This is a genomic window from Candidatus Bathyarchaeota archaeon A05DMB-5 (genome assembly GCA_019685655.1).
In the GTDB taxonomy this organism is placed as follows: Archaea; Thermoproteota; Bathyarchaeia; order Bathyarchaeales; family Bathycorpusculaceae; genus DSLH01.
Genome location: JABFQP010000001.1, coordinates 281,951 through 397,293, shown reverse-complemented (window position 1 = coordinate 397,293; position 115,343 = coordinate 281,951). Strand labels below are relative to the sequence as shown.

Annotated in this window: 115 protein-coding genes, 4 tRNA genes and 1 pseudogene (2 of these 120 running past the window's edge); 59 read left to right on the top strand and 61 right to left on the bottom strand. The window is 41.4% G+C overall.

Going from position 1 to position 115,343, the window contains the following annotated elements; all coding sequences use genetic code 11:
- From HM003_02275 to HM003_02265, 3 genes are all read left to right on the top strand, one after another.
- On the top strand, positions 1 to 1,034 hold the 3' portion of the coding sequence (locus HM003_02275) for a DNA topoisomerase IV subunit A (GenBank protein ID MBX5328167.1). 31 nt of this gene lie to the left of the window's left edge; 1,034 of the gene's 1,065 nt are visible here — the last part of the coding sequence; the start codon falls outside the window, past its left edge; the stop codon is at positions 1,032 to 1,034.
- Between the two features lie 76 nt (positions 1,035 to 1,110).
- Positions 1,111 to 3,069 carry a hypothetical protein gene (locus HM003_02270; protein MBX5328166.1) on the top strand — a complete coding sequence of 653 codons (1,959 nt, stop codon included), beginning with the start codon at positions 1,111 to 1,113 and terminating at the stop codon, positions 3,067 to 3,069.
- A gap of 71 nt (positions 3,070 to 3,140) precedes the next feature.
- Entirely contained in the window at positions 3,141 to 3,344 is a 204-nt protein-coding gene (locus HM003_02265) for a hypothetical protein (protein MBX5328165.1), read from the top strand.
- A gap of 16 nt (positions 3,345 to 3,360) precedes the next feature.
- On the opposite strand, the gene HM003_02260 is transcribed toward HM003_02265, so the two are convergent.
- Positions 3,361 to 3,678 carry a DUF4342 domain-containing protein gene (locus HM003_02260; protein MBX5328164.1) on the bottom strand — a complete coding sequence of 106 codons (318 nt, stop codon included), beginning with the start codon at positions 3,676 to 3,678 and terminating at the stop codon, positions 3,361 to 3,363.
- A gap of 100 nt (positions 3,679 to 3,778) precedes the next feature.
- On the opposite strand from HM003_02260, the gene infB reads away from it, so the two are divergent.
- Together infB and HM003_02250 are read left to right on the top strand one after the other, a co-directional pair.
- A complete protein-coding gene (gene infB / locus HM003_02255) occupies positions 3,779 to 5,560 on the top strand; it encodes a translation initiation factor IF-2 (protein MBX5328163.1) in 1,782 nt (593 codons plus the stop codon).
- Positions 5,561 to 6,152: 592 nt separating this feature from the next.
- Positions 6,153 to 6,560 (top strand): hypothetical protein, encoded by a 408-nt coding sequence (locus tag HM003_02250; GenBank protein MBX5328162.1) that lies wholly within the window; start codon positions 6,153 to 6,155, stop codon positions 6,558 to 6,560.
- Between the two features lie 153 nt (positions 6,561 to 6,713).
- On the opposite strand, the gene HM003_02245 is transcribed toward HM003_02250, so the two are convergent.
- From HM003_02245 to HM003_02235, 3 genes are read right to left on the bottom strand one after another with little or no spacing between them, the layout of a single operon-like run.
- Positions 6,714 to 6,899: a hypothetical protein gene (locus tag HM003_02245; protein ID MBX5328161.1), complete on the bottom strand. Its 186-nt coding sequence runs from the start codon at positions 6,897 to 6,899 to the stop codon at positions 6,714 to 6,716.
- A gap of 35 nt (positions 6,900 to 6,934) precedes the next feature.
- Complete coding sequence (locus tag HM003_02240) at positions 6,935 to 8,053, bottom strand: radical SAM protein (protein MBX5328160.1); 1,119 nt, start codon at positions 8,051 to 8,053, stop codon at positions 6,935 to 6,937.
- The gene (locus HM003_02235) at positions 8,053 to 8,346 is read right to left on the bottom strand and encodes a MoaD family protein (protein ID MBX5328159.1); all 294 of its coding nucleotides are present in this window, start codon (positions 8,344 to 8,346) and stop codon (positions 8,053 to 8,055) included. Before HM003_02235 ends, HM003_02240 begins: the two co-directional genes overlap by 1 nt.
- A gap of 170 nt (positions 8,347 to 8,516) precedes the next feature.
- On the opposite strand from HM003_02235, the gene HM003_02230 reads away from it, so the two are divergent.
- Together HM003_02230 and HM003_02225 are read left to right on the top strand one after the other, a co-directional pair.
- The gene (locus HM003_02230; protein MBX5328158.1) at positions 8,517 to 10,160 is read left to right on the top strand and encodes a thermosome subunit; all 1,644 of its coding nucleotides are present in this window, start codon (positions 8,517 to 8,519) and stop codon (positions 10,158 to 10,160) included.
- 90 nt (positions 10,161 to 10,250) lie between these two features.
- Positions 10,251 to 10,325 (top strand) — tRNA-Glu (locus HM003_02225).
- Positions 10,326 to 10,348: 23 nt separating this feature from the next.
- Here the strand turns inward: HM003_02225 and HM003_02220 are convergent.
- Positions 10,349 to 11,344, bottom strand: a complete 996-nt coding sequence (locus HM003_02220) for an asparagine synthetase (GenBank protein ID MBX5328157.1) — start codon at positions 11,342 to 11,344, stop codon at positions 10,349 to 10,351.
- Positions 11,345 to 11,479: 135 nt separating this feature from the next.
- On the opposite strand from HM003_02220, the gene HM003_02215 reads away from it, so the two are divergent.
- On the top strand, positions 11,480 to 12,016 hold the full coding sequence (locus HM003_02215) for an Lrp/AsnC family transcriptional regulator (protein MBX5328156.1): 537 nt from the start codon (positions 11,480 to 11,482) through the stop codon (positions 12,014 to 12,016).
- A gap of 17 nt (positions 12,017 to 12,033) precedes the next feature.
- Here HM003_02215 and HM003_02210 read toward each other — a convergent pair whose 3' ends face one another.
- The gene (locus HM003_02210) at positions 12,034 to 12,186 is read right to left on the bottom strand and encodes a hypothetical protein (GenBank protein MBX5328155.1); all 153 of its coding nucleotides are present in this window, start codon (positions 12,184 to 12,186) and stop codon (positions 12,034 to 12,036) included.
- 211 nt (positions 12,187 to 12,397) lie between these two features.
- Between HM003_02210 and HM003_02205 the strand changes: the two genes are divergently transcribed.
- Positions 12,398 to 13,435, top strand: a complete 1,038-nt coding sequence (locus tag HM003_02205) for a M48 family metalloprotease (GenBank protein MBX5328154.1) — start codon at positions 12,398 to 12,400, stop codon at positions 13,433 to 13,435.
- A gap of 4 nt (positions 13,436 to 13,439) precedes the next feature.
- Here the strand turns inward: HM003_02205 and HM003_02200 are convergent, their stop codons facing one another.
- The gene (locus HM003_02200; GenBank protein ID MBX5328153.1) at positions 13,440 to 14,156 is read right to left on the bottom strand and encodes a hypothetical protein; all 717 of its coding nucleotides are present in this window, start codon (positions 14,154 to 14,156) and stop codon (positions 13,440 to 13,442) included.
- Positions 14,157 to 14,324: 168 nt separating this feature from the next.
- On the opposite strand from HM003_02200, the gene HM003_02195 reads away from it, so the two are divergent.
- Positions 14,325 to 15,167: a gamma-glutamyl ligase gene (locus HM003_02195; GenBank protein ID MBX5328152.1), complete on the top strand. Its 843-nt coding sequence runs from the start codon at positions 14,325 to 14,327 to the stop codon at positions 15,165 to 15,167.
- Positions 15,168 to 15,175: 8 nt separating this feature from the next.
- A complete protein-coding gene (locus HM003_02190) occupies positions 15,176 to 16,672 on the top strand; it encodes a CoA-binding protein (protein ID MBX5328151.1) in 1,497 nt (498 codons plus the stop codon).
- Between the two features lie 3 nt (positions 16,673 to 16,675).
- Here the strand turns inward: HM003_02190 and HM003_02185 are convergent, their stop codons facing one another.
- Together HM003_02185 and HM003_02180 are read right to left on the bottom strand one after the other, a co-directional pair.
- Positions 16,676 to 17,083, bottom strand: coding sequence for a CTP-dependent riboflavin kinase (locus HM003_02185; GenBank protein ID MBX5328150.1), 408 nt, complete (start codon positions 17,081 to 17,083; stop codon positions 16,676 to 16,678).
- The gene (locus tag HM003_02180; GenBank protein ID MBX5328149.1) at positions 17,080 to 17,448 is read right to left on the bottom strand and encodes a hypothetical protein; all 369 of its coding nucleotides are present in this window, start codon (positions 17,446 to 17,448) and stop codon (positions 17,080 to 17,082) included. The genes HM003_02185 and HM003_02180 overlap by 4 nt, the downstream gene beginning before the upstream one ends.
- Positions 17,449 to 17,578: 130 nt before the next feature.
- Between HM003_02180 and HM003_02175 the strand changes: the two genes are divergently transcribed.
- The 5 genes from HM003_02175 to HM003_02155 all read left to right on the top strand — a co-directional run bounded on the left by HM003_02175 (position 17,579) and on the right by HM003_02155 (position 22,949).
- Complete coding sequence (locus HM003_02175; protein MBX5328148.1) at positions 17,579 to 18,658, top strand: inositol-3-phosphate synthase; 1,080 nt, start codon at positions 17,579 to 17,581, stop codon at positions 18,656 to 18,658.
- A 150-nt stretch (positions 18,659 to 18,808) separates the two neighbouring features.
- Positions 18,809 to 19,219: a glycine cleavage system protein GcvH gene (gene gcvH, locus HM003_02170; GenBank protein ID MBX5328147.1), complete on the top strand. Its 411-nt coding sequence runs from the start codon at positions 18,809 to 18,811 to the stop codon at positions 19,217 to 19,219.
- Positions 19,220 to 19,232: 13 nt separating this feature from the next.
- Positions 19,233 to 20,579: an FAD-dependent oxidoreductase gene (locus HM003_02165; protein MBX5328146.1), complete on the top strand. Its 1,347-nt coding sequence runs from the start codon at positions 19,233 to 19,235 to the stop codon at positions 20,577 to 20,579.
- A 59-nt stretch (positions 20,580 to 20,638) separates the two neighbouring features.
- Entirely contained in the window at positions 20,639 to 21,652 is a 1,014-nt protein-coding gene (gene gap, locus HM003_02160) for a type I glyceraldehyde-3-phosphate dehydrogenase (GenBank protein MBX5328145.1), read from the top strand.
- A gap of 67 nt (positions 21,653 to 21,719) precedes the next feature.
- Complete coding sequence (locus tag HM003_02155; GenBank protein MBX5328144.1) at positions 21,720 to 22,949, top strand: phosphoglycerate kinase; 1,230 nt, start codon at positions 21,720 to 21,722, stop codon at positions 22,947 to 22,949.
- 13 nt (positions 22,950 to 22,962) lie between these two features.
- Here HM003_02155 and HM003_02150 read toward each other — a convergent pair whose 3' ends face one another.
- Positions 22,963 to 24,261 (bottom strand): glycosyltransferase family 4 protein, encoded by a 1,299-nt coding sequence (locus HM003_02150; GenBank protein MBX5328143.1) that lies wholly within the window; start codon positions 24,259 to 24,261, stop codon positions 22,963 to 22,965.
- An 88-nt stretch (positions 24,262 to 24,349) separates the two neighbouring features.
- Positions 24,350 to 25,036, bottom strand: coding sequence for a DUF91 domain-containing protein (locus tag HM003_02145; protein ID MBX5328142.1), 687 nt, complete (start codon positions 25,034 to 25,036; stop codon positions 24,350 to 24,352).
- Between the two features lie 173 nt (positions 25,037 to 25,209).
- On the opposite strand from HM003_02145, the gene HM003_02140 reads away from it, so the two are divergent.
- The 4 genes from HM003_02140 (at position 25,210) to HM003_02125 (ending at position 28,919) form a co-directional block, all read left to right on the top strand.
- Positions 25,210 to 26,757, top strand: a complete 1,548-nt coding sequence (locus HM003_02140; GenBank protein ID MBX5328141.1) for an alpha-amylase — start codon at positions 25,210 to 25,212, stop codon at positions 26,755 to 26,757.
- Positions 26,758 to 26,826: 69 nt separating this feature from the next.
- Positions 26,827 to 27,078 carry a hypothetical protein gene (locus HM003_02135; GenBank protein ID MBX5328140.1) on the top strand — a complete coding sequence of 84 codons (252 nt, stop codon included), beginning with the start codon at positions 26,827 to 26,829 and terminating at the stop codon, positions 27,076 to 27,078.
- Positions 27,079 to 27,087: 9 nt separating this feature from the next.
- Positions 27,088 to 27,714 (top strand): glycosyltransferase, encoded by a 627-nt coding sequence (locus HM003_02130; protein ID MBX5328139.1) that lies wholly within the window; start codon positions 27,088 to 27,090, stop codon positions 27,712 to 27,714.
- The gene (locus HM003_02125) at positions 27,711 to 28,919 is read left to right on the top strand and encodes a glycosyltransferase family 4 protein (GenBank protein ID MBX5328138.1); all 1,209 of its coding nucleotides are present in this window, start codon (positions 27,711 to 27,713) and stop codon (positions 28,917 to 28,919) included. The genes HM003_02130 and HM003_02125 overlap by 4 nt, the downstream gene beginning before the upstream one ends.
- 39 nt (positions 28,920 to 28,958) lie before the next feature.
- Here HM003_02125 and HM003_02120 read toward each other — a convergent pair whose 3' ends face one another.
- The 8 genes and pseudogenes from HM003_02120 to HM003_02085 form a co-directional block, all read right to left on the bottom strand.
- Complete coding sequence (locus HM003_02120; protein MBX5328137.1) at positions 28,959 to 30,092, bottom strand: hypothetical protein; 1,134 nt, start codon at positions 30,090 to 30,092, stop codon at positions 28,959 to 28,961.
- A gap of 29 nt (positions 30,093 to 30,121) precedes the next feature.
- Entirely contained in the window at positions 30,122 to 30,607 is a 486-nt protein-coding gene (locus HM003_02115; GenBank protein ID MBX5328136.1) for a hypothetical protein, read from the bottom strand.
- 228 nt (positions 30,608 to 30,835) lie between these two features.
- Complete coding sequence (locus HM003_02110; protein ID MBX5328135.1) at positions 30,836 to 31,756, bottom strand: 4Fe-4S binding protein; 921 nt, start codon at positions 31,754 to 31,756, stop codon at positions 30,836 to 30,838.
- Between the two features lie 41 nt (positions 31,757 to 31,797).
- The gene (locus HM003_02105) at positions 31,798 to 33,162 is read right to left on the bottom strand and encodes a TldD/PmbA family protein (GenBank protein ID MBX5328134.1); all 1,365 of its coding nucleotides are present in this window, start codon (positions 33,160 to 33,162) and stop codon (positions 31,798 to 31,800) included.
- Positions 33,149 to 34,534 (bottom strand): TldD/PmbA family protein, encoded by a 1,386-nt coding sequence (locus tag HM003_02100; protein ID MBX5328133.1) that lies wholly within the window; start codon positions 34,532 to 34,534, stop codon positions 33,149 to 33,151. Before HM003_02100 ends, HM003_02105 begins: the two co-directional genes overlap by 14 nt.
- 149 nt (positions 34,535 to 34,683) lie before the next feature.
- Positions 34,684 to 35,022, bottom strand: coding sequence for a hypothetical protein (locus HM003_02095; GenBank protein MBX5328132.1), 339 nt, complete (start codon positions 35,020 to 35,022; stop codon positions 34,684 to 34,686).
- A 168-nt stretch (positions 35,023 to 35,190) separates the two neighbouring features.
- Positions 35,191 to 36,408 (bottom strand): annotated as a pseudogene (locus HM003_02090) (DNA helicase UvrD).
- Positions 36,392 to 37,039, bottom strand: a complete 648-nt coding sequence (locus tag HM003_02085) for a hypothetical protein (protein MBX5328131.1) — start codon at positions 37,037 to 37,039, stop codon at positions 36,392 to 36,394. The pseudogene HM003_02090 and the gene HM003_02085 overlap by 17 nt, the downstream one beginning before the upstream one ends.
- A gap of 267 nt (positions 37,040 to 37,306) precedes the next feature.
- On the opposite strand from HM003_02085, the gene HM003_02080 reads away from it, so the two are divergent.
- From HM003_02080 to HM003_02070, 3 genes are all read left to right on the top strand, one after another.
- Entirely contained in the window at positions 37,307 to 37,699 is a 393-nt protein-coding gene (locus HM003_02080) for a 4Fe-4S dicluster domain-containing protein (protein MBX5328130.1), read from the top strand.
- Entirely contained in the window at positions 37,699 to 39,567 is a 1,869-nt protein-coding gene (locus HM003_02075; GenBank protein ID MBX5328129.1) for an aldehyde ferredoxin oxidoreductase, read from the top strand. Before HM003_02080 ends, HM003_02075 begins: the two co-directional genes overlap by 1 nt.
- 66 nt (positions 39,568 to 39,633) lie before the next feature.
- The gene (locus tag HM003_02070) at positions 39,634 to 39,936 is read left to right on the top strand and encodes a hypothetical protein (protein MBX5328128.1); all 303 of its coding nucleotides are present in this window, start codon (positions 39,634 to 39,636) and stop codon (positions 39,934 to 39,936) included.
- Positions 39,937 to 40,212: 276 nt separating this feature from the next.
- On the opposite strand, the gene HM003_02065 is transcribed toward HM003_02070, so the two are convergent.
- The 4 genes from HM003_02065 to HM003_02050 form a co-directional block, all read right to left on the bottom strand.
- Positions 40,213 to 40,842, bottom strand: coding sequence for a 5-formyltetrahydrofolate cyclo-ligase (locus HM003_02065; protein MBX5328127.1), 630 nt, complete (start codon positions 40,840 to 40,842; stop codon positions 40,213 to 40,215).
- A gap of 45 nt (positions 40,843 to 40,887) precedes the next feature.
- A complete protein-coding gene (locus tag HM003_02060) occupies positions 40,888 to 42,081 on the bottom strand; it encodes a glycine C-acetyltransferase (GenBank protein ID MBX5328126.1) in 1,194 nt (397 codons plus the stop codon).
- A 52-nt stretch (positions 42,082 to 42,133) separates the two neighbouring features.
- Positions 42,134 to 43,093, bottom strand: coding sequence for an L-threonine 3-dehydrogenase (locus HM003_02055; protein ID MBX5328125.1), 960 nt, complete (start codon positions 43,091 to 43,093; stop codon positions 42,134 to 42,136).
- A gap of 111 nt (positions 43,094 to 43,204) precedes the next feature.
- Positions 43,205 to 43,810 (bottom strand): DUF1028 domain-containing protein, encoded by a 606-nt coding sequence (locus tag HM003_02050; GenBank protein ID MBX5328124.1) that lies wholly within the window; start codon positions 43,808 to 43,810, stop codon positions 43,205 to 43,207.
- A 72-nt stretch (positions 43,811 to 43,882) separates the two neighbouring features.
- Here HM003_02050 and HM003_02045 point away from each other — a divergent pair, with 72 nt between their 5' ends.
- The gene (locus HM003_02045; GenBank protein ID MBX5328123.1) at positions 43,883 to 45,001 is read left to right on the top strand and encodes an ATP-NAD kinase family protein; all 1,119 of its coding nucleotides are present in this window, start codon (positions 43,883 to 43,885) and stop codon (positions 44,999 to 45,001) included.
- A 3-nt stretch (positions 45,002 to 45,004) separates the two neighbouring features.
- Here the strand turns inward: HM003_02045 and HM003_02040 are convergent, their stop codons facing one another.
- Positions 45,005 to 46,243 (bottom strand): 2,3-bisphosphoglycerate-independent phosphoglycerate mutase, encoded by a 1,239-nt coding sequence (locus HM003_02040; GenBank protein MBX5328122.1) that lies wholly within the window; start codon positions 46,241 to 46,243, stop codon positions 45,005 to 45,007.
- A 262-nt stretch (positions 46,244 to 46,505) separates the two neighbouring features.
- Here HM003_02040 and HM003_02035 point away from each other — a divergent pair, with 262 nt between their 5' ends.
- Complete coding sequence (locus HM003_02035; GenBank protein MBX5328121.1) at positions 46,506 to 47,954, top strand: proline--tRNA ligase; 1,449 nt, start codon at positions 46,506 to 46,508, stop codon at positions 47,952 to 47,954.
- A 40-nt stretch (positions 47,955 to 47,994) separates the two neighbouring features.
- Here the strand turns inward: HM003_02035 and HM003_02030 are convergent, their stop codons facing one another.
- Positions 47,995 to 49,827, bottom strand: a complete 1,833-nt coding sequence (locus HM003_02030) for an aldehyde ferredoxin oxidoreductase family protein (GenBank protein MBX5328120.1) — start codon at positions 49,825 to 49,827, stop codon at positions 47,995 to 47,997.
- Between the two features lie 67 nt (positions 49,828 to 49,894).
- Positions 49,895 to 51,181, bottom strand: coding sequence for an FAD-binding oxidoreductase (locus HM003_02025; protein ID MBX5328119.1), 1,287 nt, complete (start codon positions 51,179 to 51,181; stop codon positions 49,895 to 49,897).
- A 150-nt stretch (positions 51,182 to 51,331) separates the two neighbouring features.
- On the opposite strand from HM003_02025, the gene HM003_02020 reads away from it, so the two are divergent.
- Positions 51,332 to 53,035, top strand: coding sequence for a hypothetical protein (locus HM003_02020; protein MBX5328118.1), 1,704 nt, complete (start codon positions 51,332 to 51,334; stop codon positions 53,033 to 53,035).
- A gap of 53 nt (positions 53,036 to 53,088) precedes the next feature.
- Complete coding sequence (locus HM003_02015) at positions 53,089 to 54,303, top strand: aminotransferase class I/II-fold pyridoxal phosphate-dependent enzyme (protein ID MBX5328117.1); 1,215 nt, start codon at positions 53,089 to 53,091, stop codon at positions 54,301 to 54,303.
- Positions 54,304 to 54,334: 31 nt separating this feature from the next.
- On the opposite strand, the gene ilvE is transcribed toward HM003_02015, so the two are convergent.
- From ilvE to HM003_01985, 6 genes are all read right to left on the bottom strand, one after another.
- Positions 54,335 to 55,222, bottom strand: coding sequence for a branched-chain-amino-acid transaminase (gene ilvE / locus HM003_02010; GenBank protein MBX5328116.1), 888 nt, complete (start codon positions 55,220 to 55,222; stop codon positions 54,335 to 54,337).
- Positions 55,223 to 55,308: 86 nt separating this feature from the next.
- Positions 55,309 to 57,177: a threonine--tRNA ligase gene (locus tag HM003_02005; protein ID MBX5328115.1), complete on the bottom strand. Its 1,869-nt coding sequence runs from the start codon at positions 57,175 to 57,177 to the stop codon at positions 55,309 to 55,311.
- Positions 57,178 to 57,195: 18 nt separating this feature from the next.
- The gene (locus HM003_02000; protein MBX5328114.1) at positions 57,196 to 57,405 is read right to left on the bottom strand and encodes a hypothetical protein; all 210 of its coding nucleotides are present in this window, start codon (positions 57,403 to 57,405) and stop codon (positions 57,196 to 57,198) included.
- Positions 57,406 to 57,456: 51 nt separating this feature from the next.
- Complete coding sequence (locus HM003_01995; protein MBX5328113.1) at positions 57,457 to 58,371, bottom strand: carbohydrate kinase family protein; 915 nt, start codon at positions 58,369 to 58,371, stop codon at positions 57,457 to 57,459.
- 78 nt (positions 58,372 to 58,449) lie between these two features.
- Positions 58,450 to 58,794: a nascent polypeptide-associated complex protein gene (locus HM003_01990; GenBank protein MBX5328112.1), complete on the bottom strand. Its 345-nt coding sequence runs from the start codon at positions 58,792 to 58,794 to the stop codon at positions 58,450 to 58,452.
- 51 nt (positions 58,795 to 58,845) lie between these two features.
- Positions 58,846 to 59,325: a pseudouridine synthase gene (locus tag HM003_01985; GenBank protein ID MBX5328111.1), complete on the bottom strand. Its 480-nt coding sequence runs from the start codon at positions 59,323 to 59,325 to the stop codon at positions 58,846 to 58,848.
- 75 nt (positions 59,326 to 59,400) lie between these two features.
- Between HM003_01985 and HM003_01980 the strand changes: the two genes are divergently transcribed.
- The 6 genes from HM003_01980 (at position 59,401) to HM003_01955 (ending at position 63,648) form a co-directional block, all read left to right on the top strand.
- On the top strand, positions 59,401 to 59,946 hold the full coding sequence (locus HM003_01980) for a TIGR00270 family protein (GenBank protein MBX5328110.1): 546 nt from the start codon (positions 59,401 to 59,403) through the stop codon (positions 59,944 to 59,946).
- The gene (gene hflX / locus HM003_01975) at positions 59,940 to 61,190 is read left to right on the top strand and encodes a GTPase HflX (protein ID MBX5328109.1); all 1,251 of its coding nucleotides are present in this window, start codon (positions 59,940 to 59,942) and stop codon (positions 61,188 to 61,190) included. The genes HM003_01980 and hflX overlap by 7 nt, the downstream gene beginning before the upstream one ends.
- A gap of 19 nt (positions 61,191 to 61,209) precedes the next feature.
- A complete protein-coding gene (locus HM003_01970) occupies positions 61,210 to 61,752 on the top strand; it encodes a tRNA (cytidine(56)-2'-O)-methyltransferase (GenBank protein MBX5328108.1) in 543 nt (180 codons plus the stop codon).
- A 69-nt stretch (positions 61,753 to 61,821) separates the two neighbouring features.
- Positions 61,822 to 62,352 (top strand): transcription factor, encoded by a 531-nt coding sequence (locus HM003_01965; protein ID MBX5328107.1) that lies wholly within the window; start codon positions 61,822 to 61,824, stop codon positions 62,350 to 62,352.
- Positions 62,345 to 62,884, top strand: a complete 540-nt coding sequence (locus HM003_01960) for a TIGR00295 family protein (GenBank protein MBX5328106.1) — start codon at positions 62,345 to 62,347, stop codon at positions 62,882 to 62,884. The genes HM003_01965 and HM003_01960 overlap by 8 nt, the downstream gene beginning before the upstream one ends.
- Positions 62,872 to 63,648, top strand: coding sequence for a DUF2110 family protein (locus HM003_01955; GenBank protein ID MBX5328105.1), 777 nt, complete (start codon positions 62,872 to 62,874; stop codon positions 63,646 to 63,648). Before HM003_01960 ends, HM003_01955 begins: the two co-directional genes overlap by 13 nt.
- Before the next feature lie 8 nt (positions 63,649 to 63,656).
- Here HM003_01955 and HM003_01950 read toward each other — a convergent pair.
- Positions 63,657 to 63,733, bottom strand: a tRNA-Val gene (locus tag HM003_01950).
- 148 nt (positions 63,734 to 63,881) lie between these two features.
- On the opposite strand from HM003_01950, the gene HM003_01945 reads away from it, so the two are divergent.
- The 10 genes from HM003_01945 to HM003_01900 all read left to right on the top strand — a co-directional run bounded on the left by HM003_01945 (position 63,882) and on the right by HM003_01900 (position 74,705).
- Positions 63,882 to 64,955 carry an ATP-grasp domain-containing protein gene (locus HM003_01945; protein ID MBX5328104.1) on the top strand — a complete coding sequence of 358 codons (1,074 nt, stop codon included), beginning with the start codon at positions 63,882 to 63,884 and terminating at the stop codon, positions 64,953 to 64,955.
- The gene (locus tag HM003_01940) at positions 64,952 to 65,446 is read left to right on the top strand and encodes an HAD family hydrolase (GenBank protein MBX5328103.1); all 495 of its coding nucleotides are present in this window, start codon (positions 64,952 to 64,954) and stop codon (positions 65,444 to 65,446) included. Before HM003_01945 ends, HM003_01940 begins: the two co-directional genes overlap by 4 nt.
- Entirely contained in the window at positions 65,443 to 66,429 is a 987-nt protein-coding gene (locus HM003_01935) for a DUF354 domain-containing protein (protein MBX5328102.1), read from the top strand. Before HM003_01940 ends, HM003_01935 begins: the two co-directional genes overlap by 4 nt.
- Positions 66,430 to 66,502: 73 nt before the next feature.
- Positions 66,503 to 67,363: a GDP-mannose dehydrogenase gene (locus HM003_01930; protein MBX5328101.1), complete on the top strand. Its 861-nt coding sequence runs from the start codon at positions 66,503 to 66,505 to the stop codon at positions 67,361 to 67,363.
- An 86-nt stretch (positions 67,364 to 67,449) separates the two neighbouring features.
- Positions 67,450 to 68,391 (top strand): glycosyltransferase family 4 protein, encoded by a 942-nt coding sequence (locus HM003_01925; protein MBX5328100.1) that lies wholly within the window; start codon positions 67,450 to 67,452, stop codon positions 68,389 to 68,391.
- Positions 68,392 to 69,552, top strand: coding sequence for a glycosyltransferase family 4 protein (locus tag HM003_01920; GenBank protein MBX5328099.1), 1,161 nt, complete (start codon positions 68,392 to 68,394; stop codon positions 69,550 to 69,552).
- 1 nt (position 69,553) lies between these two features.
- A complete protein-coding gene (locus HM003_01915; protein MBX5328098.1) occupies positions 69,554 to 70,075 on the top strand; it encodes a class I SAM-dependent methyltransferase in 522 nt (173 codons plus the stop codon).
- Positions 70,076 to 70,206: 131 nt separating this feature from the next.
- Entirely contained in the window at positions 70,207 to 71,346 is a 1,140-nt protein-coding gene (locus HM003_01910) for a glycosyltransferase family 2 protein (GenBank protein ID MBX5328097.1), read from the top strand.
- Between the two features lie 343 nt (positions 71,347 to 71,689).
- On the top strand, positions 71,690 to 73,186 hold the full coding sequence (locus HM003_01905) for a GNAT family N-acetyltransferase (protein MBX5328096.1): 1,497 nt from the start codon (positions 71,690 to 71,692) through the stop codon (positions 73,184 to 73,186).
- Positions 73,187 to 73,217: 31 nt separating this feature from the next.
- On the top strand, positions 73,218 to 74,705 hold the full coding sequence (locus HM003_01900; GenBank protein ID MBX5328095.1) for a hypothetical protein: 1,488 nt from the start codon (positions 73,218 to 73,220) through the stop codon (positions 74,703 to 74,705).
- On the opposite strand, the gene HM003_01895 is transcribed toward HM003_01900, so the two are convergent.
- Complete coding sequence (locus HM003_01895; protein ID MBX5328094.1) at positions 74,702 to 75,574, bottom strand: TrmB family transcriptional regulator; 873 nt, start codon at positions 75,572 to 75,574, stop codon at positions 74,702 to 74,704. The two genes, HM003_01900 and HM003_01895, sit on opposite strands and share 4 nt — an antisense overlap.
- 187 nt (positions 75,575 to 75,761) lie before the next feature.
- On the opposite strand from HM003_01895, the gene HM003_01890 reads away from it, so the two are divergent.
- The 3 genes from HM003_01890 (at position 75,762) to HM003_01880 (ending at position 77,572) form a co-directional block, all read left to right on the top strand.
- Positions 75,762 to 76,247 carry a hypothetical protein gene (locus HM003_01890; GenBank protein ID MBX5328093.1) on the top strand — a complete coding sequence of 162 codons (486 nt, stop codon included), beginning with the start codon at positions 75,762 to 75,764 and terminating at the stop codon, positions 76,245 to 76,247.
- Positions 76,248 to 76,343: 96 nt separating this feature from the next.
- Entirely contained in the window at positions 76,344 to 77,018 is a 675-nt protein-coding gene (locus HM003_01885; GenBank protein ID MBX5328092.1) for a hypothetical protein, read from the top strand.
- Between the two features lie 17 nt (positions 77,019 to 77,035).
- Positions 77,036 to 77,572, top strand: a complete 537-nt coding sequence (locus HM003_01880) for a hypothetical protein (protein MBX5328091.1) — start codon at positions 77,036 to 77,038, stop codon at positions 77,570 to 77,572.
- Positions 77,573 to 77,583: 11 nt separating this feature from the next.
- Here the strand turns inward: HM003_01880 and HM003_01875 are convergent, their stop codons facing one another.
- The 6 genes from HM003_01875 to HM003_01850 form a co-directional block, all read right to left on the bottom strand.
- Complete coding sequence (locus HM003_01875; GenBank protein MBX5328090.1) at positions 77,584 to 79,212, bottom strand: VWA domain-containing protein; 1,629 nt, start codon at positions 79,210 to 79,212, stop codon at positions 77,584 to 77,586.
- A gap of 79 nt (positions 79,213 to 79,291) precedes the next feature.
- Positions 79,292 to 80,278 carry a CbbQ/NirQ/NorQ/GpvN family protein gene (locus tag HM003_01870; protein MBX5328089.1) on the bottom strand — a complete coding sequence of 329 codons (987 nt, stop codon included), beginning with the start codon at positions 80,276 to 80,278 and terminating at the stop codon, positions 79,292 to 79,294.
- A 195-nt stretch (positions 80,279 to 80,473) separates the two neighbouring features.
- Positions 80,474 to 80,743, bottom strand: coding sequence for a hypothetical protein (locus HM003_01865; GenBank protein ID MBX5328088.1), 270 nt, complete (start codon positions 80,741 to 80,743; stop codon positions 80,474 to 80,476).
- Positions 80,743 to 81,978, bottom strand: coding sequence for a cysteine desulfurase (locus HM003_01860; GenBank protein ID MBX5328087.1), 1,236 nt, complete (start codon positions 81,976 to 81,978; stop codon positions 80,743 to 80,745). Before HM003_01860 ends, HM003_01865 begins: the two co-directional genes overlap by 1 nt.
- On the bottom strand, positions 81,978 to 82,478 hold the full coding sequence (locus HM003_01855; GenBank protein ID MBX5328086.1) for an iron-sulfur cluster assembly scaffold protein: 501 nt from the start codon (positions 82,476 to 82,478) through the stop codon (positions 81,978 to 81,980). Before HM003_01855 ends, HM003_01860 begins: the two co-directional genes overlap by 1 nt.
- Before the next feature lie 2 nt (positions 82,479 to 82,480).
- Complete coding sequence (locus HM003_01850; GenBank protein MBX5328085.1) at positions 82,481 to 83,704, bottom strand: cysteine desulfurase; 1,224 nt, start codon at positions 83,702 to 83,704, stop codon at positions 82,481 to 82,483.
- A 158-nt stretch (positions 83,705 to 83,862) separates the two neighbouring features.
- On the opposite strand from HM003_01850, the gene HM003_01845 reads away from it, so the two are divergent.
- The gene (locus HM003_01845) at positions 83,863 to 86,094 is read left to right on the top strand and encodes a DEAD/DEAH box helicase (protein ID MBX5328084.1); all 2,232 of its coding nucleotides are present in this window, start codon (positions 83,863 to 83,865) and stop codon (positions 86,092 to 86,094) included.
- On the opposite strand, the gene HM003_01840 is transcribed toward HM003_01845, so the two are convergent.
- Positions 86,091 to 87,458, bottom strand: coding sequence for an adenylosuccinate lyase (locus HM003_01840; protein ID MBX5328083.1), 1,368 nt, complete (start codon positions 87,456 to 87,458; stop codon positions 86,091 to 86,093). The two genes, HM003_01845 and HM003_01840, sit on opposite strands and share 4 nt — an antisense overlap.
- A gap of 108 nt (positions 87,459 to 87,566) precedes the next feature.
- On the opposite strand from HM003_01840, the gene HM003_01835 reads away from it, so the two are divergent.
- Both HM003_01835 and HM003_01830 read left to right on the top strand, forming a co-directional pair.
- The gene (locus HM003_01835; GenBank protein ID MBX5328082.1) at positions 87,567 to 89,009 is read left to right on the top strand and encodes an asparagine synthetase B; all 1,443 of its coding nucleotides are present in this window, start codon (positions 87,567 to 87,569) and stop codon (positions 89,007 to 89,009) included.
- Between the two features lies 1 nt (position 89,010).
- Positions 89,011 to 90,072: a histone deacetylase gene (locus HM003_01830; protein MBX5328081.1), complete on the top strand. Its 1,062-nt coding sequence runs from the start codon at positions 89,011 to 89,013 to the stop codon at positions 90,070 to 90,072.
- 24 nt (positions 90,073 to 90,096) lie between these two features.
- On the opposite strand, the gene HM003_01825 is transcribed toward HM003_01830, so the two are convergent.
- From HM003_01825 to HM003_01800, 6 genes are all read right to left on the bottom strand, one after another.
- A complete protein-coding gene (locus HM003_01825) occupies positions 90,097 to 90,279 on the bottom strand; it encodes a 4Fe-4S binding protein (protein MBX5328080.1) in 183 nt (60 codons plus the stop codon).
- Positions 90,280 to 90,345: 66 nt separating this feature from the next.
- The gene (locus HM003_01820; GenBank protein ID MBX5328079.1) at positions 90,346 to 92,130 is read right to left on the bottom strand and encodes a hypothetical protein; all 1,785 of its coding nucleotides are present in this window, start codon (positions 92,128 to 92,130) and stop codon (positions 90,346 to 90,348) included.
- Positions 92,131 to 92,313: 183 nt separating this feature from the next.
- The gene (locus HM003_01815) at positions 92,314 to 92,658 is read right to left on the bottom strand and encodes a DUF2095 family protein (GenBank protein ID MBX5328078.1); all 345 of its coding nucleotides are present in this window, start codon (positions 92,656 to 92,658) and stop codon (positions 92,314 to 92,316) included.
- Between the two features lie 47 nt (positions 92,659 to 92,705).
- Positions 92,706 to 93,329 (bottom strand): hypothetical protein, encoded by a 624-nt coding sequence (locus HM003_01810; protein MBX5328077.1) that lies wholly within the window; start codon positions 93,327 to 93,329, stop codon positions 92,706 to 92,708.
- Between the two features lie 19 nt (positions 93,330 to 93,348).
- A complete protein-coding gene (locus HM003_01805; protein MBX5328076.1) occupies positions 93,349 to 94,599 on the bottom strand; it encodes a glycosyltransferase family 4 protein in 1,251 nt (416 codons plus the stop codon).
- Between the two features lie 129 nt (positions 94,600 to 94,728).
- Positions 94,729 to 95,364 carry a class I SAM-dependent methyltransferase gene (locus tag HM003_01800; protein ID MBX5328075.1) on the bottom strand — a complete coding sequence of 212 codons (636 nt, stop codon included), beginning with the start codon at positions 95,362 to 95,364 and terminating at the stop codon, positions 94,729 to 94,731.
- Between the two features lie 164 nt (positions 95,365 to 95,528).
- Here HM003_01800 and HM003_01795 point away from each other — a divergent pair, with 164 nt between their 5' ends.
- Positions 95,529 to 96,092, top strand: coding sequence for a hypothetical protein (locus tag HM003_01795; GenBank protein MBX5328074.1), 564 nt, complete (start codon positions 95,529 to 95,531; stop codon positions 96,090 to 96,092).
- Between the two features lie 13 nt (positions 96,093 to 96,105).
- On the opposite strand, the gene HM003_01790 is transcribed toward HM003_01795, so the two are convergent.
- Positions 96,106 to 97,227: a fructose 1,6-bisphosphatase gene (locus HM003_01790; protein ID MBX5328073.1), complete on the bottom strand. Its 1,122-nt coding sequence runs from the start codon at positions 97,225 to 97,227 to the stop codon at positions 96,106 to 96,108.
- A gap of 132 nt (positions 97,228 to 97,359) precedes the next feature.
- On the opposite strand from HM003_01790, the gene HM003_01785 reads away from it, so the two are divergent.
- The 3 genes from HM003_01785 to HM003_01775 all read left to right on the top strand — a co-directional run bounded on the left by HM003_01785 (position 97,360) and on the right by HM003_01775 (position 99,102).
- Positions 97,360 to 97,860: a hypothetical protein gene (locus tag HM003_01785; protein ID MBX5328072.1), complete on the top strand. Its 501-nt coding sequence runs from the start codon at positions 97,360 to 97,362 to the stop codon at positions 97,858 to 97,860.
- Between the two features lie 146 nt (positions 97,861 to 98,006).
- Positions 98,007 to 98,082: transfer RNA gene (locus tag HM003_01780), tRNA-Arg, on the top strand.
- Between the two features lie 102 nt (positions 98,083 to 98,184).
- Complete coding sequence (locus HM003_01775; protein MBX5328071.1) at positions 98,185 to 99,102, top strand: EamA family transporter; 918 nt, start codon at positions 98,185 to 98,187, stop codon at positions 99,100 to 99,102.
- 10 nt (positions 99,103 to 99,112) lie between these two features.
- On the opposite strand, the gene HM003_01770 is transcribed toward HM003_01775, so the two are convergent.
- On the bottom strand, positions 99,113 to 99,961 hold the full coding sequence (locus HM003_01770; GenBank protein ID MBX5328070.1) for a histone deacetylase: 849 nt from the start codon (positions 99,959 to 99,961) through the stop codon (positions 99,113 to 99,115).
- A gap of 97 nt (positions 99,962 to 100,058) precedes the next feature.
- Here HM003_01770 and HM003_01765 point away from each other — a divergent pair, with 97 nt between their 5' ends.
- Entirely contained in the window at positions 100,059 to 102,008 is a 1,950-nt protein-coding gene (locus HM003_01765; GenBank protein ID MBX5328069.1) for an arginine--tRNA ligase, read from the top strand.
- A gap of 6 nt (positions 102,009 to 102,014) precedes the next feature.
- On the opposite strand, the gene deoC is transcribed toward HM003_01765, so the two are convergent.
- Positions 102,015 to 102,680, bottom strand: a complete 666-nt coding sequence (gene deoC, locus HM003_01760; GenBank protein MBX5328068.1) for a deoxyribose-phosphate aldolase — start codon at positions 102,678 to 102,680, stop codon at positions 102,015 to 102,017.
- A gap of 129 nt (positions 102,681 to 102,809) precedes the next feature.
- Here deoC and HM003_01755 point away from each other — a divergent pair, with 129 nt between their 5' ends.
- Complete coding sequence (locus HM003_01755; protein ID MBX5328067.1) at positions 102,810 to 103,871, top strand: deoxyhypusine synthase; 1,062 nt, start codon at positions 102,810 to 102,812, stop codon at positions 103,869 to 103,871.
- Here HM003_01755 and HM003_01750 read toward each other — a convergent pair.
- From HM003_01750 to HM003_01735, 4 genes are all read right to left on the bottom strand, one after another.
- A complete protein-coding gene (locus HM003_01750; GenBank protein MBX5328066.1) occupies positions 103,855 to 104,811 on the bottom strand; it encodes a deoxyhypusine synthase in 957 nt (318 codons plus the stop codon). The genes HM003_01755 and HM003_01750 overlap by 17 nt on opposite strands.
- 78 nt (positions 104,812 to 104,889) lie before the next feature.
- Complete coding sequence (locus HM003_01745) at positions 104,890 to 105,762, bottom strand: class I SAM-dependent methyltransferase (GenBank protein ID MBX5328065.1); 873 nt, start codon at positions 105,760 to 105,762, stop codon at positions 104,890 to 104,892.
- Positions 105,763 to 105,778: 16 nt separating this feature from the next.
- On the bottom strand, positions 105,779 to 106,672 hold the full coding sequence (locus HM003_01740; protein ID MBX5328064.1) for a RimK family alpha-L-glutamate ligase: 894 nt from the start codon (positions 106,670 to 106,672) through the stop codon (positions 105,779 to 105,781).
- On the bottom strand, positions 106,650 to 107,342 hold the full coding sequence (locus HM003_01735; GenBank protein MBX5328063.1) for a hypothetical protein: 693 nt from the start codon (positions 107,340 to 107,342) through the stop codon (positions 106,650 to 106,652). Before HM003_01735 ends, HM003_01740 begins: the two co-directional genes overlap by 23 nt.
- Before the next feature lie 31 nt (positions 107,343 to 107,373).
- Here HM003_01735 and HM003_01730 point away from each other — a divergent pair, with 31 nt between their 5' ends.
- Both HM003_01730 and HM003_01725 read left to right on the top strand, forming a co-directional pair.
- Entirely contained in the window at positions 107,374 to 108,648 is a 1,275-nt protein-coding gene (locus HM003_01730; protein MBX5328062.1) for a hypothetical protein, read from the top strand.
- Between the two features lie 21 nt (positions 108,649 to 108,669).
- Positions 108,670 to 109,215 (top strand): YkgJ family cysteine cluster protein, encoded by a 546-nt coding sequence (locus HM003_01725; GenBank protein MBX5328061.1) that lies wholly within the window; start codon positions 108,670 to 108,672, stop codon positions 109,213 to 109,215.
- A gap of 100 nt (positions 109,216 to 109,315) precedes the next feature.
- Here HM003_01725 and HM003_01720 read toward each other — a convergent pair.
- The 6 genes from HM003_01720 to HM003_01695 form a co-directional block, all read right to left on the bottom strand.
- Positions 109,316 to 109,391 (bottom strand) — tRNA-Arg (locus HM003_01720).
- 39 nt (positions 109,392 to 109,430) lie between these two features.
- Entirely contained in the window at positions 109,431 to 111,044 is a 1,614-nt protein-coding gene (gene lysS / locus HM003_01715) for a lysine--tRNA ligase (protein MBX5328060.1), read from the bottom strand.
- Positions 111,045 to 111,130: 86 nt separating this feature from the next.
- Entirely contained in the window at positions 111,131 to 111,883 is a 753-nt protein-coding gene (locus tag HM003_01710) for a zinc ribbon domain-containing protein (protein ID MBX5328059.1), read from the bottom strand.
- A gap of 7 nt (positions 111,884 to 111,890) precedes the next feature.
- A complete protein-coding gene (locus HM003_01705) occupies positions 111,891 to 113,273 on the bottom strand; it encodes an NAD(P)/FAD-dependent oxidoreductase (GenBank protein ID MBX5328058.1) in 1,383 nt (460 codons plus the stop codon).
- Between the two features lie 111 nt (positions 113,274 to 113,384).
- A complete protein-coding gene (locus tag HM003_01700) occupies positions 113,385 to 113,720 on the bottom strand; it encodes a cupin domain-containing protein (GenBank protein MBX5328057.1) in 336 nt (111 codons plus the stop codon).
- Between the two features lie 16 nt (positions 113,721 to 113,736).
- Positions 113,737 to 113,964: a hypothetical protein gene (locus HM003_01695; GenBank protein MBX5328056.1), complete on the bottom strand. Its 228-nt coding sequence runs from the start codon at positions 113,962 to 113,964 to the stop codon at positions 113,737 to 113,739.
- 126 nt (positions 113,965 to 114,090) lie between these two features.
- Between HM003_01695 and HM003_01690 the strand changes: the two genes are divergently transcribed.
- Positions 114,091 to 114,456, top strand: coding sequence for a hypothetical protein (locus HM003_01690; GenBank protein ID MBX5328055.1), 366 nt, complete (start codon positions 114,091 to 114,093; stop codon positions 114,454 to 114,456).
- A 12-nt stretch (positions 114,457 to 114,468) separates the two neighbouring features.
- Complete coding sequence (locus HM003_01685) at positions 114,469 to 114,969, top strand: hypothetical protein (protein MBX5328054.1); 501 nt, start codon at positions 114,469 to 114,471, stop codon at positions 114,967 to 114,969.
- Positions 114,970 to 114,975: 6 nt separating this feature from the next.
- On the opposite strand, the gene tmk is transcribed toward HM003_01685, so the two are convergent.
- Positions 114,976 to 115,343, bottom strand: the 3' portion of a protein-coding gene (gene tmk, locus HM003_01680) for a dTMP kinase (protein MBX5328053.1). The gene runs 235 nt beyond the window's last position; 368 of the gene's 603 nt are visible here — the last part of the coding sequence; its start codon lies beyond the right edge, outside the window; its stop codon occupies positions 114,976 to 114,978.

The window sequence follows — 115,343 nt, the reverse complement described above, 5'->3', positions numbered from 1 at the left end:
GTTTAGAAAGTTTAGGGCTCAAAATTTACGACCAGCTTGACAGAGGCTATTTTCCATCGATAGAAATGCCAAGTCGATCAACAGAAAACATATACTACGACCCCCAAGTTAGACAATTCATATTAGGCGACCGAAAGGTTCGCAGAAGCGCCCGCAACATTCGCCACCTTAAACCTTTCACTCAACTCACTTGGGCTGCAACATTTTCTCATGAATTAACTTCACAACGAAAAACATCAACTTTAAGAGACGTGTACTATTCTGCACAAGCTTATGAGATGACCTTCACAGATCAGCAGGAATCAAACAATATAATAACGGATTTGGAGACAGTTCTGGGCTTATCGAGAGAAGACTTTAACATTTTTCCAGAAGAACGCTCAGCGGTTTTCGGCGACTTAACAATAGAATACACTGTTCCAGGTTATGAGGGAAGAACACTAAACCTAACATCGCACCCAGACGGTGTCTTAATCGGACCAGCATTGACGTCGTCTGAGTTCGTCAAAACATCTGCCGACAAAGTCATAGCCATAGAGAAAGGCGGTTTGTTCACACGCTTCATAGAAGAAAATGTGCACAAAAAATTCAACGCGTTACTCGTTTTAACGGCGGGACAAGCCCCGAGAGCAACAAGACATTTTATCAGAAGGCTTAACAGAGAACTGAACCTTCCAGTTTACGTTTTCACGGATGGCGACCCATGGGGAATGCACATAGCCATGGTGATAATTTCAGGTTCGGCAAATGCTGCACACCTCAGAGAACTTAATACGCCCGACGCAAAGTGGAGTGGTGTGTGGGCAACAGACATAGTAAATTACAAACTGCCGACAGACCCACTAGATGATGTGGACATGAAAAGGCTCTACGAGCTACAAAAAGACCCACGTTACAAAGACCCACTTTGGCAAAGAGAAATTAAAACATTCATGAAAATCAAACGAAAGGCAGAACAAGAAGCTTTCAGCAGATACGGCTTAACATACATTGTTGATGAATACTTGCCAGCGAAACTTGAAGAAACAAAATAATATGCAAATTGCATATTACCACCTCGAAATAACCCTTTTTATACAAGAATTGGAGTTGCATCTGGGAGAAAGGAGAATGCGAAAACTCTTAGCTGCTAGTCTTAACATTATCTTGCTATTCTTAATAATCTCTCCAATGTTAGTTGCAAACGTTTCAGGAAGGCGAAGCCACAACCAAAGCCAATCCATTATTTTATTATTGCAACAACTCTGCGGCAACGTTTCAATGTTGCCTAACGAAGCATTTGAAAATTCCAAACACGCAAACACAGAGAAGAACACTTTCTGCAATAAAATTAACGCCGTGATAAATCAGATTGAAGCTGGAGCTTATGATGGCGCAATAAACAAGTTGAGAAATGATATTGAAAATGCAGTTACAAAATGGGTTACCAATCCTTGGAAAGAACACTTGCTTAATTTAATCGAGGAAATCATCAAGCTCATTAAAGGATGTTGTTGCCCTCCACCGCAAGATTTGACGCCGCCAGTGATTCATGGAGTTTTTTATTATCCAGAAACGCCTGAATATGATGATTACGTGGGCGTTGTAGCGTATGTTACTGACTCAAAAAGCGGAGTCGCCAATGTAACTTTAAACTATTCAACAGATTTAGGCGAAAATCTTAATCTAACAATGAATAAAACTGACGGTTTCTACACAGCGGAGATTCCTCCTCAACCATACAACGTGAATGTTACTTTCCTCGTTTATGCATGGGATAAAGCCGGAAATGGCGCTATATCACCAACTTATTCATACAGAGTGGGAGATTTTCATCCACCAGCCATAACTTATATTGAACGAGTGCCAGCAGAACCAAACTTTAATGAAACCGTTTTAGTTTCTGTAAATGCGACTGAACCGCAATTTGCCAGCGGCGTCAAAGAAGTAATCTTAGCTTATAATAATGGAACAGGTTGGATGAACACTACAATGAGCGTTCAAGGAGGATTATATGCCGCAACAATTCCGGAATTTCCCTACGGAACATTTGTTCAATACCGAGTATACGCGTTTGATAATGCTGGAAACTGGATGGCTATGGATGTTTACTCTTACTCTATACAAGACCGGTTCTTGCCAGTTGCCAGAATTGACGCTCCAACTTGTGGAAGCTATTTGGCAGGAATGGCTAGTGTTGAGGTTTATGTTTATGATGATAATTTTGTCGGAGCAGACTTAACGGTTAACGGAACAATTTTAACATCGTGGAGTGAAGTTGGATATCATACGTATTTATGGAACACTACAACGCTACTTGACGGAGCTTACACATTAAAACTTGAAGCACACGACCAAGCGGAAAACATTGCCGAAACAGAATGCATAATAACAGTGGATAACACAGCGCCAACGGTGGAAATTACGTGGCCGCTGAATGGAAGCTATGTTAGAGGCATGGTTTTTGTTGAGATTAGTGCTGAAGACGCCAACTTTGATGTGATGAAGCTTAAGATTGATGAATCTGTCCATGTTTGGAATATGGATGGAAGCCAAACTTACATTTGGGAAACGACAGACTATGATGACGGAGTCTACACGATCGTTTTGTCGGCATGTGACAAGGCTGGAAACGAAGCTGAAATTAGCGTCTCGGTTAGTGTGGACAACACGGCGCCGTTGATTAGTAATCTTGTTTGGAATCCATTGGAGCCTATGGTTAATGAAGAAGTTAATGTTTCTGCAGAAGTTTTTGAGGAAGGAAGCGGAATTCAAAATGTCACTTTATGGTTCAAAATTGGCGAAGGCGAATGGAACAGTTTGGCTATGAGCTTGCAGAATGGCAATTGGACTGGCGTAATTCCTGGGCAAGAGGAAAATGCTACTGTCGCGTTCTTTGTGGAATGTTACGATAACGCTGGGAATTCTGCAGTGACACAAGAAAACGCGTATACTGTTAAGGCTGAAGGCGGTGGCGCAGGCGCGGTTTCCGGGTTTCCGTTGAGTTGGCTTCTGTTAATAATTGCGATAATTGCTTCAGTGATAGGCGGAACTGTTTACTATTACAAGTACCGGAAGAAACGGGCATAGTGTTTGAGAAGGAAATGCTTTAAATCTTGGACGGTTATTTCTATAGAAAACACATTCAGGAAGAAGTAGATATGAGCAGTGAAGAAGGCGGTTTCGGGTTAACGCTCGCTGAAAAATTCTTTGGATTCATACTTGTTGTTATTGGCATTATAGCAGCGTATTACACTTTCACAAGTGCCGATACTTTGGGAACGTTTACGGGATTTTTTGGATTCCTCAGTATTCTGCCTATAGTGATAGGAATAATTTTGGTTACTGCAAAAATAGAACAGTAACTGTTGCGCTGTATGGCTATTCTCTTCTTTCAACTACTATTTTACAGTTTGTTGCCAACGCTGCTATCACGCCTAACGCTGCAAGCCACGGTGCAAGAACTGTGCCGATTACGCCTACTGTGGCGGGGATTTCAAGCATAACTTTGCCTTTTTCGTCTTTTACGATTATTCTGGTTACGTTTCCTTCGTGGAGTAGTTCTTTGACTTGTTCGATTAGGTTGTCGGCGGATATTGTGAATTCTTCTTTCACTATTTTTGTTGCGGGTGTTCCGCAGTTGTAACAGTATTTGTCGTCTTCTTTTAGTTTGGCTCCGCATTTTGGGCAGTATGGCATGAGCGTTTTCTCCTTTTGGTTAGTGTTTATATGGGTAATGATTTATTAGTTTTGAAATGCGTGTTTGAAAAAAGGGCTTGTTGACGGGTGATGCGTTAAGATGCCAATTCGTCAGCCAATTGTTTGTGTTCTAGGACATGTTGATACTGGTAAGACTTTGCTTTTGGACAAGATTCGCAAAACGAGTGTGCAGGCGCGTGAAGTTGGTGGAATGACGCAGCATATTGGCGCAAGTTTTTTCCCAGTTGACACGTTGAAGCAGTTGGTTGGTCCTTTGTTGTCGATGGTTAAGGGCGAGGTTGAAATTCCGGGTTTGCTGATTATTGATACGCCTGGGCATGAGGCTTTCACTAATTTGCGTAAGCGTGGTGGAAGCGCTGCGGATATTGCGATTTTGGTGATTGATGTTTTGCGTGGTTTTGAGGCGCAGACGTATGAGTGTATTGAGATTTTGAAGGCGCGGAAGGTTCCGTTTTTAGTTGCTGCGAATAAGATTGATCGTGTTCCGGGTTGGAAGGCATTGGAGGATACGCCTTTTTTGCGTTCTTATCAGGCGCAGGATAGGTATGTGCGGGAGGATTTGGATAATCGGTTGTATGAGATTATTGGGGGTTTTTCGCGTTTGGGTTTTAGGGCTGACAGGTTTGATAGGATTAAGGATTTTACGAAGACTGTGGCGGTTGTGCCCGTTAGTGCTAAGACTGGTGAGGGTGTTACTGAGTTGTTGATGGTGCTTGTTGGTTTGACGCAGCAGTATTTGCAGAAGCGTTTGCAAACGACTGAAGGTGCTGCAAAAGGGACGGTTTTGGAAGTTAAAGAAGAACCTGGTTTGGGTTTGACGTTGAACATGATTGTTTATGATGGTGTTTTGCGGCGGGATGATGTTGTGGTTGTTGGTGGGCGAGAGAAGCCTATTGTGACGCGTGTTCGTGCGATTTTGGTTCCAAAGCCTTTGGATGAGATTCGTGATCCGCGTGACCGTTTTTCAAGTGTTGATGTGGTTTCGGCTGCGGCTGGTGTTAAGATTGTTGCGCCGGATTTGGAGGGGGCTTTGGCGGGTGCGCCTTTGTATGCGGTTGCGGAAGGCGAGAGTGTTGATAAGTATGTGGGGTTGGTTGGGGAGGAGGTTGAGCGGATTCGTATTGTGACGGGTGTGGATGGGGTTGTTGTGAAGGCGGATACGTTGGGGAGTTTGGAGGCGATTGCTGATTATTTGAAGAAGAATAATGTGCCGATTAGGTTGGCGGATGTGGGTGATGTTAGTAAGCGTGATGTTACTGAGGCTGCTGTTGTGAAGGAGCATGAGCCTTTGTATGGGGCTGTTTTGGCTTTTAATGTTCGGGTTTTGCCGGATGCTGAGGAAGAAGCGGCAGTTAAGGGTGTTCAGGTTTTTCGGGAGCAGATTATTTATCATTTGGTGGATAATTATTTGGTTTGGCTTAGAGGGAAGCGGGAAGCGAAGTTTGAGGTGGAATTTGAGCGTTTGGTTAAGCCTGGGAAGATTCGGGTTTTGGAGGGTTATGTGTTTAGGCGTGCGAAGCCTGCGATTTTTGGGGTGGAAGTGCTTGCGGGGAGGATTAAGCCGAGGGTTGCGTTGGTTCGAGGTGAGGATGGCGAAGATATAGGCGAAATACAGCAGATTCAAGAGAAAGGAGAAGCGCTTTCGGAGGCTAAGCAGGGTATGCAGGTGGCGATTTCAATGGATAAGCCGATGGTTGGGCGGCATGTGTTTGAGAGGGATGTATTGTTTGTGAAGGTGCCTGAAGCAGATGCAAAGGTTTTGTTGTCGACGTTTATAGATAGGCTTAGCGTGGACGAGCAGGAAGTGCTGAACGAGTTTGTTGCGTTGATGCGGAAGAAGACGCCTTTTTGGGCAGCGTAATAGAGGCATAAGCGTTTAGGAGAAGTTATAGCTCCCTTATATATACGTTGAATTTTTGGTTGAAAGTTAAGTGGGGCTTTTCCCTCTTTTTGTATGAAAATGGCTTGACTGTTGTTGATATCTAAAAGTGATGCTAAAAAACTGGCTTGTTAAGAAATAAATATTAAGTTGTCAACTTTTGTCTTGTCTGGTTTCAGCGATACTGTTTTTTGTGGAGAACTATGTATGGTTCTTACTTTTTCTTCTTAATATAGAAGATTAACACCATCAAGGATACTGTTAAAGCTATGAGGAAATACAAAAGTTTTCTTACAGTTTTAGCCCTGCTGTCAAAGGTTTCTCTCTTTGGCGCCCTTAGTGTTCATGTATAACACTGTGACTCTCTCCTGAAATTCCCTAAACGACCCACACGTATCGAAACAGTGTGTGGGTGAAGAATCAAGTTTCTAAGGTATCATAGTTTTCCTGAGGATTTCCATTTTCGATGCTCTATTCATTTTCAGCGTAAATTCGCAAAATATTTAAAAGACCTTGACGCGTAATTGCGAACGTACTTTAATCGTGCAATCCTTCGGAAATGGAGTTGCGAAACATGAGAACAAGTTGGATTTTAATTATCGCTTCTATTGTTTCACTAGTTTCTGGTGTTTTTATTATTTTAGGCGGGATACTCTCATATCTTTGGTTATGCGCTGGTTGGGAAATGAAGTGGTTGGACGAGACTATGCACCAATGGAAGGAAAACGTGAAGGCTTGGCACATGGAAGGTGTTATCCAGATTATGAGTATAGCAGGAATAGCAATAGGGTTGCTTGTCATTGTTTTAGCGGTGATGGTTTATCTTAAACCGTTGAATCATAAGTCATGGGGAGGTTTAATTATAACGTTCTCCGCGATAAGTCTCTGGACAGGTATGGGTGGTTTAAGTTTAGGATTTATTCTTGGACTCGTTGGCGGCGTATTGACTATACTCGGAAAACCACGAAAAACAATTGAATAAAAAATGTAGCAGGCATGTTTTAGGCTCCTCCACTATCTTACATTTATTAGCAGCAAGAGTTCTATACTACTTTTTGGGATTTTAGCGCTTGTTTCTTACTTGTTAGAGCAGTTATTCACTATATGATATAAATAAGGCACCAGTTTTGTAAGTTCAAGTAGGAGACTTTTTGAATGGGCTGGGGAAATATACTGCCTTTTTAGTTATCTCAACTGAGCATGTTCCAGTTCTCTTGCACCAATCCTCGCATTTACTTGCAGTCTCTTCATCCAAATAGCCTAAACCGCACATTTCACAAAGAAAAAGAATCTTACCGCCAATTTTCTCCTTTCTAACCAACTAAATTACCCCTCACCAATCAAATTAAACTACATTCATGAAAGCAAATGAACATTTCCTATCCTCGTGTTTTTCAAATATTTCTCAGCCACTTTTTGACATTCCAAAGCCTGCTGCTTACTCGTAGTTGGCAAATCATTCATCACATAGCACGGGTAAAACGCCAAAAGCGTGTAAGGAATACTAGTGTCTATTTCGCTTATGAACTTGGCGATTCCCTCAACTTCTTCCGCATCCACGTAACCCGGAACAAGAAGCGTGCTCGCCCCAAGCACCGGCAACTCTCTACGCTTTGCATAAAACTTCTCTCCAATCATTCGAAAATTTTCCAGCGTCGGCTTGTTCGAAACTCCACACAACGCAAGACTTAACGGTTCACCCCAACACTTCAAATCAAACTTAATGTTACCACCACTCTCCAAGGCGATTTCTGCTGCTTTCTCCGCCAACCGAGGATTCATGTAACCATTCGTTTCCCAACAAACCCGCAAAATATGCTTCTCAGCTTTCGCCTTTTCCAACACTATACGCGATGTCTCAAGCGAATGCGGCATTTGTGGAGACGGGTCACCGCCAAAATAGCAAATACACGAAACATGCGCGTCCACTTTAGCTGCCAAATCCTCAGCGCTCAATACAGGCTCATGCTTAACAGACAAGCGCCGGTAATGCCAGTTCTGACAAAACAAACAATCGTAGCTACAAGCGCCGTAAAAAACCGCCAAATTCGCATACCCAAACTCCGCAGTAGGCTTAAGCGCATAACGCGGATAACCCGCGCCCGTGCAGCCCGGACAAAACCACCAACGAACACAATTAGTCGGCAAACCATCATAATACCACTCCAAAACACCACGTTCAGCCGTGCCACCATACCGAACCAAACGCCCATTAGCATTGCACACAAGCCCACAAAACCCACGCTTACCATCACCAATCACACACTCATTCGCACACACACCACAAGCCAAACCATCTGCATCCCTTGGCGGCTCAGCAGGCAAACCAAACACTGCGCGGCTCTTCGCATGAACATTACGCGTTATCTCAAGCGCCTTCTCAGGCTTTTCCCTAATACACCTTAAACAAACACCTAAACCATCCGAAACCGTCGCGGCACTATAACCACAAACAAGACATTTACCCATAACCATTAACCGCCGCCCACAGGCGGAATAATCGCCAAAACATCCCCATCCCTAAGAGGCGTATCCAAACCACTAAGTGCTGATGCGCTTCTTCCATTAACGAGAAACTGCAAAAAACCTTTCACTTCGCCAGTTTTCTGGTCAAAAACGTAATCAACAAAGTCCCGCCCATAACATTTTGAAAGCCTCTCCAAAACCAAACCCACAGTCACTTTATCCTTGCCCGAAAACTCCAACATCTCCTCTCGCTTGCCAGTCAACTCTCGTAGGCTAGTGAAGAACCGCACTGAAACACGCACTGAAATGCTCACCAAAAAACAAAGAGCCAAACCACAATTTTAACCCTTATGCATTCAATTATACAATCGCAACAAACAAAAGTAAAAGTTTATATTTTTGTGCCTTTTGCTTATTCCGAATTGGCAAAAAACTAACATTCTAACAATAAAAGGTGAAAGGTGAGTTAAAAATGGCATACTTAACAACAACAGCATCCGGACAACCTGTACTCATACTAAAAGAAGGCACATCAAGAACCCGCGGACGCGAAGCCCAAAGAAACAACATAATGGCAGCCCGCGTAATCGGCGAAGTACTCAAAACCACGCTGGGACCACGAGGCATGGACAAAATGTTAATCGACAGCCTCGGCGACATAACAATAACCAACGACGGCGCAGCCATACTCAACGAAATAGAAGTCGAACACCCAGCAGCAAAAATGATGGTGGAAATCGCAAAAACACAAGACGACATGGTAGGAGACGGAACAACAACCGCCGTAGTACTAGCCGGCGAACTACTCAAAAAAGCAGAAGAACTCCTAGACCAAAACATCCACCCAACAATAATCGTAAGCGGCTACCGCAAAGCAGCAAACAAAGCCGTAGAAATCATAAACAAAATCGCCACACCAGTAAACATCGAAGACCGCCAAACACTCAAAAAAGTAGCTTTAACCTCAATGGCAAGCAAAGCCGTAGGCACAGCACGCGAGCACCTAGCAGAAATCGCCATAGACGCAGTAAAACAAATAGCAGAAAAACGCGGAGACCGCATGATAGCCGACATAGACAACATCCAAATAATCAAAAAAACAGGCAAAAGCCTACTCGAATCACAACTAGTCCAAGGCTTAATAGTTGACAAAGAAGTTGTCCACCCAGGCATGCCAAAAAAAATCGAAAAAGCCAAAATCGCACTATTAGACTGCCCATTAGAAATTGAAAAAACAGAATTCAGCGCCGAAATACGCATACGAGACCCCAACCAAATGAAAGCCTTCCTCGACCAAGAAACCAAAATGCTCAAAGAAATGGTTGACAAAATCAAAGCCTCAGGCGCAAACGTGGTTTTCTGCCAAAAAGGCATAGACGACATGGCACAACATTTCCTAGCAAAAGAAGGCATACTTGCCGCCAGACGCGTAAAGCAGTCAGACATGGAAAAACTCTCACGCGCAACAGGCGGACGCATAATCACAGACTTAGCCGACTTAACAAAACAAGACCTAGGCGACGCAGGCGTAGTCGAAGAACGCAAAATCGGCGAAGACAAAATGATTTTCGTCGAAAAATGCAAAGACCCGCGTTCTGTAGCCGTGCTAATCCGTGCAGGACTAGAAAGAATGATTGACGAAGCCGAACGCGCAATGACAGACGCGTTATCAGTCGTGTCAGACGTGATAGAAAACAACAAAATCGTCGCAGGCGGAGGCGCAGTAGAAGTCGAAATAGCCAAAGAACTGCGAGACTACGCAACAAAAGTCGGCGGACGCGAACAACTCGCAATAGAAGCCTTCGCAGACGCCATAGAAGTAATACCACGCACACTAGCCGAAAATGCTGGGTTAGAACCAATAGACATAATCGTTGAACTACGCGCTACACATGAAAAAACAGACGGAAAACACATGGGCGTAAACGTTTTCACAGGCAAAACAGAAAACACCTACAACAACGGCGTAGTCGAACCACTCATAGTCAAGGAACAAGCAGTCAAATCCGCCGCAGAATCCGCATCAATGATACTACGCATAGACGATGTCATCGCCGCAACAAAACCAAAAGAAGAAAAGCCACCAAAAGGCGGAGAAACCGAAAGCGAAGAATAGCCCCTCCCTCTGATTTTTTCTCTCTCTCCAAAACCCCACGTTTTAATACATCAAAAATTTAAACAACAAAACATATTCTATTAGCGGAAAGCTCCGGTAGTATAGTCCGGTCAAGTATAGCGGCCTCTCGAGCCGCGGACCCGGGTTCAAATCCCGGCCGGAGCATTAAACTTTATCAAAAAGTTTTTTTATAGGTCGTATACTAGTCCTGGGATTTTTGGGAACATTTGCGTTTCTCCCACATGCTTAGCGCCTGTTATCCAGCTGACTAGTCTTTCTATTCCTATTCCAGCGCCTGCAGAAGGTTTTAGTTTTCCTTGTTTTGATAAGCTTAGCAGCAATGCGAAATTTTCTTGTTTGATGTTGTCTCTTTCCATTTTTCTTACTAATTTGTGGTATTCCCATTCTCTTTTTGAGCCAGAAAGCACCTCTCCATACTTGGGCAACAGCAAATCATAGTTGTCCCACATGCCTTTCTCAAAGTCTTCGAAATCGTAGAATTCACGGGGAATGTTAGTTATCCATACAGGGTTGACGATTTCAAGCGTGAGCTGTGTTTCCCAGTTTCTTCCATACTCGTTTTCAAGCTCCTCTCTATCATAAACTTTGAATGGTGCTTCGGGAATTTTCAAGCTGTGATTTCTGTTGAGAAAAGACAATTCAAAACTCAAATTGTTTTTCACGTTTCTTACTAGCCCTGAAATCATTTTTTCAACGAAGCTTCTCACTTCGCGAGAACTTGCGTTTCTGATTTCAAAATCTAACTGTGTAAACTCGTAGACATGCAATCCGCTGTTTGCTCTTTCCATTTTCTCGATTCTCACGTTCGGCGAAAGTGTAAACAGTTTTGGCTGGACAAGAGAGCAAGCAACCATCTTGTGAACTATCATGCTTTGTGTTGCTCTAACAGTTTTTCCGTAAATCTCTACTTCAACGCGCTTCTCGATAGATGCGCCTGGATCAGGCCAGAGAGGGTCGGTGGATTTGGAAAATATAACTGGCAGCAGCCATTCGAATCCACTTTTCAAGAATTCGCTTGTGAGATATTTTAATGTGAAAGTTGTTATTTTGCTGACGATTTGTTTTCTTTGAATCTCGCTTTCGGAGAGTAGCTCTAGAGGTTTTGGTATCTCTACTGGTTTATTCTGAGCTATCGTTATGCTTCTTGCAGATGCTGGAGCCATCTTCAAACAATTGCCTCCAGATGTTACTGCTGCAAAAATTGATGTGCACTGTTGATTATAAATTTTTTATAAGAAAAATTACAAGTTTTCCAAAAAAACAAGATTTTTATAAGAGAAAAATGTAATAATTCCAACATGGAACTCAAGCTCGATGAAAAAGATTTAGCGATTCTCGCATTATTGCAGAAGAATTGCAGATTGACCGCAAGGCAAATCGCTAGAAAGGTTAATTCGCCTATAACGACGGTTTTCGCGAAAATAAAGCGTATGGAAAAGTTAGGCGTAATAAAAGAGTATAAGACAATTCTGGATTCAAAGAAACTTGGTAATGCCACAACAGCTTTCATTCTTGTTTCAGTTTCCTACAGAACTAAAAATGATGGAGAACTAATTTCGCAGAGGGAGATTGCGAACGAAATAGTAAAGTTCCCTGAAGTTCAAGAGGTTCACATAATCACTGGTGACTGGGATTTGCTGATAAAACTTAAGGCTGAAGATGTTGATGCTGTTGGAAAATTTATCATCGATAGACTACGGTTTATTAGGGGTATAGAAAAGACACTTACATGCATGGTTTTTGAGACTTGTAAGGAGACAACAGAAATACAAATTAGTGTAAAGAAGAAACCGAACAAGTCTTATGAAGAGATAATCAGGAAGCTAAAACACTAGAACATCCATATCCTCGTTTAGTATCTGACGCAAACTCTTCCGCCGAGCTCTTCGACAGTTAACCTTAATTTTTCTATGGCCTTTCGCATTCTATTATTCACTTCCTTTTGCCAGCCTCTTGAGCCGTTTGGAACTTCCACTTCAATCACATACGCATATTTCTTACTCATAAGTTCCGCCTCCATCTGCCTCGTTATTAAAAAATGCCACTGCAGAGTATTTAATGGATGTGAAGTTGAAGTATGGATTCTACATATTTGTAAGTCAGATTCAGAATCCATCTTCGCAAAAATAAATACGCAAACACATAGAAAACTTAATCGCTTTGTTTAAGAAAAAACTTAATTCCGAAGTTGTCATGTCGATATTGCTGGGAAAAGCTTGGGCAGACTAGCCGAGTTAAAGCTTGCAATGGGAACATCCATATTTCTAGTGGCACTAATATTTGCTATGTTCTTGTCCGCCATAATGTTCATTCTCAACTTCCCATTAATCTATGCAGTGATAGGCACGATGCTGTTTATTCTATTGGAATACCTTATCGGACCAGCCATCGTCGCAAGCTCAACCCGCCTACGTTACTTGAAAGACGGAGAAAATCCGTGGCTTGAATCAACAGTGAAAGAACTTGCAGAAAAAAGCGGAATTCCAATGCCAAAATTGGCTGTGGTGCCGGAAAACACGCCTAACGCTTTCGTGTTTGGCAGAACCGCGAAAGGTGCCACTCTTGCAGTTCACGAAGGACTCTTAACAAAACTTACCCAAGAAGAAATCAAAGGCGTTATTGGACACGAGTTGGGTCACATAAAACATAAGGATTACATTGTAATGACTGTTCTTTCGGCTATACCGCTTCTTGCTTATCTTATCGCTAGAGGAACATGGGAAGTGGCTAGACTCAGCGGCTCATCGTCAAAGAAGAAAGAGGAAGGCAGCATCAAAGCGGCTTTCATCGCAGCGGCAATAGTGTCATACATCGTTTACATAATTTCGCTGTTATGCGTAATGCGCCTCAGCAGACTTCGAGAACATTATGCTGACGCCTATTCTGCCTATCTAACGGGTTCGCCTCGAAGCCTACAAAGCGCACTGGCAAAGATTACCTATGGCTTATCGCTTTCTTCAAAGCCGCCGTCTGGAGCCAGAGCCTTCTATATAGGTGACCCTGCAATGGCTAGAGAGGAAGTGGGTATTGTAATGGAGAAAAAGGAAGAGTATGACTTAGACAAGGATGGAGTGCTTGACGAGAGAGAACTAGAGTTAGCCATGGAAAAAGAAGCTAAATCCGCATGGGCAAGAATAAATACATGGTTTGCTACCCACCCACCAACATTCAGGCGAATACTGCTTTTGCGTGAAATAGAAGAAGAAATGCAGAGCGGAAGATTCACAAGTGACCGAATATACGCCAAAATATAAGAAGTTAAGGTTGAGCCAGTGTTGTTTGACCTGACAAAACGCGTCTCGGAGTTTTCTTTGGATTAATCAAATCTTCCACTATTTTGAACTGTCTTTCGTATATGTGGCAATTTTTGCTGTGAAAGATTAGTTTACCAGTTTGAAGGCTTAAATTTCCTCTTTCATTGATTTCTGACACAAGCGCTTCCGCAAACAACTGAATCCCTGCTATGTTAGCTGGCAAGCCGGCATAGGCGTCCCATGACCTAAAATAGCAAGTCAAATGCAGTTGTCCATCCAGTATTTCTGTGTCTATTAAACTCAAGCATGGAGGCTCATGTTTCTCGTTTCCAATTTTCTTTTTAATGTCCTCAGGCATTCTTATCACAAGAGTTACTTGTCTGTCGTTTCTTTCCTCCAGATACCTTTTGATTGCTTCTTCGACTTGGTCGACTGGTTTTCTGAGTCTGGAACCGTACGTGTAGGTTTCGTCTTCAATTAGCCCCGACCACAAGTATTTTAGCGCATACCATTGAACGTATTTCATGTCGCATGGAGCCTTATCATCCACTAAGGGTCGGTTTTCTGGGTGGAGAATTTCTATGCTTACGTTAAGCTTCTTTGTAAGGGAACATTCAGACCCGTACTTAACTACGAACATATCACCGTTCTTCCATATTTCATTTAATGTTTTATACCAAGCATCGGGACAGTCGAACGCTTGAATTTTAACGTGTTTCATTAGTTTTGAAACCCCCTAAGCAGTTCCCTCTGCATGCACGCATTAATCGGTCAGTATAGTTTAAAACGTTATTTATTCCTTTTAACAGTTCTAAATCTTTTTTGACAGAGTGTATTCCAAAGCTTTTAACAATTTAGCGAGATATTTTGAATTACTGATGCGATTTAAATGGTCAAGTATAAAGTGCGTGTTGTAATAACGAAATATTGGCGTCCCGGAGAGGATTACTTAAGAGAAATAATCCATAATGTCAAGGGAAAGATTGCTGATGGAGATTTTGTTGTTGTTTCGGAAAAGGCAATCTCAACAGCCTTAAACAATATTGTTGATGAAAGCGTTGTTGAACCAAGTTTAAGTGCCAAACGGATTGCCAAGTTTTGGATGCGCATAGTTTGGGGTTACCTTCTGGGTCGGTTGTGTCGCCTTCGCGGAAAACTCATCCAGCACCTCAAAAACTATCCCTTAGAGAGCGGAAGCCGTCATAAGCAAGTTGCGTTACAATATGCAGGGCTTCTGCAAGCTTTGATGTTTGGTTCGGAAGGTGGAATTGACGGAAGCAACCTACCATACTCGTATGTTAGCTTGCCATTAAACAACGTCCAAGAGATAGCACAAAAAATACGCTCGCAAATTTGGTTGAATCTGCATAAGAAAGTCGTAGTGATAATCGTGGACACCGACAAAACCTACTCGTTTATGAATTTTCATTTTACTCCACGTCCAAAACCATTCAAAGGCATTCATTCATTCGGTGGTTTTCTCACGTATATTGTTGGGCGGTTTTTGAAGCTCAAGCGAAGAGCCACGCCGATAGCTGTGGCTGGATGTAAATTGCCTACAGAAAACGCTTTGGAAATCGCCCAGATAGCGAATCGTGTTAGAGGTTTTGGCGCCGGAAAAACTGTTTGGGACATGGCGGAAAAATTCAAAGCTGGATTAACTGATGTAAGTTGGGAGATGCTGGAGACAGTAAAGCATAAACCCATAGTCATTGTTAGAAGCAAAAGGTGAAAAACTTCATGGAATCAACAATTAAGCAATTGGATGCTTTCTTTAAACCAAAATCCGTCGCAGTTGTTGGAGCAACAAAAAGAATAAACAAAGCTGGGCATGTAATTTTCAAAAATTTTGTTGAAAACAAAAGAAGAGGAGTTTTCAAAGGAGAGGTTTTCCCAGTTAACCCCAACGAGGACTCCATTTTAGGATTTACATGTTATCCCACATTGACAAAAATTCCCGGCAAACTTGATTTAGTCGTGATTGTTGTTCCCGCAAGCATTGTTCCAAAAATAATGGAAGATGCAGCATCCAAAAAAGTGAAAGTCGCAGTCATCATAAGCTCAGGATTCAGCGAAATCGGAAACCACGAACTTGAAAACAAAATTGTAGCAACCGCCAAAAAAGCAGGAATACGCGTTCTAGGACCAAACTGCCTTGGAGTTTATGACACAAGAACAGGTGTAGACATGCTGTTTCTGCCAGAAACAAAAATTCTCACAACCGGAGATGAAGTTGTCGCGACTCCAAGACCGTTAAAAGGAGACATCGCAATCGTCACACAAAGCGGCGCCTTCGGCGTTTCAGCGCTTGACTATTTAACCGGTCGCCAAATCGGAGTCAGCAAGTTTGTAAGTTTCGGCAACAAATGCGACGTAGATGAAGCTGAAATGCTGCATTACCTTTTGTATGATGACGAAACTAAAGTTGTTCTGCTGTATGTTGAGGATATAAAATCTGGAAGAGAATTCATCAAAATAGCTAAAAACGTAACAAAGAAAAAGCCAATAGTGGCGCTTAAAGCTGGAAGAACAGAAGCTGGCGCAAGAGCCGCTGCTTCGCACACTGGCGCCATGGCTGGTTCAGACAAAATATATGATGCTGTTTTTGCACAGACCGGAGTTTTAAGAGCAAAGGACATGGAAGAGTTTTTTGACGCTGGAAAAGCATTGGCTATGCAGCCACCAGCAAATGGCGAAAACGTGGGAATAATCACAGACGCAGGTGGTCCAGGCATAATGGCTGTTGACGAGTGCGAATTGAGAGGATTAACAGTTAAACGTTTTTCTCAGAGCACAATTCGAAAATTTGAACGCTTAAAGGAAGAAGGGAAAATTCCAAAGTTTGCAACCAACTCAAACCCGGTGGACGTGACGGGTTCTGCAACTTCGGAGATGTTTGAATATGCAACGGAAATTCTCTTTCAAGACCCAGAAATCCATGGCATAATACTGCTCGGTTTACATCATACACCAGCCTTGCAGGAAGACTACATTGACAGAGTAGCAAAGGTCGCAAGCAAATACGAAAAACCCATAGTCGCATGCGACATCGGAGAGACAGAAATGGCTTTACACACACGCTTCAGATTTGACAAACTAGGCATTCCTGCTTATCCTTCGCCGGAAGACGCAGCAAGAGCCATGAACGCCCTAGTAAAATATGGACTTTACTTGAAGAAAAATGGATGCTTACGAGAATATGTGAAAAGTTTTCTGAAAAACAAACAGAAACGGTAGCCTTCAAAGTATTAGATTGACTTCGACCAAGTCGCTGTCTTTAAGCCGAAATTTTTCTCTCAAATTTATTGGCGCGATAACTTCTATAACGTCTTCTGGATAATGTGCAATTTCTGGAATAACAATCACACATTTCGTCTCACCCATAAAAAGAGCGGGTAAGCATCTTCCACGGCAGAAACCCTTTTCAGGCAGAATCTCTATCGATGCCTTTTTTAGCTGTTTCTTAAAGCCAACGTAGTCGTCGAGTAATTTTATGTTTAATGTGCCAACGGATGGTGAGAAGCCAAGTTTCTCTTCTATTTGCTCTTTCACCCACGGCAAACTAGTGAATCGTGAGCCTTCGCCGCTTCCAGAGAAAACCTTCCCTTTAACATTCAATGTTTTCAGCTTTTTTATCGCATGATTCATTTTTGCTCTTTCAACCAACTCGCAACTTTTCGAAACATAGGATTAGAAGACATGTCTATAACAGGAACTATTATCTTCTCTTTCGTTTCAATCGTGGATTGATACTTTGGCATTAATGAATATCCAACAAATGTCCAATAAACACGTTTTTCTTCAATTAACGCCTTCGCAGCCATTTCTGTTGAAGCGGGAAGCGGAAAATAAAGAAACACAACGCCGTCTGCCCAGTAAAGCCCAGCGGGTTTGCCTCCAGCGATGACAGAAATGAATCTTGCTATGTCGTCTGGGTTTGAGAAGAAGTTGCGTTCCATTATGACGATTTCTTTAAAGGGTTCAAATTTCACGTCTACGTTGCCTTCACTCATTTTGTCCACCAAATCCTCAATTATTCATTAATGGTGGGATGTTCCCTTTTAATCTTGTCATGTTTCTAGAAAAAGTTATAGAGTAGGCAGTTCCTAAAGCTTGACCAAAAGACAATGAAGAGGAATATGTTTGCCAGAAATTCGAGTAGCACTTGTGGGCGTCGGTAACAGTGCATCAGCACTCGTCCAAGGAACTCAGTATTACAAAAACGCAAAGGAAGACGAAACAGTGCCGGGACTCATGCACGTGAACTTCGGCGGATATCACATTAGAGATGTAAAGTTTGTTGCCGCTTTTGAAGTGAACAAAAACAAAATTGGAAGGGACTTAGCTGAAGCCATATTTACTGAACCGAACTGTGTTGCCAAGTTTGCAGACGTACCACATTTGGGCGTTAAGGTTTCGCCCGCACCAATCCTAGACGGCGTAGCCGAGCACATGAAAGAAACATTCAATATTCACGACGACAGCAAACTCAAACAGACAGACGTGGTGAATGCCCTCAAAGAAGCCAAAGCAGAAATCCTTGTCAACTACTTACCCGTAGGAAGCCGAAACGCCACGCGCTTCTACGCTCAAGCAGCTTTGGACGCTGGATGCGCCTTTGTAAACTGCATACCAGAGTTTATAACTTCAGACCCAGCTTGGAGCAAAAAATTTGAAGAAAAAGGATTGCCAGTGGCTGGAGACGACGTGAAAAGCCAAGTGGGCGCAACCATTCTCCACCGTAACTTGGTTAGGTTATGCGTAGATAGAGGAGTGATTGTTGACGAGACTTACCAACTTAATCTTGGCGGCGACACGGACTTCCAAAACATGACAGTTGAAGAACGCTTACACACTAAACGCATAAGCAAAACTGAAGCCGTAACAAGCCTTGTTCCTTACGAGCTACCAACAAGAATAGGTCCTTCCGACTATGTGCCCTTTCTGGGAAACAAGAAAATATGCTACATTTGGCTTAAAGGCAGAAAATTCGGCGACAGACCCTTAACAATAACAGTCAAGCTGGAAGTTGAAGATTCGCCGAACAGCGCTGGAGTCGTAATCGACGTTATAAGAGCTGCAAAACTCGCATTAGACCGCAAAATCGCCGGTCCACTCATAAGTATATCCTCATACGCGTTTAAGCATCCGCCGATACAAGTGCCAGACCCCATAGCCAAAGAATGGGTGGAAGAATACATACAAGGAAAAAGAGAACGCTAACCCTTATGAACATTTTTTCATCCAAGGTTTCACTTAAGTTTAACAGAATTTTCTTAAAAAGATAATACTTCAATGACAAAACTCATCCAGAGACAGTTAATTTTAAAGGCTAATATGTGAAAGAATAACAACTACAAAAAGGTGAAAAACATGGTAAAAGTAGACGGATACGAAGTGCCAGAAGGACTATATTACACAAAAGATTTTGAATGGGCCAAAATTGAAGGAGACAAGGTTCGCGTGGGCATAACAGACTACGCCCAAAAACAACTAAGAGAAATAGTCTATGCTGAACTGCCAAGCCCAGGGTCAACAACCAAACAAAACGAACCCTACGGCACAGTGGAATCTGTAAAGGCTGTTTCGGATTTAGTCGCACCCATAAGCGGAGAAATCCTCGAAGTAAACGCAGAAGTCCAATCGAAACCTGAACTGCTAAACGAGGACCCCTACGGAAAAGGTTGGTTGCTGGTTATTAAACCCTCAAACCTACAAGCGGAATTAGCCAACATCATGGACTTCAACAAAGCCGTCGAATGGCACAAAAGCCTAGCAAAATAGAAGGAAAAAGCAAATGCCGAGACGCATAGTAATAATTGGCGCACATGCTGCAGGCGTCGATGCTGCATCAGCAGCTAGAAAAACCGACCGCACCGCAGAAATAACGTTAATAACAGAAGAAAAACACGCGGGTTACTCACGTTGTGGACTGCCATTCGTGCTCGCAGGGCATATACCAAGCTTTCAAAACCTAATCGTTTTTCCACCATCCTTCTACCAAATGATGAAACTCAACCTCAAAACTGAAACCAAAGTCACAAAAATTAACACTGGAAACAAAACCGTCGAAACAGTAGACAAAACTGGCAAAACTGAAGCCTTACCCTATGACAGCCTAATCCTAGCAACAGGCGCAAACTCCTTCACGCCGCCTATTAAAGGCAAAGAAAAACAAGGCATACACTCCCTACGAACATTAGAAGACGGAGAAAGAATAGAAGAAGCAATCAGAAACGGAGCTAAAACCGCAGTAGTCATGGGAGCAGGCCTAATCGGTCTCGAAGTAGCAGTAGCTCTCCAAGAAAGAGGCTTAAAAGTCACAGTTGTCGAACTATTGCCTCAGATACTCCCAATGATGCTTGATGCAGACATGGCAAGCATGATTCAAGAAATGCTCCAAACAAAAGGAATAAACATCCTAACCGGAAAAGGCGTAGAGGAATTTCTTGGAACAGAAAAAGTGACAGGCATAATGGCTGGTGGACAACAAATTAACGCGGATTTGTTCGTTAGCGCGTTCGGCGTGAGAGCCAACACTCAACTTGCAGTTGACGCTGGCGTTGCTTTGGGAGAAACCAAAACAATAAAGACAAATGCGAGAATGGAAACAAACGTCAAAGACATTTACGCGATAGGCGACTGTGCAGAAAGCATCCACATAGTCACACAAAAACCAGCTGTTCAACAACTTGGAACGGTCGCCGTGAGACATGGAAAAGTCGCGGGAATTAACGCTGCTGGTGGTTACGCGCTATTCACTGGAGTTTTAGGTTCGGCTGTGACTAGACTTTATGACACGGAGGCAGGCGTTACTGGATTGACCGAAGCTGCAGCGCAAAGAGCAAAGATTGACGTTGTAACTGGAACAATAACTTCAAAAACGAAAGCAGACTATTACCCTGGTGCAAGACCAATCAAAGTAAAACTTGTCGTCGAAAAAGAATCACAGCGAATAATCGGAGCACAAATAATCGGTGGAGAAGAAGTAACCCAGCGCATAAACGCCATATCCTTTGCAATACAGAAGCAAATGACAGTCCGCGAATTAGCCAAAGCAGACACGGCATATGCACCGCCAGTATGCGAGACATGGGAACCACTGGTTTTAGCTGCTGAAATGGTGCTAATGAAGCTAAAGTAACCGCAAAAAATTAATTAGATGAATGAGAGTAAACCACGAGTAAATTAAAGGTGATTTAAATGGCAATAAAAGTCGCAATAAACGGATTCGGAAGAATAGGAAGATTACTTTACAGAGCAGCAATAGAAAGAAACGCCAAAATAGACTTTGTAGCCATAAACGACATAGCTGACGCAAAAACACTTGCCCATCTCCTAAAATACGATTCTGTGCATGGAAGATTCAACGCTGATGTCAAAACAAAAGACAACAGCATAATAGTCAACGGAAAAGAGCTAAAAGTATTGTCACAGAAAGACCCAGCAATGTTGCCTTGGAAAGACTTAGGTGTCTACTTAGCTGTTGAATCTACTGGCTTGTTCACAGACAGAGAAGGCGCTTCAAAACACCTTCAAGCCGGAGCAAAAAAAGTACTCATATCAGCGCCAGCCACAAACCCAGACATAACAATAGTCTTAGGCGTGAACCACAACAAATACGACCACGCCAGCCACCACATACTCTCTAACGCTTCATGCACAACCAACTGTGTAGCCCCCGTAACAAAAGTCTTACAGGAAAACTTCGGAGTAAAAGCAGGACTAATGACCACCGCACACGCCTACACAAACGACCAAAGAATCCAAGACCTTGTACACAAAGACTTGCGCAGAGCAAGAGCAGGAGCAATAAACATTATACCAACAACAACAGGCGCCGCCAGAGCAGCGGGCTTGGTTCTGCCAGAACTTAAAGGAAGAATAGACGGTATAGCCCTGAGGGTCCCTGTTCCAAACGTTTCAATAGTAGACCTGACAGCAGTTTTAGAAAAGAACGCTACAAAAGAGGAGATTAACGCTGCGTTTAAGAAAGCAGCAGAAGGACCATTAAAAGGCATACTGGAATACACAGAAGACCCGATAGTCTCAACAGACGTAAACCACAGTACATATTCAGCAGTCTTCGACGCTCAATCTACGATGGTTGTCGGAGGAAACCTCGCTAAAGTGCTCGCATGGTACGACAACGAGTGGGGTTTCTCTTGCCGCATGGTCGAGTTAATCGAACTAGTAGGCAAGAAAGCAGGTTTCTAGCACTTTAAAAGCTTAAGTTTTTAAACAAATCTCCTTCCTATTTTTTTGTTCAAGAAAGGTGAAGTGAATGGTGAAATATCTAACTATAGATGACGTAAAAGTGAAGGATAAAGTCGTTCTCGTCAGAGTGGACTTTAACTCGCCAGTAGACCCGAGAACTCAAAAAGTCTTAGAAGATGTGAGAATTAGAGCGCATGGCGAAACAACAATAAAAGAGCTTGCAGAGAAAGGCGCAAAAGTCGTGGTTTTAGCGCATCAAGGACGAAAAGGCGACCCAGACTTTATACCACTAAAACAGCACGCGAAAATTCTCGGCAAAAATTTAGGAAAACCAGTAAAGTATGTAGACGACGTTTTCGGCGAAAAAGCAAAAAACGCAATAAAAAATCTCAAAAGCGGCGAAATTCTCGTCTTAGACAACGTCAGAAACTTTGCTACTGAAACAAAAGAAGGCACGCCAGAAGCTCACGCCAAAACAGAACTTGTCCAAAACCTTGCTCCTTTGGCACAATTGTTTGTGAATGACGCATTCGCAGCAGCCCATAGAGCACACGTCTCAATAATAGGCTTCACGGCTGTTTTGCCAAGCGCGGCAGGACGCATAATGGAAAGAGAATTGAAATCTTTAAGTAAAGTCTTGGAGAGCCCAGAAAAACCATGCGTGTTCATTCTTGGAGGCGCAAAGGCAGATGACTCCTTAGAAATCTCAAAGTATGTTTTGACCAATAAAATCGCTGATTACGTGCTTACCGGCGGAGTCGTCGGTCACGTGTTTCTTGTTGCAAAAGGCACCAACCTCGGCAAGGCAAACATGGAATTCTTAGAAAAGAAAGAACTCATGGGCTTAGTGCCAGGCATAAAAGAGCTCATTCAAAAGTATCCAGACAAAATCAAAACTCCCAGTGATTTGGCTGTAGAAGTAAATGGCAAACGAAAAGAAATTTCCATAAACGAATTACCCACGGAACATTCAATATTTGACATTGGACCAAAAACTGTCGATGAATACGCTAAGATTATACGAAAAGCAAAATCAATAGTCATCAGCGGACCAATGGGAGTCTACGAAAACAAAGAATTCGTTTACGGAACAAAGAAAATCTTCGAAGAAATCGCAAATTCAAAAGCGTTTTCTCTCGCAGGAGGCGGACACACAATATCTGCCCTACAAGAACTTAAACTGTCAAACAAAATCTCCTATGTCAGCACTGCTGGCGGAGCCTTAATAGAATTCTTAATGGGCAAAAAACTGCCAGGCGTCGTCGCGTTAGAGAAGGCAGCGTCTAGAAAAGCCTAATCTTCCCTACTTTTTATGTACGAGTCATTTTCTCCATCAAATCTATTAGGTGATATTCCCCATGCTCTTGTGGATGCTGAAGCGTCTGGTACAAGTAAAGCGTTTGTTCAGCAGCTTTTCTCCACGTAAAATATTGCAGCACGCGTTTTCTACCGTTTTCTCCCCACCGTTTTGCCCTTTCAGTATCACATAACACTTGCTTAATACCCCATGCAATGTCTGCGGCGTTTCCGCCGTTAACGTGAACGCCGTTTTGGTCTGGTCCAGAAGAGACAACTTGCTCTCTGAAGCCAACTACGCCTTGTGCACCTACGATTAGCGGTTTTGCCATCGCCATGGCTTCTAAGCTAACTATGCCGAAAGGCTCGTAGGTGGATGGGAAAATGCACACGTCAGACGCAGCATAATGTAGTATGCGCTCTTTTTCTGGCACAAACTCAAATTTACAAGCAACCTTATCGCTTATTCCCAATCGCTTTGCAGTTTCAATTATGTCATTTTGCTGTTCACCTTTGCCCAAAATTACAAGCTTAGTTTTAGGATATTCCTCCAAAACCATGGGCATTGCTTGAACCAAGTTTCCAACACCTTTAACCCACGTGAGTCTTCCTAGAAAGAGAAGCATTTTTTCGTCACGTTTTATGTCATATCTACTGCGGATTGCCTCCACCTCTTCAGGCTTGCAATTGCGTGGATTATAACGTTCGGGATCCACGCCGTTCCAAACCACGCTTATTTTGGAGTTTGGCCATCCATGTCTCACCAAGTCTTCTTGCATAGCGTGGCTTACGGTGATTATTTTGTCTGCTTTCTGCGCGGTCGCCCACTCAAGATAGGAAACAACTTCTGAGCCAGTTCCACCTGCTCTTCCCCACTCTGTACTGTGAACGTGAAATGTCACTGGAACTTTGGTTTCATTTTTTATTATAATCCCAGCTATACTGCTTAACCAGTCGTGTACGCAGACAACATCGTAGTTGCAGCCTTCCTTTTTCAACATGCTGTTTATGAATTTTGACGCGCTCAGGATGTTATAGATAAATATGTCGTTGAACATGCGGATGTTTGTTCCCCATTTTTTCAAGTCGTCAATGACGAACATGGGAAAAACGTTACTTGCATCCGCGATTAAGGGTCTGTGAACTTCCACGCCTTTTATGATTTCTCTTGTTTTTAAGTTTCCAGGGTTAAGAGTGAAGACTGTCACGTCATTGCCCATAGCAACAAATTCTCGCGTGATGTATTCAGCGTAAGTGCCTAAGCCGCCAACAAGCGCTGGCGGATATTCCCAAACAAAAAACCCAATTCTCATACGAAAGCACCTCGGATAGCATTTTTCACAAGAAAAGTTTTAGAGAGGAAATTTAAAGATGGGACGAAACTACTGGACACGGGCTTATTTAGAATAGCTTTAGCTTCCTCTTCGGCTCTTCCTCTTTCGGAGGCACTGGTGGCGGCGGAGACAACGGAAATTCTTCTTTCGGTGGTTCTTGTTTAGGCTTTGGCGGTTCAGGTTTTGGTTCTTCCTTCTTTTCTGGCTTAGGTTCTGGTTCGGGTTCCTTCTTCTTTACTGGTTTTGGCTCGCGCTTCTTCTCAGATGGTTTTTCCTCAGTTTCCTTTGACTTTTCTGATGGAGCCCAAGTAAAAATGGGTTGGAGACGGAGGCCTTTATGGTCTCCAAGCTTTAGATATTCCCACTCGTAGAGGTCGATGCGCATTCCCTTCATGCTTTCGACTGCACGTTTTAGCGCGTCTGAGAAGCTTGGTGCGATTAAGATCAATCGTGGTCTTTCTTTGTCGTCGATTTTGTGTTTGTTGTATGTGGCTTTCAAGAATGACTTGAATTTGTCAACGTAGTCGAGGCTTTGTATTCCTTGCAGTAGCATTATGTCGTCTTCTTTGACGCTTACTTGTATAATGACGAGTTGTCCATTGTTGTCGTGGCACAAAACATCCAGTGTGGTTCTGTCATTTATTGGAACGTTATTGCAGATCATGGTCAGATCTTTTTCGATTTGGCTCATTTCTTTGGTTATCATTTGTCCCAGTTCTTGTGGATTATCCACTCTAATTTTTTCTATTGACACGCGGTTTCACCTTTGTTGTAAAGGAAAGAAGGTTCGAGTGTGGATAAATAAGTTATGAATTCAGAATTCGAATCAAACCTAAACTTTCGCGTTGCCTTTCTCCGCGCATGTTTAGCATAGCAAATTAGAAATAATATGCAGTTTGATAATGTGAATAAAGAGAGGCTAAAGCTTTGGTTGACATAGTGTTCGTTTTCGAAGTCCATCAACCACACAGGATTAAGAAAAACTTCTTTTGGGAAAACAAACTCTTCAAACGCACAAAAAAGGAAGAGCTTTTCGACTATTACTTTGACCATTCAGTGAATAAGGAAGTTTTCTTGAGAGCATGCAGAAAATGCTATTTCCCATCCAATCAAATACTGTTGGACTTAATAGACAAATATAAAAGAGAGAGAAAGCAAGTCAAAGTTTCATTCAGTATCTCCGGCGTTTTCTTAGAGCAATCTGAAATGTTCAACAAAGACTTGTTAGAATCGTTCAAACAGCTTTCAGAAACTGGTTGCGTGGAATTCCTAAGCCAGACCTATTATCACTCGCTGGCAAGTCTCTACCCGGAAAGAGATGAATTCATCGAGCAGGTAAAGATGCACCAACAAATCATGAAAGATCTACTTAGTTACACGCCTAAAGTTTTCGAGAACACTGAGCTACTTTACAACAATGCAATAGCAAACACTGTTGAAAAATTGGGTTTTAAAGGAATTTTCACGGAAGGCGTGGAAAGAATACTTCAAGGAAAATCGCCCAACTATATTTACACGCCAAAAGGTGACAGAAAAATCAAGGTGTTATTGCGAAATTACAAGCTAACAGACGATATAGGTTTCAGATTCTCAGCAAGATGGTGGAACGAGTGGCCTTTAACCGCAGATAAATACGCAAGTTGGCTGGCAGCAACACCCGGACAATGCATTAACATATTCCCAGACTACGAAACTTTCGGCGAACACCACTGGCCAGAAACAGGCATACATGAGTTTCTAAAGCATTTACCACGGGAAATTCTGAAATGGTGGCATCTACACATGTCTACGCCCTCAGAAGTCGTGGAAAAGTATGACCCTTCTGGGGAAATTGATGTTCCAGAGCTCGGTGGAACCGTTTCTTGGGCAGATTTGGAAAGAGACGCAAGCTGTTGGCTTGGAAACACGATGCAGTGGGCTTACTATTCAACCACGAGAAGACTGGAACCGCTCATAAAGGAAACCGGAGACGAGACATTTTTGAGAATATGGCGGTATTTCCAGACAAGCGACCACTTATATTACATGTTCACAGCAGGCGGTGCACCAGGCGAGGTTCACTCTTATTTTAGTCCTTTCGGGTCTCCAATAGACGCCTTTGTGACAGAACAAGCGGCAATATTAGATTTTGAAAACAGAGTGAGACTTGCAGCAGCAGTTGCGGACGAGCCGTTCTTATTTTATGCCGGAGTTGGAGAAGACAAATTCACTGGTGTCATAGCGTGGAGTTTAAAAGGATTCGGAAAAGCTCTTCAAGAAATTAGCATAAAATCTATAGAATTTCACAATTCTCGTGGAGACTTTGAAAAGTGGGCGGAAAAATCGCTTCAAGATAAGACATTAACGGGGCAATTAAAGAAAGTTAGACTCTCAAGAGTGAAAGGAGAAATTCTTCGAAAAGCACTTGTTAAGGTTGTCAATGAAAGATTCAAAGAACTGAGCAAACATACGCAAATGGTAACCAAATATTTCTGAGAGAGAGTTGTATGCTTTTATAAAAGAAACTGCACTAAAAGTAAGCTTAAGACTATCAGGGTGAAAACTTTGAGAGAGGAACTACCACTTCCGGAGAAAATACTACAGACACTACATAACCTTTGCGCAACAGCCCCAGATTTAGCGAGAAGAAGCGAAGAGCTAGCGCAAGTCTTACAAATCGACATAAATGAAGTGGAAAGAACCCTAGACAATTACAAGCTTGAGGGTTTTGCAGAAAGCTTCACAGATAATGAAGGAAAGAAAAGATACTACTTGACGGGACGAGGAATAATAAAGGTCTGTGCACTTTTCACGTAGTGAAAGCGAATGCAAGTCACTATTTTTTCATGGGAGTACCCACCGAGAATTGTTGGACAACTTGCAGACCATGTCCGAGAACTTGCCATACAACTTGTCAAAAACAATGTGAAAGCCTTCGTGGTTACTTACCATGATTATTTGACAGGGCAATATGAGGAGTCGGAAGGCGTAAAAGTCTACAGAGTAACAAATCCCGTTCGCACGCATATAGGGGTTCTCACATGGGTTCTCACTTTAAATCAAGAAGTTGAAAGAGCCGCAACAAACATCTACTATAATATAGATAAGCAACTTGACCTCATCGATGTCCATGATTGGCATTTCATACCAGCGGCTGTTACTCTGAAAAAAGCGCTTGGTGTTCCGTTTGTTTATTCTGTGGAAAGCCTTGAAGAGCATCGTTCTCATGGCGCAAATTCACCGTTTAACATGGCTATTAAGAGCATTGAATGGTTGGGCATGTATGAAACGGCAAAACTTGTTGTTAAGTCTGAGTGGATGCGAGACGAGGTTTATCGATTATACAAGGTTCCAGTAGAAAAGGTAAAAATTATTCCGCCAAAATCCACGCACTGGATGAGAAGCATTCTAGAAATTTACAAGAGTGTTGCAGGAGGCACACTTTCCAAATGACTGACAAGTTAACTGTTATGATGCTTACTTGGGAGTTTCCGCCAAGAATTATCGGGGGGATATCGCCGCACGTCTATAATTTGTCTCGCAGTTTAGCAAAGAATGGTACGAAGGTTTATGTGGTTACTTGCGACTTTCCGGGTGCGCCTCAGCATGAAGTTGTTGATGGTGTAGAAGTTTTCAGAGTTGATTCTTACAAAAATCCTTCACCAGATTTTGCAACGTGGGTTTACTTGATGAATGTGAACATGCAGAAGGAAACCGCTGCACTTGTCAAAAGTTTAAGCGGAAAAGTTGACGTTTTTCACGCTCACGACTGGCTTGTTGCAAACGCGGGAATCGGATTGAAACATGTTTTCAGAAAGCCACTTTTGGCTACTATGCATTCGACTGAGATTGGGCGTAGAAATGGAATTCATTTTGACTATGAACGGATGATTCACGAGACAGAAGCGTGGCTCACGTATGAGGCATGGAAAGTGGTATGCTGCAGCAACTACATGGTCTCGCATGTTCAATGGGCTTTTGGACTGCCAGCAGACAAACTGGTTATGATTCCAAACGGCGTTGACACAGAAGCCTACACAAAAGTGGAACATTCGGATTTACACAGTTTTAGAAGCAAGTTTGCTTTGCCAGAAGAGAAAATTGTGCTTTTTGTCGGAAGACTCGTTTATGAAAAAGGAGTTCAAGTTCTCGTCAACGCAATTCCAAAAGTTCTGGAGAAAGTAAACGCGAAATTTGTAATCGTAGGCAACGGCTACATGAAAGAACAGCTTTCAGGCATCATTAAAGGTTTAGGATTATCGCATAAAGTACTCTTCACGGGATTTGTTGATGATGAAACATTAAAGAAATTGCAGAAATGCGCAGACGTTTCGGTAGTGCCCTCACTTTTCGAACCCTTCGGAATAGTTGCTCTTGAAGCAATGGCGGCAAAAAGCCCAGTTGTGGTTTCGGACACGGGCGGTTTGTCAGAAATAGTCGAGCACGATGTGACAGGCGTTAAAACATACGTTAATAATCCAGACTCGTTAGCGTGGGGAATAACTAAAGTGTTACTTGACGAAAAATATACAGATTGGATAAGGACAAACGCGTACAAGAAAGTTCAAGAAAAATACGACTGGAACAACATAGCCCAACAAACAAAGGCTATTTATCAAACAGTCTTAAAAGATTACTCAAAAAGCTTCTGGGCATAACCTGTTTAGAACATTCTTAAAAGATAGAGAAAGAGAAGTTTAGGGTTCTCCTGGCCATTTCATGTTGTACCCGTTTATTTCGAATATGAAGTGGACTGTTTGGGTGGATGGTATTGAAGGTAGGAATTTTAGGTCTATGGTTTGTGTTGGTGTTAAGTCCACTCGTTTTTGGTCGTCTAACATTAGTTTGGTTGTTACATAGCCAAGTTCGCTGTGATAAGCATATATTAATGGGCATAAGTGCCATTCTCCTTGATAATCAACAGCGTAAAGTTTCACTTGGTCAATGTGGCTGGTGAACTCGTCTAACTCTCTTAGCTGAAGCCTGTAAACACCGTTTTCTAAGGCTAAAGAGTTCTCTATTGTGTGCTGAACGGTAATATCTGATTCTGCATGAATGTCCAATACACCTTCTTCAGCATAGCTTGTTCCGTTCCAAACAAACAACGTTGGACAACCACCGCCGCCACCACTAGTGAGTGAGAACTGTGTATTACCTTGTTCCACAGTAAGCCAACAGTCAGTATCGGGAAAATCATCTCCAATGATGAATATTACTGAGACTTGAGTCCCATCCGCCCATATTAATAAGAACTCTAATTCTATTAACACATGGTGTCCTAGATGATATTGAGCAACGCCGTTTTCGATTGAAATGCTTAATGTTCCATCTGTTTGAGCGGCACCCCACAGTGGGCTATCATGATAATCTACCAAGAAATTGCCAAGATATAACCAATCACCCATATACTCATGAGCAGTGCTCTTTTCAAAAGATGCATCTTCTCCGCTTAGAGTTATTCCAAGAGTAAGCACTTTGTACATAAATCTTAGCGTAAATGAAGCTTGAAGACCGTATTGGCTAACAGAAATTGGATGCACTCTTTCAAAGTTTGCATAATCACTGTTTCCGCAAGTGTCCAAATACCAAATGAATATATAGAAACGGTCTGGAACAACGTGCCATGGCGGTAGCAATTTCCACCAATCGTTTTGTTTGCAAGTAAATGTTACAGCGAATTCCTCACAAGTTGTGGGATAGTTGGAGTCGTAAGGAACAATGGGAAAATATCTAACATAAACGTAGCTCTTGTCATCTTGATATTCTTCCGATCCATGTGAGGCTGCATAGATAGGTTTTGCTCTGAAAAACACTAGGAACAACGCAGTCATTAATAATAAAGCTGCAATTTTTTTCCATTCTACATTCCTCTATTTTTGGGGGATGTGCGTTTGCAAGTTAAATAAAAGGTATATGCAAAGATAGCCCATGCGACAACCGCACCTATGTTAATAGTCCAAAGAAGCACATGCTCTCCTAATGTCCGTTCTACTTCTGGGAAATAGGCTATTTGGATGTAGTAATAGTCACCGTAGTATTTTATTGTGTCGTGGCCTTGTGAGTAGTTGAAGTATTGTTGAAACCAATCATATGCTCTTGTAGCTTTTGAGATTTTAATAGGCTCACGGACAATATCGCATGCTTGGACATATTCATAAGGAGTCCCAGAGAAATCGCTTTGAGTGAGGTCTGTGTATGCAGGTGGCGGAATTTCCCATTCAGACAACTTGTGAGCGTTCAGGTACACTAAATATGGGATATTATGGAATCGGAAGTTGTAGGCTATGACTATTAGGCTGAGAAAAGCTAAAACTACTAGGATAGCAGCAACTCGCGCTTTCATCATCATTCATCCCCTTTGTTCTCTTTCTGCCCTTCGATTAGGGCTAGGCGGTGACATGCCTCCACAGTATTTAACTGTGGCTTTAACATTTAGCTTTTTTTCATTTACCTTTGTTTTGTTTTTCACCATCTAATAATTTAAGTTTTTCCAATAAACAAAAATGCTATTTCACGTCTGGTTTAATTTAGAAATAGAAAAAGAGACCATGCAATAAAATGCTTACGAGTACTGCTACGGGTATTTCAGTTTGATGGCTTTGTTTTTGCATGCGTCAACACATTTCATGCAGTAGATACATTCTGGGTCGCTGAATTTCTCCCAAGGCAAATCCAAAATCTGCACACGCATCGGACAAGCCTCAACACAGACACGACATTCACCCTTAGCACATTTGGTTAAGTCCCTACGCAAACCGAGAAAACTAAACTTGTTCAAAACTGCCATGAGCGCTCCGTGAGGACAGAAATATTTGCACCAACTTCGCGGGACAAATACAGCAAAAGCGATAACACCACTCATTATGATCAGTTGTACCCAGAAAAGCAGAGGCAAACTTGCAATGAAAGACCCAGCATCCACCGTTTGACTTGTAAATGCAGCACTTGCACTTTGGACGAAGGCTGGCAACGTTCCAAACAAAGTTTCTGCGGGACTCAACGCAGTGAACGGTGCTTGCGTGAAAATGCCCAGCACACTTTCATAACTTTTGTGAGTCCCAGCAAGTTTTGTAGCTGCGAAGGTTCCGCTAATGAATAAAGTGATTAGTAAAATGCCATATTTCACGTATATCATAGTTTTATGGGTTCGCGGTGAAATTTCTCGTTTTTTACGGCTAATGAAGCCAACTAAGTCTTGAATGAAACCGAATGGACAAACCCAACCGCATAAGGATTTACCAATTAAAATGCCCAAGACCAAGAAAGAAGCGACAGCAGCCCATGGAAAAACAGCATCATACAACATAAGCTGTATTGCAGTATATGCGTCGCCTACAGTGTTAGGCTGAAGCCTCCAAGTCCACAAGACTGGAAGTAAAAGTGGCAAAGAACCCAAATTGAAAACGATTGCGCTGAAAAATATGAAAGACAAGAACTGCACTATTCTTCGTGGCGTGTTATACTTTAGCAAAGCTTGCTTGATTTTGCCAGCCAATTTCCCGCCTCTTCCATGCGAATAATGAAAGTCTCTGTTATTTATTTTCCGATTACTTTAACGTTTTCTACAAGAACCCACGGCGCAACTAATTGCCCAATCTTGCGCTCATTGTTAGCCAACGCAGAAACATTCTTTAACACTTGGAAAATGTTACCAGCAATCATAACTCCCCTGGTGGCGTGGGCGATTTTACCGTCTTTTATTTTCCAAGCGGGCGTCGCAACCACAGAAAACTCTCCACTAGCAGGATTGCTACTGTGAGCACCTTGCAAAAAGGATACAATGAGACCCCCCTTGACTTCGTTTACGAGTTCTTCCGGCGACTTTTTCCCAGGCAAAACGTGAAAGTTTGTGGCTTCAATGCTTGGCGTTGACAAATACCCGGCTCTGGTGGCGTTTCCAGTGCTTTCCTTTCCTTCTTTCTTGGCAGTATAATTGTCGTAGATAAAATTGCGTAGGATGCCCTTCTCTATTACTGCTGTTTTTTGTTGAGGAACACCTTCACCATCAAATCTCCAAGTTTGAAGCCCACCCTTAAACAAGCCATCATCGTAGATTGTCACAATTTCTGAGGCAACCTTTTCGCCTATCTTGCCTCTAAACACAGATTGGTTTCTCTGCACGAAATCCGCCTTGACAGCACTAATTAAAGTGAAATAGAAAAGTTGCTGCAATGCAAACTGCGTAAATATAACATTGGTACTCTTTGTCTCTATCTTCTTCACTTTCAAAGCTGAAACCGTCAATCGCGCGGCTTCTTCGCCGACCCATTCCGGGTCAATATTGCAGCTTCTTTCAGCGTTAAACTCAAAACACACTGGCGTCACTTCACTCCCTTCCTGAGCGATTGCCGCCAAGCTGCATTCGATGACCGTGCCATGGTCGGCACACGCAACACCGTTGGAGTTAGCCACGACAGAAGACAAGTATGAAGCACCAGCGCCTCCTTCTATGGGAAAGACCCGCTTATCCTTTTTCTCAGCAGCACCTAACATTACAGAAGCAATTTTGACTAAATCTTCAGAATTAAGCTGCGCAACTTTGCTATCGTAAGTATTTTCCACAGTTGCAAGAGGTTTTTTGTCTGGAAAGCCATGCCAGTCCTCGTCCGGTTTGCTTGCATTCGCAAAACTTATCGCTTTCAGAACCGTCTCCTCAGTTGCTGTCTTGTTTTCCAGCATGTTAGTATAAGAAAAGCCCACCGCTTTTTTTATTACAGCTCTAACGCCTAAGCCTCTGTCAATCATACGAGAACCTTTGGCAATCTGTCCACGTTCAATAACAACATTGTTAGCGAAACCTTGATACACAAACGCCTCAGCTTCATCGGCTCCCTTCTTTAAAGCGAAACTAACCGCATCTTCGGCTAGACTTAACATTTCCTGCTGCTTAAGCACTGCCACCCACCAAAACCTCCTTTACCCTAATATGAGGACCGCCGTCGCATACGAAGGCGGTCTGTCCCTTCCCGCATCTTCCAGGCGACAATTTAAAATCTTTTCCGACAGCGTCCACCTTAAGCAAAGTTTCAAGCGTGTTACCGCTTATAGAAGCGTTACGCACAGGCTCGCCTACTTCTCCTTTATTTATTTCGTATGCTTCTTGGATTCCAACCTGAAAAGTGCCGTCCAAATTTGCTTGCCCGCCACGAAAACTCTTGAAGTAGTAGCCAAACTTTATGCCTTCAATTAGTTCTTCGAAAGAGTAATCCTTAGGCTCTAAAAACGTGTTGCGCATCCGTATTATAGGCTCAACTCTAAAATCCTCAGCTCTGGCGTTGCCGGTTGGTTCCATGTTCAATTTGTGTGCAGTTTCACGGTTGTGCATCAGACCAGCCACAACACCGTCTTTCACAAGAAGTGTCCGCTGCGCTGGAATCCCTTCATCATCATACTTAAAAGAACCAAAAGCGTCTTTAACAGTGCCATCATCATAGAAAGTGACCATGTTAGACGCTATCTTCTTCCCAAACTTATTCAATAACACTGAGCCAGACAAGGTCAAGTCAGCTTCTGCAAGGTGACCAAAAGCTTCATGAACAAAAACGCCAACAACATTGGGTCCTAAAACCACTGGAAATGAACCGCCTTTTGGAGGTTTAGCTTTTAACTGTTCAACTGCTCGTTTTGCAACGCTTTCACCGATGTTTTCTGGGGTTTCAACATCGAATATTTCGTAGCCTGATGTGGAGCCTATTTTCTCTCGGCTGAAAGTGAAAACCTCCGCCTCTGACGCCGTGGCGGTTATTCTTGACCACACGTACAGTTTGCTTTGCTCAATGTAAGTGTCTTCATTATTCACAAAAAAGCTGGTTCCAGTCAAATCAAGATAATCTATTGTGCAGCTTTTTACACGTTTATCGTAGCCTAAAATGGTGTTGTTAATTGCTAGCGTGGTGCTTATTTTATCTTCTATCGGGATTTCTGAGGGGTCTTTCCGTGGTTTCGCAACAACTTTATCTTCAATGGTTTTTGCTTCAGCAATTTTTATCGGATTCTTAAGTCTTACACTTGCAACTTTCGCCATTTTGCAAGCATCCGAAACAGCATCCGTTAAGGTTTCAATGTTTAAAGAACCAACCGACGCAAAACCCCAAGCACCATTAACTAGCACGCGCAACGCAACGCCGCTTTCAATTCCTTGTTTTGCCGCTTCAACACGACCTTCCTTAAGCGTAAGCAGGGTCTTGAAAAGTTTCTGCGCCCGAGCTTCAGCGTATTCAGCTTTAAACTTTTGAGTTGCTACATCAACAACTTTAACGAGAATGTCTTTCAAACGTGTTGCCCTTCCAATGTTAGTGTTAGGAAGGATTTATTCGGAAACACGATTATATAAATGGTTATGGTTCCTATGTTTAACTATTCAAAAGGCATACATCATTAAATTAAGGTGCAATAACAAGATTAGGAAAGTGAAAAGGGTGTCTACGCTTTTCGCATAAGCAATTTTACTTGGCTAGCAAAGTCGTATTCTTCTTGGACTCTCTCTAGGTCTAGTCGGCGGAGTAAGCCATAGCTGGAGTAGATGTCATCCAGAATCTTACGTTCAACAACATAGGCGCCAGATCTTAGAAAGTCTTCGAGTCCTTTTGCAAAAAGTTCGATTTTTTCGGCTATCTCATCTCTTTTAATGGAGTAATTGTTCTCTAGATGCTTATAGATTAGAATTGTGGCTTCCTCACCGAAAACTTGTCTTAACACTCTGTCGATGATTTTCGAGATTTTGTCTTCTTTCTTGTTTGTGGGCTGGATTATGTGTTGCAATGTTGAACCCTCATACAGTATCGTATGTATTGCGACTTAATAAATCTTCTCGTGTACCCGTAAAACACGTATACAATTAGGAATACATAAAATAAACAATCACATGAAGTCTGTAAGATTTAACTGTTGAACTCTTTGCAAAACAGACTTCGCCGCTGCATCAGCATCAAAAAGCAACAGTCGCCCATATACACCATCGTATCCTGGCACTATATTGACGCGCCCCTCCCTAACTCTAATTATTGCCTCAGCAATCTTCTCATCAACAACATTACATAACGCCTCTTTGGAAGAATCAATCAGCACCGTGTACTCGTCGCCAAACTTTTTGACAAGAGCATTGTAAATACTCCACACTTGCTGGGAAGAAGGAGAATCAACGCCTAACACTGTCATAATTATTTCAGAAAGCGGAAGCAACCGCAAAAAACCTATCGCATCATCAGGTTTAAAATCGGGCTGCCGATCAGCTAACTCTTCAACACGTTGCTCCACACCTTTGGTAAGTTTTCTGCGACAAACAGGACAAACATTACCAAGTTTGATTGCCTCTTGTGGAGAAAGCGCCACATTACAGTTTCGATGCCCAGTCCAATGATATTTCCCATAAGCCGGGTCTGTTTCTATAGTAAACTTGAACCGCTCTTTATCTTTAGAACGAAGCACATCTAAAATTTCATGATAACCTAGCCTTTCTAGTTCGAAGACGTTTGCCTCTCGCCCGATGCGCCAAGGCCAAAAGCTGTGGCTGTCGCTGTTAGAAACCAATGTGAATTTGTCGAGTTTGCTTAGGCGCCAGTTCATTGGAGGGTCGGATGAAAGACCCGTTTCCAATGCGTAGATATGTTTTGTCATGTCTTGGTAGCAGTCTTCGACACTGTTGAAACCGCTGAAGGCGCCGAAGATGCTGAACCATGGAGTCCAAGCGTGAGCAGGAAAAACCATATTTTCGTTTGAAACTTCCATTACTTCTTCTACCAAATGCGGCGCATTCATATTTAATGTTGGTCTACCATCAGCTGTTAAGTCGCCATATTTTGATAGTCTATCGTTGATTTGTGCGGCAGTATCTATGTTAGGCGTTAAAATAACATGGTGCACTTTTTTTATTTCATTCTCAAAGGTGAATACAGTGCTCACTTCTGTTGTTATCATAAAATAAATTTGGGATTCAAGGTTTCCAGCGATTTTATACAGGCCCGTGTCTGATTCTTGAACCAACGTTTCGTGCAGTTCTTTAAGCCATTTAGGGTGTGTAAAATCGCCTGTGCCAACTACTGTTAAGCCTTTTATCTTTGCGAACCGGGCGATTTCTTCAACTGACATTTTTTGGCTTGTAGCACGACTGTAACGACTATGAATGTGAAGGTCAGCTATCACTCTCAAGCTTCTTCTCACTATCCCTAGCGTCTGTTACGTATTTCTCTAAGCGCTTCTCCCAATCCACCTTAAACATTATAACGAATACAATTATTAACAAAACTATTGCAAGAACAAAACCAATCAACACAGACACCCAACCGCTCTCCACGCCAAATATGTCCTTAATTATGCCTATAGAAAATCGCCCAGCATACGCAACAATCAAATTCATGCAAACTTTACCAACAAACGCTGGAATCAATGTCTTAACAATACTGTAACGCATCACGCCTAGTGGAATAAACAGTAAATCGTCAGGCAGAGGCGTCAAAGCAAATATAAAAATAGTTATTGGACCATACTTGTTGAAGACTCTCACTAGAAAAGCCATTTTTTTCTTGTACTTTTCACTTATTACTTTTCTGCCACCAATGCCAAGCAAATAGCCCGAAAACTCACCTATTGCCGCACCCGTTCCAGCAGCAAGTGCAATCCAAATAGGCTCAAATTGCCCTCCCAACGTAAAAATAATGACAGTGTATGGAAGGGGAAAGATAATTGACAAAGCACCAATTAAGCTGATTAAAAAAATTCCAAAATACCCATATTGCGTGGAAAGACTCGTCATCCACTTAACAATGTCGTCGAATTGCAACTGTAAAGGTTCTCCTTTTAACTCTGAATTATAGCAATACACTTAAAGAGATTGTTATCGCCAAAAAGCGTCACATTTAAATCACCGCATAGTTACAGAAAATTTCTACAAGCTTTTAGGAAAGGATGTGAATTGACAGCTAAAAAAGAGCCAATCTGGATAGCAAGAGAACTCTCAAAATGCAGCGGCTGCCGAAAATGCGAAATTGCATGCTCACTTTTCCACGAAAAACGCATATGGCCAGAAGCTTCACGCGTAAGAGTATTCATGCTAATTCCAGGCGCAGAGTTTCCACACTTATGTGCACAATGTGAGGATTATCCATGCGTAAAAGCTTGCCCAGTAAAAGCATTATCAATAAGCAAGAAGACAGGCGCAGTTTTAGTAAAAAACAAGGCTTGCATTGCTTGCGGCAAATGCATAGACGCGTGCCCAGGAAGAATCCCACACATGCACCCAACAGAAAAGCATGTGGTTATTTGCGACTTGTGTAATGGCGACCCCCAATGTGTAAAAGTGTGCCAGGAAGGAGGATGGAATGTACTAAATAAAGTTTCGAGGGGAGACCATCCCTTCAAGCTTTACGCTCGCACTCCAGGAGAAATAACCAAAAATTTAGCCCTTAAAATGTACGGAGAACAAGCGGAGGAATACTTATGATTCTGGGCTATGCTGGCAAATTTCTTGAGGTAAACCTTTCAAATAGCACAATTAAAGAAACAAGATTTGATGATGAAATTCTAAAAGATTACATTGGCGGCAGAGGCTTAGCAGCAAAAATCCTCTGGGACCGTCTGGGCAACAAATGGGAAAAAATAGACCCATTAAGTTCAGAAAACATACTCTTATTTTTAACAGGACCATTAACTGGATACTTTCCAGGTGGAAGAATCTGCGTTTCAGGCAAATCACCACAGAGCAACGGTGTCGTAGGCTCAACTGTTGGCGGAGAATTCGGCGTTGAGTTAAGATGCGCAGGTTATGACGGCATAATCGTTACTGGTGCTTCAGAAAAGCCTGTTTACTTGTTTGTTAAAGATTCAGATGTTGAAATCAGAGACGCAAGCCACGTTTGGGGTAAAGACACAAAACAAACAGTTACAACTCTAACAAAAGAATGCAGAGAACTTCTGAAAAAACGTTACCCGCTTTATGGTGAATGGAAAGAGCCTACATTGCTCTACATAGGTCCCGCGGGAGAGAACAAAGTACGCACAGCGGTTGTTGCAGCCAAATGGTCTCATGCAGCTGGTTACGGCGGTTACGGCGCAGTCATGGGTTCAAAAAAACTGAAAGCAGTAGCAGTTAAGGGCACCGGACCTTTGCCAGAAGTTGCTGACATAAGAAAAGTTAAGCGGCTTATCAAAGTTGTAAACGATAATGCTTACGACAATGATCTTTGGAGACGCTGGGGAACAGGTTCAGGCGGCTACGAAGTTGGCGCAAAAACAAGCTCTGAACCCGTGAGAAATTGGCAGGAAGAATGGCATGACGAGAAAAGCTTCGGGGTTGACCAATTTGAGAACAAAGTCTGGGTTAAGCAGTACTGGAGTGATTTTGGCTGTCCGACATGTTGCTTGAAAGTGGCTGTTGTAAAGAGCGGCAAATTTAAAGGAGCGATAACAGATAACCCAGACTATGAAATGCAAGCCTATTTAGGTCCAAACTTAGGAATATTCACGCCAGAAGAAAACGTTTTTCTCTCATCACTCATCGACGATTTAGGTTTATGCGGCATCCAAACAGGAAACGTTATGGGTTTTGCAGCCGAACTTTTCCAGAGAGGAATATTAACCAAAAAAGACTTGGACGGCATAGAACTCAAATGGGGCGATGCTGAAGCCTTTGCAACTTTAGCCAGAAAAATCGCTTTCAGAGAAGGAATAGGCAACTTACTGGCTGAAGGAACTTATCGAACTGCATTAAAAATTGGAAAAATGAAAAACGTGGACGCATTGTCCTATGCTGTTCAGTCCAAGGGCATAGGAATAGGCGCCCACGGCATACGCAGCGGCAAAGACTACCCAGAAATCATATCTTACGCTTGTTCAGTGCAAGGCGGAGACCACACATCCACAACTGGACTACCACTAGACAGTGGCGGAAGCGAACTACTGGAAATCTTCAACGACTCAGGCGTGTACTGCAACTTCAACAGTTTCGGAATACCACGCAACCTCAGATTTGAATTGTATGAAGGAGTTACAGGTTTAAAGCTAACGCGCGAAGAATGGTGCAGTACCAAAGCAATGAAAATACTGCAACTACAAAGAGCAATGCTACTTCTTGGCGGTCCAGACTTAAAATGGAAACCCAAAATCCACGATGACAACCCACCAAGATTCTACGAGCCCTTACCTTCCGGACCTTATAAAGGAAAAACCACTGACAAAACAGCTGTGGAAGAATACAAAAATAGGTATTATGAGGCAGTTGGCTGGGACAAAAATGGTATACCAACAGTTGAAGTTCTTCATAAACTTGGGTTAGAAGATGTAAACGAAACGTTAGAAAAACTGCGTCGGTAAAGGTCAATATTTAAATGACTGAACTTTCTTACCATATTCTTAATTCATAAGTGGAAGTGAAAATGTTTGAGTAAGAAATGGTCAGAAAAGTTAAGCGCTCAGTGTAGTATAGACCCAGACGTTTTGGAAACTATGCGAAAAGAACTAAGTACAAGCTGTTATGGCGACACAGAAATTGCCCAGCAAATCATAGAAGAACTTACTACAAGCTGCGGTTTTAAAGAGGGTGATTTGAGAAAGTTTGTACGAGAAGTAGCAAAAAGCTGCCCCTTAGATACAAAAAGACTCCATAAAGAAATTGTAGAAGCTGAAGGGAAAAAAGAAAAGGCTTATCAAGCCATATACAAATCCTCGATAAGGCCACTGTGATCTCTGGCAAACTAAAGAAGCTTAAACTTGAGTTTAACATTACTTAACATGAAAAGTATCGTGCATTTAAATTAAAGAGTTCAGTCGCTCGCAAAGAGATGAACGCCTTTTTTCTTATCTATCATTTGTTAATCCGATTATTTGCACCAATTGTCTTGTTTGAAACGCAGAACAATCAAGCCTTTTATAAGAAACAATTCTTGCTTTGTTTTGTTGTGTACTAATTTTGATACATTTTGATTAACTAACTTTTCTATTTCTTTAAACACTAATTATTTAAGCCATGTCTTTTAGCTTGAAGATATGTAGGACTTTCGTTGGTGTCACAATTATTGAGACTTTTTCATCTTTTTCTTCGAATGGAAGAGCATCAACGATTTGCATATCGTGAACTGTAGTTGCAATTGGAATTTTGCCAAACCGCATTTTCAGCATTTTAATTTCTGTATCGCCGTATCCTCCTCCTTTACCAAGTCTATGTCCGTATTTATCAACCGCCACTGAACCCTCAACTATCAAATCTGTTTTGGGAATTTCTTCTGCGTTAACACTACGTCCATATTTGAAGGCACCTTTTATTGTAGATGCAAAACTTTCTCTTCCTTTAACATCTTTTGGATTGACAATAATATAGCCAAGTTTCAGTCTTGGTGAAGCCATAATTAGAATTTTGCCATCCAAGAGTGCGTTTTCTCTAATCTTTTGCTGTGCATAATCTGGATTTGCAAATACGGCTTTAGCTCCTTTCCATTCTTTTAACTGTCTAACTTTTTCTGCAGCCTTTTCAGAACCAACAAAGTTTGGAATACGTCCACGACATGGAAGTGGAAACTTTGCAATGCCACTTTTTTCAAGTTTAGTCCAGATTTCTTCGCGTAAAAGTTTCTTGACAGTTTTAGCGTCCATTTTTCCACTTAAATGATAAAAAGGCAGAAATAGAGAAGGGAAAAATTAGATTATGTGTAGTTCTTTTCCAATTTTTTCAAATGCGTTTATGGCGAAGTCTAAGTCTTCCCTAGTTAACGCAGCGTTCATGATTGTTCGTATGCGGGCTTTGTCTCTTGCAACCATCGGATAAACAATAGGCAAAGCAAAAACACCTTCTTCAAATAGTCTTGCACTTAGTTTTTTGGCTACGCCGCTTTCTCCAACTATGATTGGCGTTATGGGGGTTTGGCTGTTGCCAATGTCAAAGCCTAAATCTTTCATGGCTTTCTTGAAATACCGCGTGTGCTCCCAGAGTCTCTGCACATGCTGCGGTTCTTGCTCCAGAACATCGATGGCAGCTATGCAAGCAGCTGCTACTGCAGGCGGATGCGAACCGCTAAGAAGCCAAGTTCGCGATCTGTTATAGGCAAAATTAATCAAGTCTTGCGAGCCGGAAACGTGACCACCTACGACGCCAAACGCTTTGGAGAATGTGCCCATTTCAACGTGGACTTTGTCGCGGCTAAGCTTAAAGTGGCTAACAATGCCTCTTCCCCCTTCACCCAACACACCTTCACCGTGAGCGTCATCCACGTAAACCATTGCGCCATGTTCCGCACCTAGCTTTGCGATTCCGTCTAAGGGTGCTATGTCGCCGTCCATGGAGAAAACGCCATCAGTGATTATCAATATTCGTCTGTATGGTGGTTGATGTTTCTCTGCTTCTTCCAGAACCCGTTGCAAATCTTGCATGTCCGCATGTTTGTAAACTGCTCTTTCCGCGTGTGAAAGCCTGACTCCGTCTATTATGCTGCCGTGGTTTAGCTCGTCGCTTATTATTAAGTCGCCTTTACCAGCCAGTTGCGGAATCAAGCCTGCGTTAGCTGCGAAGCCTGTTTGGTAAACAAGTGAAGCTTCAGCACGTTTGAATTTAGCAAGCCGCTTTTCAAGTTCCACGTGTATGTCCATTGTTCCGGCAATTGGGCGCACAGACCCAGAGCCAGCACCGTGTGTTTGAACAGCTTTTATCGCGGCTTCCTTCAGTTTCGGATGGTTGCTTAATCCGAGATAATTGTTTGAACAGAACATTAAGACCTTTTTTCCTTCAACAGTGCACCATGGCGTGCTTGGACCTTGCAAAACATGGATTTTCCAGTCAAGTTCATTTCGCACTAACTCTTCATATTCTTCGCGTAAAAATGCTGTTGGATTGCGCATTTATTAACACCACTTTTCCTACTCACAAAGCATTCTCTTAACTCTTTCTAGACTAAACCTCACTTGCAAATCTTCTCTTTAGCTTTTCTATCATGTCCTTCGTCATGGAAGCTAGATTGTACATGGGCTTCCAGCCCCAATCTTTGCGTGCTGCACTATCATCTATCGACATAGGCCAAGAATCGGCAATTTTCTGTCTAAAGTCAGGTTTATACTCTACTTTAAGGTCTGGAATATACTTTCGTATTTCCGCGGCTAACTCTCCAGCAGAAAAACTTATCGCACTCAAATTATAGCTCGTGCGACACTTAATCTTGGACGCATCAGCTTCCATGAGGTCAATGGCTGCTTTTAAGCAGTCGGGCATATACATCATGGGCAAAACGGTATCTTCCTTCACAAAACAAGTGTACCGTTTATTCTTGATCGCTTCGTAAAATATTTCCACAGCATAATCAGTTGTGCCTCCGCCTGGAAGAGTCTCACTGCTAATGATGCCTGGATAACGAACACTACGCACATCTAAACCAAACTTGGCAAAATAATAATTACACAATAACTCGCCAGCAACTTTGGTTACGCCATACATGGTTCTAGGAATCAGCACGGTGTTTTGAGGGGTGTTAACGCGAGGAGATTCAGGACCGAAAACGGCTATAGAGCTTGGCCAGAAAACTTTGGTTGCGCCTTGTTCTCTTGCGACCTCAAGCACGTTGTAAAGCCCATCCATGTTAACGTGCCACGCAAGTTGCGGGTTTTCTTCACCAGTTGCTGACAGAACTGCTGCTAAATGGTAAATTGTGTCAATATCATATTTTTCGACAATTTTCTTGACACTTTCTCGGTCAGAAGTATCAACAAACTCGAAGGGTCCGGACTCAAAAAGTGCGCCGCTTGGTTTTCGCTTGTGCCCTGCTGCCACAACGCTATCTCCACCATATCTTTTTCGCAGTTCAATTGTTAATTCTGAACCGATTTGTCCTGTGGCGCCTGTCACGAGAATTCTTTTCATGTTCTTTTTAGACATTTAGCAATACTCCAGTTATTCGAAGAGAGAAGGATGTTAGAATCTGCGAGATATAAAAATTTTCAGAAAAGAAACACGTATACATCATAATTTTAACTACGAAGCCTCAAGTTTACGAATTAGTTCCTCAATCGGATTTTTGTGAAAATCAACACGTAAATTTACTTCTACTTGATCCGCACTAACGATAATCAACGCGGCTGAAATTTCGCCTCGTCTATCTCCGCCACTTTCGCTTCCACCTTTCAAAGCATTTGCCATTCTCCAAGCTAAGCTTCCACTGGAATGCTCAAATTCCCTAGCCATACTTGCCAAGACACTCTTCCCCGCAAGCAAATTTCCAATAACAACGTAGTTTTCACCTATAATTTCTCCATGCCATTGCGGAGCTTTAGCACCCGTAAAAACCGCTTTTTCTCCTCTAAAATTCATAATCGCAACTTGCCGCAATTCATTTTCGGCATCCTCTGCCAAAAGCTTCTTTAAAGTTTCTTCTGGAGTAAAACCCTTTGCCAACATTTCTAAGCCCTTAATGCCGTAAGCCACATTTGTATAGGCTTGCGTTGCCACAACACCTACTCCGGGTTTTGCGTGTGGAACCCTATCGCCGACTGATTCCACGCCTGTAGCGGTGGCAACGCCTATCTTCTCATGATTAGGCAAGATGGCTAGGATTGAGAATGTCCCAGTAGACGGCAACATCAACTGATTGAACGCCCCTTATTCATCAAAATAGTTTAAAGCTTGCGCAATAAATCTTGTCACTGACAAGCAATGAAGCTAGGCTTTATTGTTAATCCAATTGCGGGCATGGGAGGCAGAGTAGGACTAAAAGGCACGAACGGTGTTCTGAAGGAAGCGATTGCACGAGGTGCAGAACCGGTAGCGCCGGAAAGAGCCATAGAATTTCTGCGAAAACTAAGGGAAAATATGGAAAATAGGCAAATAGAGATTTTGACTTGTCCGGGAATAATGGGTGAAAATGAAGCGGAAAAAGCGAAGTTTCCAGTTCAAGTTTTACCTATGAGAATAGGAAAAGAAACCACTGCTGAAGATACGAAAGCCGCTGTTAAACTTCTGATTAAGGCAGAAGTGGACTTGATAGTCTTTGTCGGCGGAGACGGCACAGCCAAAGACATTTTAGACGCTATGCAAGGCAGCAATGAAGTGCCAGTTTTGGGCGTGCCTTCCGGAGTGAAAATGTATAGTGGTGTTTTCGCTGTAAACCCTCGAGATGCTGTGGAGGTAGTTTTAATATTTGCTGATAAACAAGCGGAAATTACAGAGTTCGAAATTATGGACTCTGATGAAAAGGCTATACGAAGCGACATTTTTGCTGTTAAATTGCATGGCTATTTGAAAGGACCGTTTGTTCCGATGCGAATTCAAGGAAGCAAACAAGCAAGCCCAGAAACAAACGACGAAAAAGAGAACCAAACCGCAATAGCACGGTTCATAATTGAGGAGATGCAACCAGACGCCACGTACATACTGGGTCCAGGAACCACAGTCAAACGCATAGCCGAATTACTGGGCACTGTAAAAACGGTGCTAGGCGTAGATATCTACAAGAACGGCAAAGTCATGTTGGATGTAGATGAGAAAAGAATTCTGAAAGAAGTAAAAGATTGGCAGAACACATGGATTATTCTATCTCCGATTGGACACCAAGGAATTCTTCTGGGAAGAGGAAACCAGCAAATAAGCCCAGAAATCATCAAGCACGTCAGAAAAGAGCATATAATTGTCGTGGCAACGAAAGGTAAGCTTCAGAGCATAGAAGGAAATGTTCTGAGAGTTGACACAGGAGACACGGAAACGGATAACATGCTTAAAGGACACATCAAAGTTGTGACAGATTACCGAGAATGGCGATTAATGCCGGTGCAATAATCATTAAGCTCCAAATTTTCTGGTTTTACCAATAAGATTCATCAAGATAGGCATTAAATCAATGCCTCTTATTCGGTTTAAACCGCCCTTTGCGCAAGTTCTCTCGCCAAATTCAGCAACATCATCACAGAGAACGTGCGGTCCAGTTATCGCTACTGGAACTGGGTCTCCTTCATGGTTCCGTGTGACAGAAGAAGTTGTGTGGTCAGCGGTCACAGCCAAATAAGTCTCGTTCAAATCTACCTTCTCAAGTAAATAGCCTAACATCTGGTCTATTTTTTCGATTACTGAAACCTTCTGTTTAACGTTTCCATCATGACTAGGAACGTCTGGTGCTTTCACATGCAAAAGCACAAAGTCATATGTTTTTAATGCTTGAACTGCGGCTTTAGCCTTAGCAACAAAGTTAGTTTGAGGAGTCCCCGTGGCTCCTTTAACGTCTATTAATTTCATTCCAGCGACTTTGCAAACGCCTTTAATCAAAGAAACAGCAGATACGCACGCGGTATTAACACCATAAACTTCAGATAAAGGCTTAATATTCGGAACAGTGCCAGCGCCTCTACATAAAATGACATTGGCGGGAGGCAATCCATGTTTTACTCTTTTCTTGTTAACTGGGTGTTCCTTCAGCGTTTTATGAAACTTTTGCAAGAGGTCATTGAGTATTTTGGCTGTGTGCTTCGCTTCTAAAGTTTCATCCAAAGCTTTGATTTCCAGAACTTTTTCTCCAACCTTCTCAGGGTCAGAGTCGCTTATTGCTGTTGATAATGTGGGTCCTCGAAGAAGGAGAGCTGCACGGTGTTGTACAGTGTTTTTGAATACTACTTTTATTGACGACTCGATTGGCTTAATTTTTTGGAGACTTTCAGCAAGTTTGGAGGCATCCTCGTTTGCGATTCTGCCAGCGCGTCTGTCCAAAACAACAAAGTCATCGTCAACCGTTGCAAAGTTACATCGAAAAGCCACGTCGCCAGGCGAAACGTTTATTCCTGAACCGATAGCCTCGAAGGCGCCTCTTCCAGAATAAACCTTCACTGCGTCATAACCAAGCAACGCCAACGTAGCCGTGTCGCTTCCAGGCGGTATGCCCGGTGCAATTACATCCATTATGCCGCAGATTCCAGTCTTTGCAATTTTATTCAATGACGGCTTATACGCAGCTTCTAAAGGGGTTTTCCAACTTAACTCTTTCACTGGTCTGTCAGCCATTCCGTCTCCAATAACCAGAATTGACTTCAACTTTGATTCACGCCATTCCAATCTGTACTGGGAACACATCCAAATTTAGATGCGAACAGTTAAAACACTTATGCATCCAAACAAGAAGCATTCACTAAGGTTAAAAGAAGAAAACATTTAATAGTCTGATTCAGTAATGTTGGGGAACGTGGTCAAAATGGGCGATTACGTTCCACATTGCTAAATTTTCTCAAAACTTAGCCCACATAAGAATCTGTTCTACACTAGAATTATATTCAACCACCAAAGAAAAAGGAGAGAGATGAACATGTCAGACGTAGGCGTTACTGTAAAAAAATCCGAAGATTTCTCAGAATGGTACACCCAAGTCATCGTAAAATCAGGAATGGCAGATTACGCTCCAGTAAAAGGCTGCATGATATTCCGCGAACACTCATACGCAATCTGGGAAAAAATTCAACAAATCTTCGACCAAAAAATAAAGGCAACTGGACACAGAAACGTGTACTTCCCACTGTTCATACCAGAAAGTTTTCTCAAAAAAGAGGCAGAACATTTTGCTGGTTTCACACCGGAAGTTGCATGGGTAACAATGGGCGGAGACACACCTTTAGAAGAAAAACTTGCCTTGAGACCTACATCTGAAACGATAATGTATGCAACATTTGCTAAGTGGATTAGAAGCTGGAGAGACTTGCCAATAAAAATTAATCAATGGTGCAACATCATAAGATGGGACACGAAAGGAACCAAACTTTTCCTTAGAACCAGAGAATTCCTATGGCAAGAAGGACACACAGCTCACGCTACAAAAGAAGAAGCAGATCAAGAAGTAATGCAGATTCTAAATGAATACAAGGACGTGATGGAAAACTACCTCGCAATTCCAGTGCTCGCAGGAAAGAAATCGGAAAGCGAAAAATTTCCAGGAGCCCTCTACACAACAGCTTTAGAAGCAATAATGCCGGATGGAAAAGCCTTACAAATGGGAACATCGCATCAGTTAGGCCAAAACTTTTCGAGAGTTTTCAAAATCAGATTCCTCGACAAGGACGAAAAAGAGCAGTATGTCTGGCAAACGTCATGGGGCTTTTCAACGCGAATGATAGGCGCGCTGGTAATGGTGCACGGCGACGACAAAGGATTGATATTGCCTCCGAAAGTCGCGCCGATACAAGTGGTAATAGTGCCCATACCCTATAAGGATACTGACTCCAAAGCAATTCTAACGAAAGCAAAACAAATCTATGAAAAATTGCAGAAGCGGGGTATACAAGTTGTTTTAGACGACAGAGCAGAATACACTCCGGGATGGAAATTCAACGAGTGGGAACTGAAAGGTGTGCCAATAAGAATTGAAGTTGGTCCAAGAGATATAAAACAAAAACAAGTAACATTAGCTAGAAGAGACACACTTGAAAAAATGACGACTAAGGAAGAAAAAATAATTAATGCGGTAACAGAACTGTTAGAAGAAATCCAGAAAAACCTCCTTAATAAAGCCCGAAAAGTTCTAGAAGAAAATATTACAACAGTAAAAACTTACAGTGAATTCCAAAAAGTACTAAGGAAAAAAGGCGGATTCCTCAGAGCATGCTGGTGTGCGAGTCCAGAATGTGAAGAAAAGATAAAGGAAGAAACCGGCGCAACAATCAGAATAGTACCTCTTAAGAAAGAGAAGACATTTGCAAAGTGCATATATTGCGGAGAAAAGGCAAAAGAAGTAGTCTACTTCGCCAGAGCATACTAAACTACAATTTTCCTATTCCAATTTCAGTTTTTATTCATTTTTATTCATACAGTTTTACACGTTTTCCCAATTGTTTTGCAACATCTTTCAATCCTAACTTGTTCAATGTTGTTTTTGTTGGTATTCCACGTTCATCCCAACCGCGCTTCTTATAATACCTCTGTAACATAACATCATACTTTGCTCTGTCAAGCTTTGCACCTTTTAAAGCGCCTTTAGTTAAGGGTTCCTCAAACCACCTTGCGGGTGGAAAATCCATCTCTTTACTCCAGTTCTTGCCATATTCGCGAACCCAGAAGGCACGAGTCAAGTTGAATATGCGGTCAGCAATCAAGTTTAGATTGTCCCAATTCATCTCCAATCCAGTTGCTGCATACAAGAATTTTGGATACCATTCAAGCTCGAAGCCAACCTCAACCCAAGGAAGTCTACAAACGGTTAAGGACTCGAAAACTCCACCTCGGATGCGTTGAAGCTCAATGACTTTGTCAACTTTTTCTTCGCTATAACTTTCACGACCAACTTTAACTTCCCACGAAATCACCCAAGCATCCTTATGGTGAGCCCCAATGGAGCTTGTTGCGTATGACAAAGCCATTGCTGGTGTTGAATGACAATTATAAGCGGAAATTTCCAAACCTTTAACATGCATAGCCCAACGTTTAGAGTCCTTACCAATTTCTTCAGCTGCAAAACGGACACCTTCAGCCAGCAATTTGCCTAAACCGCGTCTATATGCTATGTCCTCAATTAGAGCCTTTGTCTCCTTGAATTTACCCCACGAAATCTTATCTGTTAACAATCCTTTCTCTGATGCTTCCATGGCAAAACCAATCACGTTACCCAACGAAATGGTGTCCAACCCAAACTCGTCAGCGACCCTATTGAGAGCCGCAACTTGCTTAAGGTTGCCCAACCCAATGTTTGAACCTAGCATGGCAACATTTTCGTAATCAAGCTCAGACTCCTTCTTATCAGAACCCTTCACAACATTCCCACAAGTCATGTTACACTGCGGACACCCACGATTAGAAACCTTCAACTTCTCCATCGCAAAACCACCTATCTCGTCAGCCTCTTCAAAAACGCCTTCGCTGTAATTGAATGTTGGGAGGACGCTGTTCTCTTGACTCCACTCGATTGTCATCATTGTACCTTGACGTTTCCAGAAAGCATAGTTCGGCTTAGTCATAACTTCTCTGTAGCCTTCTGCACCAAGCTCCTTCATTTCCTTTGGTTGAGCTACTGGTATCTCGTGTGAACCGATAAAAACGACAGCTTTCAAATTTTTAGAACCCATAACCGCGCCTATTCCAGGCCTTCCACCAGCGCGTCCCTCTTGACAGACAATGTTTGCAAACTTGACTAGGTTCTCCCCACCTTGACCGATGCAGAGAATACCAGCTACACGTCCATAAAGTTCTCTTAATTTCTTCTCAGTTTCAAACGAGCTTAAACCCCACAGGTCTTTCGCGTCAAGAAACTCCGCTACTGAATCTCGAATGAGCAGAACGATTGGTTTGTTAGCTTTGCCCTCAATTATTACAGCATCATAACCAGCCTTACGCATCTGAACCGCAGCAAGAGTCCCAACATTTCCATCACCGTAACCTCCAGTTAAAGGGCTTTTTGCCGCTACAATCAGTTTACCACTGCTAGGAAGAGACAAACCTGTTAATGGACCCGCTGCAAAAACCAGCAAGTTTTCAGGCGAAAAAGGGTCAATTTCAGGCTTGAGTTTATCCCACAGAATTTTAACAGCAAATCCTCTGCCGCCAAGGAAACTTTTGGCTAAACTAGCTTCGTAACGGTTGGCAACAGCCTTGCCCTTGCTGAGGTTTACTTGCAAAAAAGTTCCAGTCCAGCCGAACATACTCATTTTCTCCACGAATATTGCTAAGTATCCACTTGAAAGTAGATAAATTTAATCACTCCTAAGGCTAAATAACCAGTTTTTCGGGTTCTACATTTCTGTGTTTTAGGCCTAGATCGCTGACTTTGAATTTTCTGTCACCATAAAGCAACGCGTATTCTTCACCACTATATAATGCAGCGGCAATTCTGCCTATAGCATCAGCTTTCATTATTCCACTTCCACTTGCACCACCTACAACCATAATGCCATTCTCTTCAAAAACTAGAGGCTGTCCATCAATAGTGTTTATCTCATATAAACCAGCAAAAGCCGAAAAAGGTTGACAATCAGAAAATTGAGGAAAATATTTGACTGTAACTTGATATAACCCATACTGATAGTAGTTATCTTCTGGTTCAGGGTTATCCTCAATTTTGAAAGCCCTTGGAAATTCATCGGCATATGCCAGCCAAAAGGCTTCCTCTTCAGGATTAGGTCGAATGTAAGCGGAAGGCTTTGGAAAAATTGTGAAAGGCAAACATCCAACATTTGTAAATTCCTTTGTGAAAAGCAGTTTTCTAAGAGCCTCAGTATTCGCCTTAACAGAAAAAACTTGTCTTTTCTTTGCTTTAACAAAACAATCAATTCCGAGCGGGTCTAGAAGTTGAGAAGCCCAAGCTCCAGTCGCAACTATTGTTTTTTCAGCGCGTATGAAACCCTTATTGGTTTTTGCCCCTGTAACTATCGCATCTTGCCAGAAATAAGGCTCACCAGGCATGCCTAAGGGTTGGCGTGGTTCCACAACAAGTTCGGCAACCTCGGTGCCGTATTGAATCTTCCCTCCAAGTTTCAGAAACTCATATTCGTAAAATTTCACTAAAGAATCAACATCTATGAAGCCAGCTTTAGGAATAAATATTCCTTTGTAAACATTTCCTAACCCCATCATTTGTGCTTCTTCGTCCTCAGTAAAGTTGGTATTCATGTTTAATTTTTTAGCTAAATCATTTCCATCATATTCTTTGTATTCAAACCCTCGATTGGCTAAATCCTTCAGAACAGGAAGCATTTTCTGATACCCATGGTCGTCAAAAAGCCAGAGATATCCTGCCCAACGCAGTTTCAAATCATAGCCTAAATCATTTTGTGCATGTTTGTAAAATTCAACGGAGGAATCAGCTAAGTCAAAGTTTGTGCGAGAATAAAAAAGGCAACGGAAAGCCGCCGCACTTTTTGCAGTGCTACCTTGACCCGCAGCACCTAATTTGTCGACAACTAAAACGTTCAGTTTAGGATTCTTGCTTTTTATGTGGTAAGCAGTGGATAAGCCTAAAATTCCCGCACCCACCACGAGCACATCGCACTTTGTCATGATTCTCCCTCTAATTGTGGATTAACTACTGAAAACAGAATAGATTTAAGCTTACTGTCAATTATAACGCAAAACAAACATACGAGAATGCTTATTTACCTCCGAGAATATGAGATACAACAACATTCATAACTCCGAGGGAAAACAAAGATGTATGTACCAAACAACACAAAAGCGGTTTCAACTATCATAATTATACTTCTAATGATTTTATCTGCAATATTAGGCGGCATAATCTCCTACATGTTTACGATTCCACAATTCACTGACCTTCCAGAAGGAACAACTCTAACGATAACAGATGTTTATTTTGATAAAAGTAATGCGGCATGGTTCAAAGTTGGCGTATTAAACCCATCTTATTCTCCTTCTGATGCGACGATAACAAGAATCACCGTTAGTTTAAAAGGGCAATCTACACTTTATGATGTAATTGAAGCAGAGCCTTCAATTCAAGATGGAATAGTCGTTCAAAAAGGGCAACTTATGAATATAATATGTTCTAAAGTCAGAATAGACAACGAGAACGTGACTTGGGGAAGATTTGCAGGTGAGCACGGTGGAGAAACAGTCGTCGTAAGCGTCTTTTCCTCCGATGCCCCAGCACCAAACAAAGAAAAACAACTACCATTCGTCAAACTATCCGTCACCCCATATTTCTATCCAAGAATTTCATACAAAAACTTTAGCTTATCTTTAGTTATGGCTACGGCCTCTGAAGTCAACTTGACAGTAAATTGGATTGACATTCCAGGAATCGACGATATTGCATTGAAATCGCCTACGCTTCCATACGAAGTCACAAAAAACTCCGTAAGTTTTAATTTTACGGGTAACTGGCATGGTTTAAAAAAAGCTAACGTAATGATTGAAACAAATGAAGGATACCAGTTCATAGAAGAACTTGAGCTACAGCAAGTTTATCCACTAATTCAAAACGTTACTTTCAACGAAGACTATACGGATCATTTCAACATTACAATATTTAATTTCGCTGAGACAAATAACTATGTTAATGTTACAATGATTACATGCACTCCGGAAAATGCAACAGCTATCACGAATAAATATTCCGTGAGTTTAGAAGCTAATCAATCTTCTGTTTTCAAATTTGACTGGAACTGGACGGAAACAAGAGGGAAAAAAATCGAAGTGAAAGCTTATACACTGCAAGAAATTGAGATAAACTTTACTACGATAACACCACCGCCAATTATTGTCAAGATTCTCAGCGAAAATGAAACTTTCAACTTGCAAGATAGAACCCATTTCAATGTCACATTACAGAACCATGCGTCTTCGCTGGACGCCATTAACATAACAAAAATAGTAGTAGCAGAGACTGGAGAATTAGTAAATGGCACAAAGGCAAATCCGCAACTGCCTTATGGATTACTAAATTCAAGTGCAACGCAAGCATTTTACTGTGATATTTCAGATTGGACGAATCGTGCTGGCGAAAACTTAACTTTAACAGTTTATGTTCTGGCAAACAAGACTGCGGAAGAGTATGTATTAAATTTCACTTTTGCTCTTCCAGTGGCGGAGCTTAACATAACAGAAGTTGCTACCACGGAGTTCGGAGATTTTCATACAAAATATTTAAACATAACAGTTGAAAGCTTAAGCTACTCAATATGGAATCTTACGGTGTCAAAGGTAACGATAAGACTGCAGAACCAAACAGTTCTAGCAGAAGATATCGTTCCCGAAAACCAAACAATCATAAAGCCAGGCGAAGTCGCCATTCTTCTATGCCAATTCAATTGGGAAGTCTATGCAGACACTGATGTGGTAATAACGGTTGGCACAAGAGAAGGAGCAGAAGCCACAACAACATTTCACATTCCATAATTCGCCCCATAAGCTTTATTTTTGCAGAGAGCAGAAGCGTTGATTCTGGAAGGATGAATAGTTTGACTAACGTGAAGGTTACTGAAAGAGTACGCACCATAGAATACGCCATCCGCGACGTCATCGCCTATGCAAAGCAAATCGCAAAAACTGGCAAGAAAATTTTCTATCTAAACATAGGAGACCCGGTAGCATTCGACTTTAATACGCCAAAACATATTAAACAAGCATTGATGAAGGCTGTAGAAGAAGGCGCAAACGCTTACTCAGCATCTGAAGGCATACCAGAGCTCCGAGAAGCAATAAGTCAAAAAGAAAAACGAGTTAATAGCATTGACATTTCCGCAGAAGACATTATTGTAACCCAAGGAATTTCTGAAGGCATACAAATGGTCATGGCTGCACTCATTGACGCTGGAGACGAAATTCTTCTTCCCGGACCAACATATCCACCTTACATTTCATACGCTAAATTTTTTGGTGGAAAACCAGTTACATACGAAACTGTAGAAGAAGAACAATGGCAACCAAATATGGATGACTTAAAAAAGAAAATTTCAAAGAAAACCCGCGCAATCGCAATAATTAATCCCAACAACCCATGCGGCACACTTTATGATGAAAAAATTGTAAAACAAATATTGGACTTAGCTGGAGAACACGACTTGCCTGTTTTGTCAGATGAAATTTACGACCAAATAATTTATGAGAAAAAATTTGTCAGCACGGCTCACTTAGCTAAAGATGTTCCGGTAATTGGGCTTAATGGTTTCTCTAAAGCACATTTAATGACGGGCTGGAGACTGGGCTACTTATATTTTTATGATCAAAAAGATGAACTCCAAGAGCTAAAGCAGTGTATAGAGAAAGAGGCGAGAATAAGACTTTGCGCAAACACGCCAGTTCAGAAAGCTGGTGTGGTAGCCTTGAATGGACCGCAAGATCACGTGAAAGAACTTGTTCAGAAACTTAAGCAGAGAAGAGATTATGCGTGGAAACGACTCAACAGAATTAAGGGCTTAAGTTGTGCTAAGCCTGAAGGGGCGTTTTACGTATTTCCAAAAATCCATGCAGTAGGACAAAAATGGAAAACCGACAAAGAATTTGCATTGGAACTGTTGAAGGAAACAGGCGTGCTTTTTGTGCATGGGTCTGGATTTGACCCAGTCTATGGTGCGGGACATGTGAGAGGAGTTTTTCTGCCGCCGATTGAGACATTAGAAGAAGCCTTCAATGAAATAGAGAGGTTCATAGAAAGAAATAGTTAAGAAACTGAGCTTACTGCTTTTTCAATGGTTTCTAGTAGATGGGAATTCCTTCTTTCGGATCTTGAACCATTTTAGCAAATGCTTCCATCAATTTTTTTGTTATTGGTCCGGGTACCCCATTGTTTATTGTTCTCTTGTTTATCTCGCGAACTGGCACAATTTCTGCGGCGGTTCCTGTGAAGAATACTTCTTCCGCGTTAAACAGTTCGTAGGGTGTTATATTCTTCTCTATGACTTCATAACCTAGTTTTCTGGCAAGCTGCATCACTGCTTCAGCAGTTATTCCAGGCAAGGCGCCAGTATAGCTTGGCGGTGTGAATATTTTCCCTTTTTTTACTATGAAAATGTTTTCTGCGACGCCCTCACATATGAAGCCATTTTTGTCGAGGCATATGGCTTCGTCGACGCCACTTATGTTTGCTTCAATTTTTGCAAGTATACTGTTAAGATAGTTTAGTGATTTTATCTCATGTGTTGTTGCGTCCACGGGGTCTCTTTTAACCCAAGAAAGCATTGCTGTGACACCTTTTTCTTTGGCTTCGCCCTTGTGCAATGCAATCGTGTCAGCTATCACTATTATTGTTGGTTTGGGACATTTTTTCGGGTTGAGTCCTAAATCTCCTAGTCCTCTTGTGACTACGAGTCGAATGTAGGAATCTTTTAGGTTGTTTTTCCGCAGAGTTTCCAGAACTATTTTTATCATTTCTTCCTTCGTTACGGGAATCTGTAGCATTATAGTGTGGGCTGAACGGTAGAGCCTGTCAATGTGCTCTTTTAACCTGAAAACTACGCCGTTGTAGGCGCGGATTCCCTCGAAGACGCCGTCGCCGTATAGAAGCCCATGGTCGTAAACGGAAATTTTAGCTTGTGATTTTGGAAAGTATTTCCCGTCTATATAAACGAGTAATTCTTTTTCCAAAGGTTTGTCCTCCAAGCTGGAGAATGTAGTCTATCGAGTTAAGGTTTGATATAGTTTTTGCAAAGGTTAGAAAGTTTTCTTCATTATTAACCGTAGAATTGTGGTCTTTTGGAGAGGTATCTTGGGAGTGGAAGTGGTTTAAAGGGCTTGTTTTCTGTTAACTTTCCAATTTCTTTCGTGAGTTCTTCTAGTTTCATTTGGAGTATTTTGCCTGATTTTCTCTCTCTCACGGGAAGTACACCAGACTCGAGTTCTCTTTGTCCCACAACAATTATGTAAGGAATCCACTCCATTTCAGCTTCGCGAATTCGCTTTTGTAAAGTTAATGCGCGGTCGTCGATGTCCACACGGATGCAATGCTTCTCTATTTTTTTAGCCATGTCTTCAACGTTTTTTAGGAATTTGTCTGACATGGGTATTATGCGCACTTGTGTTGGCGACAACCATAATGGAAACATTGGAGGTTTGCCATTTTGCTGTGTTTTGTAAGCGTTTTCTAACAATGCATAAACGTCTCTTTCTATTGCGCCGCTCGGAGAACAATGCAGAATCAGTGGATGTTGTTTTTCGCCTTTCTCGTCTACGTAGGTTATGTTGTATCTTTTAGCGTTTTCAACATCTATCTGGTCGGTTGAGAGTGCTGCTGCTTTGTTTTGATTGTCTACGAAGTTGAAGTCCCATTTTAGGGTGAAATAGAAGAATCGTTCTTTCCACATTTCAACCAGTACTGGTTTGTCAAAGATTTTCGCGAGAGAGTTGATGAATGTTTTGTTTTTATTGTAGAATTCTTCTGTGAAGCGTATTGCTGTTTCATAATTTTCTTTCGGTAAACCTATTTCTTCCAAGATTTGTATGCATAACTTGAATCTCGTCACGAATTCTTTTTTGACTTGTTCCAGATTTGTGCAGAAGGCATGGCAATCGGGCATTGTGAAGGCTCTGAGTCGCCTTAGACCAACAACTTCGCCGCTTTTTTCTCGTCTGAAACTGTAGCGTGTTAATTCGTAAACTTTCAGCGGCATGTGTCTGTAAGAAAACTGTGTGTCATGAACCATGAGGAACTGCCCAAAGCATGCTGCAAATCTTAGAAAGAGCTCTTTGTCTTCTGATTTTAACAGGTATTGTCTTGCTGGGAAACGGTTTATGTAGTCTGCTAGGCTGGGATGTTGAAAATCATACATGACTGGGGTTTCAACTTCCATTGCGCCGTATTCCATCATTTTGGCGGTGACAAACTGCTCTAGCAAGGATTTGATTAATCGTCCTTTTGGATACCAGCGGATGTTTCCTGGGTCGCTTCCGAGTTCGTAGTCGGCTATTTCTAGTCTTTTCATTAAGGGCACATGCGGGGGCATTTGCTGACTGGCGCGCACTTTGGAAATTTCATAGTTTGCAAATTTCTCTAGGTTTTCGTGTTTTTTGAAGTTAAATTCTTTTACTGGGGTCATTTTTCCGTTTGGTTCGAGAATGTACCAGAAGGATTCCAGTTTTTCTTCGGCTTTTACTGCTTCAGAAATTTTTTCTTCTTTTTCCTCTTTTACCTTTGTGGGCAATATTACGCGTGATTGCTCAGCTAACGGATGCCCTTTTATTGAGATTGTGAATTGTTTGTTCCAGCCGAATGGCGCGCGGTATGTTTCTATGCCTTTTTCTTTTGCATAGGATTCCATAGCTTTCACGATTTTCAGGGCTTCTGTGGGCTTTGCTAGGTTGCTGCTTAAGTGTGCGTAGGGGTAGATTATTATGCGGTTTACTTTCAGTTTTTCGAGAAAAGCGTAAACTTCGTCGACGGCTTTTTTGGCTACTACTGTGTTGTCGCTTTCTTCAACAGCGGTGAAAAGCACGACTAATTCTTCAAGGCGAACAATCTTTTTTTCGGCTTCTTCTGCCATGGCTATTTCTTTTTGGACTGGTTTGTATTCGATAAAGTTTGAGTGTAATTGCAATATTCTCATAAGCAGTTTTTCCTCCAGCTAAGCACTATAACGCCATTTTTCAAGCTGCTTATCCTTCTTTGTCTTCTTCTTAAACTCTTTATAATGCTCCTTACATAAGTAGGCACGCTTTTCGCCACTGCCAACTTTTAAACCTGCAGCTTTTACCTTATCAGTAGACAGAGAACGAACCGCTTCCTTGTTACAGTTGGATACACTGCACTTCACGCCTTTGTCAACCCGTCCCAAATTTTAACGCCCCTCTTATATACTCACAGTTTTAACGCAATACAATACGTGTCATCCTTTAATTTCTTTTTCATAAAGCATACGCGCTCTCTGATAAATTTGTTCTTTGTCACCAAAGAAAGTTGGACCCGGAGCCTCAACAACTAAAGATGCTACTGCAGCGCCTACACATGCACATCTCAGAAGGTTTTCGCCGTTTACATATTCTGCTAGGAAACCACCAATGAAGGCATCTCCTGCGCCTGTTGGGTCTACAACTTTTTCTGTTTTGCATGCTGGAATGTTGCAGATGCCATTTTCAACTGATAACACTGCGCCGTTCACGCCTAAAGTAACTATTACTGTTTCAACGCCATAATCATGAATTGCTTTTATGGCTGAATTAAGGTCTTGTTGGTTTGTGAGTGCTTCGATTTCGGCTTGTGAAGACTTGTAAATAGTTATGAGTTCTAGAATGTGCTTGTCAGTCGATGTTTTGGGAGAGACGTTTCCGTTTTCGTCAAAAGTGCGTATCAGTCCTTGCGGGTCGATTGATAAAGCTTCAGCGTGACGCTTCAGTTTTTCAGCTACTTCATATGTTATTTCGCCAGCTATGGGCGCAAGATGGATGACTTTGGCTTTCAGAGAATCCGGCACATCATCTGTGGTTATAGCTGGCGCTTTGCTGTTTAGCCGCAGTGTACGATTCAACAGACCATTATCGTATTTAAGTTCAAAACGCGTGGTCCTCGCATTTTCAACCTTAACCACAGTAGATAAGTCAACACCTTCTTGCCGAAGCCACCATAAGTAAGCAACCGGAAAATCATCACCGACTTTGGAAACAACAGCAACTCTAGCATCTAAACGCCTAGCCGCAAAAGAAACGTAAGCCACAGAACCGCCCAAAACAATAAAGGGCGCATGTCTATCTGGCAAGAAAATGGAGTCAATGCTGAAATGTCCAACAGAGACTATGTCAAACACTGAACAGTCCTGCCTCCAATCCAGAATACTATATATAACGACACTTAAAAGCAACGGAAAATAACTAAGATAGTGACCCTAGGATTGAAGCAGAAGGATAGCCTTAGCTAAATCTCCTCCGCTTTCTTCCAATGCTTTTCTGGCTTCTTCTAAGCTTTTACCTGTCTGGTCAGCCACGAGTCTTATGTCTTCCTCGGGTATGGTTAATTTGCGCTCAACTGTTTTTTCAGTGATTTTTCCACCAGTCACTTGATAGATTTTTTGTCCTTGAACAGCTAAAACAGCCACTTCGGGTTCTTCAATAACTATTTCTTTGTTTGATGTTTTGATGACAACTTCTTTAACTTCTTCAATTGCGTCCATGCTCATGCCCATGCGCTGCATCATGCGTTTTGCTTCACGAGGGCTAACGCGTCTATGCACAATGTTCACCTTCCACTAAACAATTGCCATTTAAACCTCATATACTTAACTCTATTCAGAACAGCCATGTCTAACTTTAACTGCAACGCCCCTTTTGAAAATTTTCATTTCCTCGCCTGACAAAATAGCCTTTCCAACAGCCAAAACCTTACCATTTTCATCGACAACGATGACCTCGTCTTTTGGGCGAATGCCACAATCAGCCTTCACGACATGCACTGCGAACACGTCGCCACCATCAGCGATAACCTCTGAAACCTCATTTTGAACAACGACAAAACATTTTACAGAGCAACCACTCTCGGCGATTCGCTTTGCACCAGCAATACTTAAGGAGAACAAGCCATCAGTTGGGCGAAGCGTTGCAAGTCTATGACCACTCAAATAGACATAGCGAATTCTGCCAGTTCGCTGTGAATAAACTATTTCTACATCGTTTGGAAAAAGCACTGCGCCTAGGCCCTTTCCAAACTGGTAGTCTGCAACACTTCTAATTCGTTTAAGAGCTTCTTCCAAACGCGTCAACACCATCACCCAATCCATCGTGATTTGACAAACTATAAACATAACCAAATTAATAAAAACAGTTTAGGTGCGTGCCAACAATTGCGGTGCGAAGTCTGCGGACGCAAAATCTTCGGCAAACCTTTAAGAGTCATAATTGAAGGAGCCAAGTTAACAGTATGCAACGAATGCTCCAAACATGGAACAACCATTTGGGAAGAAACAAAACCAAAAGTTGCGACACCAAAACCCAAAGCAACGCTTCAACCGCTGAAAACTCAAAGTAAAAAAACCACAGAAGCACCAGTAGACGCAGGTTTAGAACTCATAGAAAATTTTGATTCTAAAATAAGACAGGCAAGAGAAAAACTTGGACTTTCCCACGAAGAACTAGGCAAAAAAATAAACGAAAAAATCTCAGTGTTAAAAAAAATTGAAACTGGAAAAATCAAACCAGACAATGTGCTTACAACAAAACTTGAGCGCGCTCTCAAAGTCAGATTATTAGTTCCAGCATCAGAAGAAAAGACTCCGCAAACAAACATTACGAAAACATCAACCCGTGAATTAACATTAGGTGACTTAATCCAACTGAACAAAAAAGACACGGAGAGAGAGGAGGATAAAACCGAACGAAAGCAATCATAGTTCAACGCCGAAGAAATTTTGAACCATCAAGCTTAGAAGAACTCAAAAATCTAGCCGAATCAGCAGGATACACAATTGTCGGGAAGATGGAACAAATTCGAGAAGGCGACTCACGCTATCAAATAGGCGCTGGAAAAGTCAAAGAACTAGCGGAACTCGTGAAAGAAACCGGCGCTCAAAAGGTAATTTTTGACAATCCACTCAAACCAGTCCAATCTTATAATTTAGCAAAAGCTACTGGTGTAGAGGCAATCGACCGTTTTCAGCTAATTCTAGAAATCTTCACACGAAGAGCCACGACCACCGAAGCACAACTACAAATCCAATTAGCAAAACTTGGGTATGAACTAGCTCATGCAAAAGAAAGAGTAAGACTAGCAAAAAAAGGAGAACAACCCGGATTCATGGGACTCGGCGCTTACGAAGTGGATGTTTACTACGAGGCTGTAAAGAAACAAGTCCATACCGTACGTAAGAAGTTAAAGAAAATTCGGGAAAAACGCGTTTTGCACAGAGAAAGAAGGGCGGAGTTAGGCTTTTCATCGATTTCTTTGGCAGGATATACAAACGCTGGAAAAAGCTCACTGTTTAACGCATTAACAGAAGAAGAAGTACCGGTAGACACAACTCTATTCACAACTCTTTCCACAACAACCAGACTTGTGGAAATCTCAAAAAAGAAATTTCTATTAACCGACACTGTAGGCTTCATAGACCGCTTACCACTGACGCTCATAGAAGCTTTCCACTCAACACTCGAAGAAACCATATACGCAGACCTCATACTTCTAGTCATAGACGCAAGCGAACCAATATACACAATACACAAAAAACTCACAGTTTGCTTGGAAACAATAGAACGCATAGGTGCATCAGGCATCCCAATAATAACAGCACTAAACAAAATCGACCTAATATCCAAAGAAGAAACTTACCAGAAACTTGAAAACCTAGAAGAAACCGCTCCAAACCCCGTGCCAATATCAGCCCTTCATAAAAGCAACATTGACCTACTAAAAAACGAAATCCTAAAAATGTTGAAAAACTATGTCCAAGCCTCCATTATCATTCCAACAACAAATGAAACAATGCCATTCATATCATGGCTATTCAAAAGCACAGACGTAAAAACAATAAAATACACAGAAAACTCCGCCAACATCGTTTTTGAAGCAGTTCCATGGTTTGCAGAGAAAGTTAAAAAACATGTAGAAGAATTCAATGGAAAATTCGAGAAAATCTAAATGAAAGAGATGCAAGAAAATGCCAGAAGTGGTAGTTTTAAGGTGGGGGCACAGACCACGCAGAGACGCAAGACTCACAACTCATGTTGTGTTAACAGCCCGCGCGCTAGGAGCAACTGGCATGATATTGTCAGACATAGAAGATGAAAATATTAAGAAAACTCTAGAAAAAGTAACAAGAAACTGGGGAGGACCATTCTTTTTTGAAATGGGGATACCATGGAAAAAGGCTGTAAAAAATTGGAAGGCAAAAGACGGAATAGTTGTTCACTTAACAACCTACGGAGAAAACATTCAAACAAGCGACGTGTTGCAGAGAATCAAGTCTTCTGGAAAAAACATTTTAGTTATTGTTGGAAGCCAGAAAGTTCCAGCAGAATTCTTTCGAGAAACAGTGTCAGATTTTAATGTAGCTGTTGGGAATCAACCGCATTCAGAATGTGCAAGTCTCGCGGTGTTTCTTGACCGCTTATTTGAAGGAAAAGAGTTGGAGAAAAGCTTCAATGACGCAAAAGTTAGGATAATCCCTCAGAAAAGAGGCAAGAAAATTGTGAATTTCTGATTCTGATTGGAAAAAGAGATTTAAATTAAAGGTCACACATATATTATTTAGAAAACGAGTGTTCAATGTTTGAGCAAAAGGGTCACTATGTTATCAACTATTGATGATGCAACATTGATGAAAGTTGCAGAAGCTTTAGGTGAAGAAGATGCAATTAAATTAATCGAGATTTTGAAAAACTCAGATGAAATAACAGATGAGGAAATCGCCAACAAAACAGGAATAAGAATAAACTCCATCCGCAAAATCCTCTACAAACTCTATGACCATTCGCTAGTTAGTCTAAGAAGAACACGTGACCCAAAAACTGGCTGGTTCATATTCCACTGGAAACTACAATCCGACCAGCTTGAAGGCTTTATACTCAGCCAAAAACGGCGAGTCCTCGAAAAACTTAATATCAGACTCGAATACGAGAAAAACCATGATTTCTACTACTGCTATACACCCGGATGCAAGCGCATTCCATTCGAAGAAACCATGGAGCTTGTCTTCAAATGTCCAACATGCGGCAAACCATTGATGCATTATGAAAACGATAAGATTGTTCAAGCATTGACAAAGAAAGTCGAGCAGTTAAGGAAGGAACTCGGTGAGTGAAAAATTTCCAACAACCGACCAAGCCATATTACTTCTCCGTCAAAGCGGATGCACAAGAAACGTAATAAGACATTGTAAAGCAGTGGCAAAACTCGCAGTTGAAATTGCAAAAGTCTGTCAAGAACGCGGATTAAACGTAGATTTAGAACTTGTAGAAATAGGCGCCTTATTACATGACATTGGAAGAGCAAAAACCCACAGTGTCCACCACGCCATTACAGGAGCAGAAATTGCAAAAACACTAGACTTACCAGAACCAGTGATCTCCATAATAAAGAGACACGTGGGCGGCGGAATAACTATGGCAGAAGCGAAAAAACTTGGCTGGCCCAAGGACATTTACATTCCACAAACTCTAGAGGAAAAAATTGTTGCATACGCAGACAAGCTCATTGAAGGTTCACGGCGAGTATCTATAGAGAAAACCATAGAAAACTTTTCTAAAAAGTTGCCACCTTCCGCCATTACGAGAATACAAAAATTGCATAGAGAAATGCTGACATTGATTGGCGATTGCAAATGCATACCGTGACCTTATCTGTAAAAGCCTACAACAATTTTCATCTGAAGTATGTTAACAAGTTTTTAGAGAACTTGCTTAAGGATTTAAGAGTTGAAGCAAAAGTTTGTGGAGTTGCTCCTCGCGGATGGGTTCAAGTAAATGTTTCAGGCGAAGACGAACAAGTAGCGTTGCGTTATTTAGCTGATGAAGTGGGACTTTGCCCAACACATTTAAAATCTATTGGAAAATTCTCATTAGTAAAAGGGCGAATAGTAAACATGGACAAGAGAAAGGATAAACTCAGCGTAGACGTAGGCATTTTTGCACCAGAAATCGTTGACGCCACGGTTCCGTTGCAACATTTGCAAGCACAACTTGCGGATGGAAGGAAAGTGGCATTGCAAAAAATAGCTCAACTTTACGGTTTCCAAGAAAACCTCCCTTTAACCGTCAAAATCTCAAATGTGGATGAAGATGGCGGTGAGGTCGAAACGGTTCTTTCAGAAAAACAGCTTACCCAATATAAGCAATGGACAAAATCATTACAGGATAGACTCATAATTTTGGGAGCAACATTACAAGAAATTCAATCAGCCTTAAAAACAACAGGAATGAACCGTGACGTAGTGAGTATCGGACAACTGGGGTTATTTGAATATGCAATCGCATGCAAACTTGGAACGGACGCTGTCGGCTTAATTTCGAAAATTGGCAAGAAACTACCAACCGCCACTCTATCAGTTTTTAATCCAAAAAAAATAATAGAACCCCTCGAAGACAACTCAGCTTTCTGATAGTATTATGGTGGGCCGGGCCGGACTTGAACCAGCGACCTTTGGCTCGTAAAGCCAATGTCCTACCAAGCTAGACGACCGGCCCATCTTGTTCCTTCGGTTTAGACGTTTTTATTCTATTAAAGTTGACTGATTGGTAATAAATATAAATCGATTACTTCTTATACTGCAAAGAAAAGCGCAACAAACAATTTCGAACGGATGTTTAGGAATGAAGAATCTTAGGTGAGTGAATGAAAAGAATTATGGTTACTGGGGCTGGCGGACCCGCCGGAATAAACTTTGTCATATCGCTTCGAATTGCGCCGGAAAAAATGTTCGTTGTCGGAACAGAAGCGAATCCACATTTTGTTTATTTAGCTCCCACAGACAAGAAGTATCTGGTTCCGAAGGCAACAGAACATCTTTACATTGACAAATTAAACGAGTTAATAGAGAAAGAAAAAATCGAATTTCTGCATCCACAACCCGACATTGAAGTGCAAGTTACTTCGGAAAATCGCGAAAAACTCAAAGCAAAAACGTTTCTGCCATCAAAAAAGGCAGTGAAAGCATGCCAAGACAAGCTGGAATCCGCACAAATCTGGCAAAACAAAGGCATCCCAGTGGCGAGAACTATGGCTTTATTCAAAGAGCAAGACATAGAAGAAGCCTTTCAAGAGCTCGGAAATCCCATTTGGATTAGAGCCAGACACGGCGCTGGCGGAAGAGGAAGCACACCAGCCAACAACAAAGAAACAGCCATCTCATGGATTAACTATTGGAAATCACGCAACGTCAATTGGGAATTCATCGCCCAAGAACATTTGCCAGGAAGAAACATTGGATTTCATAGCTTATGGAAAAACGGCGAACTCGTAACCTCAATGGCGAGAGAACGAATCGAATATATATATCCATATCTGGCTCCTTCAGGCATAACAGGCACGCCAGCCGTTCAAAAAACAGTACATGACAAGGAAGTAAATCGAATAGGAACAGAAGCAGTGTTAGCCATCGACCCAAACTTCACCGGAATAGCTTGTGTAGACCTAAAAGAAAACAAGTATGGAGTTCCATGTGCAACTGAAATCAACGCGGGAAGAATGTTCACAACATCCTTCTTCTTTTCTTACGCAAGCAAAATCCTACGCAAAGACTACTATGCAAACATTCCATATTTATATGTTAAACTCGCCTATGATGAAAGAATCCCAGAAATACCAAAATATGATGTACTGCCAGAAAACACCTATTGGATTCGCCACATTGATGCGCCAGCGAAACTGGTTCGAAACGGGAAAATAATCGGGGAAATGTACCGTTGATTAAGGCTGCTGTATTCGACCTTGATGGAACAATAATACACTTGCCAATAGATTACGAGAAACTTTTCAAAGAGTTTAGCAAAATTATGAAAACAGAGGAAGTGCGACCGCTAACAGAAAAGATTTCTAAGCTGGATAAGAAAGCAAGGGAAAGAGCTTTTGAGGTTTGGGACAGTTTCGAATTGGAAGCGCTGAGAAAGTTTACAGTAAACAAAGAAGGGATTATGCTTTTCCAGAGATTTTCTGAAATTCCTAAGGCGCTTGTGACAATGCAAGGCAAAAAGTTAGTTGAAAACATAACCGAACGCTTAGACTTGTCATTCAATTTCACGATAACCAGAGAAGACAGCCTTGACAGAACAAAACAATTGCAGAAAGCTGCACAAATGTTAGAAATCCATCCCCAAAATATTCTATTTGTAGGTAACACTAATGAAGATTATCTTGCTGCAAAAAAAATTGGATGCCAATTTGTGAGGGTTAATAAATGAAAATATGGTATGATGCTTGCACAGGCAAACACGTGAGATATGCCGTAGCCGTGGCGAGAAAACTTCGGACTTTGGGGCACGAAATCATTTTAACTACCAGAAGGCATCCAGATACGTTACCCTTAGCAGAATTTTTAAATGAAAAATTTATTGTTGCAGGTAAATACAATCCGAAATCATTACTAACGAGATTAAAAGAAGGGACAGTCCGTCAGCTAATGTTCTGCAAAATTTTTGAAAAAGAGACCCCTAAAGTAGCCATTTCTCATGGCTCTGTGGACTTATGCAGAGTGGCTTTTGGTTTAGGAGCGAAAGTTATTACAACTGTTGATACGCCTTACGCGGAGGCTGTACATAGGCTTACATTACCCTTGTCAGATTATGTTGTGGTTTCTGAGGCGATTCCAAAAGAAAACTTACAAGCTTACGGTATTAAAGGAGAAATTGTGAGTTTTAACGGTGTAGACGAAGTAGCTTGGATAAAGAACTGTAAACCAAAAGTTTGGTATGATTTCGGAGAACCGTTGATTGTGGTTAGACAATTAGAGGAAAAGGCTGTTTACACAAAGAAAGCAGTTGACATGATTTCTTTGGCAAAAAAGTTAACAAAGCTTGGAAAAGTTGTCTTTCTATCGAGGTATCACCGAAAAACTGTTAACGACTTGATCGTTCCAAACGAATTTGTGGATTCAGCAAGTTTAGTGGCCCAAGCAGACTTATTTGTGGGCGTTGGAGGAACAATCACAAGAGAAGCGGCCTTGCAAGGAACACCCGCCATAATTGTGAACACTTTTCAACAACAGTACGTGAATGACTTTTTAATGGAAAAAGGATTTCCAATCGTGAAAGTTAATCCTTCCGAAGTAGTGAAAACAGCCAAGGAACTTTTAGGCAAAAAACGTGACACACGACAATTGGTGGATAAGCTTGAAAATCCGGTTGACATCATTGGAAAAATCGTGCAAAGATTGAAGACCACGTAAAGTTATTGAAAGGTGTATTCGACGTAAGTTTATATGTGACTCAATGTTATTTGAAAATCTCCGGTGAACGTTTATGCCAAAAGAGAGCGTTTTAATTGTCGGCTTAGGCGAAGTGGGCGGTGCCCTCTTTGAATTATTCAGAGAAAGCGGAAAATTTGAAGTGCACGGTTTTGATTTGGACAAGAAGAAAATGCGAGAGATTTCAGGAGCAATGAAACTTCCAAAGATGGTTGACGTGATGCATATTTGTTATCCGTGCACAAAACAAGAAACATTTGTCAAAGTAACAATAGATTACATTAAAAAGATTAATCCAAAACTAACAATAATAGAAAGCACGGTGCCGCCGCTTACAACTCAGAAAATTTACGAAGCTACCAAATCGCATGTGGTTCATTCTCCAATTCGCGGAATGCACCAATCCGTGGAGTCCATGAAGAGAGACATAATGTTCTGGAGCAAATACATTGGCGGCTTCACAAAAGAGGCAACGGAAAGAGCCCAAAAACACTATGAAAAGCTTGGATTGAAAGTCAATGTTCTTAAAAGCCCGGTGGAAACGGAGTTGGCGAAGCTTTTCGAAACAACTTATAGGGCTTGGATGATTGTTTGTTTCCAAGAAATGCATCGCATTTCACGGCGCTTCAATGCGGATTTTGATGAAGTTGTGGATATGCTGGAAGATATACATCGACTGAGATTGAACAAACCTATTCATTATCCAGACGTTATTGGTGGACACTGTCTGATACCGAACACTGAACTGTTGTTAAGTGTTTATGACTCGAAATTTCTGCGTTTGATTTTAGAGTCGAACGAAAAGAGAAAAAAAGAAATTAAAGACAAAATTGTAAAGGGCGAGATTGAGAAGGTTAAGAAGAGAGCTGACACGCTTCAAAAAGAATTAATGAGTAAATTGGGAAAGCATTCTTAGGCATGGCTTACTCAAATTACTAATTCATTTTATGTTTTTTGAAAATATTTAAGGTAGGATAAAGTGTGTAGTTTAATGGTGCTGCAATGAAGGTTGTCATGATTAACGACTGCGCTTTTGTCGGAGAAACCTTGCTAAAGTACATGCCCTCAGACATTGAAAAGCACCATATTAAGCGCAGTAGAGGATTATGGAGCAAAACTTTCAGTTTAGCCTACAAAATTTTGAAAGCGAAAGGCGACGTGTACCATGTTCATTATCTTCTTCAAGATTGTTACATTGCCGCACGTTTGGAAAAGAAACCATTAATTGGACATGCACATGGCAGTGATTTGAGAAACAGCCTTAAGCATCCTTTGTGGGGTAGAATAGTTAGGCATAATTTAAAAAAATGTGACAAAGTTTTGGTGAGCACGCCGGATGTTCTTGGTATAGCAAGACAGTTCAGAGAAGACGCTGAGTATTTACCCAACCCTGTTGACACAGAGATTTTTTACCCAAAACCTCTTGCAGAACACGATGGGAAGAAGAGAGTGCTTATTGCAAGCGATTCAAACTGGAAGGTGAAGGGTACAGATGTGGCAATACGAGCTCTGGGCAAGATCAAAGATGGAGTTGAAGTTAACATCATTAGATACGGCGTGGATTTTGAAAGAACCTTAAGTTTAGCTTACTCGCTTGGTTTACATGTTAACATGCTGCCAAAAATTCCTCACGAAAAACTAAACCAATACTACTGGGACGCGGATGTAGTTATCGACAGATTTAAACTGGGGTCATTGGGTGTTGTTTCGTTAGAAGCAATAGCGTGCGGCAGACCAGTAATAGCACATGTCTCATCAGCATATCCCGAGTACAACAGCTTTCCATTAAAAGATGTCACAACAGAGAATGAAATTGTAAAGGCTATAGAAAACGCAGATAACGATTTGTGGAAAAAAGAATACGATTATTTCAAGACAAGGCATACGATAAATGTGATTTTGGAAAGGTTGCTAAAAATTTATTATTCTGTGAGGGGTTGCTAAATGCGCGTGCTTCTCACATCCACAGATAACCCTTACATAACGCATCTTGGAGGAAAACACGTTCACCTACTACTGTTGGAACAAGGATTAAGAGAAATAGGTGTTGGAGTTATCACGCTTTATTACAATCCAAAAAGTTTGAGGGAATTAATCAAACGAAGCACCTTGCTTCTATTAAAGGACAAATATGGTTACAAGTCCAAACTCAAGTGGATGATAGACTACTTGCGAAGGCGCATCCCACAAAACGCCTTTGACGTAATACACGCTCACGATGTCTTATCATTAATAAGCACCGCAGAAAAACCTCAAAAGAAAGTATTAACCCTTCACGGTTATTTTGCAAGAGAAAACATAGAATTTATAAAAAACGAAGAAGCCCGTGAAGAACTATATCCATATCTTTTGCAACTTGAAAAAGAGGGAATGAAAAATGCAGATTATGTGATCACTGTTGACCAGCGATTGAAAGAATATGTTATTTCAGAATTTAATTATCCCTTTGACAAGATTAGTGTAATGCATAACGCTGTTGATACAAACTTATTCAAACCAGTTTCAGAAGAAGAACAAAAGAAACTGAAGAAGACTTTTGGATTCGGCGAAAATAACATAATTATTTTAGTGGCTAGAAGGCTTGTGGAAAAGAATGGCGTAATTTATGCTGTTCAAGCTATGAGACACATAGAAAATGAAAAAATAAGAATGGTCATTGCTGGAGATGGCCCAGAAAAAGATAAGGTAATGAAAGAAGCAAGGGAAGATGGTAGAATATTTTTTGCTGGGTTAGTTCCCCATAACAAAATTGCGCCTTACTACAAGATGGCAGATATTATCCTAATACCCTCAATAACTTCTCACGACATCCAAGAAGCTACATCGCTTGCCATGCTGGAAGGAATGGCTTGCGGCAAAGTCGCTATATGCTCTAACATCGGCGGAATGCGCGAAATCATCAATCATATGAAAAATGGAATACTCACGAAAGAGAAAGACCCGAAAAACATAGCAGAAGCGATTGAAGCTATTACGGAAAATAAAGAATTAACGCTAGAATTAGGAAGACAAGCAAGAGAATATGTGCTAAAAAACCACTCCTATATGGCTCATGCCACAAAAGTTTACGATGTATACCAAGATGTATTGGAGGCGAAAAAATAGATTGCTAATTTTAGATGTGGGTTCTGGGACAGACAAGCTTGACATAGCAAGGGGTAATATTTGCATAGACTTATGCAAACATCCGGAGAATAGGCCAGAAAATTTTGTTTGCGGAGATGCCCACCATCTCCCATTTAAAGCAGAAATTTTTTATAAAATATGCTTTTATGAATTAATCGAACATGTGGAAAGCCCAATACAATGCCTAAGAGAGATATATAGAGTTTTAAAGAAAAGAGGTATCTTGGAATTAAGCACCCCAAACATTTTTCATTGGAGAATCATAATTAGACAGATAAGAGGTTTACCTCAAGTTCTTAGCGATAGGGGTTACATAGCTTGCTGGTCTAGAACTGAAATGGAAAATGTTTTGTTGAATGCTGACTTTTCACACATCAAATTCAGATATACCACCTTACCTCTAGTTTTTAGTCCACATAAAACATTGGACAAAATCGCAAAGCTAATCTTACCTTCGACTATAAGCGAAAAAAATGTTATAGTTACAGCTATCAAGGGTTAAGAACGCAATGATAAATGATGTTGCTCCCTTTGTGTCAATTCGAAGCCACATATACGTAAGGTTCAGTTCACCGTTATTCTCTAACTCTTTTTATTGCATAATAAAACACGTCTTCTAAGGTGGAATAAACAATGATCGAAACCCCCGAAATTTCGGTGCTGATGCCAACATTCAATGACGCAAAATACATACGCAACGCAATGGAAAGCCTTCTAAATCAGAGTTACAAGAAGTGGGAATTGATAATAATAGACGATGGTTCCGTAGACGATACGCCAACCATTATCAATAGATTTGTGGATGACAGAATCATCTATCTGCGACAAAAAAATAGCGGACAGTTGAACGCTTTAATGAACGGTGCTAAATTTTTGCGAGGTAAGTTCGTTACAATCCTACATTCCGACGATGAGTTTCTAGATAAAATGGCATTAGAAAGAACCATTTCACAATTGAAAAGCCAAAATTACGACGGTGTTTTTGCTGATTTATACCAAATGGACGAGGAGGGAGAGGTTAATGGAATAGCAAGAACTGTAAGTTTTATTGACTTCTTCTCGCCTGCAGTATTGTTTCTAAATAGAGGGTCAAATATAGCTTCTGATGTATTTTTTGTTAAAAGAGTAGCGTTTCAAAACGTGATTTCAACTTATATTACTTGGAATATGCCTTATTGGTTAAAATTTAGCGAGAAAACCGTTGCTGTTTTGAAATTAAAAAAAATAAAACCATGGTATAAATATCGAGTATATCCGGAAAATTATGCTAGATCTGACGTTGGAAAGTTTGAAACTGTAAACGGGTGCTTAAGAACGATAATTGAAATCAGCAAACGATTGAATTTCCCATTTTTAAAACTTCAAAAAGTAGGAATCAAAGCTTTTAAAAGATGGTCAAAACCATTCTTTACTCAGAAACCCAGTTCTCCTAAATGCTTGTTGGATATGATTAAGCTTGTTTTGCACTCTTATTATGATGAGATTCCAAAAAATCCTTATTTTGAAGCTTTGCTTGGATTCTATACAAACTTTCCATCAAATCGAACAATAAATTTGCAATTCAAAGACACAGAAGAAATATTTCAAGGAAAAGACGCTCGAATTTTCTTAAATTTAATGAATAAAAACATGCTGCCTTCCTATTTGAATTTCCTTCTCACAGAAGCAGCTAATGGATTCGGAAAGGTTATCGTAACAAATAGAAAAGATTATCAAAAGGCAGTGGATACAATGCGATTCTTAAATCTACTAACTTCAATTGTTATAGAATGACTTAAAACCGATAATTTTAGAAAAACATCTCTCCTTAAAAACAACATAAAGTAAAACATCATTATACAAAAATCTAAACTAGTTTTGGAGAGATATCATGAGAACCATTGAGTAGTGTAAACAGAATTATTAGTTACTGGCGCGAATAGTTTATCGAGTTCGCCAAGAATAGTCCATGATCATTTCATTCTGTAATATTAGAGTAAGTATTATATCCTCAAAAAATGAAATAAAAGCTGATTAGAGGCCTTCTCACAAAATTTCTTGGCAGACTTAAAAAATGCATAAAGGGTTTATAAACGTAGAATCTAATTTCATCTAAAAGTGGCAAATGGAGACGACATTGATAGAATTAAGAATTGACGTGGACTATCCTTATCCTTCGAGAGCCAGGAGCTTCATTTATACAGCTTTAAACATTAAAGTCGGTAAGGATTATCTAAAGAATTCAAAGATACTTGCTAGAATGATTAACGAATCGCCAAGGAAGGTTAAAGCTTACTGGTTTTTTACGCCAAAAACAATCCCAGACAAAGAATTGCTAAGCTTACTGGATAATGAAAGGCATGAAGTAGCTCTTCACATCGCAAACGATCCATGCAAAGAGTTGTCAATGCTGGAACAAGTAACAAACAGAAAAATACGCTACTACACGATTCATGGAACTGCCCGCTTCTTGGCAAGAATAATGTGGAAGCGATGGAAAGCGAAAGCGCCAAAAATCCCAGAAAACTTTCCGCTACAGTCTTTTTACCAGTTTCCCACGGAAGGCTTAGACATTCTCTGCTACAACCACAATCAAGAAACGGCAACAAAAATTGCAGAAGATTACATTGGAAAAGGACGTGTCTTGCATATTCATCCGATATGGCTTTTTCAAAGAGGAAAAATAAACCGCAGAGGACCTTACTACGAAACGTTGAGAAGAATTTTGAATGCAGACAAAGAATTTGAAACGCTGGAAATGCGCAAGAAAATCTTTTTAAAGATAGCAAGAGACGCCAAAGAATATGAAAGAAACGTAATTCCCCATGAGAGATTTCTTGAGAAACTTAGGGAAAGAGGTGTGGACATATTCACATTTATTGAGAGAAAATGGTGCCATGCAATTCCAAACCCTGCTAAAGACTGGATAAAAGTAAACGACAATGTTGGGCTTCTGCAAGTAAAAAGTTATGAAGAATGGTGGAGTAGCATAGGGAAAAAAACGCGAAACATGGTTCGTAAAGCAGAAAAAAGCGGAATCAAAGCAGAAATAGTAGAGCCAAGCGTGAAACTGGCAGAAGGCATCTGGAAAATCTACAATGAAACACCAATACGACAAGAAAGAGGATTTCCACATTTTGGAACACCCTTAGACGCTGTAAAAAAGATGGTATTTTCGTCACAGAACTGCACATTTATTGGAGCATTTCTTCAAGAGGAACTGGTAGGATTTATACAGCTTGTTCACGGAGATAACGTAGCCATTATCTCGCAAATACTTTCACTTCAGAAACATTGGGACAAAGCAGTCAACAACGCGTTAGTGGCTAAGGCGGTTGAGGTTTGCGCAGACAAGGGTGTTCAGTGGCTTATGTATGGTAGAATGGGAAATCATCCATCGCTTGACAAATTCAAAGAAAGTAATGGAGTCGTCAAGTTTGCTCTTACGCGATATTGTATACCTTTAACAAGAAAAGGAGTGATAGCCACAAAACTTGGATTGCACAAGGAAATTAAGGACACCTTCCCACAATCAGTAAAATATCTGCTTATCCCAATTTACAATTGGGTTAGCAGAACAAAAACGAAAATTAAGCTACTCTCAAAACCGGCACAAAACAAATTACCGTCTTGAGTACACTCATTAAGGTAAACAAGGTGACTCTTTGACAAAAAAAGAACTTCGCCTACAATATTCTGGATTTATACTTTTTACGGCTAAACTGCTAAGCGTAGCAACTGGCATCGCTTTCACGTTCATGTTAGTGCGTTCTGTGTCTCAAGTTGATTATGGAGCATGGGGAACATTCAACATTATAATGCCGTATTTCATATTGCTATCAACGGCTTTTCCCTTCTGGATTATGCGCTTCGTAGCCAGAGATAAAGAGGGTGCTGCCAAAACTGGAATTTTTGCGAACATGCTGTTAGGCGTTGCTGCAGCACTTGTTTACTTTGCAATGCTCCCTCTCTTAATTCCAACATTTAACATTGGAAACTATGTTTTACTTTTTAGTGCTGCTGCAATTTACATCGTAGAAAACTATTTTGTTGTAGCTTTAGAAGCATGCATACAAGCTCAGAAACCACATTTTGTAGGGTACGGTTTGCTGGTGGGCGAAGTTTGTAAAGTTTTGTTGGCTTTTATTTTGATAATAGAATTGCAATTTTCTCTTTTAGGCGCGCTAATAAGCATTATGGTAGCATTTGCTGTTAAAATCGCGTTTTACATTAAGGAAGTTGCGGCTGAACTGAAAAAGAAAATAGCTTTTAGCTACATTCGAGAATGGGTTAAGGGTTCAACATTCAACATATACAATTTGATAGGCGACAGGATAGCTGCAATCATATTCTTAATGCTTCCAATTTATGGAGGAGAAATAGCGCCAAGCTATTACCAAGCTGCCATAATAATTGCAAACATAATAACATACTCCACGTTTTTGGCATACGCGCTATATCCTAAACTTCTAGCTGAAAACAAAATGGAAGATGTAACAGCGGCAATAAAAATGGTCATGATGTTCGCAATTCCCATGACTGCAGGTGTGTTAGTCATGGCAGATTCTTACCTTGTTATCCAGAAAGAAGTCTATAAAGATGCTACGTTAGTTTTGATGATTTTGGGGATAGACGCGCTAATACTCACAATCTCGAATATCTATGCTTCCACACTTTATGGAATTGAAAAAATAGATGAAAAAGCGAAAATACCATTCAAGCAGGTTGCAAAAAGCCGCATGTTTATTGCCTTTTCCTTGCCTTATGCTCATTCAGCGATAACTTTGCCAACAACCTTCTATCTTTTGACTAATTTTGCGAGGAATCAGCCTTTGCTAGCTACAATATACGTCACTGCAGTTAACACAGTGGCTCATCTTGCAATGTTCGTAGTGTTATATGTCCTTGTGCATAAGGCAGTTAAGGTAGAAGTTCCTTGGAAGGCTATTGCAAAATACACGGTAGCTTCAATTGCTATGGCAGTGTTTTTGTTTATAATTCCACATCCAACGACTATCTTTTTGACGATAGGAGTAACAGTAATTGGTGGAATAATTTATTCAGCAATATTGTTGACTATAGATTGCGAAGCTAGAACGTTAATAAAAACTGTGTTGCATGAGACTGTAAATAGATTGAAGAGGAAAGTCTAAGCGTTATTGTTCCATAATTCTAGAAAGAGTGTTTTTAAGGCTTTAATGAAAGCGTCATAGTTGGTCCATAAGGCTGCAACTCGTTTCTTTCCATTATTTGTTCTTATTAACAAAACAAGTTGACTATTGTCTGTGAGTATAAACGTCGGTAGTTCATCGACGTTTGAAAGCGAGTACTTTGCTTTTTTCAATTTTATTTTCTCGATAAAGAAGTAGCTTTTTGGAGAATAGTTGGTTAATAATTGAACATCCACGTCTTTTTTGGAGATTTTTTCAAGTTTGTCCAAGAGCCCGTGGTGATAGAAGTTGGGTATGTCATGTTCAGATACAAATATGGAAACTTCCCTTTCTGCGGTGTTCAATATTTCATCTGCTTTTAAGCTAATTTGCTCCTCGCCTTCGAGTATTTGGAACACTTCTTTTCTTTCGTTTTCCGTTTCTGGTTTAGGAAGAGAAAGCCAAATGTCAACAAGGTTTGCTTTGCGTTTTTCCAGAAGACTTAGCTTCATTTTCTTGGTTTCAATAAGTATGTCTAGAGCCTTTTCAAACGGCGTCGCAATAAACTTTAATGGTTTCTCAAAAACAGAGGATATTAACCCTTTTTTCTCGAGGTCGCGCAAGATTCTGTAGGTTTCAGTTCTGTGAAGGGATAACCCTTCGGAAATTTCACTTGCTTTGCGCTCGCCTGCTCTTGCAAGATAAACGTAAACTTTTATTTCATTCTTTGATAAGCCAAGCCTATAAAGTGTTTTCTCGATAATTTCAAGCGATTTAGAGAGTCCTTTGTCTGTTTTGATAAATCGCCATGAGCCGGTATTCTCGTCGTATAGTTTCATGATGTTTTCAGGTTTTTCCACGGATAATTCCATTTTGACCCTTCTTGTAGCCTTGCTCCTTATTCGAACTCCGAGGCAGAATCCGATTTCGCGAAGTTTGTATTTTATACTTTTGAATTCGAAATATGAATTAAAAATTCACATACGGAATCCTTCTTCAATCGACAAAGTTTTAACCACAAGACCATAAGTTAGGTTTAGTAAGCCGTGAGGAGAAAGGATGCAGAGCAGAATAGACGAAGTGTTTTGTCTAAAACGCTTTCTGTTGCCTAAAAATAACCATTGGTTAAGAAGAACTGTTCTGGTTTTTGCTTTCATATTCTTTGATTATTTATCAACGCTAATGTTTTGCCGTGCGCCGCATGAAGAGGCTAATTTGTATGCAAGAGCTTTCATGGAGAATTTTGGTATATTTTCAGGATTAACGTTGTTTGTTTTGGTTGCAGACATGCCGATCTACATGGTTTTAAGCGTAGACTCGCATGTCATAAAACTTCCGCCTAAAATTGCCATGGTCATTGAGCCCTTAGTTGATGTGTTGTTTGCGTGGTTTATAGCGGGATTGCATTTTAGTGGAGGCACAAGCTGGTTTTGGTACTCGCCAGATTTGCTTAGGCAAGCTTTAGGCGCTGTTCTATATGGCGTGGTTGCTTTTCTTTTCGTTAAGCCTCACATAGCATGCAATAAAAACAAATTGCTTGTTTAGTGCGTAACAACACACAACATACTAACTCTATTATCCTCTAACAGTCTGACTAATTGCGAGAGTGCAAATTATCGAAGAATATTAGGGTAGATGCTCATGGAAGAAAAGAACTCGCCACCAAAGCCTAAGGCAAATGCAGAGGCCCCGCCAAAAGAAGAAACCCAAAAAGAAGAGGTCGTCGAAGAAGCCTACTTTTTCCATCCTGTTAAGCTTTCAGATGAACGTGGAGAAATTTTAGATGAAAAGGAAATAGAAAAATCCGGGGCTGAAATTGAACAGAAACTGCAAGAATTATTGAAGAGTATAAGTGAGGAAACCTTACAGTTAAGCGAGTTTTTGATGGAAGAAAATAATCTCATGAGTGAAGTTTGCGTATCTCTTAAGCAGATTCTCAAAAAATTGAATGTTTCCTTCAACATTCCACCACAAGATGTGCCACTCCGCAAAAACGTGAAAAAAGTAGTCTTAAATGAGGAGGGACACTTGATACTTGTTCACGAAAAAGGTGAGGTAGCCTCAGCGTTTCTAGCTGAATATCCGCCTGAAATTGTCATGGCTGTTTTATGGCTAATAATGCCGGAACTGGCAAAGGTGATTATGCTGTATAGAAAGAAGATAAGCACGCGGGTTAACTTTTTTGGAAGAATCAAGAAGGAACTGAAAGGAGTCGCTAAAGCTATTGTCGGCGGCAAAGATGAATCTGCGACTTCGAAAGAAGAGGAACAAATGGATGTTGTGCAACAGTCGCTTAAAGCCGAAAATCAAGGCTAAACTTGGTGGTGTTCAGTTTGGGCGACTTATTAACAGAAATTCGAACGTTCTATTCTCTCAAAGAAATCAGAGAAGGCATAGAAGCGGAAATAAGCCAATACAAATTGTTGCTTGAAGATTACAGTCAATGGTTAGGAAGCCTTCTGAGAAGCCCAGAGTCTGCAAAAAACCAGGAACGAATGAAAAAAGCTGCAGAATACCAGAAAGTTTTGAGAACTGGAGGCAGAAAAAGCGGCAAAAAAGAAGGTAAAAAACTTGACACTTCTACTGAATGGGTGCAGTTTAAGGACGTAATGCTCTGTGCTGATGAGTTGGGAGAAGCGGAGATACTTTTTGAGGCAACCGAAGAACTAAAAGATAAAATTGAGAAGTTAGAGAAAGCCAAAAATTCTATTATTGATTTAGAACGATATGGCTTAGGAAAAGAAGTGCTCTATATAACATACATTCACGATGGAGTGCCAGAGAAGATAGTTTTTAAACAGAAAAAAGGTGTTGAGACCGCGGAAAAATTTGAGTTTCTGGCGGACTTCTCAGTTGCAAAACAAGTCTAAAAACTCGGTGCTTAGCCGGAACTATATTCCATGAATGCCTTAGTGAACTTTTTCATCAAATCAAAAGGATTTTCAACAACGCAACTATTTCGAATGTATTGTTTGACCGCGCGACTGTTAACGCCTATTCCTATAATTCCTACACCCATGCGCTCAATTTTCTTGATGTTCTCCTTCAATTTCTCATCAGCTCCCTCATAACCAGCTGGAAAGAAGTCAGAGACAACAACTAACACTCTAGCTTCTTCAAGCCGCTTCGTTAAAGCTTGAGCTGCAAGCAAAATGGCGTCAGGCAAGTATGTTAAACCGCCATGAGATAAACCGCCAATTCTAGCCCTTACACGAGTGTCGAATTTTTCAGAAAAATCCTTGATAACGTAAAATTTAGTGTTAAAGGCGTACATGCCCCAAGAGTTTTGGTCAAGAATCAGTTGCTTAGCAACTTCAGCCAAGCATAAAGCTATGCCACGTACTTCGCCTTTGAACATGCTGAGGCTGTGGCTGGCGTCGATGAGTATTGACCAAGCATCTTCTCTCGTTTGAAGCTCCTCCCGAGAGAATATATCTGTTCGTTGGCTTTTGCTGGCGATTACTTGTATGGCTTCTTGCAAGTCAACGAAGCCGCTTTCTTGTCTGAAATCTTCACCGCCGACATTTTTCAAAAGCCTTAGCCTATATAATATGCGTCTAACGGGACCGCCTAAGACTTCTCGTCTTCTTTGAAATTCGACATAGTCTTCAGTTGGAAACTCAAAATCCTCAAATTTTGTTTCTTTTCCTATCTCAATATAGCCTTTCAAGATTTTTAGTTTGGAATTTTCTCGTTCTAACCAAGCGTTTAAAGCTTGGAGAGGTTCACTTTCTCTCAAATTTTGCAGCATATTTCTACGTTGCTCTTCGTCTTTGGTTTCTGGACCAAGCGCAGTTAGAGCTTCGAGGAGAATTTGTTGAATTTCCTCTTCTGTTGGTATTTTTTGTTCAAAGAAAAGATCGTTTGTTCCGTGGCTTTCTGTGTATAAAAGAGAGGGAATCTCGAAAACGTTTCCGTAAGTAGTGAGAGCGTCATAGATTTTGGTGGCCGCGTCTATTCTATCATCTATTGTTGGGTTTTCGCCTATTTTGTGAAGAATGGAAGTTATTGCTTCAACATCAGTACGTGCTACATTACTTAAGTTGCCCTTAATTTTTCCCAAGTTACAATTTAGAAGCGTTGAAGTCAGGACCCGCGACATGTCATTCGAAAGCTTTTCAACATTTTTAATTCGAAGAAAAGAAATAGTATTGGCGTAAGCTATTTCTGGAAGAAATTGCTGAAAAAACTGTTTCAAATGATTAGTTATTATGGCGTCTTCGATTGCACTGATGACAAACGTGGATAAGTTGATGGATTTGCCTCGTGCCCATTTTGAATAAACCGAAAAATTCGACAGTAAAGCATGAAGACTTAAATGATAAACTGACGCCTTAAACAAATACCAGATAATCTTCTTATGGGTTGGATTTTGAAGGTTAAATCTTAACCCTTGAAAATAGACATGGTTGCCGTTCAACCGTTTTGGGATAACCAAATGAAGAACGTATCCTTTACTGTCTCTTCCAAGATAAGGATACCTTAAATCATCATGAAAAAGAACTTTCATTTCGTTATACGTTTTCTTTGTTATTTGAAAAGCGGTGGACCATGCAAAATCAAAAAAGTTCAAGGTCTAAACCCATATTCTATTTTTCGAAAATAGACTCTACAATGCGTTTCACGACAGCTTGTATTTCTACATCATCACTTGTTGTTCCAACTATTGTTTCCACAGCTGCTTCTATTGGTGGACAGCCATCTGCAACCAAGGTCGCCCAGTTGATTAGATCTCCAGGTGATGGTCCATAGGGTAAGTCTCCATTTTTATATTGCCTTCGAAGCTCAGCTCCTACGCGGACTATTTTTTCGGCTGTTTTTTCATCTACTCCGCTTCTTTTCGCTATGAGTTCTACTTCGTCTGGAGCCACTTTGTCGCCTATGCTTAAGTAGTCAAAGTTTATCCAAACTGACATGCGTCGCCTAAGAGCAGCGTTTAATGGTTTGGTTCCAACGAATTCAGCTGAGAAGGGGTTCATGGAAATTACTAGGTAGCCGTATTGATGCCTTTTTATTATTTCGTTGTCTTTTTCTGTAAGAACAATGTGACCTCTGGTGTCTAGAACCGGGTTTAGTCTTGTGGCTATGTCTTGTTTCATCATGTTAGCTTCGTCTAGATAAAGTATGCCACCGTTTCTGCACCACATTACTATTTGCCCATCAATCCAGTTTTCTTTTCCAAGTCCTATGTATCTTCCAAAAAGGTCGTAGGCAGACGTTTGTAAACCACAGTTTATTTCCCACATAGGAAGCCCACAGAGTTCCGCGACTAAGTAGACTATGTGTGTTTTTCCTGTTCCGCTGGGACCAATTAAGGCGCATTGCTTGAAGTGGTATAGGGCGCGTACTATTCTCTCAACGTAATTGAAGCCTTTGTCTATGTATTCTGGGGTGTTGCGTGGTATTAGTGTTTGTTGGGATTCGGGAAAAACGTATCCTGGATGTAAGTCGTACTTGTCTATTCTATATTTTTTTCGAAGTTCTGCATGTGATGGCGAATCGAGGTTTGCTGCTTTTGTTATTGAAACTGATAGTTTGGTGTCTTTTAGTTCTGTTCTGACTTGTTCTTCTACCATATAGACGGCTTCGCTTCTTTTCTTTTTTCCACCTTGGAATCCGAACCCGACCGCACTCGTTTCCATTGGTTTTTCTGAAATTTTTTGTTTGTTTTCTGGCAAAACGGTTCCCTCTGTGTTTTCATTAGTGTTATTCGTGGGATTTGATTTAAATCTTACTTCTCACGATTCAATACAATGAATTCGGTCACATAATTACAATAAAAGTTCAATCAAAATATTCCGCAACTCAATCTTGTCTTTAAGATTCCGAAAAATAGCTTTACCAGTTCCATAAAGACGAAACGAAATATTCTGGAAAGTTAACTCAAAAATTATGGATGAAATTGACCTTTCAGTCTTAGCTCTTTTTAGAATCTTTGCGATGGCTTCCTCTTTTCTCTCGTATCTGAACAAGACGATAAACTGTTTTTCTTCGCCACATGTTTCTTCAATTCTAGCCACATAATCCTCGACGGAAACCATTAAATCAACTCAGTTTCCTTTAAAACTTCTATGAAACGGTCAATTTCTTCGCGTGTGTTGTAAACATAGAAGCTTACTCGTGCAGAGGAGTTTAGCTTGAATACCTGATGCAATGGTTGAGCGCAGTGAAAACCGCTTCTCACCATGATTCCATAATTGTCAAGAAACAAAGCGACGTCATGCGAGCTTAAGCCATCTACACCGAAAGGAATTATTCCACACTTTATAGATGCATCTTTTGGACCGTAAACCTCAATTTTCTTGCATTCTTCCAAGCGTTTCATGGCATACTCTGTCATTGCACATTCATGTTCCTTAACACTTTCCATACCTAATTTCTTCAGATACTTGATTGCCTCCATCAACCCTACACTGCCACCAACATTCGGCGTTCCAGCCTCAAATTTCCAAGGCAAATCATTCCAAGAAATCGAACAACGCTTCGTTACTGGATTGTATGAAACTTCACGTATCATTTCGCCTCCGCCATGAAAAGGCGCCATATCTTCAAGAAGCTCACGCTTACCATACAAACAGCCGATGCCTGTAGGTCCTAGCATTTTATGTCCAGAAAAAGCGAGGAAGTCAATGTTTAATTCTTTAACGTTAACTGGCAAATGTGGAACCGACTGGGCACCGTCTACAAGTGTTAAGGCATCATGTTCATGTGCAATTTTTGCAATTCGTTTTACGTCATTTATAACTCCAGTGACGTTTGAAACGTGGCTGAAACAGACAATTTTGGTCTTGCTGGAAAACTTGTTTTCGAAATCTTCGTAGTTTAGTGTTCCATCGTTGTTAACTTCAGCGTATTTTATGTTAAAACTGTTTATTTTTGACAGAATTTCCCAAGGAACGATGTTGCTGTGGTGCTCCATAAGAGACACAATTACCTCATCACCTTTCTTTAGATTGCGCAGACCCCATGCATAAGCAACAAGGTTGATTGCCTCAGTTGTACCCCTAACAAAGATTGTCTCTTCAATACCGTTTGCGTTAATGAATTTTGCAACTTCTTCATGTGCATCTTCGTAAAGCTGAGAAGCCTCTTGAGAAAGAGTATGGACGGCTCTGTGAACGTTTGCATTGTGGTTTTCGTAGAAATTTTTTATGGCATCTATTACTTGTTTTGGCTTTTGTGAACTCGCTGCGTTATCGAAGTAGATTAGGGGGTAGTTGTTGATTTTCCGTTTTAAGATTGGAAAATCTTCTCGAACCTTATAAGGGTCGAACATTACTTTTCTTCCTCAAGCTTCATTCTTTTAGCGAGAACCTTTGCCAACTCCTCCTCTTCCAACGCTTGCTTCTCTTCAAAACTTAATTCTTCATGCAGCCAACTGGGCGAAACACCTTTGTTCTTGTAGTATTTTCTGATGGCTCGCTTCAAAGCACCAACAGCTAAAATGCCACAGTGAAACTTTACACTTGGCAAGCCACCGACTTCTTCTGCAACCGCCTTCCAAGAGATTTCCCATGCTTCCTCAAGTTTCATTCCCTTAATCATTTCAGTGACTATGCTTGATGTAGCGATGTTGGCTGCACAGCCATAACTTTCAAAAGATGCTCTTTCGATGATGTTTTGGTCGTTAATTTTTAGGTAGAAGGTTATCATGTCTCCGCATGAAGGGTTGCCTGCAACTGCGGTTACTGTAGCGTCTTCCATTTTGCCCAAATTTTTAGGGTTTTTGAATAGTTCAAGTACTTTGGGATTGTAGGGTAAAGGTATCCGCGACATACTCATTCCACTCCTGTAGCGCCTGTAATTCCTCGTATTCTTTCAACAGCCTTAGGAAGAACCTCCAAAACATAATCTATATCCTCTTCGGTATGATACCGCGTGACCTTCATAAGTATGCTACCGTGGGCTTCGTCGAATTTTCTGCCAATGGCAACAAGAACATGACTAGGCTGAAGCAAACGCCGTGTGCAAGCGCTCCCACTTGAAACGTAAACACCATTCAAACTAAGCTCAATAGTTAATGCTTCGCCTTCACATCGCAAAAAGCTAATGTTCACGTTGTCTGAAACTCTCTTGCCACCTTTTGGCCCATTAAGTTTGACATCAGAAATTTTCCCAACTATTCCGTTAATCAATTTGTCTCTAAGACTACGCATACGAGTTGTGTTCTCTTCAAAATTTTCAAAAGCCAACTCAGACGCTTTGGAGAACCCAACAATTAAAGGCGTGTTTTCAACGCCTGGCCAGAGTTTCTGCGTTCCAATTTGGCCTTCAAGAATTTTTTCTACGCTAACACCTTCTTTTACGTAGAGAACACCTATGCCTCGCGGTCCCAAAATTTTGTAGCTGCTTATAGTTGCTAAATCTACGCCATAATGTTGCACGTTAAACGGGATTTTGCAGTATGCGTCTGAAGCGTCTGTGTGGAAGAGTGCTTCTGGATTTTTGTCCTTAACTATTTCCAGAGCTTCTTTGATGGGTTGTATTGTTCCAATTTCATGATTTACAGCGGATAGACTCACGAGAACAGTTTCTCTGTCAACAGTTTCTTTTAGTTTTCCAAGGTTTACGAAGCCTTCACTGTTCACAGGAACCTTTTTTGTGGTAAAACCGTATCTCTGTAACATCTCAGTAACGTGCAAAATGCTTATCGGCTCAATTTCCGAAATTACAATTTTCTTACCCTTGTCTCTCATCGAAAACAATGTTCCCATTAAGGCTAAATTGTTGGCTTCTGTTTCACCCGGCGTAAAGTTAACTTCTTCAAGCGTTTTGCACCCCAAAAAATTGGCGATTTTCTGTGTGGATTCCATTATTGTTTCGAAGGCTTCCCAACCGGGCTTATGCGTTAGTGTTGGGTTGCCGTATGCCCGTTGATTGTAATATGGTAGCATTGCGTCAATTACTTCTTGCGGAACCACGCTTGAGTTTTCAATGTCTAAATAAACTTCGCGCTTTATCCCTTCATGCGCACGAAGTAGTTCTTTCACGTTTTCAACCATACTTAACTCAATCCTTTATGATAAACTAACGTTCTTCACTTTTAGTAGCAATTACCTAATAGAAAAACATAACCCAAAAATCAGCCATAAAGCGTCATCTAATAGTTTATAATTGCTGTTGCAGTATAATTGCAGTTGTAAGGGAAGAGCGCATCCAAGTGAAAGTAACAGACTTGTCAATTCCAGAAGTAGTTAAAGAAGTGACAATCAAATCTGGAATTACTGAACTTTATCCTCCGCAAGAAGAAGCAGTAAAAGCTGGAGTGCTGGAAGGAAAAAACCTTGTTCTGGCAAGTCCAACAGCCTCTGGAAAGACTTTGATTGCTGAATTCTGTGCTCTTAAGCATATACTCGAAAAGAATGGCAAAACCGTTTATTTGACGCCTTTGCGCGCTTTGGCAAATGAAAAGTTTGAAGAGTTCAAAAAGTACACTCAGATAAGGAAAAAAGATGAAAATCGTGTGAGGGTGGGCATAAGTACTGGCGACTTTGACAGCAGCGACCCGTGGCTTGAACGTTACGATATAATTATTACCACAAACGAGAAGGCTGATTCGCTTCTGCGGCACAGAGCCAGGTGGATGGATGAGATTTCACTTGTAATCGCGGATGAAGTGCACTTGCTGAATGATGCTGAACGTGGTCCAACGCTTGAGGTTGTTCTGGCAAGGCTTATGCAGACTAATCCAGATGTGCAGATTTTAGCTTTAAGCGCCACAATAAACAATGTTCAGGAAATAGCTGAATGGCTTAAGGCGGATTATGTTACTACCGAATGGAGACCAATCCTTCTAAAAGAAGGCGTTCTACTACACGAAGAAATCCAGTTTAGAGACGGCGCCGCACATAAAATAGAGAAAAAAACCAAGAGTCCAGACATTAACTTGGCATTAAGCACCGTCAAATCTGGTGGCCAAGCATTAATTTTTGCTTCAACACGAAAAAGCGCTGTTACAATTGCAAAGAAAGTAGCTGGTGAAATCGAAGAAATCCTATCCAAGCCTATGAAGCGGTCGCTGGAGTATATTGCAGAGAGAATTTTAGCGGCTGAAGAAAGGACAAGAATAAGCGAAACTTTGGCAGAACTTGTCAAACGTGGCACAGCCTTCCACCATGCAGGTTTGGGTGGAGGACACCGCAAACTAATAGAGGATTCCTTCAGAGAAGGAAAAATTAAGGTTTTGACTGCCACGCCGACTTTGGCTTTCGGCGTAAACTTGCCGGCGAGAACTGTTATAATCCAAGATTATAGACGTTACGAGCCTGGTTACGGATGGTATCCAATTAGTGTTTTAGAGTATAAGCAGATGGCTGGCAGAGCTGGAAGACCAAAATACGATAAGGTTGGCGAAGCCGTGCTTATGGCTAAAACCGATGACGAAGCAGATTATCTTATGGAAAATTATATTCTGGCACGTCCGGAGCGAATATGGTCGAGGCTTGCTGTTGAAAGGATAATGCGAGGGCACGTTTTAGCGACGGTCGCTGCGGATTATGCGCATACTGAACGTGGAATTTACGATTTTTTTGGTAGAACTTTTTATGCTTATCAGTATGAGATAAGCGCGATTAAAAGTATCATTGCGAAGATTCTCAAGTATCTTTATGATGAGGAAATGATTGAAGTTGACAGCGAAAAAATTTCCGCAACAAAGTTTGGGAAACGCGTAAGTGAGCTTTACATTGACCCAGTGTCAGCTGTGATTATCCGCGAAGCATTGAAGCGGAAACCCGCATACTTTACGGACTTAAGTCTCCTGCAGATGATTGCACACACGCCGGACATGGGTCCAATAATGAGACCGTACACGCAAGAAATTGATGAGATAGCAGTTTTCATTGATGAGCATAAGAACGAGTTTCTAGTTGACATGCCAGACGAGTGGGAAGACCGCATAGCTTACGAACAATTTCTCGGAGAAGTCAAAACAGCCATGGTTCTTAAGGCTTGGATTGAAGAACTGAGCGAAGACCAGATAATCGAGAAATTCCGAACGCAACCAGGTGACCTTTATAGAACAATTGAAAATGCTAAATGGCTATTTTATGCCACGCATGAGTTAGCGATGCTTTTCGGCAACAAACAAGTCTTACCACAAACTAACGAGTTAAGAGAAAGAATAGAAAAAGGCGTGAAGAAAGAACTCTTGCCAATAGTCAAGCTGGAAGGAGTTGGCAGAGTTCGCGGGCGCATACTTTACAACTCTGGATACAAAACAATCGAAGACATAAAATATGCGCCTATTGAAAATCTGATGAATCTGCCACTTATAGGACCTAAATTGGCGAAGAAAATAAAAGAACAAGTGGGCGGATACGTAAAGAAGGAATCATGGGAAAAACTTGAAAAAGAAGAAGAGTGGAAACAGAAGGCGCTAACAGAATACTAAGCTATTCCTCTAGCCTTGCGCTCTCTCATGGTTCTCTTAATCATTTTTGTTACTTGCTCTTTAGCTGTTCCCAAATAATTTTTAGGTTTCAATGCATCAACAATTTCTTTTTCAGTCAATTTTTTACTTACAGTTTTATCTTCAAGAAGAACTTCTTTGAAATGCCGTTTTTCCATCTCACTTTTCAATGTCAATTTCCTTAGCAACTCGTGGGCTTCTTGGCGGCTCATGCCTTTCTTTGTCAACGCAATCATAATCGCTTCTGACATTGTGCGTCCTTGAGTCAGCTCAATATTCTTTTGCATACGCTCCTCGTCAACACGCAAATTAGCCACAATGTTAGTCATCAAGAAAAGTTGATAATCAACCAAAATGCACACTTCGGGAAGCATGTAACGTTCTGTTGAGGATTGCGTTAAGTCTCGTTCATGCCAAGTCACAACATCCTCTAAAGCGGGAACAACAAGACTTCTAACAATTCGGGCTAACCCGCAAACTCTCTCAGAAAGCTCTGGATTCCGCTTCTGCGACATCGTGGAGCTTCCAACCTGCTTTTCTGGTTCAAAAAACTCGAAGAGTTCGCCAATTTCAGGTCTCTGCAGTTCTCGAATTTCAGTGGCAAAGTTATCAAGTGTAGAAGAGATAAGCGCTAATAGGCATACGAGTTCTGCGTGGCGGTCTCGCTGCACTATCTGTGTAGATATGTCAGCAGCTTTAATTCCTAAACGTTGCATAACAAGCTCCTGAATTTTCATAGCATGCTCGCCTAAGCCTGCTTGCGTGCCAACCGCACCACTCATTTTTCCAACAAGAACACGTTCTTTGCATTGCCGTAGTCTTTGGATGTGTCTGGAAATCTCTCGCATCCAAACGGCAAACTTGAAGCCCAAAGTGATTGGCAACGCATGTTGACCGTGAGTTCTACCAATCATCAACGTATTCTTATATCGAGACGACTTTTCTATCAAAACCCTTTCGAAATCATTCAGCTTCTTCTCAATAAGCTCCAGCGCATCTTTTAGTTGAAGCGCGTTAGCCGTGTCTACAATATCGTAGCTTGTCGCTCCAAGATGGACGTAGGCACCGCTTGGACCGCAAACTTCTGCCAAGGCTCTGACCATAGAGGCGATGTCATGTTTTATTTCCCGTTCAATCTCTTTAATGCGACTAATCTTAACATGTTTTGTAGAAGCCATAGCCGCAATTTTTTCAGCGTCTTTCTTTGGTATGTTGCCAACTTCAGCGTGCGCCCATGCCAAAGCCGCTTCAACATCAAGTAGTCTTTGAATTCGTGCTTCTTCTTCGAAGATTTTCCGCATTTCCGGAGTCCCATGACGCCCAGTATCTATTGGGCTTACATCCAAAGGGAGAATTGGCAAGTTTTCTGTCCCCCGCGAAGAGATAGGGCAATTAAGGATTAATGTTTTACGAAAGCAACGCATAATGTTGTGTGTTACAAAGGGCTCTACAACATGGGTGCACTAATAGCAGTCCTAAACAAGAGAGGCGAGAACGCGGCAGAAACTGTAGTTGCCATGCTCAAAGTATTGGAACACAAAGGCGTTGACACTTTTGGAATAGCTTCGCCGACTGAAGTGAAAATAGCAAAGTCTGTTGGAGCACTAGTAAATCGAGACTTCGATTCGCCTATAATAATTGGACATGTCTTCTCAAGAATTCTCACAACAGACAAGCCGCAACCAATAAAGCTTGAGAATGCAACGTTGGTTTTTGAAGGAAGGCTCTACGCAGTTACAGCAGAAAACTTTGCTAAAAAACTGCGACAAAACCACGAAAAAACCGCTGAAGAGAGCATCAAGAAGGCGGAAGGCGACTTCGCTTTTGTTATAGCAGAAAAAGAAAAACTGATTGCTGGCAAAGATATATTGGGCGTGCGTCCACTCTATTACGGTCAAAATGCAAACTTGACATGTTTAGCTTCTGAACGCAAAGCATTATGGAGAATAGGAATAAAAAATGTCAATTCCTTTCCTCCGGGAAACATGGCGTTTATCAATGCGCATGGTTTCAAATTTAAGTCTGTTAAAATGCTTGCATATTCGGAACCGAGGCACTTAACAATTCAAGCTGCCGCCAAAAAACTGCAAAGGTTTCTGCAACAATCGATAAAGAAAAGAGTCTTGGAGCTAAAGGAAGTTGCTGTGGCTTTTTCAGGAGGATTGGACAGCAGTATAATTGCGTTTCTTGCAAAGAAAATTGCGACAGATGTTCACTTGATACATGTTAGCCTTGAAGAGCAGCCGGAAACTGAACATGCAAAAAAAGCAGCAGAAGAGCTTGTGTTACCAATTCATGTTCACTTTTTCAGTGAGAAGGATGTTGAGAAAACGCTTCCAAAAGTTCTTTGGCTAATTGAAGAGCCAGACCCAGTAAAAACAAGCATAGGTATTCCGATTTATTGGGCAGCAGAAAAAGCGGCTAAAGCGAATTTCAAAGTAATGTTAGCAGGTCAAGGTGCAGATGAGCTTTTTGGTGGATACAAGCGATACGTCGATGACTACTCAACATGTGGAAGTGAAATGGTATATAGAGCAATGTTCAACGATATTACTAAAATGTATGAAACCAACTTTGAGAGAGACTTTAAACTCTGTAACTTCCACAATGTAGAACTACGTTTGCCCTTTGCCACCTACCAAATAGCACAATTTGCCATAGAATTACCCTTAGAAATGAAAATCAAATTACCAGACGATGGGATGCGAAAGCTGGTTCTGAGGCAAGTCGCCAGAAATCTCGGTCTTCCACGAACAATAGTGGAAAAACCTAAGAAGGCGATACAATACACGTCTGGCGTTAGCAAAACTCTGAAAAAACTCGCCAAAAAGGAAGGGTTATCCGAGAGAGATTACGTAAAGAAAACATTCTTCACACTCTTCAAGAAGATGAAATGAAATGGGCAAAACAGCAGTCGTTTTTTCACCCATATACTATCAGCACAACCCAGGCGTTGGACACCCGGAATCCGCAAAACGTTTAGGAGCAATAATCAACGAACTAAAGAAAGGAAAACTTTCAAAGTGCAAAAACTGGCAGTTTGTAGAACCCGAAAAAGCTCGCGTTGCAGATGTGCAGCTTGTTCACGATGCAGATTACGTTAAACTTGTTGAAGCGGTTTGCAAGGCTGGAGGAGGAGCTCTAGATTCAGGCGATACAGTTGCATCTGCAAAGAGTTTTGATGTTGCCCTTTACGCAGTTGGTGGCGCATTAACGGCTGTCAACCTTGTGATGGAAAAGAGGTTTGAAAACGCGTTTGCCTTGGTACGTCCTCCGGGACACCACGCTGGACGCTTTCACGCAATGGGTTTCTGTATTTTCAACAACGTCGCCATAGCCGCTAAACACTTACTTAAAAAATTCAAATTAGACAGGATTCTCATATTGGACATAGACGCGCATCATGGCAACGGCACACAAGAAACCTTCTACGAAATCAACCAAGTCATATACATAAGCCTACACCAAGACCCGCGCAGTTTTCCAGGAGTAGGATTCATAAACGAAGTTGGAGAAGACGCAGGCTTAGGCTGCAACGTAAACATTCCGCTTCCCTTCCAAACGAGCGACCAAGTATATATAAGGGCTCTAAAAGAAATCGTAGCGCCTATAATACGCCAGTACAAGCCCCAATTCATGTTAGTATCTGCTGGATTAGATGGGCATTACACAGACCCTGTGGGAAATCTTTCGCTTTCGCTCTTGTCCTATCAAGAAACTTATAAGCTAATAGTGGATTTGGCGTCAGAAATGTGTGATGGAAAGCTTGTTTGTGTTTTAGAGGGTGGTTATGGAAAGTTTGTGGGTAAAATTGCCACCTTAGCCATTGCGAAAATGAGCGGAACCAAATACGCTGTGAATGATAAGCTGCTAACGGTCAGTAACCGTGTGAGAAAACAAGGAGAGAAAATAATAAGAGAAGCCAAAGAAGTTCAAAGGAATTTCTGGAAGCTGGATTAAAGGTTTGAATTCAAACAGCTTTAGTTACTCAATAACTTGAATTGCACTTTCTGGACATTGAACCTCGCATGCTCTGCAGACCAAGCATTCCTCGGGTTTTACTGGAACTGATTTTCCATCTTTGACTTCGTAAACGCCCACAGGGCAAGTTTCAACGCATGTGCCGCATCCAGTACATTTATGGTTGTCAACCATTATTTTCACCATTTCTGATTCCTCTCTTTTTAGATTTTCATTGAATTCTAAGCAGTAAAATAAAAGTGTTTAGGTTCATTAACGAAGTTCTTCACGAAGCCTTAATAGAATTCCGCTAATAGTTGTGTTCGCAGCTTCCTTTCTACGTTGATAATCTGCGAGAAGTTTCCGATACGCTTCCAACGAAAGTTCTCCACGGCTGTGACGAGCTTCAATGCTTTTGATATTAGCTTCAACCTCGTTAATTTCAGTTTCTGCAATTTCAAGTTGCCGCATCAAATCAGAAAACTTGCCACCAAAAGCACGCATCTTCTCTTTAATTTCAGCCAAACTTCTAGCCAAAGTATCAAGGTGCATCTCCAAAGTTTTTCTCCGCACTTTGTATCTGCGTCTCGGAATTTTTCCCTTCTTTACCAAAACCTCAAGATTATCAATTTCTAAAATCGTTTTTCGCTTATCTTCATAAGTATCTATGAAAGTTTTGATGTCTTCTGAACGCAGCTTTACGGCTATTGCAGGAGCAGCAGCTATAACTGGGGCTTTAGGTCTTCTCCAAACAACAGCAATCGCACATCCAATAACAGACAGAGCCAATACCCACAATGTGGGACGAAAAGATAACCACAAAGGGTTATACTCGTAGGATATTTGCAGAATATTTTGTGCAGGATAAAGATCTTCAAGACAGCCAACACCTTGACGATTGATTGTTAATGATTCTTGAAAAATGTTTCTTGTCAAACTATAAGCGTTAGTAGCTATGATACCCTCAAGGTTTAGTATTCGTGCACCTTCAGGCAAACTCACTTTTACTGATGCGCTTTTAATGTAATAGTCCATTTGCATAAACAATGGAAGTGTAACATTGAATCCGTTGGAGCCACCTAACGCGTTGATGTATAAACTTGGTAAGGAATACTTTATAGTAAACCTAGTAGACTTGTAACTTTCCAAAGGCAGCGGAAACGCAATTCTGTAAAGGTTTACTCCTTTTCTTCCTACAAACGTAGGTGTCTGCGCGAATATTCTTCCAAACTGGTCATGTGCACTTATAACAGAAGCATTAGCAGGCAAAATTATTTCGATTGCTGCTATCGTCTGGGGTTCTTTGCTTGTTATGTAATAACTGTCTGCACCATTCATTTCGCCAGCCTCGTTTACTGTAACTTCGCGAGTTAATTCGTTCACGCTGAAAACTCGCAGTTTATCACTAGTTAATGTAAAGTCTGCGGTTGCAGACATAGCAGTAAACTCTTGAAGAGGCGCAATTTCATAAGTAGACATATTAACTGCTCCATCGTCTTTTGTGATTGTTATATTCGCTAGGCTATCTGGAAAGAACATTGACACATTACAACTAGTAGCGGCTTTTGTTAGACTCGGATATGCTGGAAAGTCCAAAACATATCTTGTTGAGCTCGAGGCGTTGAGAAGATCGTTTGAAAGTATAAACCCAACTGAAAAAACATTTTCTACTCCATTACTTATATCTAAAGACTGCAAAAAATCTATCTCAACAGCGTAGAAACCCATGCGACTGTCTAATGAAACATCAAGCTTCACGTCGCCTATAATATCAGAACCGTTGTAAACCACGCAACGAAGAACATATGCTCCATATTTGTATGGAAAACCAATGCGAAAACTGTCAAGGGGTGTTCCAGCAGATGCGTTGCCAACTATCCGTATAGTGTCATTTATGAGTATGTAGCCGTTACGCATAACTTCTATAGCATGATCAACATGATCTATGTGATAATTTGCATTATCTGCTGCTTCAACCGTTTTAATGTTAAACGATACTGAGATAAGAATCAGCATAGCAACTGAAAAACCGATGCATACTAAGGCTGTTTTTCTCAAGTGGTTTCCTCCGCTTGGTTTCTAGATTTTTAGGCTTCCTATTTATTGATGAGCCTATTTATTTACTTTTAGAATTACCCGCTTTGGTTGCGTATATACTTACCCATTTTTATAAAGAAAACAATTGAAAAACGCAATGAACGTTTAAACAAATTTCGCCAGAAAATTACAAAACTTATGTTACTAGAGTTCGCCATGTTTAAAGTAGTAATTCTCTTCCTTTTTTGAACCAAAACTTCTTACGCCGTTCTCTCTAAGCTGTTTCCTAAGCTTCCTAGCATAGTGCTTACTTATTTCGCCTCTCTTTTCCAGGTATGCTATTATTTCTTCCGCTTGCTTCTCGGTGTCGCACCGCCGAATAAAGTCTATTACATCAGGCATGTAATGAACGAACCTTCCAGACGATGCTTTCTCGCCTGTCTGTGTGTCTGTTCGCACAGAATTTATTGAAACTTTATGGTCATCGATTTCCATTTCCTTGGCTAAGTTAGGAAACATTCTTTTGAATCGTTCTTTGTCAAATTCCAAGTTTGCACCTTAATTTATCTTATGATATGCCTTGTATTTAAGTCTCCTCAGTCTAGAAAAGGAATGAATCTTTGCAGAGGGTTCTCTTTAAGTAGTTTCTCTAATTTACGCACATGGAGCCCAGTAACCTCGTCACCATATATCTCACATTTTTCCTTAAGCTGAGTTTCTTCTGGATTTCGAACGATGATTTCGATTTTTTCTTTTGTCGGAGATTCTAAATGTATGTGAAATGAGGTTTTCTTTTGTCCCTTTTTTGTTACAGCCATCCATTCAGTTTGTAAGATATGGAAGCCATTTCTTTTCAGAATCTCTATGATATCATTCGGCTCATTATGGTAAACAGTTATGTCTATATCGCTTTCGTGATGGATGGTTCCGCGCCACACACTTCCAACAAGTTTAGGACCGTGTTCTTCTAGAATCTTCATAAGTTTCAAGGCTTCTGTCCGCATTCTAATCAGCCGTTCTTGTCTTGCTAATCCTTCTTTTTCTTCCGCTATTTTGTCAAGCTCCAATGCTACTTCAAAGTTGGTTGGAACAAAGTGGACACCAAAAGTTTTTGCAGCTTTCAGCTTAGCTTGCTTGTATTCTTTTTCGATTCCCGAGTAAAGGAGAGTTGCAGCTTCTCTTGCAACTTTTTTCCTTAAGTGAAGGCCGCCAGCGTCCAAAGTAGCACCAATAAAAATTTTAACGTTTAATTATTTTCTCGTAAGCTTCCACGGTTTTCTCGGCGATTTTGTCCCATGTGAACTCTTCTAAAACTCTTTTTCTGCCGTTTTTCCCTAGCCATTTTCTTTTATCTTGATTTTCTAAAGTGCTGTTTATGCCCCACGCAATGTCTGATGGATTGTTAGGGTCGACGTGGAAACCGCATTGTTCCTCGCCGCAGCAGACAACTATTTCGCGCATTCCGCTAACTCCAGCGGCGCCTACGACTACTGGGCGTTCCATGCTCATTGCTTCAAGAGCAACTATTCCGAAAGGTTCGTAAAGGCTTGGAAAAACTGCCATGTCGCATGCTGCATAGTGTAGAATGCGTTCTTCTTCGGAAACAAAGTTAAAGTTTAGTTTGACTGAATCTTGCAGTCTCATGGTTCTGACCAAATTGACCAGGTAATCTTGTAAATCGCCAACTCCTAAAATGACCAGTTTTGCTTTGGGATTTTTCTGCAGAACGTGTGGCATAGCCATTATCAGTTTGTCAACGCCTTTGACGCCTACAAGTCTTCCGACAAAAAGAATCATTAATTCGTCATCTTTTATACTATAAAAATTCCGTATTCTTTTTGCTTCTTCAGCGCTAACAGTTTCTGGATTGTATTTTTGAGGGTCAACGCCATTGTAGCATACGTGGATTTTGTCTTTTGGAAAGCCTAGTTTCATGAGCTCCTCTTTCATCGCGTATGAAACCGTCACAATAAGGTCGGCAGCTTTAGCGCCGCGAAGCTCAATGTTGCTTACAACTTCTGAGCCGTTTCCAAGTGTTCTTCCTTTTTCTGTGGAGTGAACGTGGAATGCGAATGGTAATCCTGCTTCTTTTTTTACAGTTATTCCGCTTATTGCTGAAAGCCAGTCGTGAGCTATTACAATGTCGTATTTGAAGTTCTCCTTTTTGATTAGTTCATTCACGAGTTTTGACGCGCTTAGATAATTGTAAACAAGAATCTTTGAGAAAAGCTGAATTCCTCTACCCCATTTTCTAACGTCTTCCGCAAGCACGTCTGGCAGTGAATCAGATATGTCGATGTGTAATGGACGGTGGATTTCTATGCCTCTCCAAATCTCTCTGGTCGGTAAGCTGCCAACATCGTCATTCATTGTGAAGACTGTCACGTCATGGTCCATTAAGACAAACTTTCGCGTAATTTCAGCGGCGTATGTTCCTAAACCGCCAACGATTTTTGGCGGGTACTCGTATACAAGCACAGCCATTTTCATTTTATGGTCCTCTTTTATCTTGATAGTAAGGTATTGCTTAATGAGGGCATTGCTTATTTACTTTCCTAGATGCTGATGTTTGCTTTAAGCTTGACACATCAATAATACCTTGATTACAAATCTGGATGCTTATGTCTTTGCTGTTAGTATCCAGCGGCTGCGAAGTTTGCCTTCAACTGTTTTCTCGACTAATTGCAAGTTAAGAATTTTGAAGTTTTTGAAAAGATATCGTATTTCTTTTTCGTCAGTGAAATGGTGAAGAACACCCGCTTCGACACCACTCTGCTCTGTAAACGTATTTTCTTCAATTTCAATGCCTTTTCCATAACTATAAGTCCTTTTAGAAAGAAAATTTATCAACAATAATCCTTCTTGCCGCAATATTCTTTGAATTTCAAATATTGTTTTTTGAATGCCCTCTAGTCTTTGGTGATAAATAGTATGAAGGCAAACTACCGCGTCAAAGCATGAGTTTACATGAGGCAGATTTTTCATATCACACTTTGCAAGGTAAACTTCTAAATTTTGTCTTCTCAATTTTTCTTTAGTTAAGGTTAAGCCTGTTTCCGAAACGTCTACGCCGTGAGCTTCAAATCTTTGTTTTGACAGAAAAACTAGATGTCTTCCTGCGCCACATCCTAAATCTAATACTCGTATTACTTGTCTTTTCTTTTTGAGCGAATTTGCAAAATTAACAACAATTTCGTCAGGTTCTTCTCGACTATACCATTCTTCACGCAATATCTCATTCCATTCTGTCAACATTTATTTCCTCGCACTTCTTTGTCCACAGTCTAATAATTTTGAATTGTTGTTTAAAGAGTTGCTTGCAAATCAACGCAGAACAACGAGTTCAAGCAATAAAGGGTAGGGAAAAATTTGAAAAGTCTATAAGGCACATATAAACATATTAAGTGGAGTGCAACGAAATGAGCATTTCACCCATTAAACGGTTAATTATTGAAACCATGTGGATGCTTGACAAACCCACAAAGACCAATGAAATAGCTAAAGAAACGGGATTGGCTCTTCGTCAAGTCATGATGCACTTGATAGGGTTAACACGCATGGGATATTTGGAATCGCCAGAAAAAGGCGTTTATGTCCTAACAGAAAAAGGCAAGAAAATGCTTGGTTTCCCAGAAATAGATAACGGAAAAGCTGCAGAAATTCTAACTTACCTACCAATAGAAAGATCATTTCACTTTTACGTTGACATTGGAAAACCCTTAAACATTCACGCGGCTAGTCTTCAAGACTTCTGCGACAAAATCGTGAAGGTTGACCCGGCTTCAATAGAATTTCACGTCAACCGTGGAGATTTCGAAGCGTGGTTTATGGGGCTAGGCGACATTGAATTGGCACGAAAGACCTTGCTCATAAAAGAGCACAAATTTTTTGGAGAAGAACTACGCCAGAAGCTTTACGAAATTGTGAAAAATCGATGCGAAGAGTTAGCTAGGATAAGGAAAAAAGCGGCTGCAATCAACTAATTCTTTGTAAGTTCTAAGCTGATTCGAAGCGTTCCTTGAGTTTTTCTAGAGTTTGCTGTAAAGTTGTGTATTCCATTTCTTCGGGACCTAAACGTGCTGGTTCAAATTCTCCCATGCGCCTAAGCATAGCTGCATACTCTAATGCTTCACGTCTTGCTAGGGCAAATGCAACGTCGTCGAATAGGTCCGCAATCATGGGTTTTCCGTTGTCGTCGCTTGCAATTTTACCGTTCGCGATTTGAAAGCCCAATGCAACGATTCTTGGCGGTCCGTCAAAAGCTGTGCATTTGGCGTCTTTCAGTCCCACTGGCATTATGGGTCCCCAATGGCTTCCGCGCATCCATCCTTCAACGAGGTAGCTGTGCATGAAGGGCACAAGTATTTCGCCTACTGCTGGTAATCCATGTTGTGCGCGTATGACCATGACTGGGTCGTCTTTTCCGATGTATTTGCCTGCTATTTGCGAAAGTCTGGTTACGCTGCCTACAGCGCATATTAGGTTGTCTCTGGCTCGCCAAACACGTGAAATCATGTATCGTTGTACTGTTCCTATTAGGGCGATTAATTCGTACATTTCTTCTGGGCATTTTAGTGCGACTTTTGTGTTTTCTATGGTGTCTAACACTTCGAATTTGAAGCCGCCATTCATGTTTGGGTCGATTACTAGTCCAGCAGTGTTCATTGGGTCGGCGAATATGCGGAAAAGTGGATAGTTGAATGCTCCACCTGAAGTTTTGTCTGCTGCTAATACCACGATCGGGTCTGAACCTCTTTCTTCTATTTCCATTTCTGCAAAGCCTGGACCCATCCCGCGGATGTTTCCGCTGAAGGCTGTTTTGAGGAGGTCTTGCCCAGCACCGTAAAGTTTCAGTTCTAATGCTTTATTTGCGGTTTCTTGGAATGTGTCCCAAGCGAGTTTGTGGATGTTTGTGTTTGCTTCTCCGTTTTCGTGTACCATGAGTAGTTGTAGGTCGTCTCCAACGTTGAATACGTAGTAACTGTTTATCAAGCCTTCTTCTTTTGCTTTTTTGAGGTTTTTTTCTGCGATGTTGAGAAGGGGTTTAGGAACGATGTGGTGACCAGCTAGTGAGCCCACGTCACATTTGATTAGGGAGATTGTGGTTTTTTGTGGCATGAAGCACCACTCAATCTATGCTCCAGTTTAGAAGTTAGGGGTTGTAGGTTTTAAAAGACTTCCGAAAGGGAAGTTAGCAAAAGAAACATAAAACTAAAGGATTGTTTATACTAATGTGGTGGGAAATCTTTGATGGAAAAGTTGAGGGTTGTTTCTTTCAAGATACCTGAAGAAGTTTACAAGGAGATGCTTTTGCGGGTTCCAGAAGGTGAGAGAAGCGATTTTATTCGTGATGCTATTTTGGAGAAGTTGCAGAAAACTCCTAAGCCTGACAAGCTTTTGGAGTTGGAGCAACGAATGGATAAAGTGGAGAAGGAATTTTCTGAGATAAGAAGGTATCTTGCTGATTTAGAGTTGCTTACGCATGAGCGTGGCGCAGCAAATCCTCACACATTTTGTATTGATGAAACAGACCACAAAATAGTGGATTACCTTATTCATTATAAGGGTGCGACAACTCCTGAATTGGCGGAATATTTGAAGGCAAACAGGTGGTTTGTTTTGAATAGGCTGAAAAGAATGCAGAAAGCGTCTAAACAGCAGCTTGGAAAATCTATCATAGTGTTTTATCCGGGCGAGAAATCGGGTAAGAAGAAAGCATGGTGGATAAATGAAGAGTTAATGGAAGCTTAATGTTTGAGTGTTGTTGTAATAGCTGTGCTTACAGGTTATAGCCCCCCTTATAAATAGGTTGAATTAGAGTTTAGACTTGATATGCTTGGGGCAGTACAGCAACAATTAATTTGTGTTGCCCATACATTGTTCTGCAGATAAGCTAGGGGCCCGTAGCCCAGTACGGATAAAGGCGCCGGCCTCCGGAGCCGGAGAACCGGGGTTCAAATCCCCGCGGGCCCGTTGAACATTTATTTATGTTTATTTTTGGTCTGTGTGACGGCAAAAACACTAAATCTTTGCAAATAGTAATTGTTTGTTTCTTAATGTGGGGTTGCAGCTGATTTGAAGATTAAGGTGGTAACGGCTTTTTTGGCAGTTTATCTTATTTGGGGTTCGACTTACCTAGCGATTAGGTTTGTTATTGAGTCGTTGCCGCCGTTCTTCATGGCTGGGACACGGTTTTTGGTTGCGGGAGCGATTTTGTATATTTTTGCTCGATTGCGTGGTGTGGAAGGCGAAACTAAGGGTGATTGGAGTCGTGCTTTTGTTTTGAGCGGGTTAATGTTGTTGGGTGGGCATGGTGCTGTTGTGTGGGCTGAACAGTGGGTGCCTTCTGGTTTGGCATGTTTGTTGGTCGGTACTGTGCCTTTATGGATGGTTTTTCTGGACTGGATGTGGAACAAGCATAAGCCAAACGTTAAGGTTGTTGGTGGAGTAGTTTTGGGTTTTGTCGGCGTTATCTTGCTTGTTGGTGGAGTAGAAAGTTTAGGCGCTAGTAGCGTTGACCTTGCTGGAGCTGGAATTATCGTGTTTGGTACTTTCTTGTGGGCCAATGGTTCATTGTATTCGCGTTCTGCCAAACAACCAAGGTCACAGTTGTTAGCCACCGCGTTGGAAATGGTTGCGGGTGGATTGTTGTTGTTTTTGGTAAGTTTAGCAACTGGCGAGCTGAGCCGTGTAAGACTGGATTTGATTTCCATGCGTTCGCTGGTTAGCTGGATTTATCTCGTCGTGTTTGGCGCGCTTGTTGCATTTACTTGTTACATTTGGCTGTTGAAGGTGACTACGCCGGCGAAGGTTTCGACATACGCTTATGTAAACCCGATTGTGGCGATGTTTCTTGGTTGGGCGCTGGCAAATGAGCCTATAACTACGAGAAATGTGGCAGCCGCAACTATAATCCTCACAGCAGTAGCCATAATAACCGCGTATGAAGCACACAAAAAGAACCGAAAAACAAGTAAAAATAGCGCCAAATAATTGCTTGACGCTAAATTGAACTTTCATAAGCCTTTAACAGCGCGTTTATATCGTTTCCCACGTTTTCTCCATTGTATCCGCCTTCCAACACAAAAAATGTGTGCCTTCCTAGCTTGGCAATTCTTTTTCCAATCTCTCTGTAGGCTTTCTCTGTAAGCCCAAGACTCGCTAAATCTCCCGTGTGAGTGTCAAACCCAGCGGAAACCGCAACCACTTCAAACCGTTCCAAATCAACCGAACTCAACGCCTTATCAAGCGTTGCTATATGCGCTTCGTCTCCACAGTCCGGCGGCAACGGAAAATTCAAGCAGTTTCCTTCATGGAAAATGCCTGTGCCCGGATAATTTGGGTGTCTGTGTAGGGAAATGTAGGTGACTTTTTCGTTGCCTAAGAAAATCTCTTGCGTGCCATTGCCGTGGTGTCCGTCTATGTCCAGAATCAGCGTTGGCTTGTTTAGGTGTTTTACTGCAATTGCGATGTTGTTGAAGTAGCAGAATCCTCGAGTGTAAGCGCCTAAGGCTGCGCCGTTCACGCCGGCATGGTGTCCAGGCGGACGCATAATCGAGAAACCGCCAACTTTAGCTGCCAGTATTGCTCCACCAGCCGATAATCGAGCGAACTCAAAAATATTGTCATAAGCTGGAGTGTCTCCGTCAGCAACCAAACCTTTCCTAACACCCCAAACATAATCCGCATCATGCGCACGCAGCAAATCATCCTCACTGGCGGGTTCAGGCTCCAAAAACTCATATCCGAGATTTTTCAAAATCTCCGCGGCCTTCCTAACTCTCTCCGGCCCTTCAATATGATAATGCCCGTACCCTAAGCATTTTTCGGAAAAGATGATTTTAGTTCGCATATTTCCACAGCTGACAAGCTAATTGATTTTCAAATTAAAATATAACCTCATCCCTTTAAATGATGAGAAACTCTTTGGCGATTGAGGCTAACATGCGATGACTTCAGCGAATCCCTTTGCCGAATTTCGCAGCGAATGCGAGAAAATCCTAGCAGAGGCTTTTAAGAAAGCTTTTCCAGAAATCCAAATGCCCGAGTTAACTTTTGAAAGACCGCCAGTTCCAGAGTATGGACAGCTTGCGTCTTCTGTATGTTTTGAGCTTGCCAAGAAAATCGGCAAAAATCCACTCGACGTAGCTAAATTGCTAACTAAAACTATTAAAAAATCCAAATTAGACTTAACTGAACGTGTGGAGCCCGCTGGGGCTGGATACGTAAACTTTCACGTAGATTTTGCAAAGTTTTCAGCGTTAACCGTTAACTCAGTTATGCAGTTTGATGCAGACTACGGTTTTGTCAAAACCGAAAAACCACAAAAAATCATCGTGGAACACACAAGCGCAAACCCAGCCCATCCCATACACATTGGAACCGCCAGAAATCCCATGCTAGGCGATTCGCTCGCTCGCATACTAAACGCTAGAGGACACACGGTTTTTCGTCATTTTTATGTTGATGATGTTGGTCGGCAAACAGCGGTTATGGCTTATGGTTACGAGAAACTTGGCAAACCAAAACCCTCTGAGAAGCCAGACCACTTTATCGGCAAAATCTACACGATAACAAGCTGCATAGTTGAAATCAACCGCCTAAAAAGAGAGTTAGACCGCGCAAAAACGGTTTCAGCCACGAAAGAAATTGCCAAAATCAACCGTGAATTGGACGAATGGATGGCTGTGGCTGTTGAGCTAAAAGAGAAACATCCAGACCTTTTCGAGAAACTCCTAGAGAAAATAAGCAAAGACGCAGACCCAGAAAGCGAGATTGGAAGGCTAAACAGAGCCTACGAGACGGGAGAAGAAAAAGCAAAAAAGCTCGTGAGAGAAGTTGTTGAGCTCTGCATACGAGGGTTTACTGAAACCCTCAGCCGTGCTGGCGTTATCTTTGATTCGTGGGATTGGGAAAGCGATTACGTATGGAACGGCAAAGTTTCCGAGGTTATTCAAAGACTAAAAACTACATCATACGTTTTCACTTTGGGCGGGGTTCTGGAATTTGATGCAGATAAAGTTGCGAGAAACTATGGTTTGAAGGCTAAGCTTTGCTTGAGAGAAGATTACGAAATTCCGCCTCTGACGCTTGTGCGTGCGGATGGCACAACATTGTACACGACGCGGGACATCGCCTACACTTTGTGGAAGTTTGAACGAGCAGACAAATACATTAACGTTATAGGAATGGAGCAAACTCTCGCTCAATTACAACTGAAAATCGCGTTGCACGCCATAGGCTATGGCAAGCATGCTGAAAATCTAGTACACTTCGCCTATAATCTCGTTTCTTTGCCCGGTTACAAGATGAGCAGTCGAAGAGGACACTACATAATGTTTGACGAAGTAATGAACGAAGCAGTGGAACGCGCTTACGAAGAAGTTTCGAAGCGCTCTCCACGATTGTCTGAAAAAGAAAAAAGAGACATTGCAGAGTTTGTTGGCATAGGCGCTGTCCGCTACGCGCTGGTTGAAGTTGACCCTTCCAAACCCGTCGTGTTCACGTGGGACCGCGTACTGAACTTCGAAAAAAACAGCGCACCCTACATTCAGTACACACACGCAAGAGCATGCAGCATCCTACGCAAAGCCGAAAGAAAACCTGAAAAACCAGACTACAAGCTACTGAAAGAGCCACTTGAACACGAAATAGTCTTGTCACTTGCAAGTTTTCCAGACACTTTCATCGAAGCATCAGAATATCTCAAGCCAAACATGATTGCTGACTTCGCTAACGCTTTAGCGGATAAATTCAACACTTTCTACAACGCGTTTCCCGTGATAAAAGCTCAACCGAAAGGGCTCAGCGACGCAAGACTAGCCTTAACGGATGCTGTCAGAATTGTGTTGAGAAATGCTCTCAACTTAATTGGGATTAAGGCGCCGGAGAAAATGTAGCTTCGTTTACGGCACTCCTTGAATTATTTGCAATGCCGTGCTTGTTCCTATTCTGTTTGCGCCAGCTTCTATCATGGCGATTGCGTCGGCATATGTTCTTATTCCGCCCGCTGCTTTAACGCCCATGTGTTTGCCAACAGTCTGTCGCATCAACCTTACATCTTCTGTTGTTGCACCTTTACCAAACAAGCCCGTTGACGTCTTCACGAAATCCGCTCCCGCTTCTTTAGCGAGTTTACACGCAATTATTTTCTCGTCTCTGGTTAGAAAAGTGGTTTCTATTATGACTTTGACAATGATGTCTTCAGACAGCCGTTTAACGTCTACAACCGCTGCAATATCTCGCTTCACAGCCTCGTAATCGCCAGATTTCATTGCGTTCAAATTGATGACCATGTCTAACTCTTCTGCACCATCTTCAACTGCTTTAACTGCCTCCAAAGCTTTTATTTCTGGCAGTGAAACGCCGACTGGGAACCCGACAGTTGAGCAGACCTTGACGCTTGAGCCTTTAAGGATTGAAGCGGCAAGTTTCACGTAAAATGGGTTGACAACTGCGCAGCGAAAACCATATTCTGCGGCTTCTCTGCATAGCTTTTCAATTTCGCTTTTTGTAGCTGTTGCCTTCACGTTTGTGGAATCTATCATTTTGGCTAATTCTTCCTTTGAAATCCTCAATTAAGTTCACACATCCAGCGTTAGACTACAATAGAATCACATTTAACTTCTATGCTTTTCCACGTTTAGCATAATAAAAACTCATATACTAGTCGCTATATCATAAACGGGCGGTGCATAGTCATGATTGATGAGTATTTTAAGAGAAAAGTTGAAGCCATAGAAGTAAAAGAAAAAAGCATTTCTCAGCTTTTGGCGGAGATGAGCAGAACAGCCTATCAAGGAAGAAAACTTGGAGAAGCTGTGGAAGTTTGGGAAGCCATGCTGAAAGAAAAGAACTTAACAATTATCATGGGCTTTTCAGGTTCGATGAGCACGGCTGGACAGTGGAAAATAGTCAACTGGCTTATGGAAAACCGCTTCATCGACGTTCTCGTTTCTACAGGCGCAAATGTTTCTGAGGACATTGTGGATGCTATGGGTTTTGGATATTGGCAGGGAAGCCACATGGTGAACGATGAGGCGCTTCTAAAGGCTGACATAAACAGGTATTATGACGTGTTTGGCAAGGAATCTGATTACAGGAAAATGGAAGAGTTGATGACTGATTTTCTGTTAACGTTGCGAATGGACTTCACATACTCTTCTATGGAGCTTCTTTACTTGTTCGGCAAGTGGCTCAGCAAAAAAGGAATAAAAAGCATAGCTGCAGTGGCGGCGGAAAATAACGTGCCAATTTTCTGTCCTGCAATTTCCGACAGCGCTTACGGCGAAGCCTTCTTAATGGCTAAAAACATGGGACACCCAATCGTAGTAGATTCAGTTAAAGAGTTCGACCAGTTTGTGGGCATAGGTGAAAAAACAAAAGATATAGGAGTCGTCTACATAGGCGGAGGCGTACCCAAAGACTTCACGCAACTAATTGCAATATCTGTCTCGCCGAAAACCATGGACAAGGGTGTGCCTGGAAGGGAAGGTTTCAAACGCAAAAGCGTCCAAGAATACTATTACCCGCACAAATACGCAATACAAATCACAACCGACTCACCTCAATGGGGTGGCTTGTCCGGCTGCACCTTAGAAGAAGCAGTTAGTTGGGGCAAAATCCACAGTGAAGGAAAAAAAGCCGTCTGCTACTGCGACGCAACAATCGCTTTGCCACTCATAACGCATGCGTTAAATGAAAGAGTGAAAGCTAAAAGGAAAGCGCCGGACCTTTCGTGGCTTTTCAGCCAAGTCGTATAGGACTTTTCTTTAATCTATTTATCAGCGAGCTAATCATTATTGGCAGTATAAGCGAAGCGTCGCCCTCAATCATTATGCGTTTTGCTTTTGCGCTTATTTTTCCCCATGAAACAGCTTCTCTCGGTCTGGCTCCGGAGAGGCTTCCGTCCCACTCGTCGGCTGTGCTTATGTAAACCGCGTAGTCTAAGCCTTCTCTGAACTGGTTCCACCAAAGCGTATGATGTTTCGAGATGCCTCCGCCTACTATTAGTGCGCCGGTTTTTTTCGCTTCGTAAACGATGTCGCTGAGTTCGCTTGAATCTTTTAATAGGTTGATTTTGAAGTTGTGGTCTTGAGAGAAAAGCCACAGTTGATAGCCTACGGCGCCGTCTGTTATGCCTGGCACGTAGACTGGTATTTTGTTTTTTGCTGCCCAATAGAGAATGGAGCTTTCGTTGCAGATTCTTTCTCCAATTTCATGGCACAACTGACTGGATGAGAGTTCTTTTACGCCTTCCTTCCATAAACTCTGAAGCATCTTCTGCATTTTCTCTTCGATTACTACGCCGTAGCTTTCGTTTGGGACAAGCACGTTTCCTAAACGGTTCATGCCCTTCCTACGGAGTTCAGCGTCGTTCATAACGAACGAACCCTTGTAGTAGTTTTTCCAGCACCTAGCAATGTCATGGTCAAGGGCTCCGCAAGTAGTAACTATAACGTCGACGAGCTTATTTTTCGCAAACTCTTTGAAAACTCCCCTAGTTCCTGTGGCTACAAGATTTCCAGTGAAAGAAAGAAACTTCACACACTCACGCATCCTAACCATGCGTTCCAGAATTTCCACGCCAACAGCCAGTTTCCCAGCGGTAAAACCCCACGCCCTCTCCATCTGCTTGACAAGAGCATCAACAGTCATTCTCTCCGAAAATTCGTAATCTTCAACACTATTTTTCAGCGACATATATTATCCCTTGTTGCCACAACAAATTGTGAATGATAAGATAAATAGCTGTCGACAACGCATGACCTAATAAATAAGTTATTTTTTCTCTGCACAGATATAGCAATTCACATAATACAATATTACTCCGTATTTCGCTGCCATTGCAGGAAGATCAGCTTCATCGGGACTCAATGCTTTTTCGGCATTTTCAAAGTAGCTTGTAATGGAAAATCCGGCTTTTTTTATTAACTCTTCATAGTTGGTCTTTAGGTGCGAAATTTTCTCTCTCCATTTAATCTGCACATTTTTCGGAAGTTTTGAAAAACTTTCTTGTGTTATCTTCCCTTCACAGACATATAATAAACCTCTCTTCTTTAATATCCGATAAGTTTCGACCAAGGCTTTGTCCGTGTTTGGAATGTTGCTGAACCCTCCATAGCTAGTGACTATATCAAATGAATTGGAGTGTATTGGCATGTTGGTGGCATCGAAAGCGGCAAAGCTCACGTTAACGCCTAAATCATGCGTTTTCAAGTATAACTGCCACTCGTGAAGCACTTTAGCGCTTAAATCGCTCATTAATACTTTGGCTTCCGAGTTGATGTAAACGATTCCAGGCATGTTTCCGCCGCCTGGTCCCGAGGCGACATCAAGAATTAAACCGTTATATTCTGCAATGTTTTTGCAAAATTCTTTGTGCTTAAGATTAGTTTGCATTCGCTCTATTTGGCTCTCCCAATTGCGTCTAATCCAGTCACCTTTTCTAATCTCGTCAATGTCCTTTTCGCTCCACGCTGGAACAGAGGTGGGAACAAAATCTGGAATGCCCTCTCGCACAGGGAAGAGTACCAGCCCATCAGCTGTTTTGAGAACACCGTCTTTCCACTGGACACCGTACCTTGTTCCATCATATTTTAAAGGCTTGAGGGAACCAGGCGCAGCGAAAATTTTCTGAAAATCTGGATGCAAATTATTCGCCCATACTCTAGTCTATTAAGTATTTTATTATTTTCTCGTACACATCCTTGTTTCGCAAGTCTTCTTGTCCCGCATATATGCTTGGGTTGTCGTTAACCTCTACCACAAGATAGTTGCCATCAACCTCTTTGATGTCCACTCCATAAAGTCCATTTCCAACAACCGCACATGCTTTAAGCGCTGTCTCTTTCAATTTAGCCGGCGCGTTTTCTTTTTTAAGCGATACGGTTCTACCCCAAACAAAACTGGGCTTACCGCGGCGTTTGGCGCCGTGTTTCCATCTTCCTTTCGGCACCATGTATTTGCAAACATATAAAACCTCGCCGTTTAACACGCCGACTCTCCAGTCAAAAGCGGTTGGCGTAAACTTTTGCACAGCCAAAACATCGGATTTTCTGAAAAATCTTTTTGCAACTTCACGGAAACTTGTTTCGCAGGCGACTTTTTCCACGTATCTTGAGAAGCTCGTGTATGGCGCTTTGACTACGACTGGTCTTCCGAATGTTCTGAAGATTTCTAATATGCGTTTGTGGTGGAAGTCGTCTTTGTTGATGATGATTGTTGGGATGCGTGGGACATCGTACTTCTCAAAGAGTGAATAAAGGTGAATTTTGTTTCCGCAGATTTGTATCGATTTTGGGTCGTCGACAACTTTTAAGCCAGTCTCCCAAGCGGTCTTGGAAACTATGTATGCAGTAAAAAGCGGGTCTGTCGTTGCTCTAATAAAAACAGCGTCGTACTTTGGAATTTCCAGAAGATTCTCTCGAAACATGAAATTGAAATTGTGACCCAGTTTTTCCGCTGTAAACTTGAAATTCTCGAGCGCTTTGGCTTCTTTTGGGTCTGTAAAATTATATTTCTCGACAAAACAGGCGATGTTAGCCAATCCGATGTTCACCATTCTTAGAAATTTGCCAAATTTCTTCGCTAATTACTTTCAAGTCCTTTGGTAAGAGTTCCTCTTTTCTTAATGGTTGAAGCCCGCACAAGTAAGCTTCTTCTTCCGCACGTTGAGCATGCAGTTTACAAAGCGGAATTCCGAAGACCTCGTATACCATCTCCGAAATTTCTCTTATTTTTCCATCCATTTCACATTTTCCGAAAATGGACTTAAACGATATCACCTCGCCTTGGAGAGGTTGCGCGCAAACAGGAAACTTGTAATTCATTTCTAAACTTTTTACTGCTCTGTAAAGGGCGCTTCTGTTTTTTGCGATTCTGAAACCATCGTATGAAAATGGGTTTACTGCGAAAAGAACAGTTGGAAAACCGATTTCAGCCATTATCTGCTTCACTGAACCAGTTACTATGTAAGGTACGGTTGGAATGCCCGCTTTTGAAGCGCGAAGCAGCAGAATTGGCGTTCTGTAAGCGTCAACCAAGTTTTCGCTTGTTGGAATCACCGAGTTGCCTAGAATTTCCGCGTGCAAAGACACGTAATATCCAGTTTTCAAATAGCGGTAATCATTGTTAATGTTGAGAGTAAAATCTTTAATTGACGATTCAAGGAACGTTGACGGCTTCATTGTAGGCAAATCTGTGGTTAGGTCGATGTTTGAGACGACCAACACGCATTAAGCACCAGATGAGTGAAAAAGCGGTATTTGCTTCAGACTATTTAAAATTAACTGTAATTTTTATATCATATTCCAGAAACAAGTAGAATTAAAAAAGGGAACAACCACGTACAAAGCTTTAGAGGTTCTCGGACCAGAACATGAATTTTCCATAGTAAACGAAGAACTCAAAGCACTGCCAATCGTTGACAAAATCATAAAAGATTTCCGCGGACGTATCGTAAACTTCGTAGAACAACCAAACTTCACTTTTGGCAAAGAACTTCAATTACACGTAATGGAAATAAAACCTAACAAACCTTTCAAGTCACCCATAGAATTTGAAGAAAACATGCATAAAGCAGTTCTCACAATAGCTGATTTTTTAGAAAGAAAATACAAAGCAAGCCTTCTCGGAACCGGCATGCACCCACTACTAAAACTCGAAGACACGGGAATTTGGCCCCATCGTCACAGGCAGATTTATCAAGTTTACAGCAAAGTTTTCAATCTCAAACAACACGGGTGGCTTAACATTCAAAGTTTTCAGCTGAACTTGCCATATTCTCGCGAAAAAGAAGCAGTCCTGATGCATAATTTGCTTGCGGAAACCTGCGCTTACTTGCCTGCCATTTGCGCATCTTCGCCTCTATTTGAGGGACATTTAGGGGAATACATTGACAACCGATTGCTTTTCTACATGTTGAACCAAAAAGAAGTGCCCTCCATAACTGGCGATGTAGTGCCAGAATATGTTTCTTCGTTTAAGCACTACAAAGAAGAGATTATTGGTAAATATTCTTTGGACCTTGTTAAGGCTGGCGTGAACGAGTGTCTTCCTTATCAAGACTGGGTTAACTCTCGCGGAGTAATTTTCCGATTTGACAGAAGAGCCTTTGAAATACGCGTGATGGACGAGCAAGAATGTGTTAAATCAGACGTAGCTTTGAGCTGTTTTGTAAGAGCTTTACTAAGAGGATTATTAAACGACGGAGAAACTGCGCTTTTGCCTCACGAAATGTTAGTGAAAGATTTCAACTCAATAATCCATAAGGGATTAGAAGCACGCGTTTTACATCCTCATGGAAATACTGCCCGTCATGTTTGTGAACATTTTTTGAATGTTGCTTGGGAAAATGCAACAGATGAAGAGAAGAAGTATCTTCCGATAATAAAGAAAAGACTGGAGAGTGGCAATTTGTCGGAAATTATCAGAGAAAAAGTTTTGAGAAAAGCACTAAAGACAGATTTGCATGAAGCGATAGTCAGCGTTTACTTAACACTTATAAAGTGTCTCTTGAATAATCAACCTTGCTTCTGAAAACAATAAGGGAAGGCTCCCATGACTACTAGAGAAGAACGGCAAAGCAACTTCTTTGATGTCTGCGGCTCTTGCAAAATCAGCTGTTGCCAAGAGGCATATCCCCCAATAACAGACCAGCGTAGGCGAATAATCGAAGCGTACTTGAAAGAGCAAAAAATTATGATTGAGAATTCTTTTGTTCACGTGGGCTACACTTTTCCAAGAGGAGACACAGAAGGCTACTGTATATTCTATGACAAAAAAACAAGAAAATGCCAAGTGCATCCTGTAAAACCAGAAACATGCGTCGCCGGCCCAATAACCTTTGACATAAACAAAAAAACCCAAAAAATCGAATGGTACCTTAAAATGGAAAAAATATGCCCATTAGCAGGAAAAATGCACAAAAATCGGCCGATTCTCAAAAAACACGTTGAATCAGCAAAAAAAGAAATTTTAAGACTCATAAACCAGCTTGATGCTGAAGCGCTACAAACTATACTGAAAAGAGACGAACCCGATACGTTCAAAATAGACGAAGACAACATAGAAAAGGACATCTTAAATAAATTATCCAAAAAATGACGAACCCTAATGAATTAAATTTCCATTAAGATTCTCCATGCCGAATATTGCCAATATCCGAAGTAAAGCAGTAACAAAAAAGGCATGGATAAAAATTGAGCAGGCCCGCTGGGATTTGAACCCAGGATCTCCGGCTCCGCAGGCCAGCGTCCTAATCCTGCCTAGACTACGGGCCCAAAACAGACTTTGTGTTTGTAGTAGAAAAGGGTTTTTGGTTAACTCGCATTTGTGTTTGTTAGTGCCCGTTCTAGCGCGTTTATTACGTTTTGTTTTCCCATTGTCATTATGTAGGGTCCGAGTCTTGGCCCCTGCGGCACGCCTATTAGAATTGTGTATAGGGTTTGGAAGAATGAAGCTGGTTGTAATCCATGTTTTTTAGCTGTGTTGAATATGGCGTTTTGTATTTTTTCTGCTTCGCTTTCAGTTTTTAAAACTTTAAGCAGTTCTGCTATGGCGGTTTTTTCTTTGCTGGTTAGGCTTATTTCTGTTTCTTTTATCTCTTCAAAATCCTTTGTCCAATTAAACGCATAGTCAATTCGCCTTTTTAATTCGTCGTCAAGTGTTTGATTTTTCTCTAAGTAGCCGTAGCTTCGAAGGGTTTCTGTGATAAACTCTTCTTCGCGACCTTTCGGCGCCATTTTAGCCAGAAAAGTCAAAATGTTATAGGGAACATGCGTGCTTGGCTTAAGTGGCGGCTTCATCGCCCAGCAATACTTGTAAAGCCCTCGACGCTTTGCAAGTTCTCTTTCATCTTTCACTGTTTTCTTTCCGAAATACAAATCTTCTAAGTAATCCAGTTCGTTCATGTAAGAAGGAATGTCGGTCACATCTAAAGTGCGTGAGCCAACAAACCTTTTCAGCATAAGCAGCATAAGCGATTGAGGCGAACCATACTTAAACCATGTCTGTGGAGTAAACACCACACCAGCTGATTTTGAGAGCCTTTTGCCACTTTTGTCCAGAAACAACTCGTATTTCGCATGAGACGGCGGTTCCCAGCAGAATATGTCTCGGCATATGCGGTCGTTCACCCGCACGGAATCCGCAACTTCCTTGCCGAAGGCTTCAAACCGTATGTCTAGTGCTTTCCATCTTACTGCGAATTCGCCCTTCCAGCTTAATTTGCCGTCGCCTTTCCGGTAGTCCACTTCGCCTTTATGTCCACAACCTTCAAGCCATCGCCCTTTAACTTCCATTCCTTCGCATGAGTAGAGAATTTTGCCTTCTTTCGGCAGGAAATCGTAGGTTTTGGTTGTGTATATGCGTCCACAGTTTTCGCAGACTGCGAAATAGGGTAGAACCTCTAGAAACTTTTCTTGTCCGACTTCTTCTTTAACTATTTCTCCGATTTTCTTTGCATTCATGAGCACAGTTTTGATTTCTTCGTTGAACAATCCTTTTCGGTAGACTTCCGTGCCAGACATGAACATGTATTCTATTCCGCATTTGTCAAGCGCATCAAGAAGCAGCAAGGTCATGTGTTCGCCGTAACTTGCGTGACAACCAAAAATGTCAGGAATGTCTGTCACTGGACGCCCCAAGTGCTCTTCAAGAGACTCTGGCATTCCCGCTGGAACTTTTCTTAGTCCGTCCTTGTCATCTGCAAAGGCGATAAGTTCGGATTTGAAGCCTTGCTCTCTGAGTGCCAAAGTCACGGCGAAAGACCGCGCTGCATCGCTTAGATTGCCGATATGCGGAAAACCAGAGGCTGCTATGCCCATTTCGGTTCGAATTAAATTTAAGCTTCTGCCTAGTTTCTGTTCTCTTTCGATTATTTTTGCTGCCATTTTGTCGTACCATGTTCCTCGACCGATGATTTTCTGGCTCATTCGCAGTCTAGCCTCTATTAGCATTAGTTAGACGTAAATAAAAAAATGTTTATCAACTGTGCCTTCTTATTGCTTTAGCAACATTTTTAAAGTATCCCGAATTTAGCTGGAGGAATGTCGCCTTTTATGACTGTCCCAGTTGCGCCGTCAACGTATAACTGGTAAGTTTTGCCCTCATAATCGTATTTTATGAACCATATAGGAGCGTGCAGGTAAACTGTTTGATTTACGTTAATTTCGCTTTTCATTTCAATCACTTTATCCACGTCTTGCATCGCCAGATGCCGGTGATGCTCTTCAATTTCTTGTTTAGCCCGCTCAACTGCTTCATTCTTGTCAATTTCGCTGTTAAGAGTTTTAGCAAAATCCTCAATGCGTCTAAAATCGTATGGAACCTTGCCATCTAAAGGCACATCATATTCCCTTGTGGGAAATTCAGTCGCTTTTCTTGCAAGGACAAGCCAGTCATATTCTTTCGCTATTCGACCTTCCTTAACAATTGGAGGAGCGATTCGCTCAAATACCCCCTTATAAGTAGTCTCCACTTTCGCAGTCACGACCCAAAACGGCACATACATGAGGAATTTTTCTGTTAGTTTTGATTTTCTGGCAAGGTCTGGCGGTTTCAAAAAGCCGCTGCGCATCCAATGTCTTATTGCTTCTTCGATTTGTGTTTGGTCGTACTCGTTCAGTAACATTGAGTGTTCGAAGGTGAAGGCTTTTCCCGTTTGTATGACGACGGTGTAACCGCAGTATCTGCATGTTGCTATGATTTCGCCGGGTTTAAAAAAGATTGGTGCGCCGCAATGTGAACAGCTAATCGTTTCGACTATTGACATTCAATCTTCACGCTTTCTGCTTTTCTCTCTTTATGATTTCTCTGGCAACAATTATGCCGGATGCTGATGCTTGAACTAGTCCGCGTGTGACGCCTGCACCGTCTCCAATTGTGAACAAATTGTTTATTTTTGTTTCTAAACAGTTGCTCAACTGCAGTTTTGAGGAGTAAAATTTTACTTCCACTCCATAGAGCAGAGTGTCTCTGGAATAGATGCCTGGAATCAAATTGTCCAAGGCTTGGAGCATTTCTCTGATGTCTGCGAGGTAACGGTATGGCAAAACGAAGCTGAGGTCGCCTGGTGTGGCATTTTTTAATGTTGGAATGATGACGCTTCGCGAGATTCTTTCGGCTGTTGACCTTCTTCCAGCTTCTAAATCGCCTAGTCGTTGGATTATTACGCTGCCGCTGAGAAGATTCGAGAGTCTGGCGAGGTATTTTCCGTAGGCTATTGGCTCTTTGAAGGGTTCAGTGAATGACGTGCTTACGAGGATGGCGAAGTTTGTGTTTTCTGTCTTTCGTTCAGCGTAGCTTTGTCCGTTGACTGTTAAGACGCCGTTGTAAGATTCTGTTATGACCTCTCCATAAGGCGCGACACAGAAAGTGCGAACTTGGTCATCGAAGGATTTGGAGTAATAAACAAGTTTTGGCTCATAAAGAGCGTTTGTTAATTCTTCCATTACAGAGGCTAAGACTTCCACTCTTATTCCAACGTCAACTGGATTGTTCAGTGTTTTCAAGCCTAATGCTTGTGCTTCTGCTTGAAGCCACTCTGCCCCGCTTCTGCCTGGCGCAACAATAACGTATTTTCCAAAGAATCTTTCGCCGTTTACTGTTTCAACGCCTTCCACTGTGCCGTTCTTCACTATGAGTCCTTTGACGTCTTTTCTTGGTTTGAAATCCACTTTGTTGTTTAATTCTTGGCGCATTTTTCGAAGGGTTTGAGCGCATCTTTCTGTGCCCATGTGTCGGATTTTTTGGCGAATAAGCTTCAAGCCGGCTAATGATGCTTTTCGTTCGATTTCTTCCATCTTTTCGACGTCTGCTCCGTAAACGTGCTCGGTTGCGCCAAATTTTAAGTATAAACTGTCTACGTGGTTGACGAGTTCTTCGAGCTCTTTTGAAGACACGTATTCGTTGAGCCATCCGCCTACTTCTGTGGACAAGGTTAGTTTGCCATCACTGAATGCTCCAGCTCCTCCCCATCCGGATAAAACTAGGCATGGTTCACAGTGGACACATTCGAATCCGCGGCTTGCGGGGCATTTACGTTGGTTTATGTTGGGTCCTCTGTCCAGCATTAGAATGTTGAGTTTGGTTTTTTCTGTAAGCTCAAGCGCAGCGAATATCCCAGCGGGTCCTGCGCCGACAATTATTACGTCATACTTCAAATGGACTGGTCTCCTAAAGCCCAAATCAAGATGTAACAACTAGCATATATTTTTACCGAGAAGACAAACCGTTAAAACCAATGCGGGGTTATGAAGCCTAAGTCACTAGCATCATTTATGTGGAACAAGACAGAGAAACTTAAGTGGTTTTTTGCCAGTATTTTTGAATTGATGCTTTTCGTTTGGAGGAACAAAAATGAAGTCGCCGGGCTTAAACTTCTTCTCTTCAGTTCCGCCTATAACATGCCCTTCTCCTTCGAGGATAAACACTTCATGTTCCCATGGATGACTGTGAAGCGGACTGTAACCGTTGGGCTCCATCTCGAAAAGTCTCATGGCAAAATTTGGAGCACCTATTTCTTTTGTGATAAGCCATCTTACCTTAAGCTTTGAAGCTCCTTCATCTGCTTCTTTGGCTTCAACGTTCTGATAATTAGAAATTTTCATTCACTTCACCTTTGTATTAATCTTTTATGGCTTCTAGTATGCTCATTACGTTCCACAATTTAACCCGCGTGTAAGGTGGCATGTTCGGGTCTTGCAGAATCTCATCTAAAATTGATATGGCATTTGAGGCTTTGACGGCGGGTGTGTACTCCGTTGTTTGCAAAGCGTTTATTGAATCTTTAGCTGCTCTTCTAATATTCCTCGGTGTCGTATTATCTTCGGAAACCTCACCTAACACAACCATCGCTTGTTTTATTCGTTCTTCATATTCCTCAAGCTTCTTTTTCCTAACCACACTTGCCACCCCATAATACTACGCGATAACCAAATTATATAGGCTTTATACTAATCTACTTTGAGGTTTTAAAACTTGCCGACAGAAAAACGGGAAGAGCAAGATGTTAAACGAATGGCAGACTTGCTCCGACAAGGCGCAACCCTCACAGAATTAGCTTGTCCTGCTTGTGCTTCTCCACTGTTCAGACTGAAAAGCGACGACCTTTGGTGTGCAAAATGCGAAAAGAAAGTCATAATTGTAAAAGAAGGAGAAGAAACAACAAAAGCAACAAGCCCCATGGTTCTTGACACGCTTGAAGCAACAGTCATGGCTAAAGTGCAAGAATTACAAAACAGAATCCAACAGGAAACAGACGTGGGAGAGCTTGAAAAACTAGGCAAAGTATTATCTGAATTACTGGAAAACCTTGAAAAAATAAGAAAAATCAAAAGAACCTAGGCGACCACTCGAATGCTTGGACTCTACGAAAACTTCCCAAAAAACATCCACAAAAAAGCCCACTTCACTGTTTTAGTGTCAAATAAGCGATTCCAGCAAACATTAATTCGCACACTTTACGAGATAAACGGCAAAACCTTCAACTTAGAGGAAATCGCTTACCCTTCAGTGCCTCAATGTAAAGTAGTTTTTGAATGGGGAATAGCGGACACAAGCGACTTCAATTATTTAGATGAGGAAGAAACAAGCAAAGTGTTAAAAACCGTGTGGAAAAAGCCATGTCGAATAATGGACTTCTTCTGTGCCATACGATATTACAAAACACAGAATGAAAAGGAAATTCCATTAAAGTTTGACTACTACATGCTACGCTTTACACCAAACAAAAATTTGCTGGAAATACAGGTTTTCCATGAAAGAGGACTACGATACACAACGCCAGAAGACATAATAAACCTTATCATAAACAAAATTAACCAAGGTTCTACGAGAAAAATGCTTAAACCATCTTAAGTTTTCTTAGGCTTTCTCACCCAAGAACTTCATAACAACTTCTAAAATGGCGTCTGCAACTTCCTTTTTAGACTTGTTACCGTCTATTCTGATAAGCTCGCCTTTTTCAACAAACTGCATGTAAACCTCACGCACCTTCAACTGCGTCTCCAGATTCTCCATCACTGACTTTTTAGATTTCAACCGTTGAATTACAGTATGCGGCTCAACGTCAATGAATATTGCCAGATTCGGGCGTAGTGCATGTTTGTTTATCATCCCAATCCATTTTAAGTCAAGCCCCGCAGCGCCTTGATAAGCCATGGAAGAATAAACGTAACGGTCAGAAACCATAACACTTCCCTTATCCAAGGTGGGAAGTATCACGTCTTTTA

What these genes read in the sequence shown, in the direction of transcription:
- HM003_02270 (MBX5328166.1), top strand. Translation starts at nt 1,111, where the DNA reads ATGCGAAAACTCTTAGCTGCTAGTCTTAACATTATCTTGCTATTCTTA.
- HM003_02265 (MBX5328165.1), top strand. Translation starts at nt 3,141, where the DNA reads ATGAGCAGTGAAGAAGGCGGTTTCGGGTTAACGCTCGCTGAAAAATTC.
- HM003_02260 (MBX5328164.1), bottom strand. Translation starts at nt 3,678, where the DNA reads ATGCCATACTGCCCAAAATGCGGAGCCAAACTAAAAGAAGACGACAAA.
- infB (MBX5328163.1), top strand. Translation starts at nt 3,779, where the DNA reads ATGCCAATTCGTCAGCCAATTGTTTGTGTTCTAGGACATGTTGATACT.
- HM003_02250 (MBX5328162.1), top strand. Translation starts at nt 6,153, where the DNA reads ATGAGAACAAGTTGGATTTTAATTATCGCTTCTATTGTTTCACTAGTT.
- HM003_02240 (MBX5328160.1), bottom strand. Translation starts at nt 8,053, where the DNA reads ATGGTTATGGGTAAATGTCTTGTTTGTGGTTATAGTGCCGCGACGGTT.
- HM003_02230 (MBX5328158.1), top strand. Translation starts at nt 8,517, where the DNA reads ATGGCATACTTAACAACAACAGCATCCGGACAACCTGTACTCATACTA.
- HM003_02220 (MBX5328157.1), bottom strand. Translation starts at nt 11,344, where the DNA reads ATGGCTCCAGCATCTGCAAGAAGCATAACGATAGCTCAGAATAAACCA.
- HM003_02215 (MBX5328156.1), top strand. Translation starts at nt 11,480, where the DNA reads ATGGAACTCAAGCTCGATGAAAAAGATTTAGCGATTCTCGCATTATTG.
- HM003_02210 (MBX5328155.1), bottom strand. Translation starts at nt 12,186, where the DNA reads ATGAGTAAGAAATATGCGTATGTGATTGAAGTGGAAGTTCCAAACGGC.
- HM003_02200 (MBX5328153.1), bottom strand. Translation starts at nt 14,156, where the DNA reads ATGAAACACGTTAAAATTCAAGCGTTCGACTGTCCCGATGCTTGGTAT.
- HM003_02195 (MBX5328152.1), top strand. Translation starts at nt 14,325, where the DNA reads ATGGTCAAGTATAAAGTGCGTGTTGTAATAACGAAATATTGGCGTCCC.
- HM003_02190 (MBX5328151.1), top strand. Translation starts at nt 15,176, where the DNA reads ATGGAATCAACAATTAAGCAATTGGATGCTTTCTTTAAACCAAAATCC.
- HM003_02185 (MBX5328150.1), bottom strand. Translation starts at nt 17,083, where the DNA reads ATGAATCATGCGATAAAAAAGCTGAAAACATTGAATGTTAAAGGGAAG.
- HM003_02180 (MBX5328149.1), bottom strand. Translation starts at nt 17,448, where the DNA reads ATGAGTGAAGGCAACGTAGACGTGAAATTTGAACCCTTTAAAGAAATC.
- gcvH (MBX5328147.1), top strand. Translation starts at nt 18,809, where the DNA reads ATGGTAAAAGTAGACGGATACGAAGTGCCAGAAGGACTATATTACACA.
- HM003_02165 (MBX5328146.1), top strand. Translation starts at nt 19,233, where the DNA reads ATGCCGAGACGCATAGTAATAATTGGCGCACATGCTGCAGGCGTCGAT.
- gap (MBX5328145.1), top strand. Translation starts at nt 20,639, where the DNA reads ATGGCAATAAAAGTCGCAATAAACGGATTCGGAAGAATAGGAAGATTA.
- HM003_02155 (MBX5328144.1), top strand. Translation starts at nt 21,720, where the DNA reads ATGGTGAAATATCTAACTATAGATGACGTAAAAGTGAAGGATAAAGTC.
- HM003_02150 (MBX5328143.1), bottom strand. Translation starts at nt 24,261, where the DNA reads ATGAGAATTGGGTTTTTTGTTTGGGAATATCCGCCAGCGCTTGTTGGC.
- HM003_02130 (MBX5328139.1), top strand. Translation starts at nt 27,088, where the DNA reads ATGCAAGTCACTATTTTTTCATGGGAGTACCCACCGAGAATTGTTGGA.
- HM003_02125 (MBX5328138.1), top strand. Translation starts at nt 27,711, where the DNA reads ATGACTGACAAGTTAACTGTTATGATGCTTACTTGGGAGTTTCCGCCA.
- HM003_02120 (MBX5328137.1), bottom strand. Translation starts at nt 30,092, where the DNA reads ATGACTGCGTTGTTCCTAGTGTTTTTCAGAGCAAAACCTATCTATGCA.
- HM003_02115 (MBX5328136.1), bottom strand. Translation starts at nt 30,607, where the DNA reads ATGATGAAAGCGCGAGTTGCTGCTATCCTAGTAGTTTTAGCTTTTCTC.
- HM003_02080 (MBX5328130.1), top strand. Translation starts at nt 37,307, where the DNA reads ATGCTAATTCCAGGCGCAGAGTTTCCACACTTATGTGCACAATGTGAG.
- HM003_02065 (MBX5328127.1), bottom strand. Translation starts at nt 40,842, where the DNA reads ATGGACGCTAAAACTGTCAAGAAACTTTTACGCGAAGAAATCTGGACT.
- HM003_02060 (MBX5328126.1), bottom strand. Translation starts at nt 42,081, where the DNA reads ATGCGCAATCCAACAGCATTTTTACGCGAAGAATATGAAGAGTTAGTG.
- HM003_02055 (MBX5328125.1), bottom strand. Translation starts at nt 43,093, where the DNA reads ATGAAAAGAATTCTCGTGACAGGCGCCACAGGACAAATCGGTTCAGAA.
- HM003_02050 (MBX5328124.1), bottom strand. Translation starts at nt 43,810, where the DNA reads ATGTTGCCGTCTACTGGGACATTCTCAATCCTAGCCATCTTGCCTAAT.
- HM003_02045 (MBX5328123.1), top strand. Translation starts at nt 43,883, where the DNA reads ATGAAGCTAGGCTTTATTGTTAATCCAATTGCGGGCATGGGAGGCAGA.
- HM003_02035 (MBX5328121.1), top strand. Translation starts at nt 46,506, where the DNA reads ATGAACATGTCAGACGTAGGCGTTACTGTAAAAAAATCCGAAGATTTC.
- HM003_02030 (MBX5328120.1), bottom strand. Translation starts at nt 49,827, where the DNA reads ATGTTCGGCTGGACTGGAACTTTTTTGCAAGTAAACCTCAGCAAGGGC.
- HM003_02025 (MBX5328119.1), bottom strand. Translation starts at nt 51,181, where the DNA reads ATGACAAAGTGCGATGTGCTCGTGGTGGGTGCGGGAATTTTAGGCTTA.
- HM003_02020 (MBX5328118.1), top strand. Translation starts at nt 51,332, where the DNA reads ATGTATGTACCAAACAACACAAAAGCGGTTTCAACTATCATAATTATA.
- HM003_02015 (MBX5328117.1), top strand. Translation starts at nt 53,089, where the DNA reads ATGAATAGTTTGACTAACGTGAAGGTTACTGAAAGAGTACGCACCATA.
- HM003_02005 (MBX5328115.1), bottom strand. Translation starts at nt 57,177, where the DNA reads ATGAGAATATTGCAATTACACTCAAACTTTATCGAATACAAACCAGTC.
- HM003_01985 (MBX5328111.1), bottom strand. Translation starts at nt 59,325, where the DNA reads ATGGTGTTGACGCGTTTGGAAGAAGCTCTTAAACGAATTAGAAGTGTT.
- HM003_01970 (MBX5328108.1), top strand. Translation starts at nt 61,210, where the DNA reads ATGCCAGAAGTGGTAGTTTTAAGGTGGGGGCACAGACCACGCAGAGAC.
- HM003_01955 (MBX5328105.1), top strand. Translation starts at nt 62,872, where the DNA reads ATGCATACCGTGACCTTATCTGTAAAAGCCTACAACAATTTTCATCTG.
- HM003_01945 (MBX5328104.1), top strand. Translation starts at nt 63,882, where the DNA reads ATGAAAAGAATTATGGTTACTGGGGCTGGCGGACCCGCCGGAATAAAC.
- HM003_01935 (MBX5328102.1), top strand. Translation starts at nt 65,443, where the DNA reads ATGAAAATATGGTATGATGCTTGCACAGGCAAACACGTGAGATATGCC.
- HM003_01930 (MBX5328101.1), top strand. Translation starts at nt 66,503, where the DNA reads ATGCCAAAAGAGAGCGTTTTAATTGTCGGCTTAGGCGAAGTGGGCGGT.
- HM003_01925 (MBX5328100.1), top strand. Translation starts at nt 67,450, where the DNA reads ATGAAGGTTGTCATGATTAACGACTGCGCTTTTGTCGGAGAAACCTTG.
- HM003_01920 (MBX5328099.1), top strand. Translation starts at nt 68,392, where the DNA reads ATGCGCGTGCTTCTCACATCCACAGATAACCCTTACATAACGCATCTT.
- HM003_01910 (MBX5328097.1), top strand. Translation starts at nt 70,207, where the DNA reads ATGATCGAAACCCCCGAAATTTCGGTGCTGATGCCAACATTCAATGAC.
- HM003_01895 (MBX5328094.1), bottom strand. Translation starts at nt 75,574, where the DNA reads ATGGAATTATCCGTGGAAAAACCTGAAAACATCATGAAACTATACGAC.
- HM003_01890 (MBX5328093.1), top strand. Translation starts at nt 75,762, where the DNA reads ATGCAGAGCAGAATAGACGAAGTGTTTTGTCTAAAACGCTTTCTGTTG.
- HM003_01885 (MBX5328092.1), top strand. Translation starts at nt 76,344, where the DNA reads ATGGAAGAAAAGAACTCGCCACCAAAGCCTAAGGCAAATGCAGAGGCC.
- HM003_01875 (MBX5328090.1), bottom strand. Translation starts at nt 79,212, where the DNA reads ATGAAAGTTCTTTTTCATGATGATTTAAGGTATCCTTATCTTGGAAGA.
- HM003_01870 (MBX5328089.1), bottom strand. Translation starts at nt 80,278, where the DNA reads ATGGTAGAAGAACAAGTCAGAACAGAACTAAAAGACACCAAACTATCA.
- HM003_01865 (MBX5328088.1), bottom strand. Translation starts at nt 80,743, where the DNA reads ATGGTTTCCGTCGAGGATTATGTGGCTAGAATTGAAGAAACATGTGGC.
- HM003_01860 (MBX5328087.1), bottom strand. Translation starts at nt 81,978, where the DNA reads ATGTTCGACCCTTATAAGGTTCGAGAAGATTTTCCAATCTTAAAACGG.
- HM003_01855 (MBX5328086.1), bottom strand. Translation starts at nt 82,478, where the DNA reads ATGTCGCGGATACCTTTACCCTACAATCCCAAAGTACTTGAACTATTC.
- HM003_01850 (MBX5328085.1), bottom strand. Translation starts at nt 83,704, where the DNA reads ATGGTTGAAAACGTGAAAGAACTACTTCGTGCGCATGAAGGGATAAAG.
- HM003_01835 (MBX5328082.1), top strand. Translation starts at nt 87,567, where the DNA reads ATGGGTGCACTAATAGCAGTCCTAAACAAGAGAGGCGAGAACGCGGCA.
- HM003_01830 (MBX5328081.1), top strand. Translation starts at nt 89,011, where the DNA reads ATGGGCAAAACAGCAGTCGTTTTTTCACCCATATACTATCAGCACAAC.
- HM003_01825 (MBX5328080.1), bottom strand. Translation starts at nt 90,279, where the DNA reads ATGGTGAAAATAATGGTTGACAACCATAAATGTACTGGATGCGGCACA.
- HM003_01805 (MBX5328076.1), bottom strand. Translation starts at nt 94,599, where the DNA reads ATGAAAATGGCTGTGCTTGTATACGAGTACCCGCCAAAAATCGTTGGC.
- HM003_01800 (MBX5328075.1), bottom strand. Translation starts at nt 95,364, where the DNA reads ATGTTGACAGAATGGAATGAGATATTGCGTGAAGAATGGTATAGTCGA.
- HM003_01795 (MBX5328074.1), top strand. Translation starts at nt 95,529, where the DNA reads ATGAGCATTTCACCCATTAAACGGTTAATTATTGAAACCATGTGGATG.
- HM003_01790 (MBX5328073.1), bottom strand. Translation starts at nt 97,227, where the DNA reads ATGCCACAAAAAACCACAATCTCCCTAATCAAATGTGACGTGGGCTCA.
- HM003_01785 (MBX5328072.1), top strand. Translation starts at nt 97,360, where the DNA reads ATGGAAAAGTTGAGGGTTGTTTCTTTCAAGATACCTGAAGAAGTTTAC.
- HM003_01770 (MBX5328070.1), bottom strand. Translation starts at nt 99,961, where the DNA reads ATGCGAACTAAAATCATCTTTTCCGAAAAATGCTTAGGGTACGGGCAT.
- HM003_01765 (MBX5328069.1), top strand. Translation starts at nt 100,059, where the DNA reads ATGACTTCAGCGAATCCCTTTGCCGAATTTCGCAGCGAATGCGAGAAA.
- HM003_01755 (MBX5328067.1), top strand. Translation starts at nt 102,810, where the DNA reads ATGATTGATGAGTATTTTAAGAGAAAAGTTGAAGCCATAGAAGTAAAA.
- HM003_01750 (MBX5328066.1), bottom strand. Translation starts at nt 104,811, where the DNA reads ATGTCGCTGAAAAATAGTGTTGAAGATTACGAATTTTCGGAGAGAATG.
- HM003_01740 (MBX5328064.1), bottom strand. Translation starts at nt 106,672, where the DNA reads ATGGTGAACATCGGATTGGCTAACATCGCCTGTTTTGTCGAGAAATAT.
- HM003_01725 (MBX5328061.1), top strand. Translation starts at nt 108,670, where the DNA reads ATGACTACTAGAGAAGAACGGCAAAGCAACTTCTTTGATGTCTGCGGC.
- lysS (MBX5328060.1), bottom strand. Translation starts at nt 111,044, where the DNA reads ATGAGCCAGAAAATCATCGGTCGAGGAACATGGTACGACAAAATGGCA.
- HM003_01710 (MBX5328059.1), bottom strand. Translation starts at nt 111,883, where the DNA reads ATGTCAATAGTCGAAACGATTAGCTGTTCACATTGCGGCGCACCAATC.
- HM003_01700 (MBX5328057.1), bottom strand. Translation starts at nt 113,720, where the DNA reads ATGAAAATTTCTAATTATCAGAACGTTGAAGCCAAAGAAGCAGATGAA.
- HM003_01695 (MBX5328056.1), bottom strand. Translation starts at nt 113,964, where the DNA reads ATGGTTGTGTTAGGTGAGGTTTCCGAAGATAATACGACACCGAGGAAT.
- HM003_01685 (MBX5328054.1), top strand. Translation starts at nt 114,469, where the DNA reads ATGCTTGGACTCTACGAAAACTTCCCAAAAAACATCCACAAAAAAGCC.